The organism is Photobacterium piscicola (assembly GCF_046058925.1).
Taxonomy (GTDB): Bacteria; Pseudomonadota; Gammaproteobacteria; order Enterobacterales; family Vibrionaceae; genus Photobacterium; species Photobacterium piscicola.
This window is the reverse complement of record NZ_CP175534.1, coordinates 1499461-1614803: the sequence shown is the minus strand read 5'-3', so window position 1 is coordinate 1614803 and position 115343 is coordinate 1499461. Positions and strand designations below refer to the sequence as shown.

At 38.3% G+C, this 115343-nt stretch carries 84 protein-coding genes, 14 tRNA genes and 2 pseudogenes (2 of these 100 only partly in view); 55 read left to right on the top strand and 45 right to left on the bottom strand.

All coding sequences use genetic code 11. The features are described from left to right. The 14 genes from ACJZU6_RS07755 to ACJZU6_RS07690 all read right to left on the bottom strand — a co-directional run. A tRNA-Gly gene (locus tag ACJZU6_RS07755) sits at positions 1-88 on the bottom strand; it reaches 2 nt to the left of the window's first position. A 16-nt stretch (positions 89-104) separates the two neighbouring features. Further along, a tRNA-Cys gene (locus ACJZU6_RS07750) sits at positions 105-178 on the bottom strand. A 54-nt stretch (positions 179-232) separates the two neighbouring features. Continuing rightward, positions 233-319, bottom strand: a tRNA-Leu gene (locus tag ACJZU6_RS07745). A gap of 67 nt (positions 320-386) precedes the next feature. Then, positions 387-462: transfer RNA gene (locus ACJZU6_RS07740), tRNA-Gly, on the bottom strand. Between the two features lie 16 nt (positions 463-478). Continuing rightward, a tRNA-Cys gene (locus ACJZU6_RS07735) sits at positions 479-552 on the bottom strand. A gap of 53 nt (positions 553-605) precedes the next feature. Continuing rightward, positions 606-692 (bottom strand) — tRNA-Leu (locus ACJZU6_RS07730). Positions 693-759: 67 nt separating this feature from the next. Then, positions 760-835 (bottom strand) — tRNA-Gly (locus ACJZU6_RS07725). Positions 836-851: 16 nt separating this feature from the next. Further along, positions 852-925, bottom strand: a tRNA-Cys gene (locus ACJZU6_RS07720). A 54-nt stretch (positions 926-979) separates the two neighbouring features. Next, positions 980-1066 (bottom strand) — tRNA-Leu (locus tag ACJZU6_RS07715). A 63-nt stretch (positions 1067-1129) separates the two neighbouring features. Continuing rightward, positions 1130-1205: transfer RNA gene (locus ACJZU6_RS07710), tRNA-Gly, on the bottom strand. A 16-nt stretch (positions 1206-1221) separates the two neighbouring features. After that, a tRNA-Cys gene (locus ACJZU6_RS07705) sits at positions 1222-1295 on the bottom strand. Between the two features lie 53 nt (positions 1296-1348). Then, positions 1349-1435, bottom strand: a tRNA-Leu gene (locus ACJZU6_RS07700). A gap of 173 nt (positions 1436-1608) precedes the next feature. Beyond that, positions 1609-1684: transfer RNA gene (locus ACJZU6_RS07695), tRNA-Gly, on the bottom strand. A 17-nt stretch (positions 1685-1701) separates the two neighbouring features. Continuing rightward, positions 1702-1775, bottom strand: a tRNA-Cys gene (locus ACJZU6_RS07690). 489 nt (positions 1776-2264) lie between these two features. Here ACJZU6_RS07690 and nirB point away from each other — a divergent pair. The 4 genes from nirB to cobA all read left to right on the top strand — a co-directional run bounded on the left by nirB (position 2265) and on the right by cobA (position 6948). Beyond that, a complete protein-coding gene (gene nirB / locus ACJZU6_RS07685; RefSeq protein ID WP_107277256.1) occupies positions 2265-4832 on the top strand; it encodes a nitrite reductase large subunit NirB in 2568 nt (855 codons plus the stop codon). Next, on the top strand, positions 4829-5155 hold the full coding sequence (nirD, locus tag ACJZU6_RS07680; RefSeq protein ID WP_107277255.1) for a nitrite reductase small subunit NirD: 327 nt from the start codon (positions 4829-4831) through the stop codon (positions 5153-5155). The genes nirB and nirD overlap by 4 nt, the downstream gene beginning before the upstream one ends. A gap of 114 nt (positions 5156-5269) precedes the next feature. Then, on the top strand, positions 5270-6085 hold the full coding sequence (nirC, locus tag ACJZU6_RS07675; RefSeq protein WP_080157734.1) for a nitrite transporter NirC: 816 nt from the start codon (positions 5270-5272) through the stop codon (positions 6083-6085). Between the two features lie 38 nt (positions 6086-6123). Further along, entirely contained in the window at positions 6124-6948 is an 825-nt protein-coding gene (gene cobA, locus ACJZU6_RS07670; protein ID WP_107277253.1) for a uroporphyrinogen-III C-methyltransferase, read from the top strand. A gap of 85 nt (positions 6949-7033) precedes the next feature. Here the strand turns inward: cobA and pgsA are convergent, their stop codons facing one another. The 3 genes from pgsA to uvrY form a co-directional block, all read right to left on the bottom strand. After that, positions 7034-7591, bottom strand: a complete 558-nt coding sequence (gene pgsA / locus ACJZU6_RS07665) for a CDP-diacylglycerol--glycerol-3-phosphate 3-phosphatidyltransferase (protein ID WP_080157780.1) — start codon at positions 7589-7591, stop codon at positions 7034-7036. A gap of 132 nt (positions 7592-7723) precedes the next feature. Further along, positions 7724-9574, bottom strand: a complete 1851-nt coding sequence (gene uvrC, locus ACJZU6_RS07660) for an excinuclease ABC subunit UvrC (protein ID WP_408900014.1) — start codon at positions 9572-9574, stop codon at positions 7724-7726. Next, positions 9574-10218 carry a UvrY/SirA/GacA family response regulator transcription factor gene (gene uvrY / locus ACJZU6_RS07655; RefSeq protein WP_080157737.1) on the bottom strand — a complete coding sequence of 215 codons (645 nt, stop codon included), beginning with the start codon at positions 10216-10218 and terminating at the stop codon, positions 9574-9576. Before uvrY ends, uvrC begins: the two co-directional genes overlap by 1 nt. A 655-nt stretch (positions 10219-10873) precedes the next feature. Here uvrY and ACJZU6_RS07650 point away from each other — a divergent pair. The 5 genes from ACJZU6_RS07650 (at position 10874) to ACJZU6_RS07630 (ending at position 18032) form a co-directional block, all read left to right on the top strand. Next, positions 10874-11425, top strand: a complete 552-nt coding sequence (locus ACJZU6_RS07650) for an ECF-type riboflavin transporter substrate-binding protein (protein WP_080157738.1) — start codon at positions 10874-10876, stop codon at positions 11423-11425. Positions 11426-11427: 2 nt separating this feature from the next. Further along, positions 11428-13122, top strand: a complete 1695-nt coding sequence (locus ACJZU6_RS07645) for an ABC transporter ATP-binding protein (RefSeq protein WP_408900013.1) — start codon at positions 11428-11430, stop codon at positions 13120-13122. A gap of 2 nt (positions 13123-13124) precedes the next feature. Then, complete coding sequence (locus ACJZU6_RS07640; RefSeq protein ID WP_408900012.1) at positions 13125-13967, top strand: energy-coupling factor transporter transmembrane component T family protein; 843 nt, start codon at positions 13125-13127, stop codon at positions 13965-13967. 374 nt (positions 13968-14341) lie between these two features. Beyond that, positions 14342-15301 (top strand): TAXI family TRAP transporter solute-binding subunit, encoded by a 960-nt coding sequence (locus ACJZU6_RS07635; protein WP_408900011.1) that lies wholly within the window; start codon positions 14342-14344, stop codon positions 15299-15301. Positions 15302-15428: 127 nt separating this feature from the next. Next, a complete protein-coding gene (locus tag ACJZU6_RS07630; RefSeq protein ID WP_408900010.1) occupies positions 15429-18032 on the top strand; it encodes a TRAP transporter permease in 2604 nt (867 codons plus the stop codon). A 56-nt stretch (positions 18033-18088) separates the two neighbouring features. Here the strand turns inward: ACJZU6_RS07630 and lgt are convergent, their stop codons facing one another. Next, positions 18089-18889, bottom strand: coding sequence for a prolipoprotein diacylglyceryl transferase (gene lgt / locus ACJZU6_RS07625; protein WP_080157742.1), 801 nt, complete (start codon positions 18887-18889; stop codon positions 18089-18091). Positions 18890-19185: 296 nt separating this feature from the next. Between lgt and ACJZU6_RS07620 the strand changes: the two genes are divergently transcribed. The 5 genes from ACJZU6_RS07620 (at position 19186) to ACJZU6_RS07600 (ending at position 26600) form a co-directional block, all read left to right on the top strand. Beyond that, positions 19186-19578 carry a hypothetical protein gene (locus ACJZU6_RS07620; RefSeq protein WP_080157743.1) on the top strand — a complete coding sequence of 131 codons (393 nt, stop codon included), beginning with the start codon at positions 19186-19188 and terminating at the stop codon, positions 19576-19578. 223 nt (positions 19579-19801) lie between these two features. Next, a complete protein-coding gene (locus tag ACJZU6_RS07615; RefSeq protein WP_408900009.1) occupies positions 19802-21175 on the top strand; it encodes a TolC family protein in 1374 nt (457 codons plus the stop codon). A gap of 8 nt (positions 21176-21183) precedes the next feature. Then, positions 21184-22902: an efflux RND transporter periplasmic adaptor subunit gene (locus tag ACJZU6_RS07610; protein ID WP_408900008.1), complete on the top strand. Its 1719-nt coding sequence runs from the start codon at positions 21184-21186 to the stop codon at positions 22900-22902. Continuing rightward, positions 22902-26066, top strand: a complete 3165-nt coding sequence (locus ACJZU6_RS07605) for an efflux RND transporter permease subunit (protein ID WP_408900007.1) — start codon at positions 22902-22904, stop codon at positions 26064-26066. Before ACJZU6_RS07610 ends, ACJZU6_RS07605 begins: the two co-directional genes overlap by 1 nt. Positions 26067-26069: 3 nt before the next feature. Next, the gene (locus tag ACJZU6_RS07600; RefSeq protein WP_080157747.1) at positions 26070-26600 is read left to right on the top strand and encodes a copper-binding protein; all 531 of its coding nucleotides are present in this window, start codon (positions 26070-26072) and stop codon (positions 26598-26600) included. Between the two features lie 64 nt (positions 26601-26664). Here ACJZU6_RS07600 and ACJZU6_RS07595 read toward each other — a convergent pair whose 3' ends face one another. From ACJZU6_RS07595 to ACJZU6_RS07585, 3 genes are all read right to left on the bottom strand, one after another. Beyond that, positions 26665-27747: an aspartate/glutamate racemase family protein gene (locus ACJZU6_RS07595; protein ID WP_107275694.1), complete on the bottom strand. Its 1083-nt coding sequence runs from the start codon at positions 27745-27747 to the stop codon at positions 26665-26667. Positions 27748-27971: 224 nt separating this feature from the next. Continuing rightward, positions 27972-28463, bottom strand: a complete 492-nt coding sequence (locus ACJZU6_RS07590; protein ID WP_080157749.1) for a DUF1456 family protein — start codon at positions 28461-28463, stop codon at positions 27972-27974. Positions 28464-28540: 77 nt separating this feature from the next. Beyond that, positions 28541-29446: a hypothetical protein gene (locus tag ACJZU6_RS07585; RefSeq protein WP_080157750.1), complete on the bottom strand. Its 906-nt coding sequence runs from the start codon at positions 29444-29446 to the stop codon at positions 28541-28543. A 182-nt stretch (positions 29447-29628) separates the two neighbouring features. Here ACJZU6_RS07585 and ACJZU6_RS07580 point away from each other — a divergent pair, with 182 nt between their 5' ends. The 12 genes from ACJZU6_RS07580 (at position 29629) to ACJZU6_RS07525 (ending at position 45202) form a co-directional block, all read left to right on the top strand. Then, the gene (locus tag ACJZU6_RS07580) at positions 29629-31098 is read left to right on the top strand and encodes a lytic transglycosylase F (protein WP_080157751.1); all 1470 of its coding nucleotides are present in this window, start codon (positions 29629-29631) and stop codon (positions 31096-31098) included. 623 nt (positions 31099-31721) lie between these two features. Beyond that, positions 31722-32912, top strand: coding sequence for a NupC/NupG family nucleoside CNT transporter (locus ACJZU6_RS07575; RefSeq protein WP_080157752.1), 1191 nt, complete (start codon positions 31722-31724; stop codon positions 32910-32912). A 273-nt stretch (positions 32913-33185) separates the two neighbouring features. After that, positions 33186-34850 carry an acetolactate synthase AlsS gene (gene alsS / locus ACJZU6_RS07570; protein WP_408900006.1) on the top strand — a complete coding sequence of 555 codons (1665 nt, stop codon included), beginning with the start codon at positions 33186-33188 and terminating at the stop codon, positions 34848-34850. Positions 34851-34862: 12 nt separating this feature from the next. Beyond that, positions 34863-35582: an acetolactate decarboxylase gene (gene budA, locus ACJZU6_RS07565; RefSeq protein ID WP_408900005.1), complete on the top strand. Its 720-nt coding sequence runs from the start codon at positions 34863-34865 to the stop codon at positions 35580-35582. Positions 35583-35819: 237 nt separating this feature from the next. Beyond that, entirely contained in the window at positions 35820-37046 is a 1227-nt protein-coding gene (locus tag ACJZU6_RS07560) for an NRAMP family divalent metal transporter (RefSeq protein WP_080157754.1), read from the top strand. Between the two features lie 251 nt (positions 37047-37297). Beyond that, on the top strand, positions 37298-38191 hold the full coding sequence (locus ACJZU6_RS07555; RefSeq protein ID WP_080157755.1) for a LysR family transcriptional regulator: 894 nt from the start codon (positions 37298-37300) through the stop codon (positions 38189-38191). Between the two features lie 543 nt (positions 38192-38734). Beyond that, positions 38735-39964 carry an NAD(P)/FAD-dependent oxidoreductase gene (locus ACJZU6_RS07550; RefSeq protein ID WP_080157756.1) on the top strand — a complete coding sequence of 410 codons (1230 nt, stop codon included), beginning with the start codon at positions 38735-38737 and terminating at the stop codon, positions 39962-39964. A gap of 211 nt (positions 39965-40175) precedes the next feature. Next, the gene (gene gfa, locus ACJZU6_RS07545; RefSeq protein WP_080157757.1) at positions 40176-40790 is read left to right on the top strand and encodes an S-(hydroxymethyl)glutathione synthase; all 615 of its coding nucleotides are present in this window, start codon (positions 40176-40178) and stop codon (positions 40788-40790) included. Between the two features lie 284 nt (positions 40791-41074). Continuing rightward, the gene (gene gfa / locus ACJZU6_RS07540) at positions 41075-41644 is read left to right on the top strand and encodes an S-(hydroxymethyl)glutathione synthase (protein ID WP_080157758.1); all 570 of its coding nucleotides are present in this window, start codon (positions 41075-41077) and stop codon (positions 41642-41644) included. Positions 41645-42018: 374 nt separating this feature from the next. After that, positions 42019-43149, top strand: a complete 1131-nt coding sequence (locus ACJZU6_RS07535) for an S-(hydroxymethyl)glutathione dehydrogenase/class III alcohol dehydrogenase (protein ID WP_107275697.1) — start codon at positions 42019-42021, stop codon at positions 43147-43149. A 359-nt stretch (positions 43150-43508) separates the two neighbouring features. Beyond that, complete coding sequence (locus ACJZU6_RS07530) at positions 43509-44765, top strand: dicarboxylate/amino acid:cation symporter (protein WP_408900902.1); 1257 nt, start codon at positions 43509-43511, stop codon at positions 44763-44765. A 302-nt stretch (positions 44766-45067) separates the two neighbouring features. Further along, entirely contained in the window at positions 45068-45202 is a 135-nt protein-coding gene (locus tag ACJZU6_RS07525) for a hypothetical protein (RefSeq protein ID WP_255418348.1), read from the top strand. A gap of 36 nt (positions 45203-45238) precedes the next feature. Here the strand turns inward: ACJZU6_RS07525 and ACJZU6_RS07520 are convergent, their stop codons facing one another. Further along, positions 45239-47557: an ATP-dependent helicase gene (locus ACJZU6_RS07520; RefSeq protein ID WP_408900901.1), complete on the bottom strand. Its 2319-nt coding sequence runs from the start codon at positions 47555-47557 to the stop codon at positions 45239-45241. Between the two features lie 257 nt (positions 47558-47814). Between ACJZU6_RS07520 and ACJZU6_RS07515 the strand changes: the two genes are divergently transcribed. The 7 genes from ACJZU6_RS07515 to ACJZU6_RS07485 all read left to right on the top strand — a co-directional run bounded on the left by ACJZU6_RS07515 (position 47815) and on the right by ACJZU6_RS07485 (position 55811). Beyond that, the gene (locus tag ACJZU6_RS07515; RefSeq protein ID WP_080159194.1) at positions 47815-48528 is read left to right on the top strand and encodes a DUF445 family protein; all 714 of its coding nucleotides are present in this window, start codon (positions 47815-47817) and stop codon (positions 48526-48528) included. A 241-nt stretch (positions 48529-48769) separates the two neighbouring features. Continuing rightward, positions 48770-49534, top strand: coding sequence for a metal-dependent hydrolase (locus ACJZU6_RS07510; RefSeq protein ID WP_080159193.1), 765 nt, complete (start codon positions 48770-48772; stop codon positions 49532-49534). A gap of 216 nt (positions 49535-49750) precedes the next feature. Beyond that, positions 49751-50854: a phosphoribosylaminoimidazolesuccinocarboxamide synthase gene (locus ACJZU6_RS07505; protein WP_080159192.1), complete on the top strand. Its 1104-nt coding sequence runs from the start codon at positions 49751-49753 to the stop codon at positions 50852-50854. A 479-nt stretch (positions 50855-51333) separates the two neighbouring features. Then, positions 51334-51510, top strand: a complete 177-nt coding sequence (torE, locus tag ACJZU6_RS07500) for a trimethylamine N-oxide reductase system protein TorE (protein ID WP_080159191.1) — start codon at positions 51334-51336, stop codon at positions 51508-51510. Positions 51511-51556: 46 nt separating this feature from the next. Continuing rightward, entirely contained in the window at positions 51557-52735 is a 1179-nt protein-coding gene (gene torC / locus ACJZU6_RS07495) for a pentaheme c-type cytochrome TorC (RefSeq protein WP_080159190.1), read from the top strand. Positions 52736-52758: 23 nt separating this feature from the next. Next, positions 52759-55227: a trimethylamine-N-oxide reductase TorA gene (torA, locus tag ACJZU6_RS07490; RefSeq protein ID WP_080159189.1), complete on the top strand. Its 2469-nt coding sequence runs from the start codon at positions 52759-52761 to the stop codon at positions 55225-55227. Positions 55228-55514: 287 nt separating this feature from the next. Then, entirely contained in the window at positions 55515-55811 is a 297-nt protein-coding gene (locus ACJZU6_RS07485) for a hypothetical protein (protein ID WP_045040663.1), read from the top strand. 80 nt (positions 55812-55891) lie between these two features. Here ACJZU6_RS07485 and gnd read toward each other — a convergent pair whose 3' ends face one another. The 3 genes from gnd to zwf are packed head-to-tail and all read right to left on the bottom strand — an operon-like array spanning position 55892 to position 59569. Then, positions 55892-57340: a decarboxylating NADP(+)-dependent phosphogluconate dehydrogenase gene (gene gnd / locus ACJZU6_RS07480; protein ID WP_080159188.1), complete on the bottom strand. Its 1449-nt coding sequence runs from the start codon at positions 57338-57340 to the stop codon at positions 55892-55894. Between the two features lies 1 nt (position 57341). After that, positions 57342-58067, bottom strand: a complete 726-nt coding sequence (gene pgl, locus ACJZU6_RS07475) for a 6-phosphogluconolactonase (RefSeq protein WP_107275702.1) — start codon at positions 58065-58067, stop codon at positions 57342-57344. A gap of 2 nt (positions 58068-58069) precedes the next feature. Continuing rightward, complete coding sequence (gene zwf / locus ACJZU6_RS07470) at positions 58070-59569, bottom strand: glucose-6-phosphate dehydrogenase (protein ID WP_107275703.1); 1500 nt, start codon at positions 59567-59569, stop codon at positions 58070-58072. Positions 59570-60189: 620 nt separating this feature from the next. Between zwf and ACJZU6_RS07465 the strand changes: the two genes are divergently transcribed. Continuing rightward, positions 60190-60525 (top strand): PBPRA1643 family SWIM/SEC-C metal-binding motif protein, encoded by a 336-nt coding sequence (locus tag ACJZU6_RS07465; protein WP_408900900.1) that lies wholly within the window; start codon positions 60190-60192, stop codon positions 60523-60525. A gap of 123 nt (positions 60526-60648) precedes the next feature. After that, positions 60649-61116 carry an RNA methyltransferase gene (locus ACJZU6_RS07460; protein WP_080159184.1) on the top strand — a complete coding sequence of 156 codons (468 nt, stop codon included), beginning with the start codon at positions 60649-60651 and terminating at the stop codon, positions 61114-61116. Positions 61117-61174: 58 nt separating this feature from the next. Here ACJZU6_RS07460 and ACJZU6_RS07455 read toward each other — a convergent pair whose 3' ends face one another. Both ACJZU6_RS07455 and ACJZU6_RS07450 read right to left on the bottom strand, forming a co-directional pair. Then, the gene (locus tag ACJZU6_RS07455; protein ID WP_408900899.1) at positions 61175-63310 is read right to left on the bottom strand and encodes a diguanylate cyclase domain-containing protein; all 2136 of its coding nucleotides are present in this window, start codon (positions 63308-63310) and stop codon (positions 61175-61177) included. Then, positions 63310-64506 carry an extracellular solute-binding protein gene (locus ACJZU6_RS07450; protein WP_408900898.1) on the bottom strand — a complete coding sequence of 399 codons (1197 nt, stop codon included), beginning with the start codon at positions 64504-64506 and terminating at the stop codon, positions 63310-63312. The genes ACJZU6_RS07455 and ACJZU6_RS07450 overlap by 1 nt, the downstream gene beginning before the upstream one ends. A 268-nt stretch (positions 64507-64774) precedes the next feature. Between ACJZU6_RS07450 and ACJZU6_RS07445 the strand changes: the two genes are divergently transcribed. After that, positions 64775-65326 (top strand): C40 family peptidase, encoded by a 552-nt coding sequence (locus ACJZU6_RS07445; RefSeq protein ID WP_235865983.1) that lies wholly within the window; start codon positions 64775-64777, stop codon positions 65324-65326. A 31-nt stretch (positions 65327-65357) separates the two neighbouring features. On the opposite strand, the gene ACJZU6_RS07440 is transcribed toward ACJZU6_RS07445, so the two are convergent. From ACJZU6_RS07440 to ACJZU6_RS07415, 6 genes are all read right to left on the bottom strand, one after another. Next, positions 65358-66152: a phosphorylase gene (locus ACJZU6_RS07440; protein ID WP_080159181.1), complete on the bottom strand. Its 795-nt coding sequence runs from the start codon at positions 66150-66152 to the stop codon at positions 65358-65360. A gap of 410 nt (positions 66153-66562) precedes the next feature. Then, positions 66563-67723, bottom strand: coding sequence for an amino acid permease (locus ACJZU6_RS07435; RefSeq protein ID WP_080159180.1), 1161 nt, complete (start codon positions 67721-67723; stop codon positions 66563-66565). A gap of 445 nt (positions 67724-68168) precedes the next feature. Beyond that, positions 68169-68555 (bottom strand): DUF805 domain-containing protein, encoded by a 387-nt coding sequence (locus tag ACJZU6_RS07430; protein ID WP_080159179.1) that lies wholly within the window; start codon positions 68553-68555, stop codon positions 68169-68171. A gap of 18 nt (positions 68556-68573) precedes the next feature. Then, positions 68574-68849 carry a hypothetical protein gene (locus ACJZU6_RS07425; protein ID WP_080159178.1) on the bottom strand — a complete coding sequence of 92 codons (276 nt, stop codon included), beginning with the start codon at positions 68847-68849 and terminating at the stop codon, positions 68574-68576. A 94-nt stretch (positions 68850-68943) separates the two neighbouring features. Further along, positions 68944-70173 (bottom strand): NupC/NupG family nucleoside CNT transporter, encoded by a 1230-nt coding sequence (locus tag ACJZU6_RS07420; protein ID WP_370738025.1) that lies wholly within the window; start codon positions 70171-70173, stop codon positions 68944-68946. A 257-nt stretch (positions 70174-70430) separates the two neighbouring features. Further along, positions 70431-71345 (bottom strand): LysR substrate-binding domain-containing protein, encoded by a 915-nt coding sequence (locus tag ACJZU6_RS07415; protein ID WP_408900897.1) that lies wholly within the window; start codon positions 71343-71345, stop codon positions 70431-70433. A 306-nt stretch (positions 71346-71651) separates the two neighbouring features. Here ACJZU6_RS07415 and ACJZU6_RS07410 point away from each other — a divergent pair, with 306 nt between their 5' ends. From ACJZU6_RS07410 to ACJZU6_RS07375, 8 genes are all read left to right on the top strand, one after another. Then, entirely contained in the window at positions 71652-72473 is an 822-nt protein-coding gene (locus ACJZU6_RS07410; protein WP_080159175.1) for a phosphate ABC transporter substrate-binding protein, read from the top strand. An 87-nt stretch (positions 72474-72560) separates the two neighbouring features. After that, positions 72561-73472 carry a phosphate ABC transporter permease subunit PstC gene (pstC, locus tag ACJZU6_RS07405; protein ID WP_080159174.1) on the top strand — a complete coding sequence of 304 codons (912 nt, stop codon included), beginning with the start codon at positions 72561-72563 and terminating at the stop codon, positions 73470-73472. 6 nt (positions 73473-73478) lie between these two features. Further along, positions 73479-74378 carry a phosphate ABC transporter permease PstA gene (gene pstA, locus ACJZU6_RS07400; protein ID WP_080159173.1) on the top strand — a complete coding sequence of 300 codons (900 nt, stop codon included), beginning with the start codon at positions 73479-73481 and terminating at the stop codon, positions 74376-74378. Between the two features lie 17 nt (positions 74379-74395). After that, complete coding sequence (gene pstB, locus ACJZU6_RS07395; RefSeq protein WP_297481823.1) at positions 74396-75145, top strand: phosphate ABC transporter ATP-binding protein PstB; 750 nt, start codon at positions 74396-74398, stop codon at positions 75143-75145. A 199-nt stretch (positions 75146-75344) separates the two neighbouring features. Continuing rightward, positions 75345-75689, top strand: coding sequence for a DUF1971 domain-containing protein (locus tag ACJZU6_RS07390; protein WP_080159171.1), 345 nt, complete (start codon positions 75345-75347; stop codon positions 75687-75689). Between the two features lie 140 nt (positions 75690-75829). Beyond that, complete coding sequence (locus tag ACJZU6_RS07385; protein ID WP_080159170.1) at positions 75830-76210, top strand: hypothetical protein; 381 nt, start codon at positions 75830-75832, stop codon at positions 76208-76210. A 197-nt stretch (positions 76211-76407) separates the two neighbouring features. Further along, positions 76408-78063, top strand: a complete 1656-nt coding sequence (locus ACJZU6_RS07380; RefSeq protein ID WP_408900896.1) for a mechanosensitive ion channel domain-containing protein — start codon at positions 76408-76410, stop codon at positions 78061-78063. Positions 78064-78400: 337 nt separating this feature from the next. Then, complete coding sequence (locus ACJZU6_RS07375) at positions 78401-78853, top strand: META domain-containing protein (protein WP_080159168.1); 453 nt, start codon at positions 78401-78403, stop codon at positions 78851-78853. 84 nt (positions 78854-78937) lie between these two features. On the opposite strand, the pseudogene ACJZU6_RS07370 reads toward ACJZU6_RS07375, so the two are convergent. Next, a pseudogene (locus ACJZU6_RS07370) lies at positions 78938-79060 on the bottom strand (hypothetical protein); the annotation flags it as partial. Here ACJZU6_RS07370 and ACJZU6_RS07365 point away from each other — a divergent pair. Next, positions 79052-79213 (top strand): annotated as a pseudogene (locus ACJZU6_RS07365) (LysR family transcriptional regulator); the annotation flags it as partial. The pseudogenes ACJZU6_RS07370 and ACJZU6_RS07365 sit on opposite strands and share 9 nt — an antisense overlap. Positions 79214-79271: 58 nt before the next feature. On the opposite strand, the gene ACJZU6_RS07360 reads toward ACJZU6_RS07365, so the two are convergent. The 3 genes from ACJZU6_RS07360 to ACJZU6_RS07350 all read right to left on the bottom strand — a co-directional run bounded on the left by ACJZU6_RS07360 (position 79272) and on the right by ACJZU6_RS07350 (position 81616). After that, positions 79272-80318, bottom strand: coding sequence for a hypothetical protein (locus ACJZU6_RS07360; RefSeq protein WP_408900895.1), 1047 nt, complete (start codon positions 80316-80318; stop codon positions 79272-79274). Between the two features lie 288 nt (positions 80319-80606). Then, positions 80607-80795, bottom strand: a complete 189-nt coding sequence (locus ACJZU6_RS07355) for a DUF4250 domain-containing protein (RefSeq protein ID WP_408900894.1) — start codon at positions 80793-80795, stop codon at positions 80607-80609. 152 nt (positions 80796-80947) lie between these two features. After that, positions 80948-81616 (bottom strand): hypothetical protein, encoded by a 669-nt coding sequence (locus ACJZU6_RS07350; RefSeq protein ID WP_107275713.1) that lies wholly within the window; start codon positions 81614-81616, stop codon positions 80948-80950. Positions 81617-81916: 300 nt separating this feature from the next. On the opposite strand from ACJZU6_RS07350, the gene glpA reads away from it, so the two are divergent. The 4 genes from glpA (at position 81917) to ACJZU6_RS07330 (ending at position 86681) form a co-directional block, all read left to right on the top strand. Further along, positions 81917-83575: an anaerobic glycerol-3-phosphate dehydrogenase subunit A gene (glpA, locus tag ACJZU6_RS07345; RefSeq protein ID WP_408900893.1), complete on the top strand. Its 1659-nt coding sequence runs from the start codon at positions 81917-81919 to the stop codon at positions 83573-83575. Beyond that, on the top strand, positions 83575-84918 hold the full coding sequence (gene glpB, locus ACJZU6_RS07340; protein ID WP_408900892.1) for a glycerol-3-phosphate dehydrogenase subunit GlpB: 1344 nt from the start codon (positions 83575-83577) through the stop codon (positions 84916-84918). The genes glpA and glpB overlap by 1 nt, the downstream gene beginning before the upstream one ends. Beyond that, on the top strand, positions 84918-86126 hold the full coding sequence (glpC, locus tag ACJZU6_RS07335) for an anaerobic glycerol-3-phosphate dehydrogenase subunit GlpC (protein ID WP_080159161.1): 1209 nt from the start codon (positions 84918-84920) through the stop codon (positions 86124-86126). The genes glpB and glpC overlap by 1 nt, the downstream gene beginning before the upstream one ends. A gap of 138 nt (positions 86127-86264) precedes the next feature. Further along, positions 86265-86681, top strand: coding sequence for a hypothetical protein (locus ACJZU6_RS07330; protein ID WP_080159160.1), 417 nt, complete (start codon positions 86265-86267; stop codon positions 86679-86681). Between the two features lie 6 nt (positions 86682-86687). Here the strand turns inward: ACJZU6_RS07330 and ACJZU6_RS07325 are convergent, their stop codons facing one another. Further along, positions 86688-87890, bottom strand: coding sequence for an MFS transporter (locus ACJZU6_RS07325; RefSeq protein ID WP_408900891.1), 1203 nt, complete (start codon positions 87888-87890; stop codon positions 86688-86690). A gap of 160 nt (positions 87891-88050) precedes the next feature. Between ACJZU6_RS07325 and ACJZU6_RS07320 the strand changes: the two genes are divergently transcribed. Both ACJZU6_RS07320 and dcuC read left to right on the top strand, forming a co-directional pair. Beyond that, complete coding sequence (locus ACJZU6_RS07320; RefSeq protein ID WP_408900890.1) at positions 88051-88926, top strand: LysR family transcriptional regulator; 876 nt, start codon at positions 88051-88053, stop codon at positions 88924-88926. A gap of 252 nt (positions 88927-89178) precedes the next feature. Continuing rightward, entirely contained in the window at positions 89179-90546 is a 1368-nt protein-coding gene (gene dcuC / locus ACJZU6_RS07315) for an anaerobic C4-dicarboxylate transporter DcuC (RefSeq protein WP_408900889.1), read from the top strand. Between the two features lie 145 nt (positions 90547-90691). Here dcuC and ACJZU6_RS07310 read toward each other — a convergent pair whose 3' ends face one another. The 3 genes from ACJZU6_RS07310 to ACJZU6_RS07300 form a co-directional block, all read right to left on the bottom strand. After that, positions 90692-92872 carry an FUSC family protein gene (locus tag ACJZU6_RS07310; RefSeq protein ID WP_408900888.1) on the bottom strand — a complete coding sequence of 727 codons (2181 nt, stop codon included), beginning with the start codon at positions 92870-92872 and terminating at the stop codon, positions 90692-90694. After that, positions 92869-93774 (bottom strand): HlyD family secretion protein, encoded by a 906-nt coding sequence (locus tag ACJZU6_RS07305; RefSeq protein WP_080159155.1) that lies wholly within the window; start codon positions 93772-93774, stop codon positions 92869-92871. Before ACJZU6_RS07305 ends, ACJZU6_RS07310 begins: the two co-directional genes overlap by 4 nt. Positions 93775-93841: 67 nt before the next feature. Next, the gene (locus ACJZU6_RS07300) at positions 93842-94057 is read right to left on the bottom strand and encodes a DUF1656 domain-containing protein (RefSeq protein ID WP_080159154.1); all 216 of its coding nucleotides are present in this window, start codon (positions 94055-94057) and stop codon (positions 93842-93844) included. 172 nt (positions 94058-94229) lie between these two features. Here ACJZU6_RS07300 and ACJZU6_RS07295 point away from each other — a divergent pair, with 172 nt between their 5' ends. Continuing rightward, positions 94230-95132 (top strand): LysR family transcriptional regulator, encoded by a 903-nt coding sequence (locus ACJZU6_RS07295; RefSeq protein WP_408900887.1) that lies wholly within the window; start codon positions 94230-94232, stop codon positions 95130-95132. 92 nt (positions 95133-95224) lie between these two features. Here ACJZU6_RS07295 and ACJZU6_RS07290 read toward each other — a convergent pair whose 3' ends face one another. Next, positions 95225-95995 carry a ribonuclease H family protein gene (locus tag ACJZU6_RS07290; protein WP_408900929.1) on the bottom strand — a complete coding sequence of 257 codons (771 nt, stop codon included), beginning with the start codon at positions 95993-95995 and terminating at the stop codon, positions 95225-95227. A 216-nt stretch (positions 95996-96211) separates the two neighbouring features. On the opposite strand from ACJZU6_RS07290, the gene ACJZU6_RS07285 reads away from it, so the two are divergent. The 3 genes from ACJZU6_RS07285 to ACJZU6_RS07275 all read left to right on the top strand — a co-directional run bounded on the left by ACJZU6_RS07285 (position 96212) and on the right by ACJZU6_RS07275 (position 101268). Next, complete coding sequence (locus tag ACJZU6_RS07285) at positions 96212-97453, top strand: mechanosensitive ion channel family protein (RefSeq protein WP_080159152.1); 1242 nt, start codon at positions 96212-96214, stop codon at positions 97451-97453. Positions 97454-97678: 225 nt separating this feature from the next. Continuing rightward, on the top strand, positions 97679-100057 hold the full coding sequence (locus ACJZU6_RS07280) for a YgiQ family radical SAM protein (RefSeq protein WP_408900886.1): 2379 nt from the start codon (positions 97679-97681) through the stop codon (positions 100055-100057). A gap of 191 nt (positions 100058-100248) precedes the next feature. Beyond that, positions 100249-101268 carry a phospholipase A gene (locus ACJZU6_RS07275; RefSeq protein ID WP_408900885.1) on the top strand — a complete coding sequence of 340 codons (1020 nt, stop codon included), beginning with the start codon at positions 100249-100251 and terminating at the stop codon, positions 101266-101268. Here the strand turns inward: ACJZU6_RS07275 and ACJZU6_RS07270 are convergent. The 3 genes from ACJZU6_RS07270 to ACJZU6_RS07260 all read right to left on the bottom strand — a co-directional run. After that, positions 101265-101420, bottom strand: coding sequence for a hypothetical protein (locus tag ACJZU6_RS07270; RefSeq protein WP_162841613.1), 156 nt, complete (start codon positions 101418-101420; stop codon positions 101265-101267). The two genes, ACJZU6_RS07275 and ACJZU6_RS07270, sit on opposite strands and share 4 nt — an antisense overlap. 160 nt (positions 101421-101580) lie before the next feature. Beyond that, complete coding sequence (locus ACJZU6_RS07265) at positions 101581-102327, bottom strand: DUF2884 family protein (RefSeq protein WP_080159150.1); 747 nt, start codon at positions 102325-102327, stop codon at positions 101581-101583. A gap of 65 nt (positions 102328-102392) precedes the next feature. Beyond that, a protein-coding gene (locus tag ACJZU6_RS07260) for a retention module-containing protein (RefSeq protein ID WP_408900884.1) crosses the window boundary here: on the bottom strand, positions 102393-115343 show its 3' portion. The gene runs 4188 nt beyond the window's last position; 12951 of the gene's 17139 nt are visible here — the last part of the coding sequence; its start codon lies beyond the right edge, outside the window — the gene reads right to left on this strand; it ends in the stop codon at positions 102393-102395.

The window sequence follows — 115343 nt, the reverse complement described above, 5'->3', positions numbered from 1 at the left end:
GAGCGACACACGAGGTTCCCGATCTTGTAAACTCAGGCGTGACCTCAACCTTGGCAAGGTTGCGCTCTACCAGCTGAGCTAGTGTCGCATACTCTCAAAGAGAATGGAGGCGCGTCCCGGAGTCGAACCGAGGTACACGGATTTGCAATCCGCTGCATAGCCACTCTGCCAACGCGCCAACGTTACTAGGTTTCCCTAGCCTGTTATTAATTAACTTAACAACGTATATAGATGGTGCCCCGGGCCGGACTTGAACCGGCACAGCGCGAACGCCGAGGGATTTTAAATCCCTTGTGTCTACCAATTCCACCACCAGGGCACGCAATTTCTTGCGATGGGTAAGACACCATCTGTAAATACTGCTACTTCAGCAATATCTTTTAATTTGGAGCGACACATCGGGTTCGAACCGATGACCTCAACCTTGGCAAGGTTGCGCTCTACCAGCTGAGCTAGTGTCGCATATTCTCAAAGAGAATGGAGGCGCGTCCCGGAGTCGAACCGAGGTACACGGATTTGCAATCCGCTGCATAGCCACTCTGCCAACGCGCCAACGTTACTAGGTTTCCCTAGCCTGTTGTTAATTGACTTAACAACGTAATAGATGGTGCCCCGGGCCGGACTTGAACCGGCACAGCGCGAACGCCGAGGGATTTTAAATCCCTTGTGTCTACCAATTCCACCACCAGGGCACGCAATTTCTTGCGATGGGTAAGACACCATCTGTAAATACTGCTACTTCAGCAATATCTTTTAATTTGGAGCGACACATCGGGTTCGAACCGATGACCTCAACCTTGGCAAGGTTGCGCTCTACCAGCTGAGCTAGTGTCGCATATTCTCAAAGAGAATGGAGGCGCGTCCCGGAGTCGAACCGAGGTACACGGATTTGCAATCCGCTGCATAGCCACTCTGCCAACGCGCCAACGTTACTAGGTTTCCCTAGCCTGTTGTTAATTAACTTAACAACGTATATAGATGGTGCCCCGGGCCGGACTTGAACCGGCACAGCGCGAACGCCGAGGGATTTTAAATCCCTTGTGTCTACCAATTCCACCACCAGGGCACGCAATTTCTTGCGATGGGTAAGACACCATCTGTAAATACCGCCTAAGCCGTATTTTTAATTTGGAGCGACACATCGGGTTCGAACCGATGACCTCAACCTTGGCAAGGTTGCGCTCTACCAGCTGAGCTAGTGTCGCATATTCTCAAAGAGAATGGAGGCGCGTCCCGGAGTCGAACCGAGGTACACGGATTTGCAATCCGCTGCATAGCCACTCTGCCAACGCGCCAACGTTACTAGGTTTCCCTAGCCTGTTGTTAATTGACTTAACAACGTAATAGATGGTGCCCCGGGCCGGACTTGAACCGGCACAGCGCGAACGCCGAGGGATTTTAAATCCCTTGTGTCTACCAATTCCACCACCAGGGCACGCAATTTCTTGCGATGGGTAAGACACCATCTGTAAATACTGCCATTTCAGCAATATCTTTTAATTTTGAGCGATACACGAAGTTCCCGATCTTGTAAACTCAGGCGTGACCTCAACATTGTTGAGTCACCTCTTGCATTGCTGAACACTGATAACATCAATATTCTTAAATTGGAGCGACACACGAGGTTCGAACTCGTGACCTCAACCTTGGCAAGGTTGCGCTCTACCAGCTGAGCTAGTGTCGCATATTCTCAAAAGAGAATGGAGGCGCGTCCCGGAGTCGAACCGAGGTACACGGATTTGCAATCCGCTGCATAGCCACTCTGCCAACGCGCCTTTTTTGTAAAGAACCTAATCTTCACTTACCTTAGCAAGTCACCCCGCTGCGGTATGTGGTGTAATTTACTGATTTTACGGGCTGAGTCAACGAAAAATTATGACTTTTTATTTAAGTGGTTATTTTCCGTTACATCCACCTAAAAATCAGCCCATTGTTGATCAAAATCCACCCACTTAGAATTCAAAGAATTAAATTGAAATATTATCAACCCTTTAAACTGTCATTTGTTTATATATCGCAAGTATTCATATTCATTACTATGGCTTAATTACAGGTATGTTATTCGTCCTTAATAACACTATTACCTACCTTTATTCTCTTTCTTTTTATAGCACTTATTAATGAAGTTAATTTTTACATCTAATCATTTGATTTTTAAGCATACCTCTTTAGGGTTATTTAAAGTTTGACTTGATTTGTGTCATATTTATTCTAGTTAACACTCAATAAGCTTATCGTAATTCACGATATTGTTAAGAGGATCTATGAACAAAGTCAAAATAGCAATTATTGGTAACGGTATGGTTGGTCATCGCTATATCGAAGAGCTAGTCGATAAAGCTGACATGAGTAACTATGATGTTACTGTCTTTTGTGAAGAACCACGAGTTGCTTATGATAGAGTTCACCTCTCATCTTATTTCTCTCATCACACTGCAGAAGAATTATCTCTCGTTAAACAAGGTTTTTATCAAAAACATGGTATTAACGTTTTCTTAGGTGAACGTGCCATCACGATTAACCGAGATCAAAAACTCATTTATTCTAGTAGTGGTCGTGAAGTTCATTACGATAAATTAATTATGGCAACAGGATCGTATCCTTGGGTGCCATCAATTAAAGGTAATGATTCAAAAGATTGTTTTGTCTATCGTACAATTGAAGATCTAAAAGCGATCGAAGCAACGGCTAAACACAGTAAAAGTGGTGTTGTCGTTGGTGGCGGATTATTAGGACTAGAAGCAGCTGGTGCTTTAAAAGCATTAGGTGTTGATACTCATGTTATTGAATTTGCGCCAGTATTAATGGCTGAACAACTAGACCCTCATGGCGGCGCGCAACTTCGTAAAAAAATCGAACAACTTGGTGTTATTGTTCATACAGGTAAAAATACCCAAGAAATCATCGCAAATGGCCAACACGCTCGTAATACCCTTACCTTTGCTGATGGCACTTCACTCGAAGTTGACTTCATCGTATTCTCTACTGGTATTCGTCCACAAGATAAACTCGCTCACCATTGTGATTTAGAGCTAGGTAACCGTGGTGGTATTGCAATCAATAATTTCTGTCAAACATCTGATGATGATATTTATGCCATTGGTGAGTGTGCATCTTGGAACAATATGTTCTTTGGTCTCGTTGCCCCTGGTTATAAAATGGCACAAATTGCTGTCGGTCACTTACTGGGCGAGTCTCATACTTTTGACGGTGCTGATATGAGCGCCAAATTGAAATTACTAGGCGTAAAAGTTGGCAGTATTGGTGACGCGAATGGCCGTACTCCTAACTGTAAAAGTTATGTTTACCTTAACGAACAGCAAGATGTGTATAAACGTATTATTGTTTCTGAAGATGGTAAACAACTATTAGGTGCAGTATTAGTCGGCGACACCGCTGATTATGGTAATTTATTACAACTTAAATTAAACAATATTGAATTACCTGAAAACCCTGACAGTTTGATTCTACCTGCTCATGCTGGTGCAGAAAAACCTGCAATGGGCGCAGATTCATTACCTGACAGTGCGGTCATTTGTTCATGTTTTGACGTCACTAAAGGTAAAATAGCAGCCGCCGTTGCTGAAGGTTATACAACACTTGGTGATATAAAAGCGTTAACAAAAGCAGGCACAGGCTGTGGTGGTTGTGTTCCATTAATCACTCAAGTCCTTAATAGTGAACTTGCAAAGGCTGGCGTTGAAGTTAAGAATCACCTTTGTGAGCATTTTGAATACTCTCGTCAAGAACTCTTCCACCTTATTCGCGTTGAAGAAATCACCTCTTTTGATGCTTTACTTGCTAAATACGGTAAAGGTTACGGTTGTGAGGTGTGTAAACCTGCCATTGGCTCTATTCTGGCGTCATGCTGGAATGAATACGCTCTTAGCCCTAAAAATACACCGTTGCAGGATACCAATGATATTTTTCTTGGCAACATGCAAAAAGATGGTACCTACTCTGTTATCCCACGGATGGCGGGTGGTGAAGTAACACCTGCGGGATTATTAGCATTAGCTCAAATTGCAAGTGATTATAAACTTTATACCAAGGTAACTGGCGCTCAACGTATAGGCCTTTTTGGTGCTCATAAAGACGATTTACCACAAATTTGGCAACGTCTGATTGATGCCGGATTTGAAACAGGTCAAGCCTATGCCAAAGCATTACGCATGGCAAAAACATGTGTTGGTAGCACTTGGTGTCGTTTTGGTGTGCAAGACAGTGTCGGTTTAGGCGTCCAACTAGAAAACCGTTACAAAGGTATTCGTACTCCTCATAAAATGAAGTTTGGTGTTTCTGGTTGTACTCGAGAGTGTGCCGAAGCTCAAGGTAAAGATTTAGGTATTATTGCAACAGATGCGGGTTGGAATATGTATGTCGGAGGTAATGGTGGAATGAAGCCCCGCCATGCTGATTTATTAGCCGCAGATCTTGATACTGCAACATTAATTAAATATATCGACCGCTACTTGATGTTTTATGTACGTACTGCCGACAAATTACAGCGTACTTCAACATGGCTAACTAGCTTAGACGGCGGTGTAGACTATCTAAAAGATGTCATCATCAATGATAAATTAGGCCTTAACCAACAACTTGAAGCTGATGCAGAACGGTTGATTGCGAGTTATCACTGTGAGTGGCAAGCCACACTAAGCAATGAGCAGCAATTAAAACGTTTTTCTCATTTTATTAATAGCACAGAACGTGATAGCAATGTTGTTTTTGTACCCGAACGAGAACAACATCGCCCTGCAGCTATTAGTGAAAAAACAATCAATAATGAACAAGATACAACCTTTATTATTTCATTGGAGGAAAAAGCATGAGTCAGTGGATCTCTGTATGTAATCTTGATGATTTGATCCCCGGCACAGGCGTTTGTGCCCTAGTTGGCGATCAACAAGTAGCTATTTTCCGTCCAGACAATAGTGAACAATTGTTTGCCCTCAATAATAAAGACCCCTTTGCACAATCAAATGTCCTCTCTCGTGGGATTATTTGCCAGCATCAGAATCAACTATGGATCGCGAGTCCATTAAAGAAACAACGCTTTTCATTAGTTGATGGCCATTGTTTAGAACAACCTGATATCAAAATTGCTTGTTATCAGATTCAAGTTCATCAGGGTCAAGTACAGGTTCGCTTGTAATTAGAGCAGTAATGAGTTTGGCCGAGAGTGCCAAACTCTTCTTTGCCATAAGTTAATACGACAACTTGTCTATTAGCTTATGACAAACAGTTTTAATTTCTACAGGGAAAATGTATGTACGCTGATACCATCAAAAAATGCTCCGCTAATGCGGCACGTATTGTTGAATTTGCACAAAAAGAGAAACTCGGATTTTGGCTAAGCTCTGCTATGGCTGGCGCTTACGTTGGTTTGGGCATTATTTTAATTTTCACACTTGGCAATATGGTCGATCCAAGTATTAGACCCCTTGTAATGGGATCGACATTTGGCATCGCTTTAACCTTAGTGATTATTGCTGGATCTGAACTTTACACTGGGCACACTATGTTTTTAACTTTTGGTGTGAAAACAGGTCAAATCACCGTTGCTGACACATTACGTGTATTACCCCAAACATGGATGGGAAATCTATTAGGTTCGGTTGGCGTTGCCCTACTTTTCTTTTATGCCGGTGGTGGCAAACTTTTAAACGATGGTAACAGCCTATTAAATAATGTTGCTATGGCAAAAACTGCAGCTCCAGCGTCGGTATTACTGTTTAAAGGCATGCTATGTAACTGGCTTGTTTGTTTAGCTATTTGGATGTGTCAACGCGTTGAAGGTTCAGCAAAATTCATTGCCATTTGGTGGTGTTTATTGGCCTTTATTGCTTCAGGATTTGAGCACTCAATCGCTAATATGACTATTTTTGCTCTATCTTGGTTTGGCGATCACAAAGACGCATTTACCCTCGTTGGTATTGGACATAACTTATTGTGGGTAACAATCGGTAATACGCTTTCTGGCGTAGTATTTATGGGCTTAGGCTATTGGTTTACAACACCAAAATCACAACGTCCAATGATTAAATCAGCAACAGCTGATACTCAAGTACAGCAATCAATATAATTATGCCGACCATAATGACACAGTTTTGGAGTAAACTTATGCACCCATCAGACACTTTATATGCGTTATCTACCCCAACTGAAATCGGTAAAGTGATTCTTGTTGGTGCAGGCCCAGGTGATCCTGATTTACTTACAGTCAAAGCACTACGCTTGATTCAACAGGCTGATGTCATTATTTATGATCGCTTAGTCTCACAAGAGATCGTTGATCTCTTTCCTCCTCGCTGCCAAGCCATTTTTGTAGGGAAAGAAGCCGGTAATCATTGTGTGCCTCAACAGCAAATTAATCATCTGTTAGTTGAACATGCATTAGCTGGTAAACAAGTCGTACGTTTAAAAGGTGGCGATCCGTTTATTTTTGGCCGCGGGGGGGAAGAATTAGAAGCTTTACTGCCATTTAATATTCCTTTTGAAGTCGTACCGGGGATCACTGCGGCATCTGGATGTGCAGCATATGCAGGCATTCCATTAACCCATCGCGATCACGCCCAAAGTGTGCAATTTATTACTGGGCATTTAAAACAAGATCAAGATCAAATAGATTGGTTATCACTGGCGCGCGCTAAGCATACGTTAGTGTTTTATATGGGATTAAATCAAAGCAGTGTTATTCGTCATAAATTAAGTGCTTATGGTATGTCGCTAACAACACCTATAGCCATTATTGAGCGTGGTACAACGATCCACCAACGCGTATTAACAGGAGAACTCGCTCAAATAGAAATACTTGCTCAACAAGCTGCTAGCCCTGCTTTAATTATTATCGGTAGCGTTACTCAGTTATCCCAACAACTAAATTGGTTTAATCAACAACCAGATACACTAACCAATATAGAACAAGAGATGCAACGTTATGGTTAAGTTCGGCTGACTTACTAAGTTATAAACACAAAAAAGCGAGCCATTAGCTCGCTTTTTTATTTATTAACAGATAATTAAAATCTATTTAGTGATTGTCTGCGTTTAACAAATCACCTTTTGCCGCTTTAAGATACTGTACCATTGACCAGTAAGTTAACACCATTGCAATATATAGTGATGCATAACCTAGCCATACAACGTATTGATGCGGATGCCATAGTAATAGTAATAAGGCAAACATTTGTGATGCTGTTTTTACTTTACCAACCCATGAAACGGCAACACTTGCACGTTTACCTAGTTCAGCCATCCACTCTCGTAATGCTGAAATAATAATTTCACGGCCAATCATAGTAATAGCAGGAACAGTTACCCATAAAGTATGATAATGCTCAACCACTAGCACCATTGCAGTTACAACCATTAATTTATCAGCGACGGGATCAATAAACGCACCAAAACGTGTCGTTTGATTAAGCTTACGCGCAAGATAACCATCAAACCAATCTGTTACACCTGCTACCCAAAAGATTAACGCAGTAGCAAACGCCGACCATTCATAAGGTAAATAAAAGGCAATAACGAAAAATGGAATAAGAATGAGCCGGATAAAACTTAAAATATTTGGGATTGATAAACGCATAATTTTATTCTTATGTTCAAGATCTGGGCCTAACATACAATCTAGACTACTCTAAAAAAGTAAAAGAGTGTGCCTTTTCTGTAAATTTAACCAATAAAGTACTGTAGCAATGATGACCTTCAAAGCGACAGACTAACCATGTTGCAATGCATCGACTATTTTTTCCGCTAAAGCCAAGCTGATACCAGGTACTTTAGCAATTTCTTCTTTACTCGCTTTTTTCAGTTCTTGCATTCCACCCATATATTTTAATAAAGCCTGACGCCGTTTAGGTCCAACTCCCTCGACATCTTCGAGAGTACTACGTTTTCTTACTTTTGCTCTCTGGGCACGGTGACCACTGATTGCATGATCATGACTTTCATCACGAATGTGTTGTATTAAATGTAACGCGGGAGAATCGCTTGGCATAGAAAATTCTTCACCAGTAACGAAAATTAACGTCTCTAACCCAGGTTTTCGCGTCGTTCCCTTTGCAACACCCACTAACATTGGTCGTTTTGGCCAATCAGCGATATAAGGTTTTACAACATCATACGCTCTTGAGAGTTGACCTCTACCCCCATCAATGAAAATTATGTCTGGAATTTTATCTAATTCCATGTTTTTACTATACCTACGCTCTAATACTTGCGCCATAGCTGCGTAATCATCACCCCCCGTTATACCCGTAATATTATAACGGCGATATTCTTGCTTTAACGGGCCTTCATGATTAAAGACAACACAAGATGCCACGGTTTTTTCACCCATGGTATGACTAATATCAAAACATTCCATTCGAGAGATAGGTTTTAAGTTTAATGCTTGTTGCAATGCAAAGAAACGCTCTTGAATTGTCATTCGATGATTTAATTTACTGGTTAACGCGGTTTCTGCATTTGTTTGTGCTAATTGTAGATATTTTGCTCGTGTTCCACGCGGATGATACTTAATCGTAATTTTACGACCAGCAAGTTCAGACAAAGCAGTTAAAATAGCCTCACTACCATCCCCAAGTTCTTCACTTAATAAAATAAGGCTCGGTATGACACGACCTTCAGCTTGATTAAAATAAAACTGGGTGACAAAACTTGATAGCACTTCGGTTAACGATGCATCAACGGGCATTTTAGGAAAATAACTACGACTACCTAAAATCTTCCCCTGACGAATATACAAACCATGAATACACGCCATACCGTTTTGATGTGCAATACCAATAACGTCTAAATCATCTTCATTATCTTGACTAACAAATTGTTGCTCTTGAATTCGACGTAGAGCTTGAATCTGATCGCGATATATAGCTGCCCGTTCAAAATCAAGCGCCATACTCGCCTGCTCCATTTTTTCCACCATGGTATTGATCACTTGTCGATCTTTACCTTGAAGAAATAAACGTACCCACTGCACTTGCTGTTGATAATCATCATCAGAGATTAATCCAGCGACACAAGGACCAGAGCAACGACCGATTTGATACATTAAACAAGGACGACTACGATTAGCGTAAACAGAATCTTCACATTGACGAATTGGAAATATTTTCTGCATCAAGTGCAAACTGTCACGCACGGCAGAAACATCAGGATAAGGACCGAAATATTCACCTTTGCGACGTTTAACACCACGATGAATAGATAAACGAGGATGTTTACTGGCACTTAACAAAATATAAGGATAAGACTTATCATCACGTAACAAGACATTATATTTAGGTAAATACTGTTTGATATAATTGTGTTCAAGGATCAATGCTTCAGTTTCAGTGTGAGTCACTGTTACATCGACTTTACAAATATTTTTAACTAACGCGCGTGTTTTTTCGCCCGCAACATTGGTTCGAAAATAACTTGATAAGCGTTTTTTGAGATCTTTCGCCTTACCAACATAGATCACTTCACCGCTGGCGTCATACATACGGTAGACGCCAGGTTGGTGAGTTACCGTTTTGAGAAAACTTTGCGCATCAAAAACGGTATCATCGACATGATTAGACACTATAGCGTCTCAGTATCAAGCATGCCGTGACGAATCGCTAGATGTGTTAACTCAACATCACCACTAATATTTAACTTATTAAATAAACGATAACGGTAACTATTTACAGTTTTAGGACTTAAACTTAATTGCTCAGATATATCAGTAACTTTTTGTCCTTTAGTGATCATCATCATGATCTGTAATTCACGCTCAGACAGCTCTTTAAATGGGTTTTCTGAATCTGGCGCGAACTGACTTAAAGCCATTTGTTGGGCAATTTCAGAAGAAATATATCGCTGACCACTATTAACCATACGAATAGCATTCACCATTTCATCAGGCCCAGCTCCCTTGGTTAAATAACCCGAGGCACCGGCTTGCATAACTTTTGTTGGGAATGGATTTTCAGTATGTACGGTTAATACAATAATTTTAATCTCGGGATTGAAGCGTAATATTTTACGAGTAGCTTCAAGACCACCAATACCTGGCATATTCATATCCATAAGAATAATGTCGGCATGATTACTACGACACCATTTTACGGCATCCTCACCACTGACGGCTTCCCCTACCACTTTAATACCACGGACATCTTCAAGAAGACGTCGGATCCCTGTGCGAACCAGTTCGTGATCATCTACAAGGAATACATTAATCAAGCTGTATCTCCAATATGATTTGGCTCTGCACCCTGCCACTATGGCGGGACAGCTAACTCACTAATACTTATAATTCTACCTCAACTTAACCATGAACCTCATACTGATTCTGTGTATCAGCGCAAAGTTTCACATAAAGTTAAGGCTTGACAGTTTACGGTTACCTATTTTTTACGCGCTGTAAAATAATGACCGTTGTTCGATTATTGTCTATTTTATAATAAAAATAAAGCCCCAAAAAATACCTATGTCTAGATGTGGACAATACAATGATAAAAAATAACCAAATCAGTAAGATATAACAATCTATTAACCTTATTTTGATAAGGTTAATTAATGCTGATTAATCCTTAGCCGTCTAGATGTAAAGCGTTCCTTTCCGAGAAAGATTACGTTATCATAGCGCCGCTTTTGGTTTCACATTCTATATATACGACGTTTTCACATTAAAAAGACTTACACCGCTCTTGCTTAATAATGGATTATTAATGCGGAGTTACCACCAATGATAGTGATTACTATCACGGTACTCTGCTGATTGGCTTGGTCTATCTAATCTGTAATACGATGATTATAACCATTAGTATCTATTATCCAATTATTGCATTGCATCGATGACAGCGTGTCTCGATGACTGAGTTAACAAGGTTAAGTTATGAGTCTTTCTGCTAAAACAGTTGTTGTTATTGCAATTGGTGCAGCCCTATATGGTATTGGTGGTTTACCTATGTTTGGTATTCCTATCTTTGCTAACACCACGCTTAAACCTGCGATGGCAGTCTTAGCCTTATTCGCCGTTCTCTTTGGGCCTTTAGTTGGCTTTCTTGTCGGTATTATAGGTCACTGGGTGACAGACCTTTTTGCTGGCTGGGGTGTATGGTTTACATGGGAACTGGGCTCAGGCATTGTTGGCTTAATTATTGGTCTTTACCCGATGCTCACCCGTGGCCGTTTAGAGATGGGACGTTTTTCTAATCTAGATTTTAGTCTCTTTGTCGCTCTAGCCTTTGTTGCCAATGTTGTAGGTTATGGCTGCTCCGCCTTTCTTGATGCCATCCTCTATGCCGAACCCTTTACTAAGGTATTAGTGCAATTAGTTATTATTGCGCTTAGTAATACCGTTATTATCGCCGTTGTTGGTCATTTAATCCTAACGTCAGTGGCTAAACGTAAGCAGCAAAGCTTCAACTTAAAAGAGGCTTACTAATAATGAGTATCGTCTTTAACAACTTTTCGTTTAAATATTGGGCACTTGAAAACCCGACTCTAAAAAATATTAACCTAACAATTAATAAAGGCGAAAAGATTGCCATTATTGGTCCAAGTGGTTGTGGAAAATCAACATTAGGCCAATGCCTTAATGGGCTTATTCCTCATGCGATCAAAGGTGACTGTAGTGGTGAGCTTTACATTAATGGTAAAAATACTCGTCAGCTAGATCTGGATCACTGCACCAGTATGGTCGGTACTGTATTACAAGATACCGATGGTCAATTTGTAGGATTAAGTGTGGGGGAAGATATTGCCTTTGCACTTGAAAACCAAATGATTCCACAGCAACAAATGCGCGAAATTGTACAAGCAACGGCTGACATGGTCGACTTAAACAGCATTTTATACCACTCTCCTTTTGATTTAAGTGGCGGCCAAAAACAGCGGGTTTCACTTGCTGGCGTGATGGTTGATGACGTTGATATTTTGTTATTTGATGAACCTTTAGCAAGCCTTGATCCTAAAACAGGCAAAGCTGCGATTGAAATCATTGATAACCTCCATAAAGATTCAAACAAAACGGTAATCATCATTGAACACCGTTTGGAAGATGTATTACATCGCCCAATTGATCGTATTATTATGATGGAGCGTGGTGAAATTATTGCTGATATGACACCCGATGAGCTATTGGCTAGCCCATTACTGCAACAACATGGTATTCGTGAGCCACTCTATATCTCTGCAATAAAAGCGGCTGGCTGTACAATCACAGCTGAAGATAAACCCGCTTATTTTTCAACCATTAAACTTGATAAATTTAAGCCTCAAATTGAGTCGTGGTTTCATCAAGTTAAGCTCGCCCCAATAGAGCCAGAAAAAGATGTTCTATTGAGCATTAAAAACCTCAGTTACTCTTATGATGGTGTTCGCAATACGCTAGATGATGTTAGCTTTGATATCCACAAAGGCGAGTTTGTTGCCATTATGGGGAAAAATGGCTCTGGTAAATCGACTATCACTCGTTTAATCATGGGTGTATTAGAAGCAGATTGCGGTACTATTTCTCTCAATGGTAACGATTTAGCTAATCAATCTATTTTTGAGCGTAGCCAGCACATTGGTGTGGTGATGCAAAACCCTAATCATATGATCTCACACCATATGATTTTTGATGAAGTCGCATCAGGCCTACGTAACCGTGGCATGGATGAAGCGCAGATTAAAATCAAAGTAGAAGCAACCCTCAAATTATGTGGTCTTGGTCGCTATCATCACTGGCCTATTGATGCATTAAGCTTTGGCCAAAAAAAACGCGTTACTATTGCGACAATGTTAGTCCTTGAACCAGACTTGTTGATCTTAGATGAGCCAACTGCGGGACAAGATTATCATCACTACGCGGCTATGATGACATTTATTCAAGAACTTAATCAAACACTAGGGCTCACCATTGTGATTATTTCGCATGATATGCACTTAGTCCTTGAATATACTCAACGCGCAGTTGTTATTGCCGACAATCGCTTATTAGCTGACGATAAAGTTAATCATATTTTTAGCCAACCAACATTATTAGATCAAGCAAACTTAACGGTTACGAGCTTATACTCATTGGCTCAAGCTATTGGTATTGAAAATATTGATCAATTTATTCGCTGTTTTATCGCCCACGAACTAAAAAATAAATAACCATGAAAAGCAAACATTTAAAATTTGGCATTAGTTATGTCAACACCCACTCTTGGTTACATGCCCTAAACGGTATTACCAAGTTTGTGTTATTTATGGCATGGGTAACAATGGTGCTAATCACCTTTGATCTACGCGTTATTTGCGGATTAATTATCGTGGGTTTATTGCTACTTAAAGCCACTAAAATTCCATTTGCTGTCTATAAACCATTGTTAGTTGGTACTGCTCTGGTGTTATTAATGAATGCATTGTTTATGTTTTTGATTGCCCCTCAACAAGGCACTGACTACATGCATTCAACAACCGTCCTAGTACACCTTTTTGGACACTACAATATTACTCTTGAAACTGTGTTCTATTTACTAACGGTTACGCTTAAATATTTCAGTATGTTTCCCATTGCGTTGGTATTTGTTTTTACGACCCATCCAACAGAGTTTTCTGCCAGTTTAAATAAACTAGGTGTACCTTATCGTATTGCTTACGCCGTCAGCCTCACTTTGCGTTATTTACCTGAAGTAATGAAAGATTTCACCAATATAATGCATGCTCAGCAAGCACGTGGCGTGGATATTTCAAAAAAAGCGCCAGTCATGACTCGTATTCGTAATGTTGCCAAAATTCTTGGGCCACTGATTTTTTCAAGTTTAGATCGCGCGGATGTGATCTCCAATGCAATGACACTGCGTGGTTTTGGACGCAATAAAAAGCGTACTTGGTATAGCTTAAAACCAATGACAAAAAATGATGCTATTGCGTTAATAATTATTGCCCTTGTACTTGGATTTGGCATTCTGCATCGTTATCAATCTGCAACGTTATTTTGGTATCCTTTTCATTAAGACGGCTTCTAAAGCATAATGAAAAACCGTCATTTATTGGCGGTTTTTTCGTTTAACCCCCTGTAACTATTAACTTCATTTGATTATTCCCATCACTATTTTCATTTCATCTCTTCTTAGCAATATTACCCAATTTCTCAAATCATAAGAAAAGTAGTTTTTTACTTATTGTCAGTCCATTAATTAAACCGTACTTTAAATTAACAAAAAACAAACTTAACGCTTACTAGTCAAACAACCAGTCGCGTTTTTATAACTAAAAATCATTAAAAAACACAACAAACATACTCATAAATACAAAAACAGCATAAATGCCATGGTGATAAAGAAAACAACAATTATCACTCTGTAATAATCATTAAAAGGATTTTAAAATGAAACTACTCGCTATTATTAGTGCCTTCGGCGGAATACTTTGCTCAAGTTTTGCAACCGCAGCCGATAGCTTTATCTCGATCGGCACAGGGGGTCAAACGGGAGTTTATTACATTGCCGGCCAATCTATTTGTCGATTTGTAAACCGTACTACGGATAGTCACCACATCAAATGTAATGCGCCAACCAGTGGCGGTGGCGTTGCTAATGTAAATGGCCTTCGCAGTCACGAATACAATTTTGGCATCATGCAGTCTGATCATCAGTTTAAAGCACTTAATGGCTTATCTCCTTTTCAAGATCATGGCAAAATGACCGATATTCGTGCGGTTTTCTCTCTACAAAGTGAAGTATTTACCATTCTTGCTCGTGAAGATTCAGGGATTAAAACCTTTGATGATTTAAAAAATAAACGCGTAAACTTAGGCAATCCCGGTTCAGGGCAGCGTGATACGTTTGAGCAGATTTTAACGGTTAAAAATTGGAATAGTGATATTTTCAGTTTGGTTTCTGATCTCAAACCAGCCGAACAAGCGCCTGCAATGAGTGATAATAAAATAGATGCAATGAGCTACTTTGTTGGTCACCCAAATGGCGCGATTCAAGAAGCTTCTACCACAACAGATACTCGTTTAATTGCGGTTACAGGCCCTGAGATTGATGCACTATTAAAAGAAAAGAGCTATTTCACAAAAGCGATTATTCCTGGTGGCATGTACCGTGGTAATCCTAATGATACTGTTTCAATTGGAGGTAAAGCGGTGTTATCAACCAACGCTGACACTGATCCTGAAATGGTGTACCAATTGGTGAAGTCAGTCTTTACTAATATCGATCGCTTCAAACGCCTGCATCCTGCTTTTGCGGATCTCAAAGAAACTGACATGATAAAAGCAGGCTTAACCGCTCCACTGCACGATGGCGCTATTCGCTACTACAAAGAACGTGGCTGGATGTAACTTCACCACCAAGCGAGATAATTCTTCTATCTCGCTTACCCTTCTTTTATTAATGAAAATAGACAGCAAATTATCGTTTTAATTGTGCTCCCTGTTTTCATTAGTACCAACTTGTAAGTGAATACATATGGCTCAACATAATCTAATATCCGATAATCCACTTTCGACAGAAGATCTGATTGCGAAAGATGTCGGTGCACGTTTACCGACTGGCATTATGGCAAAAGTAATTACTTTGCTCGCAATTTCATGGTCACTATTTCAATTGTGGATCGCATCCCCGCTGCCTTTTATTATTGGTATTGGGGTTTTTAATGACACCGAAACCCGTGCCATTCATTTAGCCTTTGCGCTTATTCTCGCTTTTTTAGTTTTTCCAGCACGCCAGTCTTCCGCAACCGATCGAGTTCCCTACAGTGATATCGCTTTAGGGATGATTGCGGCAGCCACTTCATTGTATTTGTTTGTCATGTACCATGAATTAGCCCAACGCCCTGGCAGCTTAACCCAACTTGATCTTGTAGTGGCTTGTATTGGTTTACCATTATTATTAGAAGCCGCTCGACGAGTGTTAGGCCCTGCATTGCCTCTTATTGCACTAAGTTTTATTGGGTATAGTTTTGCAGGTCCTTGGATGCCAGGGCTACTTGCTCATCGCGGAGTGCAATTTGCTTCTCTTGCGAACCATCAATGGATCACTACCGAAGGTGTATTTGGAATCGCACTAGGGGTATCCACCAGCTTTGTTTTTTTGTTTGTGCTATTTGGCGCTTTACTTGAGCGTGCAGGTGCTGGACATTATTTTATTCAATTAGCCTTTAGTTTATTAGGGCACCTTCGTGGTGGGCCAGCAAAAGCCGCAGTAGTTGCATCAGGGCTAACTGGATTAATATCTGGATCATCAATAGCTAATGTTGTCACAACGGGCACATTTACTATTCCAATGATGCGCAAAGTCGGGTTTAGCAAGGAAAAAGCGGGCGCAATAGAAGTAGCTTCATCAGTAAATGGGCAGATTATGCCGCCAGTTATGGGCGCAGCAGCTTTCTTAATGGTGGAATATGTCGGCATTCCTTATATCGATATTATTAAGCATGCCTTTTTGCCTGCGGCTATTTCATACATTACTTTGCTTTATATTGTTCACTTAGAAGCCCTAAAACTGGGAATGACCGCAATTAATCCTAAACAACATAAGCCATGGCTAGTACGCTTAACCAGCTTTAGCTTTGGTTGTTTGTTAATCAGTGGATTTTCGTTAGCAATCTATTATGGCTTAGGATGGATCAAACCATTATTAGGTAATTATGCAGCTTATGCCATTGGCGGTTTACTAATTACGGTTTATCTCTGTTTATTAAAAGTGGCAGCCACTCATCCACCATTACCCACAGATGATCCTGATGCGCCATTAGATGAATTACCAGAAACACGCAGTGTCTTATTAGCAGGGTTACATTTTATCTTACCGGTTGTGGTCTTAGTGTGGTGTTTAATGGTCGAGCGTTTATCTCCAGGGTTATCCGCTTTTTGGGGCTCGGTGATGCTGGTTGGTATTATCATCACTCAACGTCCGCTACTGAGCTTATTACGTAAAGACGGCTATCATTATGGTGATTTCAATGATGGTAAAAATGATCTGATTGAAGCTTTAATTGCAGGCTCACGCAATATGATAGGAATAGGTATCGCCACTGCTACCGCGGGTATTATTGTGGGTGCGGTTTCTCAAACCGGAGTCGGATTAATTTTAGCTGATTTGGTTGAGATGCTATCAATGGGTAATTTAATGCTGATGCTAATTTTATCAGCACTATTAAGCCTTATTCTTGGAATGGGGCTACCCACTACGGCTAACTATATTGTTGTTTCAAGCTTATTAGCACCAGTGATAGTGACACTTGGTCAGCAAAATGGCTTAATTGTACCGTTAATCGCTGTACATTTATTTGTGTTCTACTTTGGCATTATGGCCGATGTAACTCCTCCAGTTGGGTTAGCCTCATTTGCCGCTGCCGCCGTATCAAAAGGCGATCCAATAAAAACCGGGATCACAGCGTTTTATTACAGCTTACGTACTGCTGCATTACCGTTTTTGTTTATCTTTAATACTGATTTATTATTGATCGATGTCACTGTGAGTCATGGCATTATTATCTTCATTATTGCGACTATTGCGATGCTTATTTTTGCGATGGCAACCCAAGGTTGGTTTATTACGCGTAATCGTTGGTATGAAAATATCGCATTATTATTGATCTCCTTTACTCTATTTCGTCCCGGTTTTTGGCAAGACTTAATAGTGGATCCTTTTCAAAATATTGCGCCAACACACTTAGTAAAAACTCTTGATACTCTACCTACAGGTGATGTTATTCGAATGCGAATTGCAGGTGAAGATGCGATTGGTAAACACCGAGAGTTTAGCGTGTTATTTACCGTTCCTAAGGGGGATACTGGCCAACAAAAACTAGCAAACATTGGCATTGAAACCTATCAAAGCCAAGGCAAGACATTGATTGACATGGTAACTTTTGGCAGCCCTGCCGCTAAAGAGCAATTACAATTTGATCAACAAATTCTCGATATTAGAGTTCCGGTTGAACGCTGGCGTAAAGAATGGTTGTGGTTGCCAGCGATATTATTATTTGGTGTTATTATTCAAAATCAGCGTCGACGTTTAATATCAGTACCAATAGCAAAAACACCACAAAAATCCGCTACCGTATAAACAAAAAAAGCCGATCATCTGATCGGCTTTCTATTGTCTATTTTAAAAGTATTAGATTAGCTATTTTTAGCGTGTTGTAAACGACGTTCTCTTTGGCCTTTAATCACCAAATAGATACCCACTAAAATAAATGGAATACTTAATAACTGACCGGTATTAATCACCATATCGGTTGAGTAATCCGCTTGGTGTACTTTAATAAATTCGAGTAAGAATCGTACTGTCATCACCAAGACTAAGAACCAACCCAACAGCAATCCTTTATACTTACCGATATCGGTTTTTCTATATAAAGCAAATAATAAGAAGAATATTGCTAAGTAAGAAAAGCCTTCATAAAGCATAACTGGATGACGTGGTATTAAATCAACACGTTCAAACACAACCGCCCATGGCAAATTACTTGGGGTGCCTAAGATTTCCGAGTTAAAGAAATTACCAAAACGGACAAAGAAACCAAATAATGCAGTTGCTATTGCTAATCGGTCAAGAAGCCACATACGGTCAATAGCATACTTTTTACTGTAATAGTAAACCGCAATAATTAAACCTAAGCCGCCACCATGACTAGCAAGTCCACCTTCCCACACAGCAAAGATTTTCGCTGGATGTGCCCAGTAGTAATCTGGATCATAGAACACTACATGAAATAATCGAGCGCCAACAATGATACCGACAACGGCATACATAAGTAATGAATCTAAGCTTTCAATTGGCTTATTTTCACGTTGATAAATTGACTTCATAACTTGGAAGCCAAACGTAATAGCGAGCGCAAATAGCACGCCATACCAATGTATCTTTAAACCAAAGAATGACACTAGTATTGGATTAACATCCCAAACAAAATGATTCAAACAAGATTACCTTCTGAGTGAACAATAGCCAAAAACAATAGATGCTATCGAGAATGATTACAGATTAGCAAGAAAAACCAGTGGGGTGAATAAACCGCAGCTTAATTTCTCAAACTATTTATGATAAATACGATTAATAATTCAGCAAATAAAAATCATTAAACAATATAACTAACATTTTGATGCATTATATTTGGCATTTTATGCCTTAATAACACACCACATTATAATTAATGCTTGACGTCAAATAGTAATAATTGCATATAATAACGTCTAACTTTACTTAAAGGCTTAAGATGTATATTAAACGTCTTCGCACAATTTGGATTACAAGCTTTACGCTTATAGCATTATTGCTATCAAGTGTTGCTTCCAGTGCGCCTTTAATGTCGATAAAAATGCTCAGCATGAATAATTCAATGATGGTAATGTCATCAACGATGGATTGCTGTGATGATGAATCAATGCTCGATCATCAACACCACCAAGCACAACAATCGGCAGCACATTGCGATAAAATGGGTGGCGTTGATAATTGTTGCTCTATCGCATGTTTAAGTAATATTGCTTTTCTCCCGAGCCAATTTGAAAACTTATTTCAGCCATCAAATCTGACGCTCATCGCTATAGAAAAAACACACCAATTAAATACTACCACGCCAACGTTATATCGCCCTCCAATAGCATAAATCCGTTTAATCTATTTTTACTCACGACATCATTATTGTCCGTGATAGATTAATTGTATCTTATGATCTGTATTTAATTATTTTGCAGCAGATCTAAGATCACCATAAGCCTTATTTAATTCAATGACTGTTCTAGGCCGTTATTACTTAGTTAACTGCGTAATAATAATTAGATCATCACTTATATTGTTTTATATTCGCTTATGGAAGACTGGATTACGTTATGAACGTTACAACTTCTATGCTCGTTCTGGTTATCAGTGCTAGCGCGATAACACCAGTAACACTGTTTGCGTCACCATCAACAACTGCAGCGACAAAAACACAGCAATCGCAACAATTGACACAACTGATCACTAAAGCGATTAAAAACGATGCCAATATGGCGCAAATTAGTGCTCAGCAACATGCAATGCAGGAAACCAGCTTAGGTACCAATAGCTTACCTGATCCCAAGTTAAAACTGGGTATCGGTGGTTTACCTACGGATAGTTTTTCTCTAAACACTGATCCAATGACCACATTATCAATTGGTTTAATGCAGCAATTTGACCGTGGTAACACCCTTGATTTACAGCAACAAAAAGGCGAGATTCAAGCGCAAGCTATTGGTACACAACAAGCGGTTCGTGAACTTGATATTACCAATAAAATGACCCAATTATGGTTAGAATTAGGCTATCAACAATCTGTTTATCGTACCTTACAACGTAACCACCGTCTTGTAACTGAATTAGCTAATTTCACCAAGACTAATTACGCTATCGGTAGTGGTGAAGCTCAAGACTTACTCCAAGTTAAACTGCAAGTCGTTAAGATAGAAGACAAATTACAAACAAATCTACAAACACAGCACCGTATCATGGCACAACTGTCTGAATGGCTGGGCACTGATTGGCTTACAACGCAAACAATAGTCCAAGCATCAAACCAGTTATCTTGGCAACGTCTTAACCAATTAATGCCGCGTTTAACCGCCACTAACCAACATTATTCATTACTGAAACAACATCCAATGGTGCTTATTGCCAATAGTGCTATTTCAGCTAATGAAACCCAAGTCGCCATTAGTCAACAAGCCTATAAACCTCAATTTGGTATTGAAGTTATGTATGCCTCTCGCCAAGCCAATGGTATGTCAGGCAAACCAGCCTCTGATCTAGTGAGTGCCTATCTCACCATGGATTTACCGCTATTTACTGATAACCGTCAAGATCACCATTATGCGGCGGCGCAATATCAAGTAGGAGCGGCAAAATCACAACGTGATCTATTGCTCAATCAAATGAACGCCAAGGTAAATGCCTTACTGGTTGAACGTGATAATTTAAGCCAGCGCTTATCGCGTTATACAACCACCCTACTTACTCAAGCAAAAGCACGTACGCAAGCTGTTGAGCGTGGTTATCAAAATAATACGGCGCAATTTAATAATGTAATCACCGCAGCCACTGATGAACTCGCTTTAGTCATTGAACAAGCACGGGTTATTACCGACTTAAACATTACTAACAGCAACTTAGCCTCATTAGTCAATGGTTTTGATGTTCAACCACACTCGTTACAGCTTCAGCACTCAACAACCATCAATAAGTAGGTAATATCATGACGTCACAAAATACCGTTAAAATTGCGGCTGTTGCCTTACTTATTGGTACAGCTATTGGAGTTAGTGCTACATATTATATGTCACATCATTCTGTATCGATGGACTCAAAAGCGACCACTTCAAACAGTGAACCCTTGTATTGGGTTGCTCCAATGGATCCCAATTACCAACGTGATAAACCGGGTAAATCACCAATGGGGATGGATCTCATTCCTGTTTATGCAGAAAAAGATGCTGCAAAAGAAAATGTTGCCGGTACGGTTATTATTGATGCTGCGGTTGAAAATAACTTAGGCGTAAAAACTGCTGCTGTTATTAAGCAAAAACTAACACCTAAGATCGACACTATTGGTTACGTTGATTTTGATGAAAGTCAGCTCTGGCAAACCAATATTCGAGTCAGTGGTTGGGTTCAAAAATTATACGTCAATGCTGTTGGTGAACAGGTACATAAAGGCGATGTGTTATTTACTCTTTATTCGCCTGAATTAGTCAAATCTCAGCAAGAATTACTTAATGCTTATCGCACAGGCCGTAGTGGTTTAATGCAAGGTGCCCGTGATCGTTTAGCCGCTCTTGGCGTCGACAAACAACAAATTAAACACATTATTAAAACGGGGAAAGCAACGAAGACCATTGAAGTCAAAGCTATCGCTGATGGTGTTATTGCAAGCTTAAATATTCGTGAAGGGGGCTATTTATCACCCGCACAAGCCGCTATTAGCGCTGGGCCTCTTAATGAAGTCTGGGTCAATGCTGAAATATTTGAGCGCCAAGCACATTGGATAACCACAGGTAGCAAAGCAAATATGACACTAGACGCTATTCCTGGCCAACAATGGCAAGGCAAAGTTGATTATGTTTACCCTATTTTAGATCCAAAAACGCGTACATTACGGATGCGGTTAAAGTTTGCTAATCATAATGAGCAATTAAAACCCAATATGTTCGCCAATATTACCCTCACCCCAAAAACAGAAACTGCTGTTCTCACTATTCCGACTCAAGCCGTGATTCGATCAGGCAATATGACCCGCGTTGTACTCGCTGAAGGTAATGGAAAATACCGATCAGTAAAGATCCGTATTGGTCGTGAAGCTGATAATCTCGTGGAAGTTATCGCAGGATTAACCACGGCTGATCGTATTGTCACCTCTGCACAATTTATGCTTGATTCCGAATCCAGTAAAAGTGCCGATCTCTCACGTATTAATGGTGTCGACAGTGTCGATAAAGCCACCACCGTCACTTGGGCTCAAGGAGAGATCACTGCGATCAATGCTGATCAAACAATATTAACCATCAACCACCAGCCAGTCAGTGCTTGGAATTGGCCTGCGATGACAATGGATTTTAATATTGATAAAAATATAAAAATTAAAGACTTAGTCGTTGGTCAACAGATTAAATTTGAGCTACAAAAAACAGCCGATAATCAATATAACATCATTAATTATAAAAAGCAGAAGCACAATATAGCTAATGAAGTATGGGTAAACGGTGATATCTCAATGTTAATGCCTGCATTTAATATGATCACGGTTAACCACCAAGCAGTACCTGAATGGAAATGGCCTGCGGGTGAAATGAATTTTACCGTCGACGATAGTATTGCATTAACCGATCTTAAACAAGGGCAATCGATTCGGTTTAAGCTGATTAAGAATGGCAGTGATTACACTCTGCAAGATATTAAACCAATGGAGAATAAATAATGATCCCTGCTATTATTCGTTGGTCAATCAATAACCGTTTATTGGTATTAATTGCGGCCTTATTTTTAACCGTTGCTGGCTTATACAGCGTTAAAAATACCCCCGTCGATGCCCTGCCGGATCTGTCTGATGTTCAAGTCATCATTAAGACCAGTTACCCAGGTCAAGCACCACAAGTGGTCGAAGATCAAGTCACTTACCCATTAACAACAGCCATGTTAGCCGTACCGGGCGCTGAAACGGTCCGTGGCTATTCTTTCTTTGGCGATTCCTATGTCTATATTATCTTTAATGATAAGACTGACATGTATTGGGCTCGCTCTCGTGTACTTGAATATTTAAGCCAAGTTGCACCTAAGTTACCCGCCAATGCAAAACCAACCTTAGGCCCAGATGCGACTGGGGTTGGCTGGATTTACAGTTATGTATTACAAGATAAAACAGGTAAGCATGATTTAGCCGAATTACGTAGTTTACAAGATTGGTTTCTAAAGTATGAACTTCAAACTGTTGCAGGTGTTTCTGAAGTTGCAACCGTTGGTGGTATGGTCAAACAATACCAAGTTCAAATCGATCCGTCCAAACTACGGGCCTATAACCTCACGTTACAGCAAGTAAATATGGCGATTCAAAACGGTAACCAAGAAACCGGTGCTTCCGTTATTGAAATGGCTGAAGCCGAACATATGGTGCGTACTACAGGTTATTTAACCAATATCGAGGACATAAAATCACTGCCATTAAAAGTAACCGAAAATGGTACGCCACTGTTACTCGGGGATATTGCAGATATTAACATTGGTCCGCAAATGCGCCGGGGTATTTCTGAATTTAATGGTGAAGGTGAGGCTGTCGGTGGTGTTATTGTGATGCGCTTTGGCGAAAATGCCAGTCAAGTCATCGCCAACATCAAAACTAAACTGGCACAGTTACAACAAGGCTTACCAGCAGGTGTTGAGATTGTAGCCACTTATGATCGCTCAACATTAATTGACCATGCGGTGAAGAATCTGTGGCAAAAACTCGCGGAAGAATTCCTTGTGGTTGCCATCGTCTGTGCACTATTTCTATTCCACATTCGTTCTTCATTAGTAATAGCGATTAGCTTACCGATTGGTATTTTATCTGCTTTTATCATCATGCATTGGCAAGGTATTAATGCCAATATCATGTCACTAGGCGGTATCGCTATTGCAATCGGTGCAATGGTTGACGGTGCAATTGTAATGATAGAAAACGTGCATAAACACATTGAACGTACCCCACTTACCGATGAAAACCGTTGGCAAGTGATAGGTAAAGCGGCAGAAGAAGTCGGTACACCCTTGTTCTTCTCATTACTGATCATTACCTTAAGTTTTGTTCCCGTGTTCGCGCTCGAAGGACAAGAAGGCAAGATGTTCTCGCCATTAGCATCAACTAAAACCTACGCTATGGCAGCAGCGGCTGGTTTAGCGATTACTCTAGTCCCCGTATTAATGGGCTATTTTGTTCGCGGTAAAATTTTACCTGAACATAAAAACCCCGTGAACCGTGCTGTGATTGCACTTTACCGACCATTATTGAATGTAAGTCTTAAGTTTCCAAAAACAATCATCGTTATTGCGCTGTGTTTAATGGCTTCTTCGTACTACCCATTAACGAAACTTGGCAGTGAATTTATTCCACCGTTAGACGAAGGTGATTTGATGTATATGCCAACCACCTATCCGGGGATCTCTATCGGTAAGGCTCGTCAGTTATTACAACAAACCAATAAACTGATTAAAACAGTCCCAGAAGTCGCTACGGTTTGGGGCAAAGTAGGTCGAGCAGATACAGCAACCGATCCTGCACCATTAACCATGATAGAAACCGTGATCCAATTCAAGCCACGAGATCAATGGCGAAAAGGTGTCACCACTGAGTCTTTACGCAAACAATTAGATCAATTGATCCAATTTCCTGGTTTAACTAACGCATGGGTAATGCCGATCAAAACCCGTATTGATATGTTAGCCACAGGTATCAAAACACCTATTGGGATCAAAATCGCAGGCCCAGATCTAAAAGTTATCGAAAAGATCGGTGCAGAACTTGAGCCTATTTTAAATAATATCAAAGGTACTACCTCGGTTTATGCCGAGCGTGTTGCAGGAGGCCGTTATATCACGGTTGATATTAATCGCCGCCAAGCAGCACGGTATGGATTAGCTATTAAAGATATTCAACAGATAGTTTCGACCGCAGTTGGTGGAATGAACGTGGGTGAAACCATTGAAGGCTTAGAACGTTATCCTATTAATGTACGTTACCCACAATCTTACCGTGATTCAGCGGTTAAATTGCAAAATCTACCGTTAATTACCCCCAATGGTGCCCGTATCGCATTGGCTGATGTTGCGGATATTCGTTACGAAGATGGACCACCAATGATCAAAACTGAAAATGCACGTCCAAATGGATGGGTTTTTGTCGATATTGATCAACGAGATTTAGGTTCTTACGTTGCCGAAGCACAACAAGTAGTTACGAAACAATTAAAACTGCCCGCAGGTTATTCATTAGCATGGTCTGGTCAGTATGAATATATGGAACGCGCAAAAGCCCGTTTGAGTATTGTTACCCCAATTACTCTTGCCATTATTATGCTGCTACTTTATTTCAGTTTCCGCCGCGTGCAAGAAGTCTTCATTATTATGGCTACCCTACCATTAGCGATGGTGGGTGGTTTATGGCTGATGTTCATGCTTGGATTTAATTTCTCAATTGCTGTTGGCGTTGGCTTTATCGCGCTCTCTGGTGTCGCGGTTGAAATTGGCGTGATTATGTTGGTGTACTTAAATCAGTCATGGGCATTTAAAAAACAGGATGCACAAGAGCAACAACGTGCATTAACCGCTGCTGATTTACAACAAGCGATCAGTGAAGGGGCTGGATTACGTGTACGCCCAGTAATGATGACAGTCTTAACCGTTATCATTGGTTTGATACCAATAATGTATGGCTCAGGTACGGGTTCTGAAGTCATGCAACGCATTGCCGCACCTATGATTGGCGGAATGGCATCTGCACTGTTACTGACGTTATTAGTATTACCAGCCACCTTCAAGCTTTGGAAAAGTCGCGAGCTTAATACCAAGACCACAACATCATTAAATTCATCATCAATTACAAAGGAATGAGTCATGAAAAAAACACTGCTTACTTTAATACTAGCCTTAACAACCACAACAGCGATGGCTGCAATGGACCACTCAACCATGGATCACGCAGCAATGGATCATAGTGGTATGGATCATTCACAAATGGATACCACTAAAATGGACCATCAAATGATGAACATGAAAAGTATGTCTGATGTCGGCATGCCAGCCCTAGGTTCAAAACCGAATAAAGTAGTTTATGTCACCCTTAGTGATGATATGACGATCACCCTTAAAAAAGCCACTGATATTCAACCTAATGATGTGGTGCAATTTGTGGTGATGAATACAGGAAAAATGACGCATGAATTTTCAATTGGCTCACCACAAGAACAAGCACAATCTCGACAAATGGGGAAAGGTCACCATACAGAGAATGGCAATGCAGTAATGGTCGCACCAGGAAAAGCCAAACAAGTATTATGGCACTTCCATGGCAGTAACAAGATAGAATTTGCTTGTAATATGGAAGGACATGCCACCGCAGGTATGACCCAAACCATCACGTTATAAGCCGTTATTAAAAATAAAAAACGAGGTAGATACTATTCTCTATCTCGTTTTATTTTACTATTTATTATTCAAAGTCAGAATAATAATTAGCTAGCTTGTTCGTTATAATCTTATCTAATATATTAATATCACTATAAACATCAATATTTAAAGCAACTAACTTTTGCTTAATATCCGTTGCCGACTCTGAAAAGAATAATGTCGGTAAATGAAAATAACTTCCAGCAAGACTCTGATTACGCTCAGTTAAATAATGCACCGTATAATCAAAAATACGCTGCTGAATCATAATCGCTTGATCTAATGAGCTAACATTAAAGGCCAGCGGTGTTGCCCAATCTAAGTGCTGCCCTTGGTAGGTTACCAACGGTTGAATTAATGCTTCACTTTGTCCTTGAGTAGACACTAATGCTTGTGCTAATGCCATTGATGCATCAATAACTTCAACATTTAACGGCAACATCCCTTGTGCTTTAAATCGTTGACAACTGGAGGCTGTTAAAGCTAATGGTAATTCAGTACAGCCCAATATCACTTTAGTACAACCTTGTTTAGCAATCTCATCACATATCACTTCACATAGTAGTGTTTCTGCTTGCTGAGTAATTTTAGCCGTTTTAATACCAAAATCAGGATTGTAAATAGCTTCCATTATCTTCACTTGGTTCTCAACAGCAGGCTGTGTCGCTTTAATTCCTTGCTCGGTTAAAGCTGTTTGATATAACCCTGACTCTATCAGACTATTAACGCCCATGACTAATACAGTATCTTGGTAACCTTGTAACGACGTTGCTGTTTGTTTAATCATATCAACAAAAGTTACTGGTATATCAGGCAATATCCGTCGAAATAATTCATGAGCGCTATTGCAAGCAAGACCAAGACGATCAACCGCTAAATATTGCATTAAGCGTAATGTATATACTGCGGTGTCAAATTTACGTAATTCAGGTATATCTGTTGGTAGCCATTGTTGCAGTATTTCTTGAGGCTTATAAGCTAAACGTGCATTACCGAAGGCAACAAATTGACATTCTTTATGCTCAGGCAATGAAGAAATTTTAGCCATTAAATCAACCATCGCTTCATTGCCCATTCCACCAATGATACCAATACGTGATTGTTTAAAATTATCCTTAATTTTCATAAGCTCAATGACTCATATTTATAATCGAAGTCGACAACTTATAGAATAACGGGCGTTTTTACTTTGATAAGTATAATGAAGAATGCAAATATATTGATTAATATGTTAGTAAATATTTCAAAAATATAAACCGTTTAATAACACCTATATTGATCAAATGACAGCCAATAAAAAAGCAGCTTTAATAAAAGCTGCTTTTTTGTCGTAAGTATCAACTAAAACAATTACTTATCGTCAATTGTTTCTTCTGATGGCTCAACGCCACGGTGGTTGATCTGTAATGCTTGTAAAAAATTACGTAGCACCTGATCTTTACAGTCACGATAATGTTTATGATCAACTTTACGGAAAAAAGCACTTAATTCATGCTTACTTAAACGAAAATCAACCAATTTAAACAAATCAAGTACGTCATCTGCTTTCAGGTTTAGTGCAATTTGTAATTTTCTAAAAATAATATTATTTGTGATTTTTTGCTCTGGCGCAGGCTGTTCACCTTCTTTCTTGCCACGCTTTTGATTAATAAAGCCATTTAAGAAAGTAGCAACTTGTTCATCAGAACAGCTCTTATAACCTTCTGCATCATCAGCTTTTAACCAACTGCAAACTTGCTCACGCGTTACTTCACAATCAGCAGCAGCAAAAATAGCGATCATTTCGCTATCATTTAAATCAAAAGTATAGCGAACACGGCGCAAAACATCGTTATTAGTCACAATTTATCCAATTTAGTATGCTGTGGTTGTAATAATCACAGCGAAATTATCAGCGCAGAATAACAGATAATTCATCGCTATTCACTCGAATCAAGCAGCTTTTGTACATCAAGCGTAGCAATTAATGCTTTATTGAGTGGCGTTTTCTCTGTTGTGATTAGTAACTTTCCAGCACCATACCAATGAATTCCTTCCCATTGTGAATAATTACCTAATCGCTTATAAATGCCCGTTGACCAATCTGGTTTATCATCCTTCACTTTTACAAGCCAAATAAATGAATAACCTAGATATATATTTCGGCGATAACCAATAAACGCCAATGTTGCTGTTTCAGGATTATAATCAACCCCTGTAATTAACCCTTTACTAGGGTATTCAGCGACCGGATTTAAATGCTGGACTTTATTTACTTCGCCTTTATCTATTTGATAAAGTCGAGTTTTCTCATCTTTCCAGTTTTTTGAAAATAACCATATCTGGTCACCAACAACCGTAATGGCTTCACTGTCATAGTTATGTTTGTTAAACCAACCTTTAGTAAAATCATTATATTGAAATTGTATTTTTGCCGCTGGTGTTACTGCTTGTTGTTGATTGAGGCCTTTTTGCTCTATTTTATAAATAACACCACCATTGCGTATAGTAAGGTTATTACCAATATCGCCAACATATAAAAATTGCTGATCTTGCGCTAAATCTTCCCAATCATAATTACGACTATTATTTACTTTTACGATTTGTGCAATACCCGTCATATCATGATTTAAACGATAAAGTTTATTATCACCATACGTATCGTTATGCGTCCAAATATCACCATTAATAATAGCCAAACCAGAGGTTTCGCTTATCTTTTTAGGCATATATGCCAAAATATCCACATAAAGAACATTACGTACAAAATAAGTGGCACCAAGACTACATAACAGCAGTAATAACACTACTGACAATCCAACAACAATTCTTTTTATTATCAGCATATTACCCGTATGAATTATATCTTTAAAAATTAATATCCTTGTATACTATCATTATATTGCGCGTATGAAAAACAGGAAAAAAACATACAAAAACCTAATATAAATAAGCAAATTTCACCATTACCAACCATAATTAATCTTAAACATATAAATTCCGTTCACTTCGGTATGGCAGCTAAATAATGATTAATATTCCACACCTCATTAAATATAAATACGGGCTCGCCGCATTGTGTTTACTATTAGTAAGTTTCCAGACTCACGCTGTTCAATTAGCACCACTTAGTGGCTCTGAATATGTGGGTGATTTAGCTGAATTAGAAAAAAAGCGGGTATTGCGAGTATTGGTTGCAGCAGATCTCGGTTTTTACTATATAGAAGATGGTATAACTAAAGGTATTATTGCCGATTTATTGCAGCATTTTGAGAAAGACATTCATAAAACACACCCAAAAATGCACTTACAAATTATTCCTGTCCATCGAGATAAATTGTTACCTTATATAGTTAAAGGCTTAGGCGACTTAGCCATTGCCAATATTACAATAACAACTGAACGTAAAAAACAAGTTGATTTTAGTCAACCTGTACTTACCAATATATCAGAAGTACTTATTAACAATATTAAACAGCCCCCCTTTAACAAAGTAACCGATTTAAGTGGTAAAACAATCTGGGTGAGAAAAAGTTCGAGTTACTATCAAAGTTTACTCAAAATTAATAATAAATTGCGCATGCAAAACTTACCACCCGCATCAATATTGTTTATTGATGAAACACTACAAGATTATGAATTATTAGAACTTATAAATTTAGAACTACTCAATGCAACAGTGATAGATAACCACAAAATAAAAATCTGGCAACCCATATTAAAAAATATCCGTGTTAATGATCATTTTGTTTTACGTAATGACGGTCAAATAGCTTGGGCGATACGTAAAGATAGCCCCAACCTAATGGCACTGGTTAATCGCTATATTGATACAGTAAAAGAAGGGACATTAATAGGTAATATTATTTACAGTAAATATATTGAAAACCATCGTTGGCTTAATACACTACTTGATCCTAATAATATCGATAAAATGGAAAGTTTATCGCATATTTTCTTTCGCTATTCAAAACAATACGACTTTGATTATTTAATGTTAATGGCGCAAGGTTTTCAAGAATCAGGGCTAAATCAACATAAAGTATCAAACAAAGGTGCCGTCGGTATCATGCAGGTACTACCCAGCACTGCTCGTGACCCTAGTGTAGATATTCCTAATATATATACATCAAAAAACAATATTCATGCTGGTGTAAAATATATGCGTTATTTACAAGACCAATATTTTAGCAGTGATGAAATTGATTATGATAATAAAATGTATCTCTCACTCGCTGCTTACAATGCAGGCCCTGGCAATATCAATAAAATGCGGCGTTATGCCAAAGAACAAGGTTATAACCCTAACGTTTGGTTTAATAATGTTGAACTTATTACCCGTAAACATATTGGATCACAACCGATTGTCTATGTGAATAACATCAATCGTTATTTCATTGTTTACAAACAAATAATGAAACTACAACGTTTCCGTGACTCTGGTATTCGCCCTTTTATTCCACCCTATAGATTTGATGCTCCAGTGTTATTTAAATAGCACATCAAAAATCAGTCATAATCACCATTAGCAATATGCACAATAGTGATTATGATTTTAAATTAGGTAGTGATAAATGTTTAGTTCGGCGATCATGTTTATGGAAATACCATAATTTACGGTTTTTGGATGATTTTTTCATTACAGCACCTGTAACAAGACTAATAGAGTAAATATCATTCTATTATCTATTGATAATGTAAATTAATACCAGTCGCAATCATAACTCATATTTCCAATATTACATTTTAATATTAGTACGATAAATTCACTCACAATATTAGCATTACTCTTTACCCTTCCAGATAGAAAATACTTAATTTAAAAAACTTTGCCTCATAATAAGCCATAACAACCTAATTAACTTAAATATTTCAATCACATAACATGAAACAAATCACAAAACATAATGGAGTTACATTCAGTGTCTTCATTATTATTCTTATTTTTATCACCATATTCAAACAAATAGCAAGCGATTGCGCAAACGTGAAAAATTAGTTTTTGTCAATTGCAAAAAAAACTACTGGATTAAAAATGCGATATATATCACTTTATCGAAGAATGAAATCATTCAGCATACACACATAAACAGATAATAATCACACTGAGCACAATCCAATATGGTCTATTTACACTTTATACTCGGGTTAGTCGTTATTGCAGTATTAGCTTTACTTGCCAGCAACAACCGAAAGAACATCAAATATCGCTATATTATTCAGCTACTTATAATAGAGCTGGCACTTGCTTACTTCCTACTCAACTCATCAGCAGGTACAGGTATTGTAAAAGAGTTTGCAGATGCATTTAATGGTTTACTCTCATTTGCAGGTGATGGTACTAATTTTGTGTTCGGTAATTTATCGAATAACAATGATTTTAACTTCTTCCTAAGTGTATTAATGCCGATTGTTTTCATTTCCGCATTAATTGGTATTCTGCAACATATCAAAGTATTACCTTACATCATTAAAGCGTTAGGTTTCTTGTTATCTAAAGTCAATGGCATGGGCAAACTAGAATCATTCAATGCAATCAGTGCATTAATGGTTGGTCAGTCTGAAAACTTTATCACGTATAAAAACATTTTAGGCGGAATGTCAGAGCGTCGTATGTACACCCTTGCAGCGACGGCAATGTCAACGGTTTCTATGTCTATCGTTGGCTCATACATGAAGCTTATCGACCCAAAATATGTTGTTGCTGCATTGTTTTTAAACATGTTCAGTACCTTCATCATTCTGTCTATTATCAATCCTTACGATCACGAAGCTGAGATGGATATTGATGAAATGATGGCAGCAGAAAGTGGTGAAACACTGACTTTCTTTGAGATGCTGGGTGAATATATTTTAATGGGCTTTAAGGTTGCTGTTATTGTTGCGGCGATGCTTATCGGTTTCATTGCACTCATTTCAATGATCAATGCAGGCTTTGATGCAGCATTTGGCATCAGCTTCCAAAACTTAATTGGCTACTTATTCTACCCTGTTGCATGGTTAATGGGCGTTCCTGCTCATGAGGCATTACAAGCTGGTAGTATTATGGCAACCAAACTTGTAACTAATGAATTTGTTGCAATGATGGACCTTCAAAAACAAGTAGGTACTTTGTCTGCGCACACTGTTGGTACGGTTTCTATCTTCCTTGTGTCATTCGCAAACTTCAGCTCTATCGGTATTATTGCTGGTGCGGTTAAAGGTGTGAACGAAGAGAAAGGTAATATGGTTGCTCGCTTTGGCTTACGCCTACTTTATGGCTCAACCTTAGTTAGTATTTTATCTGCATTAATTGCCAACATTATGTTATAGCAGTATCAATCAGTGGCAGGGTTTATTAAGCCCTGCCATTTAATTATATAAGAATCAACATCTTCAATTTTTCATTCCAGCCTACAACCTCTATTTTTCACTAATATGCGATTTATTCCACTGCACTTAATTAAATAAGTAATATTAACTTCCAATTTTAGCCCCTTTCATTTGTATGATAAATAATTTAGATTTTATGCTACTCATCACATTAAATTCGATTTAGCGAAAACATGTCCTGAGCCGATCAACAATTATAACCATGAGGCTTATATGTCAAATAAAACCATTTCAGGTGCAGAACTTGTCGTTGAAACCCTAAAGGCACATGACGTTCCCCACATTTTTGGTATTCCTGGTGCTAAAATCGATGCTGTGTTTGATGCCGTATGTGATAACGGTCCTGAAATCATTATTTGTCACCACGAACAAAACGCAGCTTTCATGGCAGCCGCAACAGGTCGTTTAACAGGCAAAGCTGGTGTTTGTCTTGCAACCTCAGGTCCTGGCGCATCAAATCTCGTGACAGGTGTTGCTACGGCAAATAGTGAAGGTGATCCTGTTGTTGCACTTGCTGGTGCGGTTCCCCTTTCGATGTATTCCCATAATACGCACCAATCAATGGATACTCGTTCTCTGTTTAACCCTATTACTAAGTTTTCCGCTGAAGTAATGGACAGTGCTTCTGTACCTGATGTCGTGCATAAAGCATTTCGTATTTCAGAACAACCAACTCAAGGTGCAAGTTTTGTTAGCCTTCCTCAGGATGTACTAACCAACCAAATCCCTTTTATTCCAGTACAACAACCAAAACCAATTTTATTTGGTGGTGCGCACCCACAAGCTATCCGTCAAGCGGCTGATCTTATTAACGCAGCTAAAAATCCAGTATTATTATTAGGTATGGATGCGAGTCAGCCTTTTGTTACAGGTGCTATTCGTCAATTACTTGAACAAACTAAAATTGCCGTGGTAAATACTTTTGCTGCTGCAGGTGTCATTTCACATAATTTATATGATTGTTTTCTTGGTCGCGTGGGTTTATTTAAAAACCAACCAGGTGATATTGCATTAAACAATGCTGATTTAATTATTACTATTGGTTATAGCCCAATTGAATACGATCCAATCTTATGGAATAAAGACGGTAAAACACCTATTATCCATGTGGGTTATCAACAAGCTGATTTAGAAGCTAGCTATAACCCAATTTCGGAAGTCGTTGGTGATCTTGCGGTCTCTGTTGCTTCTATTGCTGCTGAATTAGATCAACGTGAATCACTTGAAAATAATCAGAAATTTCAAGATTTACGTCAAGACCTACAACAGATTATGCGCATGGGTGTTAATAAAACATCATCAATGGGTGTCCATCCATTACGTTTTGTTCATGACTTACGCCAGTTTGTAAGTGACGATACCACAGTATGCTGTGATGTGGGCTCTATCTATATTTGGATGGCACGTTACTTCCACTCTTTTGAACCACGCCGCTTGTTGTTCAGCAACGGTCAACAAACATTAGGTGTTGCTTTACCTTGGGCTATCGCCGCATCACTACTAACACCAAATGAAAAAGTTATTTCAATGTCTGGTGATGGTGGTTTCTTATTCTCATCGATGGAATTAGCAACCGCAGTTCGTCATAAATGTAATATTGTTCACTTTGTTTGGACAGATCACAGCTATGACATGGTTAAAATTCAACAACTTAAAAAATATGGTCGTGAAAGTGCTGTTAGCTTCATGGGTCCAGATATTGTCAAATATGCAGAAAGTTTTGGTGCGCATGGTTTAGCAATAAATACCGCTGATGATATTGAACCCGTACTACGTAAAGCAATGGCATTAAGTGGTCCAGTGTTAGTTAACGTTAATGTTGATTACCGCGATAATAGCCGTCTACTTGATCAACTTCACCCTTGCCAACAAGATTAATAGGACAACATCATGAGTCAGCAACCTAACGAAAAGACATTTTACCAAACCTCAATGATGAGTGCTTTAATTGCAGGTTTATACCAAGGCGATTTTACAATTGGTCAACTACTTGACCATGGTAACTTTGGCATTGGTACCTTTAATGACCTTGACGGTGAAATGATTGTTTTAGGTGATGAAGTATATCAACTAACCAGTACTGGTGAAGTACATCTAGTTAATCATGATATTACTACGCCCTTTGCTTCAGTGGTTAATTTTGAACCAACTGAAAAAGTAAGTCTTATTGAACAAACTAAAGCTGAGTTTGAAACGTGCTTAGAAAATGATTTTGTTGCCAATAATGCCATTAATGCGATTCGCTTAACAGGTAAGTTTTCATACGTTAAAACACGCACTGTACCTGCACAACATCGCCCTTATCCGCCAATGGTAGAAGTCGTAAAACATCAACCTATTGCAGAAATGACCTATGTCTCAGGTGTAATGATCGGCTTTAAGATTCCTGAATACATGATCGGTATTAATGTTCCAGGATTCCACTTCCATTTCATTAGCGATGACCGTACTCAAGGTGGTCATGTGAGTGACTTCATTTTGACAGAAGGTACAGCTGAAGTTGAAATCTTCAAAGATTTCCATTTACGTATGCCTGCATCTCAAGAATTTGATCGTGCAGATTTAAATCCTGATGATCTAAAAGCGGCTATTCATACCACAGAAAAATAATTTCTAAGTTAATATTCCCTTAAGCCTTATTATTTAAAATAATGGGGCTTTTTTTTATCCATTTTAAAAACATGATTGACAATACCTAAGACACTCTCTATTATCCGCGCCAACTAAAGCAAACGATTACATTAGATTGCTTTTTTGCCAAAAAATACGCCGCAATCGTACAGCTGATCCCCATCAGTTGTCTTTCTATTTTTATAAATATGAGAGACTTTGATTTTGGGATTGATTATGCACACGAACACACAAACAACCAACACCTCCCCTCGCCACACTGATTGGCAAAATAAAGCCATTTTAAGCGTTGCTTTTTTAATGGCAACAACCTCTGTAGGGCCTGGCTTCTTAACGCAAACCGCGGTATTTACCAATATTTATAATATAGATATGGCTTTCCCTGTTTTTGCTTCTATGTTTATTACCTTTGGTATAGTAATGAACCTATGGCGTATCGTTGGTGTTTCAGGTTTACGTATTCAAGATATTGCCAATAAAGTTGCACCAGGCATGGGATACGTCATTGGTATTTTATTGGCGCTTGGAGCCGTTGCATTCAACTTTGGTAATGTAAGTGGCTCAGCACTAGGCATGAATGTTCTAATGGGACTAGACACCACGTGGGGCGCTATTTTCACTGGTGTTATCGGTAGCCTGCTATTTATTGTCCATAATGCATCAAAACGAATGGATCAAATGGCGCGTTACTTAGGGCTATTAATGATTGTACTCATTGCCTATGTCGCCCTGACTAATTTACCCCCTCTCGCGCCAACAGTCTTAGCGGCAGTCGCTCCATCTGATTTTTCTAATTTACTGTTACCAACATTAACCATCGTTGGCGGTGCTGTTGGCGGTTATTACACCGGTGCTCAACGTTTAATTGATGTTAAGTTACAAGGTATAGAAAATACGAAAATCGTTACTAAAGCTGCATGGGCAGGGATATCAATTGCCGTAATTATTCGTATTTTATTATTTTGTGCGGTGTTAGGTATCATCACAACGGGTGTCACATTAGATCCAGCCAACCCTGCAGCAGATGCATTCCGCCACGGAGCAGGTGATATTGGTTACTTTATCTTTGGACTCGTGTTATTTGTTGCATCAATTACCTCGGTCGTTGGTAATTCATACATGGCAATATCCCTTATAAAAACTCTTTTTCCTATTGTTGCTCGTAATGAAAAAACATGGTGTGTTGGATTTATTATCCTGACAACGGTAGGAACTGTATTGATGAATATGCCAATTTTGTTACTGATGTTAGCTGGTCTTGTTAACAGCGTTATTCTACCAATCGTACTCGCCACCATGCTGGCAGCAACACGACAGAAAAAAATTGTTGGCGATTACAAACACCCACTTTATCTGACCGCAATTGGTATCACTATTGTAATTGTCATGGGCTTAGCTAGCTTATCCAATATCAGTGGTTTTATTAATAAATTCATAGGGTAACATGTGCCACATACGCTCTTATGGGTATCTAAGTTTATCAATTAATTAATGGTTGGTATTCACAATATTACGCACTAATCTAGTGATAGATCTATTATAAATATAATAAATATCAATATAAAACGCACTAATGGTTGTCATTAGGTATAGGTTTTAGTTATATTAGAGGTACACCATTGCAGTCATTCTTATGGAGATAGATAAGATATGGCTTATATCCATAATAATAAATTAAGATGAATCGTTAAATAATGAATATAAAGATTGAAACTCTTAGCTCATTTATTGCTGCTGCCGAATATGGTTCGTTTAGTGCTGCTGCACGACAGCTAAATAAAACTCAAGCTGCAGTTAGCCTCACTATCCAAAATTTTGAAATTGACTTAGGATTTCAAGTATTTGACCGTTCAAGTAAATGCCCTCGCCTTACTGAAAAAGGAGAGCATGTACTCAAGAATGCAAAAATAATGATGGCGCAATATCAAACATTTCTTGAGCGTTCTTTATCTATATATCATATGAATGATGTAAAAATAAAGGTCGGTATCGACCCACTGGTTTGCAATGACAAAATTCTATCAATAATCAAAAGATTATCATCTGATCTACCTAATATTGAATTGTTTATTATGCAACAAAATAGTAAGCGTTTAGCAGAAGAGATCAAAGCTAAAAATCTCGATATTGCACTAGGTATCTTTGACCATGAAAATAAAATTAACCTAGAGTATACGCAAGCATTTAATATCAATGTAAGCTGGGTCGCAACTCAATCTTACCTTGATAAATTTAATGACGGAGCAACAACATTAAGTTACCAAGACTTCTGTCAGCAGCGTCTGTTAATTCCAGCATCTTTAGATTCATTACCATTTGAAGAAGCTAAAGCAGCATTACAATTGTGGCATGTTGAAGATATCCATACAATTTTATCACTATGCCGTGAAGATATTGGTATTTGTTGTTTACCGGATTTTGTATTACAACATGATCTTAAGAATGAACTAGTGAAGAAACTTAACCTTTCATTTAGTAAAATCACCAGCAATGTATGGTCAGCATCTCTAATTTATCCTATTGGCTCTCAATTAAGCCCAGCTATCCACTGGCTTCAGGGGCAATTTACTGAGATTGAATCATTTTAAATTATTACCATTTAGCATGAGCTTCTTCGCTCATGCTATTTTTTTATAAATTGCTCTTCTTGCGTTCTCACACCATAAGAATCATCACCATTAATTAAATCTCTTCCCCCCCCTCTTCTCTACTCCACAAATTGTATAGTTATGCATATAAATTGCAGACATAAATAGCTTTATTATATGAGTAATTTAACGCCACCATTCTTTACCATGATCTATTATCACAGTTAATTATTACCATACAGTAAAGGTTATTTGTTTTTATTGGCATTGTTATTAAATAAACTAGTAATATAATAGTCACTATTGGCTCAACAGAGATATTTTAAAAAAAATACCCGTGTTTAGTTCACAGAACTTGAATTTTGACTGATTTAATTGTCTTATATCAAAGAAATTCATCACATATAAGATATCAGGTAGCCGCCCTGCGTGTTGTGGCTAATAAAAAGTCATTTTGTAGCAACGGATCAGCTCATAGCTTTAATGATGGAAAGACCATCCCCTGAGAATGATATCTAGGGTTCACTTTTTGAGGTATTCGTTATGTCACGAATCGTTATTGTAGGTGGCGGTGCTGCCGGTATAGAACTATCTACATTGTTAGCCAAAGCTAATCGTAAAGAACATGAAATCATTTTGGTTGAACCAGAAACAGATCACTATTGGAAGCCACGTCTGCATGAAATTGCAGCGGGTACTTTTGATCGTGAACTAGATGCTGTGTGTTATTTCACTCATGGTGCAATCAATGGCTACCAACATTATCAAGCAGCGATGACTGATATAGATCGTGAAAATAAAATGCTAGCTGTTCGCCGTAATGATGGTACAGAAGCAATGGTTAAATACGATTACCTAGTTGTTGCTGTTGGCGCAGTAAGTAATGATTTTAATACAACAGGCGCTCGCGATAACTGTATTTTCCTTGATTCAGCTAGCCAAGCACGTCATGCATGGCACAAAATCAGTCAATTATTACGCGAAGGTAATGATCGTACTGTCAATATTGTAGGCGCTGGTGCAACAGGTGTTGAACTTGCAGCAGAGCTTGCGCGAGTAAGTCATAAGCTACAACGTTATAATGCTGCCAAACTGACAATTAACTTAATTGAAGCAGCAGATCGTGTGCTACCAAATAGCCCACTAAAGATGTCAGAAAAAGTATTAAAAGAACTTAAACGTACTAATATTAATGTACTACTTAATACTCGTATCAGTGAAGTTTCTGATCACGGTATGGTTACGGCTGACAATCAAGCATTAGACGCTGATATTCAATTTTGGGCTGCTGGTGTGAAAGCACCAGATTGGTTAAACGGTCTTGGTGGTTTAGAATATAATCGCATGAACCAGATTTTGGTTAACCCGAACCTAACCACCACGATTGATAGCAGTATCTTCTCTTTAGGCGATTGTGCATCAATTCCACAAGCTGATGGTAGTTTTGTACCACCTAAAGCTCAAGCAGCAAACCGCGCAGCAGTTCACTTAACGAAAAGCTTAACCAATTTATTACGTGGTAAAGAACTAACTGATTTTGAATTCAAAGATGGCGGTATGGTTGTCGCGGTTGGTCACCACTTTGCTGTTGGCTCATTTGCCCCACAATCAAAAATGGCAAATAAATTAGTCTTTAAAGGTCGTATTATTCGTCGTCTTTACGATACGATTTTCCGTCTTCACCAACGTACTGTTGAAGGCTTATTTACTGTATCACGTTTAATCATTACCAAACGCTTAAAGGCATTGTTCCAGCCTAGTGGTATGCTATAAACCAGCATAATCAATATTCGGCTAATCATTATTAGCCGAATATAATACCTAATACCTAATACCTAATACCTAATACCTAATACCTAATACCTAATACCTAATACCTAATACCTAATACCTAATACCTAATACCTAATATTTTATCGGTAAAATTCTTTTTATCATAATACCTTTAATACTTTACCCTACTCTACATATTAAGATTAATATAATGAAAAAATTCTTTGCTAAGTTATTCGGTAATAATACCGAAGGTTCAACGACACCTTTTATTAAATTACACCCAGCAATAGATAATGGAATTAAACCAACTAAAAATACATTTAAAGGTGGCTTAATTAGCTGTCAATGCCGAAGAAATAAAGTCACTGTTAAATTAAATGGTCAAACGGCTCATAACCATGCTTGTGGCTGTTCTAAATGCTGGAAACCTAAAGGCGCATTATTTTCACAAGTTGCCGTTATTCCAAAAAATAATGTTGAAGTAATAGCAAATGCTAAAAAATTAATCATCGTTGATAAAACAGCAACCATTCAACGTCATGCTTGTAAAGATTGTGGTGTTCATATGTATGGTCGGATTGAAGACACCAACCACCCATTTTACGGCTTAGACTTCGTTCACACTGAACTATCAAGCGAGCAAGGCTGGTCTGCTCCTGCGTTTGCTGCATTTGTTTCATCCATTATTGAAACAGGTACTGATCCTAAATCAATGCCAGCAATTCGTGAACGCTTTGAATCATTAGGTTTAGAAACTTATGATTGCTTATCACCTGACTTAATGGATGCTATTGCAATCCACATCAGTAAACATAGCCATTAATATTGCTATATACTAGTAGCAATAAGCCCTATTAAGCATTTCGCTTTAATAGGGCTTTTTTTTGTCCATTTTTATTGTTTCCATTCAGTAATAATCAATTACTATATTCAATATTGTGTAATAATTAATTAAGCATAGAATATGTTTTATCAACTCACCCACTGTTGATTATCTAAATTAAATATAAAATTATTATTCCTTATTAAATAAACAATAATAGTTTTATTTAATTCAGCACCTCGAATTTATAATTATTATTCTATAACAATTAAAAGAGAAACATTATGTCTATATCTCTACACCCTGCAATTGATAACGGTTTTGCTGCAACTAAAGAAAACTTCCAAGGTGGCGTATTAAACTGTAACTGTGAATCAAATACAGTTCGCGTAAAACTATCAGGCCAAACTGCACACAACCATGCTTGTGGTTGTTCTAAGTGTTGGAAACCTGAAGGTGCCGTTTTTTCACAAATCGCGGTTATTTCTCGTGACAATGTTGAAGTCATTGCTAACGCAGAAAAGCTAGTTATTATCGATGAATCTGCAGCAATTCAACGTCATGCTTGTAAAGAATGTGGCGTTCACATGTACGGTCGTATCGAGAATGCTAATCACCCATTCTTCGGTTTAGATTTTGTTCACACAGAACTATCAACTGACAAAGGTTGGTCTGCTCCTGAGTTTGCTGCATTTGTTTCATCTATCATTGAAACAGGCACTGATCCTAAAGATATGACAGCTATCCGTGCTCGTCTTAACGAACTTGGTCTTAATACCTACGATTGCCTTTCTCCTGCACTAATGGATGCAATTGCAGCACACGTTTACGCTCAAAATCACCCACAAGCGTAATATACATCGCAACACCTGACAAAATAAGAAGCAATATCTTTCTGAGATATTGCTTTTTTTTGTCTGATTTGTATCTCTAAGTAAATAAATATGAGTGACATCACACTTAGATAACAACCTCCCCCCATGCGTATCAAGAATAGACTATTCTAGATAACGCTTTTAATTAACGTTCTAAATGATAATTATACTTAAAAACAGTCACATTATTACACCTTGGTAATAATGATTTTCCATATTTAGGGATTATCAATATTTAAGAAATAAATATAATAGTTGCATCAAGTCACCATGATGACATTAGATCAGTGACTATAATTAACAACGAACACCATGCTTGAACATGGGTCACCTATATTTTAAGAGAGTGAACGATGACTGACAAATTTATCAAATCAAAAGCGGCTATCGCATGGGGTCCTAAACAGCCTCTTTCTGTTGAAGAAATTGATGTAATGTTACCCCGTGCTGGTGAAGTATTAGTTCGCATCGTTGCAACTGGCGTATGTCACACAGATGCATTCACATTATCTGGCGACGATCCAGAAGGTATCTTCCCTGCGATCCTTGGTCACGAAGGTGGCGGTATCGTTGAAATGATCGGTGAAGGCGTAACAAGTGTTGAAGTTGGCGATCACGTTATCCCTCTTTACACTGCAGAGTGTGGCAAATGTAAATACTGCCTATCTGGTAAAACTAACCTTTGTCAGGCTGTACGTGAAACCCAAGGTAAAGGCTTAATGCCAGACGGCACCACGCGTTTCTACAAAGACGGTCAGCCTATCTTCCATTACATGGGTTGCTCTACTTTCTCTGAGTACACTGTACTTCCAGAAATCTCTTTAGCTAAAATCAGTAAAGAAGCACCACTGGAAGAAGTCTGTCTTCTTGGTTGTGGCGTAACTACCGGTATGGGCGCAGTACTTAACACGGCTAAAGTTAAAGAAGGCGACACTATCGCTGTGTTTGGTCTTGGTGGTATCGGTCTTGCAGCTATCATCGGTGGTACTATGGCTAAAGCTAGCCGTATTATTGCAATTGATATCAATGAAAGTAAGTTCGATCTAGCAATGAAACTAGGTGCAACTGAATGTATTAACCCAATGAAATTCGACAAGCCAATTCAAGAAGTGATTGTTGAATTGACTGACGGCGGTGTTGATTACTCTTTTGAGTGTATTGGTAACGTCAACGTGATGCGTTCAGCACTTGAGTGTTGTCACAAAGGTTGGGGCGAGTCAGTGATCATCGGTGTTGCTGGTGCAGGTCAAGAAATCTCTACCCGTCCATTCCAACTTGTGACTGGTCGTGTATGGCGTGGCTCTGCATTTGGTGGCGTTAAAGGCCGTTCAGAGCTTCCAGGTATCGTTGACCGTTACATGGCGGGTGAATTCAAACTTGATGATTTCATCTCATTTAACATGGGCCTAGACGACATCAATAAGTCATTTGACCTACTACATGAAGGTAAGAGTATCCGTACGGTTATTCACTTCGATAAGTAATCACTAGCACGATTACAATCTACATTCCCTTTACTGAATCATCTGTAAAGGGAATCGCTTATTTTTATTTTCACTTGTTCAATACCATATGCTAATGGATTAGCAATTAACTCTTTAACGATACTATATTTTAGTTTTACTTCTACCTTATTTGGATAGCGTCCAAATAATCGTTAATTGAGAATGGCAATTGCCACGCTCTGACATTTGGTGTCAGAGCGTTTTTATTTTTACACTACAATTTATATTTAACGCATCCCTTGGATTAGGCACTCTATATAATTAATTAAGCCTTTTAATACCAAGTTCTTCTTTTTATATTCTCGTTACGATACGAACCCAGAACAGAGACCTTTTCCATGAACCGTCGTCTATTCAAATCGTTACCTTTTCAATTGATGATAGCAGCGCTTTTAGCATGGGGGATTGCTTCTCTCTTACCCTTACAAGCAGGTTTTGAAAATACCACTGCTTTTAAATTATTAATGTTAACTAAAACAACCTATATCGGCTTACTCAAAATGCTTGTCGGTATTGTGGTGCTATTCTCATTGCTACAAGGCATTACAAGTATTGGTTCAACATCACGATTAAAAACATTAGGTTATAAGACGATTGCTTTCTATAGCTTAACATCAACACTTGCTATCTGTTTAGGTCTTGGTGTTTCACTTGCAATCCCTAAATGGCCACACTTAATTGATACAGCCCAAGTTACGGTTGGTAACCACGTACAATTAATTGATAATAGTGCTTCTTCTGGCGGCGCTATTACCGAGAAATTATTTAACATGGCGCTAGTTAATCCGTTTCAAGCGCTAGCAACGACAAACTTATTAGCCATTGTTGTATTTGCACTATTATTAGGTATTGCCTTATTAGCCAGTTTACCAGCTAAGCACCCTATTTTTGAGCTTATTTCAGGGTTCAATATTGCAATTAATCGAGTAGTATCTGCCGTTATTAAGCTGGCACCTTTAGCTGTATTTGCAATTGTCTTTCAATTTACGATACAAAGCGGAAACAGTATTTTTGGCGAATTAGCTTTATTTGCTTTATTGGTATTTTTACTGACCTTAGTGCACGGCGGCATCGTATTACCTTTACTCGCGAAGGTGTTTACAGGGATTAAATATTCAACGTTATTCCGTGCCCTTTCAGCCCCTATGACTATGGCATTTGCAACCTCATCAAGTTCAGCGACGTTGCCACTTTCATTGCAAACAGCACAAGAAGATTTAGGGGTATCTCAACCCACCAGCAGTATGGTATTACCATTAGGCTCAATCATGAATATGGATGGCACTGCACTTTTTGAAGGGGTTGCTGCTATCTTTCTTGCTCAGCTTTACGGTATAGAACTCGGAACATCAGGATTGATTATGATTTTCATTATGGCGATGGTGTCGTCTATTGGAGCACCAGGGATGCCATCAGGATCAATGTCGGGTATGCAATTAGTTCTGCTTGCGGTTGGTATTCCACTGGAAGCCATCGCGATTCTACTCATTATTGAACGCCCATTAGATACGTTCCGTACCGCGGTCAATGTTGAAGGTGATTTAATTGCAGCTTTAGTGGTCGATAAATGGCAAAACCAGTCAACAAAAGTGTGATATGGGTCTTATTTAGCATTTTATCCCCTTCTTACCTTGAAGCTTAATATTACTTTGACAGTAAAAAAAATGTGCCATAAAATCAATCAATAAGTATAACGTTTAAACGTTATTTCATTCGTTATGCTTATTGAATTTTTAACATCCTTTATATCAGCAGGGGCCTGTGTAATTAACACAGACGATATAATGGAGCCATAGGAAGCTCAAGGACGGTGTTAATTCTCTAATAATTTAAGACAATATTACTCAAATAATTATGTATGCGTTATTGTCTTAACGTAAATTAATAGGTTTTAATCATGGTTAGAAAATTATTACAATCGTTAGGGTTTAGAAATACTGAAACTAAATCTCGTCAATTGCGCGAACGACTTGAATTCGCTATTCAACAAAATCTTGGTCAACGTGAAGCACGATCTAACCGCGAACATTAAAACCCTAACAGTAAGATATTCTTTGATCATAAATAGTTAGCTATATTTACGCGCCTTGGCACGGGCAACAACAATAAGACGATTAATCAATACCTTTTGTTTCTCCGTGCCTGCTTGTTTTAATTCTCGAATAATACGTATTACTTCAGTTTCTAAGTATTTAGTCGTTTTTGTTTGAACCATACTACGAATCAATTTATCAGCTTTATCCGGTATCGGTTGTTGTAATGCCCACTCATAGCTATAAACACTTTCTCCTGCTGTATTTATCTCAGGCAAAGAAATAGCAACAACCTTTGGTGGTAATTGCATGTCATCAATACGACCTAAACGACGATAATATCCCTGCACAACAGGTGATTTATGGTATGGCAGCTCACCATCATGATAAAGTTGAGGGCCAATTTCCTGCGCAACATCAGCTTTAGATTCTAGAATAAATTGACTGGCATTTTTGTCTTTACGCACATATTGATCTTTCTTGGTATTCTCAACCGTATAATATATTTTGGCACTATGCTTGGCACGTGTTATTGCTACATAAGCAAGTCGACGTTCTTCTTCTGTATCTGCTGAAATACCCAATGATGATCGATTAACATAAGGAAAAGCATCTTTATCCCAATAAGGTAAATGTACCTGACTATACTCACATCCTTTAGCTCTGAAAATAGTGGTTAGTTGCACACTGTTATTTTGGTGTGATTGGTTTTCAGCTGCAGACTGTTGAGTATAATATTCAAAATACTGTAAAGCTTTATCACAGTTTTGATCCATTGATTCTAATACGGTTTCAACACTGTCTAAACGTTCAACGGCTTCTTCTATTTCCGTTGCCGTTGCTTCTGTTTTCCAAATCCAATTATCAAGTTCACTGTCTCGACGATATTGCTTATAAACCGCCAGCGCTTTAAACTTTCCTTTTCGTTGCAGCATTAATAATAATTCAATCCGATCTTTAAACGTTTCTAGATTTAATGTAGGTTGAATTTTTTCAGTTTGCTTTATTAAACTAAGCCATTCGTTACTTGGCCGCTGTGATAAAGACTCACACAATGGGCGTAAACTTTTATTAGGTACATAGCAGTGTGGAAAAGATAATAAATTAAACAATAAATTGGCTTTATCGTTATCCGCTAATGTTAAAAAACGCCCCGTTGCTAATATCATAACGTCCATTAACAACTTTACTTCACGACTGTGTGTTAACACCGAACCGATCGGCATATGGTAAGGTATTTTCTTTGTTAAAAAAGCTAATTCAAATAACATCGCCTGTGACCAACGTCTAACTAAAATAGCCACTTCAGCAGGTTGACCACCTTGTTGAATAAAATCAGCCACTGATTGCGCAATTTCTCCCACTTGGCGAGCGGTACCAATAACATCCACAGCAGTATCCGCAACAGATTTATGCGCAATGGTCTGAAAGTCATGAAATCTTTGTTTATTATTAGCAATTAAATGGCTAGCCGCTAATGCTAAACTATGCCCAAATCGAAACGTATGCGACAAACTATATGTCGTTGCTGGCGCAAAATCTTGTTCAAAATTAAGCATGAATTGTGGAGCACTACCCCGCCATTTATAAATACACTGATCAACATCACCTACCGCAACTAACTGAGCTTGTGGTGATAATAGTAATTTCAACAATTGATATTGCGCGGTGTTTATATCTTGAAATTCATCAACCATCATAAATTTAATTTGCTGATGATAGTAATGGCATAGAGCTTGATCATTTTTTAATAACTGTATAGTTTCTACCAGCCAATCATCAAAAAATAGCTGTTTACGCTCTTTACGTACAGTTTCAAAGTTCCAAAATGCTTCAATGATAAAGGCATATTCTCTATTAATTTCAGAGAGATCAAATACCTCTTTGGGCGGCAACATATGTGCTTTGACTAACCCAATAAAGCTCATTAACAATTCAATAGTGCGAGGATCTTTAAACGTTTGTTGTTTTTGATACGATTTTTCTTGTGCCGCCATTTGCCGTAAGACAAGTTTAGCAATGGTTTTATCACTATCACCATTATTAAAATCAATTTGGTAACCCGTCGTAGATAGATACCCCGACTGTCTTAATAGCTGAAAACAAAAGCTATGAAAAGTATGGACAGGCACGCGCGCGGCTAACGGGATCTGTGCTAACTTTTCCTTAAAATCGGTGCGAATATCACGGTTAAACATCAATACCAACATTTGTTCTGCTGCGATTGATTGTAATTTATGTTCTACAACACCGACTAACGTTGTTGTTTTCCCCGTTCCCGCACCAGCAACACAAAGTGCGTTACCTGACTGATGATGAATAAAAGCAGTTTGTTCAGCAGTAAAACGGGTCATTAAAAATACTCAGTAAGGCAATAAACGCATAGCAAACGAGTATAGCAATTGCCATATAAAGTTTAAATCGTAAAACATGACATTACATCCACACTCCTTTATCTACCAAACATCGTGTAATCAAAGATGGTGTAGCCCAGCAAAATCTGGCATTGGTCACTATCTATTGTTAAAATTCGGCTCCATTATTGGTGGCTATGCGCCATTGACTGTCTTTATTTGCCGTTTCAATCGGTGTTACTACTAAGAACTACATCATGATAAAAAATAAAAGCTTAATGACCAATGTGCTCTCTCTCCTTCTCTTATTCATTGGTTATATTAGTAATCAACATATCATTCTTTACTGTGGCTTATTTGCTTTTTCCGGTGCATTAACAAACTGGCTTGCCATTTATATGTTATTTGAAAAAGTACCCGGCCTTTATGGTTCAGGTGTTATCCCTGCTCGCTTTGAAGCGTTTAAACTAGCCATTAAAAACCTAATGATGGAGCAGTTTTTTACTCAACAAAACATTAGTCGCTTTTTAAGCCAAGATACCGACCAATCAACCGTGCTGGATATGCAACCAATTATCAGCAAAATTGATTTTGCACCAACCTTTGATTCATTACTGGATGTGATCATGAATTCATCCTTTGGCGGCATGATCACCATGATGGGTGGCCCAGAAGCCATGGAACCATTACGTGAACCTTTTATTGAGAAAATGCAGCTATCAGTAACAGAAATCAGTGAACAAGATAATTTTAAAACAGCACTGAAACAACAATTAGCCAAACCTGAAACATTGCATGATATTGAAAGTAAAATTGAAGATATTATTGACCAACGTTTAAATGAACTTACCCCTAAAATGGTCAAAGAAATGGTAGAAAAAATGATTAGCGAACACCTGGGTTGGCTGGTTATTTGGGGCGGAGTCTTTGGTGGTATTATCGGCATCATTTCAGCATTGATTACAGGTTAAGATCACCTGCTTTAATTTCAAGTAGCTGTGACCTTTTAAAGCGTATACAGCTACTCTCTTTACTCCTTTCAGCTTCAAATTGAGAAAGCAATTTATTCACCTTAATTGCAACTAAAAACTAAAATGATTCTTTTTCACTCAATCACTTTCATAAATTACATTAAAAGTGTGATAAATATTGAACTAAGATAACTAACAGTGATAAATACCTGTATATGTATCCAGTTGGAATTCATTTTTCTTGGCAAATTTCTCGACCCATTTCACAATTGCAGCAATTGTTAGTGGTTTAACAGCAACTACATTGTTGTCGGCTGATCATATTAGCCCCAGCATTGCACTATGGATGACTTTTTTTGGCACCATCGGTGGGCTTCTACCTGACATTGATTCAGACCACTCAACGTCGATGAAAGCATTGTTTACACTTCTGGCTGGGTTTTGTTGTTTTTTACTCATCAGCCATATTTACACCCATGTCGCAATGCTTGAGTTGATTTTGTATGTCATCTCATTGTTTATTACTATTCGTTATTTTGGCAAAGCGGTATTTGACCGTTGTACGGTTCACCGTGGCGCATGTCACTCGATTTCATTTGTGACTCTTATTGCACTCTGTTGTGTCCATATTTGCGTCTTATTGGGGCATACAGCGACTGATAGTTGGTTTGCTGGCGGGTTTGTTCTACTTGGCGGCATCGTACATTTAGTCCTTGATGAAATATACAGCGTCGATCTATCAAACAAACGCTTTAAATCATCATTTGGCACCGCACTTAAACCTTTTGCCTTTACCAAACCGTTCATTAGCCTAGCTCAGGTTATCGCTATTGTTATCTTATTTGATCTAGCACCAAGTTATGATGGTGCACTACAAGTTGTCACAAATTGGAGTCATTTCCAATTTACACCTGTCTGGTTCAACCTGGACGATACTAAACAATGGTTATTGCACATGTTTTATATTACGCCCCGTGATTTACATGCCTTTTATCAACGTTTTTAATCCCCAGTAAAACACTATCTCATAATGTAAAGTATGATATTTCATTACCATACTTTACATTTGTCACCATTTCAAACCAAAAAGCAATCGTTTGCTTTTTTACTGGTAGTCGTACAATGAACCGAGTATTATGCTTAATAAGATGAGTGCTTGAGGTAATGTTTATCTTAAACACTCTGTATTTCGATGCCATCATTTTGAAATAGGAATTTCACCATGAGTCTTGCTGATCAAGTTCTTGCCGTCAATGACGACCTGCCCATCCGTACCGATAAACCCGTTCACAGTGGAAAAGTACGCTCTGTTTATTGGCTAACAGACGCAGACAGTCGTCGTCTAATTCAACAAAAAGGCTACAACGTTCAACCTGATGCGCCTCTTGCAATTATGATTATCAGTGATCGCATTTCCGCCTTTGACTGTATTTGGCATGGTGAAGGTGGTTTGAAAGGTGTTCCCGGTAAAGGCGCGGCACTTAATGCAATCTCAAATCATTGGTTTAAACTCTTTAAAGATAATGGCTTAGCCGATAGCCATATTCTTGATATTCCCCATCCTTTTGTCTGGATTGTACAAAAAGCAAAACCTGTAATGGTAGAAGCTATTTGTCGTCAATACATCACAGGTTCAATGTGGCGATCATACACGCAAGGTGAACGCAATTTCTGTGGTATCGAACTACCAGAAGGTCTAGAAAAAGATCAAAAACTTTCAGAGCTTCTAATGACCCCCTCAACCAAAGGTATCCTAAAAGACATCCCTAATGTGCCTGAAGCGGATGATGTTAACGTGACTCGTCAAGATCTCATCAATAACTACCAAGCCTTTAATTTCCGAAATACTGATGATATTAACTATTACGAAAAACTATTAACCGATGGATTTACAGTTATTAGTCACGAATTAGCAAAATTAGACCAAATTTTTGTCGATACTAAATTTGAATTTGGCTACGTTACAGATGCTAACGGTAATGAAAAACTTATCTATATGGATGAAGTGGGTACACCAGATTCATCACGAATTTGGGATGGTGCCGCTTATCGTGACGGACAGATCGTTGAAAATTCCAAAGAAGATTTCCGTCAAGTGTTGCTTAATTACTTTCCAGATCCAGATATTTTATTAAATAAAGAACGTATGCCTGAACGTTTTGCACTAGCGACAGAGAATGCGCTCCCTCAAGATATATTAATGCAGATATCTAAAATCTACACCAATATCGCAGAAAAAATCACTGGACAACCAATTACTCTAAGCCAAGATCCAAAGAGTGAAATTATTGATATATTACGCCAAGAATATCAATTAATTGATTAATATTTATTCGAGAGCTATCTGATAGCTCTCTTTTCTATCCCGCATTATTAACAACTCCATTCATATTAAGCCTTTAATTACGACTCTATTCATATTAGATTACGTAAAAGCATTAACAAAACACTTCTTCCATTACCAATCCTTCAATTTTCAATCAACACAAACCATTAATAGCATCGCAATAACCAACAATCACACCCAATAAGCACCAATAAAACAAACAAAAATACAACATTACCACAAGTTGGCTCTTGGCTTTTATTGTAATAATTACACTTAAATAATAATTAATTTATACATATGTATTTTTAGTATTAATAACTAAGTTTAAATTCAAAAAAATACTATTTTAATAACAGAATTACGCATTTAATAATTGAATAAGTACAGCGGTCTACTTTATGATCATATTGAAATTAAAATTGATATAACTATTTATAAGAAATAACTTTCCCTTTAACCATATTTTAGGAGGTTTTATGAGCAGTATTACTGATGCTACTGCCAAGAAAACACGTAGCCGCGAATGGAAAATGTTCCTTTTTATTACCATTTTCCTGTTCCCTATTTTAAGTGTCATTTTCGTTGGTGGTTATGGTTTCACAGTTTGGATGTTGCAATTGTTTGTCTTTGGTCCTCCCGGTCACGGTGGTTGATCCCCTACTTCACACTACAAGCATCATTTAAAGAGAAACAATAATAATGAAAGCATTTTTAAAAAAAGCTTGGCTGACTCTATCACGCCCAAGCGTTCATATTAGCCTTGGTGTTTTAGCCCTTGGCGGTTTTGTTGCGGGTATTATTTTCTGGGGCGGATTTAATACGGCCCTTGAAAAAACGAATACTGAAGAATTCTGTGTAAGCTGTCATGCCGATAATGTCGTGCCTGAATACGTTAATACTATTCATGATAAGAACCGTTCAGGTGTTCGAGCAACCTGCCCTGATTGCCATGTCCCTCATGATTGGACTGATAAAATTTCACGTAAAATTCAAGCAAGCAAAGAAGTCTTTGCCCATTTTGCTGGATTCATTGATACCCCTGAAAAATTTGAAGATCGCCGAATTGTGCTAGCACAGCATGAATGGGAACGCTTTAAAGCCAATGGCTCACAAGAATGTCGTGATTGCCATGATTACAAAGGTATGGACTTCGAAAAAATGTCCCCTGTTGCACGCGTTCAAATGAAAAATGCAGCAGAGCGAGATCAAAGCTGTGTTGATTGTCATAAAGGTATTGCTCACCACTTACCAAAAGATATGGATACCAGTGGTGGCATGGTGTCAGAGCTAGTCCAACTTTCTCATGGTACTGATTACAGCAAAGGTGAAGAGATTTATAGCGTTCGCTTCTTACCTGTTTATGAAGATAAAGCAATGACTGTTGAAGCGGGTATTCTAAATCCAGCATCTGGCGTTAAAGTCATTGATGAAACAGATAATGCAGTAGAAGTTGAGATTGCAGGTTGGCGTAAAGATAAAGGCTATGGTCGTGTGATTCAGGAAGATTTCGGAATGAATATTCCGGTTGCATCTCTACTTAAAGAATCAGCTCAAAATGATAAAGTTGTTGATAAATATGAAGAGAAAGTCGATGACCTAACAGGCCTTCCTTGGCAGCGTGTTACCGCTAAAGTATGGATGCCTAAAGACTCATTAGTGAATGACATCACACCAGTATGGGCACAAGCAAAAACAGCTTACACCACCAACTGTTCTGTATGTCACACCCAACCTGCTGAAGCGCATTTTGATGCAAACACATGGCCGGGCATGTTTAACGGTATGCTAGCATTTGTAAACTTTGACCGTGATAGCGAAGCTATTGTGTTGAAGTACCTACAGAAGCATTCATCTGATTTTTCTGATGCACAGCACTAAGTTTTGATGGAGTTAAAATAAATATGTCAGTATCAAGAAGAAGTTTTCTTAAAGGCCTTGCTACAACAAGTGCAGCGACAGTTATAGGCCCAAGCCTACTCGCATCATCAAAAGTGTTTGCAGACGATCAAATAGGTCAAGGAACATGGCGTTATTCTGGATCTCACTGGGGTGCTTTTCGTGCACAAATTTATGCAGGTAAAGTGCAACAAATTGAAGCGATTGAAATAGATAAAAACCCAACTGAAATGCTAAAAGGCATCAAGGGGATTATTTATAATCCATCACGCGTTCGTTACCCAATGGTACGTCTAGACTGGCTTAAAAAGCACAAGTTTAGTGGCGAAACACGCGGTAATAATCGTTTTGTACGTGTGACATGGGATGAAGCCTTAGATTTGTTCTACCGTGAATTAGAGCGTATTCAAAAAGATTACGGTCCATGGGCGCTCCACGCAGGTCAAACAGGCTGGCGTCAAACGGGTCAATTCCATAGCTGTACCAGTCACATGCAACGTGCTGTCGGTATGCACGGTAATTACATCACCAAAGTTGGCGACTACTCAACAGGTGCAGGCCAAACCATAATGCCTTATGTGCTAGGTTCGACTGAAGTATATGCTCAAGGTACGTCATGGTCTGAAATTTTAGACAACAGTAAGAACATTATTTTATGGGCTAACGATCCGGTTAAAAACCTCCAAGTAGGTTGGAACTGTGAAACGCATGAGTCTTACCCTTACCTTGCGCAACTAAAAGAAAAAGTAGCTAAAGGTGAGATCAATGTTATTTCGGTTGATCCGGTTAAAAACAAGACCCAGCGTTACTTAGAAAACACGCATCTTTACCTTCACCCGCAGACAGATGTACCGTTTATGTTGGGTGTAGCACACACGCTTTACACTGAGAATCTTTATGATAAAGAATTCATCAAAATGTATTGTTTGGGCTTTGATGAGTTTATTGGTTATGTCAAAGGTGACACTAAAGATAACATTGAGAAAACACCAGAATGGGCAGCTGAAATTTGTGGCGTACCCGCTGATCAAATCCGTGAATTTGCTCGTATGCTGGTTAAAGAGCGTACTCAAATTCTATTTGGTTGGTGTATTCAACGTCAAGAACACGGCGAGCAACCTTACTGGATGGGTGCCGTTATTGCTGCGATGGTAGGACAAATTGGCTTACCTGGCGGCGGTATTTCTTATGGCCATCATTACTCCGGTATTGGTGTCCCATCAACAGGCTTTGCAGCACCAGGCGGTTTTCCTCGTAACGTGGATGAGGGGCAAAAACCCAAATGGGATAACAACGACTTCAATGGTTATAGTCGTACTATCCCTGTCGCACGCTTCGTTGATTGTATTTTAGAACCGGGTAAAGAAATTAAATACAATGGTTCTAAAGTGATTCTGCCTGATTACAAAATGATGGTGATCAGCGGTAACAACCCTTGGCATCACCACCAAGATCGTAACCGCATGAAACAAGCGTTCCAAAAATTACAAACCGTGGTAACGATTGATTTTGCATGGACGGCGACCTGTCGTTTCTCTGATATTGTACTCCCTGCATGTACTCAGTTTGAACGTAACGATATTGACGTTATGGGCTCATACAGTGGCCGTGGCTTAATCGCAATGCAAAAGTTAGTTGACCCACTGTACCAATCAAAAACTGACTTTGATATTTTCACTGAATTATCACGTCGTTTTGGTAAAAATAAAGAATACACCCGTGGTATGGATGAAATGCAATGGGTTCAAATGCTGTATAACGATTGCCGAAAAGCTAATGCAGGCAAATTCGACATGCCAGAATTTGATGTTTTCTGGGAGCAAGGATTCCTAGATTTTGGCACTGGTAAGCCCTGGGTTCGACATGCCGATTTCCGTCAAGATCCAGAAATAAATGCGCTAGGCACACCGTCAGGTTTCATTGAAATATCCAGCCGTAAGATTGCTCGTTATGGCTATGAACACTGTCAAGGTCACCCAATGTGGTTTGAAAAGACAGAACGTTCACATGGTGGTCCGGGCTCAGATAAACATCCGTTCTGGATGCAATCTTGTCACCCTGACAAACGCTTGCACTCACAAATGTGTGAATCCGATGAATTCCGCGCGACGTATACCGTCCAAGGCCGTGAACCTGTCTACATCAACCCAAAAGATGCTACAGCTAAAGGCATCAAAGACGGTGACGTTGTACGTGTGTTTAACGATCGTGGTCAACTACTTGCAGGTGCTGTTATCACAGACAGCTACCCACAAGGCGTCGTTCGTATAGAAGAAGGTGCATGGTACGGGCCATTAAATGAGAAGATTGGTGCGATTGATACCTATGGCGATCCAAATACTCTAACCATGGATATACCAACATCCGAATTGGCGCAAGCGACTAGTGCCCAAACGTGTTTAGTCAATATTGAGAAATTCAAAGGTGAATTACCACCAGTAACCGCCTTTGGTGGCCCAATTGAAGTAAGTTAATTATTTGATTTTAGTGTGATATTTAAGCCCTCGTACTCTTAATCGATACGAGGGTTTATTTTTACCAACAAATCACCGTAATTAGCACTCATCAACATAGATTAATGCTTCACCCAACAGCATGATTACTGACTAATTTGTATCAAAAAAGAGACGTTTGTTTGTTTTTTGTCAAACTTATTGTGCATATATTGATCAATTTAAAAATGTAAGCGAAAATCATCTCATAGGCACGGAGGTTTATAACAATTATCTTTTATGGATATTTGACTTTAAAGGTACAAAATATGTCAGGTTTCTCCTACCCTCACACTTGCCCATTAATTGACAAAGAAATTGGTCGCGCCAAAGGTGACTTAACCACTTATGCTCGTGATTTATTACGTTCTTATAATATTGAAATTAGCGGCAAAGAAATGCTGCTTGCTGGAGAAGAATTGTTTAGTGCCCTGAGCGATATTTTTGAAAAAACACGAAAAACAAATGAAGATATGCGCACAGAAGCTCATAAACAAATAGTGGCGCTTGAAGCTGAAAATATGGAATTACGCGCATTACTCTATTGCCAACGTATAGCAAGTTAAATCTAGATTCATCACAATACATCATGCATAAAAAAAGCCACCGTAAAAACGATGGCTTAATTATATCGATTACTTAGACATTATACGTCGTAAGTAGTAGATGCTGTATTACCGCCAGTACCCGTCCAGTTCGTATGGAAGAACTGACCACGAGGCTGATCAATACGCTCATAGGTGTGAGCACCGAAGTAGTCACGCTGCGCTTGAATCATGTTCGCAGGTAAGCTTGCTGTTGTGTAGCCATCAAGGAAGGTTAATGCTGATGTCATTGTTGGCATTGGTAGGCCAATTTCCATCGCTTTTGATGCTACTTTACGCCATGCTGGCATGCTGTTTAATAGAATATCTTTAAAGTAAGTATCTGAACCTAGGAATTTGATTTCTGGGTTTGTATCGTATGCATCACGAATATTACCTAGGAATGCACTACGGATAATACAACCACCACGCCACATAAGTGCCACGTTGCCGTAGTTTAGATCCCAGTTAAACTCTTCTGATGCTTCACGGATTAACATAAAGCCTTGTGCATAAGAAATGATCTTTGATGCAAGTAGTGCTTGACGTAATGCATCAACCCACTCTTTCTTATCGCCATCAATTTTAGCAATTGTTTTACCAAATAAGCTTTCTGCTTCAACACGTTGCTCTTTCATTGAAGAAACACAACGCGCAAACACTGCTTCAGTAATAAGTGTTAGTGGAATGCCTAAATCTAGTGCATTAATACCTGTCCACTTACCTGTACCTTTTTGGCCCGCAGTATCAAGAATTTTTTCAACAAGAGGCTGACCATCTTCATCTTTATAACCAAGAATTTCAGCTGTAATTTCAACTAAGTAGCTATCTAGCTCAGTCTTATTCCATTCTTGAAGAATAGCTTGCATTTCATCATGAGACAGCTCTAAACCAGACTTCATGAAGTGGTATGCTTCGCTAATTAACTGCATGTCGCCGTATTCGATGCCATTGTGAACCATCTTAACGAAGTGACCAGCACCGTCTTTACCCACCCAATCACAACAAGGCTCACCTGCTGCTGTTTTTGCAGAGATTGCTTGAAAGATAGGTTTGATTGCAGGCCATGCTGCTTCAGAACCACCAGGCATGATTGAAGGACCAAAACGAGCACCTTCTTCACCACCAGAAACACCAGAACCTACGTATAATAAGCCTTTTGCTTCAAGGGCTGCAACACGACGGTTAGTGTCTGGATAGTTTGAGTTACCACCATCAATAATGATGTCGCCTTTATCTAGTAGCGGTACAAGTTGGTCAATAAATGCATCAACAACATCACCAGCACGAACCATTAACATGATTTTACGTGGTGATTCTAGTTTAGAGACCAAGTCTTCTAATGATGTCGCACCGATAATGTTAGTGTCCTTTGCAGGACCTTCAAGGAATTCTTCTACTTTAGAAACGGTACGGTTAAACGCAACAACTTTAAAACCATGGTCGTTCATATTAAGGATCAAGTTTTGACCCATAACAGCTAAACCAATAACACCAATATCGCCTTTCATATTATTCTCCTTGTGCTAGCAACTTTGCAGCTGCTGCATCTAAATACCATTCTGTTTCGCCATGAGAGGCTTTAATTTTTGCGGCAGGATAAGCTAACATCTCTGCCGGCGTACTATTTATTTCAAATAAGACTTCAGCCTTACTTTCACCCAATACCAAATAAGTAATACGGTCAGCATTTTCAAGTAAACGCGCTGTTTTTGAAATACGTTGCTGGCCACTTTGTGGTTGAGTGGCAATCACTGCTAATGCAGGATCATCAAAATTGGTCTGATGTGGAAATAAAGAAGCAGTATGGCCATCACCACCCATGCCTAATAAAATCCAATCAAATGCTGGTAATCCCTGTTTATGTGGAATCACTGCATCCATCTCTGCTGCAAAACGTGCACATTCAGCAATAGGCTCTGCTTCACCACGAATACGGTGAATATTTGCTGCTGGAATTGTAACGTGCTTAAATAACAAGTCATTTGCTTCGCCAAAATTACTTTCAGCATCGGTTGGAGCAACACAACGCTCATCACCCCACCAGAAATGAAGATTATTCCATTGAATACTGTCAGCAAAAGGCGCTTGCGCTAATACTTTGAATAACAATTTAGGCGTACTGCCACCGGATAAGGAAATATGTACCGCTTGAGATTGTAAACTCATCGCTTGCATGGTTTCAGCAAGAGAAATCACTACATCTTGTGGCGTCGCAAATACTTTATAATTCATCATGCTTATAACTCACAATAATCAGTATTAGCTAAATTCTTACATGGGAAGCGCCATTGACGACCATCATTAATTAACAGTTCATCGGCTTCTTTTGGTCCCCATGTTCCTGCTGCGTAACCAAATAAGTGCTCAGGTTGTTCTTTATGATCAAGAATAGGTTGAACAAATTTCCAACAAGCTTTTACTGCATCAGTACGGGCAAATAAGGTTGCATCTTGTTTCATGCAATCTAACAATAAACGCTCATAAGCTGTTAGCATATTCATTGATTCAAGTTTATCGTAATGGAAATCCATCGATACTTCTTGCGTCTCAAAACCTGCACCTGGTTTTTTCAAACCAAAACTCATTAAGATGCCTTCATCGGGTTGAATACGAATAATCAACTTATTTTCAGCTGATTTAGCTGCAAATACTGGATGCGGTGTTTTCTTAAAATGAATAACAACCTCTGTTACACGTGTCGGTAAACGCTTACCTGTACGAACGTAGAATGGTACGCCATTCCAACGCCAGTTCTCAATAAACATCTTCATACCAACATACGTTTCTGTGCGTGAATCAGTATTAACGCCATGCTCTTGACGGTAACCTGGTAGATGCTTACCACGAACATCAGATTCAGTGTATTGACCTAAGACTAAATTGTTAGTCAAATCATCTTCTGATAAAGGCTTAAAGCTTTGCATCACTTTAACTACTTCATCACGAATCGAATCAGCATTAATAGCTGCTGGAGATTCCATACCTACCATTGCTAGAACTTGCAATAGGTGGTTTTGGAACATATCACGTACCGCGCCCGCACCATCATAATAACCACCACGATCTTCAACGCCTAAGGCTTCAGATGCAGTAATTTCAACGTAATCAATAAAATTACGGTTCCATAATGGTTCAAACATGCCATTAGCAAAACGGAAGACAAGTAAGTTTTGTACTGTCTCTTTACCTAAGTAGTGGTCAATGCGGTAAATTTGATGTTCTTGGAAACATGCGTGAATTTGTTTATCAAGAGAAATAGCCGATTCAAGATCATAACCAAATGGCTTTTCTACAATAAGATTTTTCCAGCCATCCGCTTCATCATTAAGACCATGAGCAGCAAGACACTCAGGAATTACACCATAAAGACTCGGTGGCGTTGCGAGATAAAAGACAGCATTGCCATGTGTATGGTGAGTATCTTTAAAGACATCTAAGCGCTGCTTTAATACGCCATATTGTTCAGCATCAGAAGTATTCAATGCCTGATAATATAAATGTTCACAAAACTTCGTTAATATCGCCGCATCTGTTTTTTCATTTTCTTCTAATGCAGAACGAAGCTTATCACGAAATTCCTGATCACTATATGCCGTACGACTAACACCTAAAATAGCGAAATCTTCTGGCAATAAACCATTAGCGTATAAATGATAGAACGCAGGGATTAGTTTTCGATGAGTCAAATCGCCTGACGCACCAAAAATTACAATTGCGTTATTTTCTGGTTTAACCATGTAATGTTCCCATTTATTTACAGATCATTCGATCTGGTACAGCAATCAATTGCTTGGTATAACGGGCGTTATTATGCCGTAATTTTCAATTTTTTATGCATTTTTCGTGATAAAAATTGAAAATTTTTGTTATACATTAATAATCTTATCAGTCAATATGTTACATCTAATCATTGTATTTATCGCTAATACACTAACATATCAGACAATTTATCATTATTTACTCTTTTATATATTGAGTATATTAACAATTATTATCAGCAGTGATAGACGAAAAAACCTATTAATTTGATAGGTTTTTTCGTCTATATAATAAGTGTAAGCAACACACCGTTTCACAGCGGTGTTTGATTAAAACCGCTTAAGTGTAGAAGAGATGATAATAACAATGCAATCGTTTACTTCAACAAAGACCAATGAAAAAACACCATATATCCTATTTTTGATCAGAACACCCACCGACTTTTATTACTGAAGCGCTTGCTCAACGCTTGATAACACACACAATGGCGGTTATTATGCCCGCAATTTCAGCCACCTTAACTTTGGTGGCTTTTTAGTTATTAAGCGTACCCATTCACGAATGATGCGCGAATATTTCATAGCAAGCAGGTTATCCCATGTCTAAATTTTTCTATAAAGGTCGCATCGAAAAGAAGCCAAAACACAGCAGCTGTGGCTACAACACGAAGCGCGAAACTAAACTTGGCACGGAAACCAATCCGCTCACATTGATAGTGAATACTGAAGAACGCCAACAAGAATTAGAAGTAGAGCTTGCAGAGCAACAGCTTTTTGCAATATTTACAATTAATGCTGACGTTGAAGAAGATATTGCGGATCTTACTGCAACATTAAACAAACCTACGACAACAGTGTTTGATAAAACACCTAACCGTAACGATCCTTGCTCATGTGGCAGTGGTCAGAAATATAAAAAATGTTGCGGTAAATAAAACGTCACTTAAAAACAGGGACCCTAAGTTCCTGTTTTGTTCTCTTCTAAATAATGGTACCTACTGCAAAAATATCGTCTTTAGGTATACAATCCCGCCACAATTTCTAAAGTAGATGTACATATGAGCAAAAAAAGTCAGGGTTACTCTTGCGTAGGCCTTTTTAACCCCAAAACACCTGAAAACGTCGGTTCGGTTATGCGAGCAGCGGGTTGTTATGGTGTCAACTCTGTCTTTTATACTGGCACTCGTTATGATCACGCTGCACAGTTTTGTACTGATACCAAAAATGTTGCGCTTGATATTCCATTAATTGGTGTTGAAGATCTAAAAGCAATTATTCCTGTCGGCTGTGTACCTGTTGCCGTTGATTTAATTGATGATGCAAAACCATTACCTGAATATAAACATCCAAAACGTGCATTTTATATTTTTGGTCCTGAAGACGGCACATTAAAAAAAGAAATTACTGACTTTTGTCGTGAAACTATTTACGTCCCAACAAAAGGCTGTATGAATCTGGCAGCAGCAGTTAATGTGATTTTATATGATCGCATGGCGAAGGGTGATAACTTCTCAAATCATAAATAAGTATTTTACTTATAAAAAACCACTGCAATAATACATATTATCGCAGTGGTTATGTTTATTATCGTCCAATTCCTGTTTGTTCATAAAAATGACGTTTATCTTTATACATTGCTTTATCTGCAACTAAACAAACTTGCTCTGCTGAGTATTGATCAGTACTGGCATACCCAACAGCAAAATGAATTTCAACCTGTTTTCCATTTGGTAAACTAGCATAGTTAATTTGATCGCGTACTGTTTCTAATCGACGCCATAAAATGTCACAGCTGTCACAATCACCGGCCTCTAAAATAATGGCAAATTCATCACCACCAAGACGATAAACCTTATCTGTCAATCGACAGGTTTCAACTAATAACTTACTGGTTTCAATTAATAACGCATCACCCATACTATGACCATGTTGATCATTTGCTCGTTTCAGTCCATTAACATCAAGCATGAACAAACCAAAATGACGATCAGGATACCGATTAATTAATTGTATATGCTCTTCTAAATCTTTATCAAAAGCTTTTCTATTTGCAAGTCCGGTCAATGAATCAGTAATCGCAATACGCGCTAATTCTTCATTTAATAGTCGACCTTCTAATTCAGTAGCTAATTGACGAATAAATAGAGAAATAACTTCAAAATCATCATGTTCTAATTGTATATATTGCATCACTATCATGCCAACAATGTCGTTCTGACTGTTTTTAACTTTAAAACAATGCAAATACTTACCGTTATTTGGTACACAATAATAATCACTATAATGACTTTCAGGCTGTATATCTTGATTTTCTAAGCGAGATTGGTCTATGTTTTCACAAGCCCATATTCCCTTATTCCCAGTATAGCTTTTCATTGCCCAACCAGCCATCGGGTATAGAGCAACAACTTGTGTCATTACTGTTTCTATAATATCGCCAGATTGAAGTTCATGGCTAAATGATAATAATGATTGCAACATCGATCGGCGATTTTCTTCTCGCAATAATGATCGACTCAACGCTAAGGTCTTTTCTTCAACTTTTCGTTCTAACTCATCATTGAAATTAACCAATTGCAAGTTAGCTTGTTCTTTTTCTAAATAAGCAGCATTTAACTCTTTATTCGTCGCGGCTAAATCGGCCATTTGAGCTCGAATCGTTTTTGCCATATTTCGAATAAGTCGCTCAACCATAAAAAATTCAGCAAAGCGTAATTGTTTATTTGAGCTTTTGTATTCACCTCGAGAATAAGCCCTCACAACATTCATTAGCCCACCCAATGGACGCGCAATCCAACGATAGGTCAAACCCGCACTAAAAAGTGACAAAAGAATAATAATCACACCAAATAATGATATATATTTTAAAGAATTTATATAAGGATTCTCACCTAGATATTTATCCATATATACTTTCATTGTGTATTGGATCGACTCTGAAATATATTTATTTTCTAATTTTATATTGATTGTTTTATGTATTGTTGGTGTGTTTTGATCTATTTTTCCTTGAGCAATAACAATCTCACTCATATCACCATCATGATCCATCAAATCAGAGCGATGATTTTGAAAGACAACACGTTCCCCATCTTTTAAATAAGGTCGTAATACCTTAACGATATTTTCAATTGGGACAACTATTATTAAATACCCCAAAGGAATACGCTTTAAGCCATTCGTCATCGATTGAAAAATAGGAACGCCAATGATAATTCCTCGCCGTGTTGGATTAAACTTTTTCGGCATCAAATCTTCATCGTTATAATAAAATACCCACTGGCGACCTTTACCATTGTTAGTTGATAAACGATACGTAAGAAGATCTTTTAATTTTAAAAAAGAAGATAAACCATGAATCCCATTGTAGCTTTCAACTTCCGACCATTGATCATCAACTAAGTAAGCAGCTTGAATTAATGGTGTATTCTTAACCAATGTCCCCAGCGAAGAACTTACATGGCCCGCAAGAAAGAAATTATCAATCGCCTGCACAAATAGTCTATCTCGTGATAGCACATCTAAACTTGTCGACAATAAAGAAAAACGATAATCAAATTCTTGTTCAATAGTATTAGATAGTCGATCTAACATGCCAATACGGTAATTCGCTTCCACATCTGATTGCTGCTTTAGAAGTAATCCTCCAACAATTGCAGCAGGTACAACAGCAATTATTAACATTAACAATGCTAATGATGATTTTAAGCGTAACTTCATCAATTATAATCCAAGTGCTGAATCTGTTTTATTGCCATTTTCTGCATATGTGCCGCAGCATATTCAGCTGTTGCACCTGCTTGATAACGCTGAAAACCTATAGCGATAGCCTGCCATGAAATAGCCATATTCAACGTTGATGGCATAAGCTTTGTTAGTGCCATTTGATGAAACATAACTAAATTATCTCCGGTCGCTTTCTGTCTAAGTTGCCTATAATACGGCATTGAGATTGGTAATAACTTGGTTTTTTCATATACCGCATGCTGATTTTTGGGTTGTTGAACAAATTCAGCAAAATCTTTAATTAATTCCTGTTTTTCTTTTGAGTGTTGTGAATTGCTAGGTACGGCCAATACAAATGTGCTAGACATAGGATGCATCGTTTTACCATTTACTTTAGGTAATACGGCTACACCAAGATTATCACCAAGCATCACTTTTAAATCATGATATGCCCAATCGCCATTAATAGAATATGCACTTTTTCCTTTAATAAAATCTAGCTGCGAACAACGGTAATCACAGTTACGATCAACAATCCCTTGCACAGCCAAAGAACGATAATATTTTAGCGCTTCAACCATAGCTGGCGTATTCAACTCAATTTTCCCATCAATGATAGGCCAACCATTAAATGCAGATAAGAAAGGAATAAAATAATACATATCATTATAATTCCATCCTATTGGCATAATATTTTTATCTAGAAATTGTTTTTTTTCTGAAATAATATTTCTAAAATCTGTGGCTGGCTTTGTCACATATTTTTTATTGTAATACAAGAGTAAAAAATTACCCTGAATAAGAGGAATACCCCAATATTTACCATCTAATTCTACAGTAGCCTTCACTCTTGGAATCAACGATTCTGTATACCAATCACGAGGGATTGTCGATAAATCCATCAGATTATGCAACCCTAAGAAATCTGAAGGGATAACAATAAGATCGGGTAAACCGCCATCTTGGGCACTTAATAAAATTTCCGCTTTTATTTCTGATGGATCAAGCTGTATAATTGTTATATTAACATCATGATTTTTTTTATATTTATCCGTCATTACTGTTAAAAAATCACGATTCTGATGTGAAGACCAAATAGTTAAACTCGGTGTCGCTAATACTGTTTTTGTAAATAATAATATTACCAACAAAAAAGAAAAATGAACAGTGTTTAATAAATTATTTGACATTATATTAATAGTACCCAAACACATCTTGTGACATTTATATATGTCATATAAAATTTCATAGTAAATAACTTTCACTTAGATAAAAGTTATACTAAACAATTATCAATCAATGTACGTTAATAATGATTATAGATTATACCTAACACTAAAATCTAATTTGATATTAATCAATAATAATAATGTTTAATATCTATTGTCAGCAACAAATAAATCTTTATTATCAAACTAATCACACATCAATCTTATAAATATAGAAACTATAATCACCATGAATAAATATTTCAAAATCATGTTACCTTTATCGTTATTACTCACTCTATCTTGCGAGTCAAATGTAAGAGCAAGTCCTCATATTATAAAAGAAATCAGTGTATTACCTAACAAAAACACAAACCAAGTGAAACCTATTACAACAATAGAACAACAAAAAATGATTAATTTCGCCAAGAAATATATTGGTACTCGTTATGTTTGGGGGGGAACGACACCCAAAGGATTCGATTGTTCAGGCTTCATTCAATATGTATACAAACACTCTCACATTTCAATTCCAAGAACCACCGCAGCATACACACAGTTATTCAATAAATCGATACCCTTAAAAAATGCACAAATAGGCGATCTTATTGTTTTTACTGGCACTAATTTAAAAATAAGAAAACCAGGTCATGCGGGAATTATTACAGAAGTAAAACCCGGATTAATTAAATTTATTCATAGTTCATCGTCTAAAAAGCACTTTGGTGTCACTGAAACGAGTTATTATCATAGCGGTTACCCAAAACGTTTCTTAGCTGTGATACAAATGCCTAAACCATAAAAAGGGAGTAATAATACTCCCTAAATAGCCTTTATGGCGCTACACATTCAGTTAATAGCCGTAAACAACCATAATCAGTTAACCAGTCATATTGCTGCTGATCTTTAACTAAAAAACATCCAGAGTAGTTAAGTGCATTAGCAAAAATATCACCAATATGATTCGTTAATCGAGGGATCACTAACATCCAATGCTCAGTTAATAGAATATTATAAGGCAAGCATTCTATCGGCTCATTAATATTCACAGTCACATTATTGGGCGTTAGTCCTAAATCATGCATTGCCGCCAGGTAACAAAAATACGCTTTCTCACTATTAATACGATCAAAAGTAAATAATTTATGCCTAAATGGTAGCTTACCAGACAGAATCATCTCTTCTAACGGTACTGCAGTCTTCATTAACTGCATATGTCGATGGCGCTGACTAGCACCAGCTTCTGATGCTGAGTTAAAAAAACCCAGTACATTGGGATATGTTACCCCTTGTATCCAAGCAGAAAAGTCATAAAGATCGAGTAGAGAAGATTGACTAACAAACGCCTTACTACAAATGAGTAAGTGTGGTTCTCCTATTGGGTATTTATTCAAGAGGCACACATGCTCATGCCCAACATTATCGACAAACATTTGCTCTTCATACGGCAGAAATGGATTATGTCCTGTCTGTCCTTGTTGTATTTTTTTAGTAAGATTACCATTCATGATCTTAATAAAAAAATCTATTCCCTGCTCAGAAACCACTGAGCTCATGGTCGCAATAGGCAGCAATACTTGTGCTTCTCTCGCATCTTTAGCAACTGTTAAAGCTTTATCCCATAACATCTACAACTACCTGCAACCATTCTAATTTATTAGAAAATAAAACAACCCTAATCACTCACCTAATAAAAAAACAGTAAGATTAGATCCCAAACATAGATTGTGTAATTTAATCTTTACACTTTTAGCAAAAAATCCACGTTGCTAAAAACGTCTTGATGATAGCCCTCATTACTGAAACTTTGTATGATTGCAGCAGCTAATTCTATCATCGTTTACGATATTACATCGTACTCCAAGCGGTTCATATAAATTAGTGATTTAACTTTATACTGGTCATATAAAGTGCTTTAAAGGGTATTTCAGATCGGTCAATCTATTACCCTACTCTCCTCATATCTCCAATTTTTATTTTAAAGATAAAAAACGCCCATTTATAACATCATGAGCGTTTCATGTCTGTTGCTCACTCACTAAATCAGTTGAGCGCCAATTAAAAAACAACCAAAGAGTAAACTCATCAACATTGCCAGTGAACCACCAGCAACTTGGTAGTCAGAGCTTTGCTCTACTGGTGTCGCTTGGCGAATATTGTGAATCATCAACATCGGTATGAAGACAGCGATAAAAACAAGAATCAGCCCTGCATAATTTAAGACAGCTAAAAATTGATTCGCGGCAAAGATCGCGCCAAGTAACGGCAAAATAAACGTCAAAACATAGGTTACAGCACGATTCTGTCTGAATAGATCCACATTCTGATCAAACAATGACATTGCCACACCTAAAAATGAAGTTAGTAAGGCTAAGCCAGTAAATACCGATAAAATGATATGTATACCAGAGAATCGCGTGCTTAATGCATCAATTAATACCGAAACATTATCAAATTTAACCAGTTGTTCTGCTGATAAACTACCAACAACCGCATATAACCACAGTAAATAGCAACTTAGAGGAATCAATGAGCCTAGTAACACCATATTTCTTAATTGCTTATGGCTTGCTTTATCATTGTATGACACTAATGACGGTATAACGGGAAAGAAACCAAAACTAGTGAACAATACTGCACTGGTCTTAATTAAATCAATATTACTATTATTACTCGCTTCAAAAAAATGATTAAAACTCATACCGGGAATCAAAGCGCATAAGGTAATGATTAATACTGCAACCATGATTAAAAATAAAACACGATTCAGCTTATCAACGACGCCAGTTCCTGCGGCAACAATAAAACCAGCAAGTACAGTAAAAGTGATCTGGCTTTGTAGCATTGACAGATCAAAACCAAAACCAGTCGCTAACTTTTGAACTAAATCACCAGCGCCAATAATGTAAGCCATTAATAAACAAACTAATAATGCATACAACAATCCATTAGTGACTAATTGACCACCTTTACCCAATGTTTTTCGGGCAATAGTGTTCATCCCTAAGCCACCACCCACTTTAATACTGGCTTCTAATAATAATAAAGCAGCGTAAGTCGTGCCACTCCATATAAGTAACATTAATAAGGAACCAGATAACAAACCAAACTGTGCTAATACCATCGGTATAGCAAGCATACCAGCACCTAGCGCTGTGCCCGCAATAATCAGCGAACTTCCTAATAATTTAGTATTCATATTTTTCTCTTTTCTTATTGTTAGATATAGCAATCCATATATCTATAATCAGATACATGAGTCATAACCTGTGATTTTTAATCAATAACAAGTGCGGTTACAGAGAACCGTTACTAAATCGGAAACTAAAATAAGAGGCAGAAAAAAAGGCCATTACAGTACATACCGCATTAAAAGAAGACATATGCGATATCGATGATAAGGGGGGTTCATATTGGTGGTATTGCGTCATTATCGTACTCCTAAACGATGAAACTCAGTTTATTAGCCATATTCGGTCAGAATATAATCGCTGTTTCGGTCAAAACAGTGTGGTCAGCTAATAGCATCATACTAAAGCACATTGTTCAGGAATGGAATGAATGATTCTATTTCTGTTTCTATTCAACAAAAAAACCCAATCCGAAGACTGGGTCATGTTCATTTAATTAAGATATCAACGAATTTAGACGCTTAGTGTTGAATTATCATTCTGTTTTGGATTACTACCAAAACGGTTACTGCCTTCGGCACTGTTTTGCACCATAAAATAAAGCAGAACCAAAATACCAACAATTGGGATTAACATAATTAACGCCCACCAGCCGGTACGATCTTGATCATGCAAACGACGAACAGTAACAGCTACTGTCGGAATAAAGGCAAAAACTGCATATAACGCGGCTAACACCCCATAGCCTTCCATCAAGGTTGGTAGCTGTAATGTTGTATCAACGAGACTGCATGCCATACTTATCAATGCGTTAATTAAGGTAAAAAACCAAAATTCTTTTCTGCGGGAACGCCCTTGAAATTGAGCATATTTACTAAGAACTAAAAAATACCAATTCATTCTTTTTCCTTGTTAATATTAATAACGCTTAATGCGAACAACTTTCATTATTTCAAATTCTAAGCCAGCAACAACAATGATGTCAGCGTAATAAGTCATATTGACTTTTGCACCAGTCAGCGTTTTATATTTTGACTTACGCTTAAATTTAAAAGGCACATTATAACCGTCTATCATCAACGAATGCTGTATCCATTCACCATCATCCCGTTGAGTATGAGAAGACACGGTTAAACCATCACTATGAATTAATTGTTCATGCTTAGCAATGAGCTTATCGCTTTCCGATTTCATTGATCTTCTCCCATTATTGGTGCTTTTATTAGATGCAAAAACAGAGAGCTAGGCTCTCTGTTTATTTTAATTGCTTAGCGTGAATATATTACTCTTAAAGAGGAAGAAATAAACCTGCTAACGTTGCACTCATTAAATTTGCTAAGGTTGCGGCAAAAATAGCCTTCATACCTAAACGAGCGATTTCAGGGCGACGTTTCGGTACGATGCCGCCTAACCCACCCATTAACATCGCAATAGAGGTTAAGTTAGCAAACCCACATAATGCAAAAGTAACTATCGCTTGAGAATGCTCACTCAATTTAGCAATCGTTTCTGGTTTCATTAGCTCAGCAAAGGCAATAAACTCATTAACAGCAATTTTAGTACCAATAAGGCTAGCTGCCGTTGTCGCTTCTGACCAAGGTACCCCAATTAACCAAGCAACAGGTGCAAACAGGTAACCAAAAATCAGATTTAAACTTAGATCATCAATACCAACCCAGTGACCAATATGACCAAGACCACCATTCACCATGGCAATTAAGCTGATAACAGCCAATAAACTTGCACCCACAGCCATTGCAATCTGTAAACCACTCAAAGCACCACGAGAAGCTGCATCGACTAAGTTAACGGGTTCATCTTCTTCACCGTCATCTTCTTCTTCCATGCTGTGTACACCTTCAGTTTGTGGCACGATCAGTTTCGCCATCATTAATCCAGCAGGAGCAGACATAAAACTTGCCGCAATAAGGTACTTTAGCTGTACGCCAAGCCCAGCATAACCAACCATAGTACCACCAGCAACAGAGGCTAATCCGCCCACCATTACGGCAAATAATTCAGATCGTGTCATTCGAGCAAGGAATGGACGAACAACCAATGGTGCTTCTACAGAGCCAACAAAGATATTTGCTGTTGCAGACATTGATTCAGTACGCGTCGTGCCCAATAAACGTTGTAATAAGCCACCAATACCGCGAATCACCCATTTCATGATGCCCACGTAATATAATACGGAAATTAATGCTGAAAAGAAGACAATAGAAGGTAAGACATTAACCGCAAAAATAAAGCCTAATTTAAATTGGGCTAGTTGACCAAATAAGAAAGATGTCCCTTCATGGCCATAATCAATTACGCCAGAAACTGCGCCAGACACACTGTTTAGTACCACTCGACCAATGGGTACATAAAGAATAAAAGCTGCAAAGACAACTTGGATGCAAAAAGCACCGAGTACACTGCGCCAGTTCACTGCTGAGCGGTTTTCAGAAAATAAAAAACCAACTGTAAAAATAGTAATTATACCGAGTAGGCCGACGAGATAATGCAAAGTCATTCCCCAATGTTTGGTGTAGTAAACGATTGCGGAAAGAGTGTATTCATAAAAAAAAGTGTGACAAGGATCAAATTGTTATTACAAGCAACAGTAAATTAACAAAACACAGCTGAATTGCATTGTTTTTAAGCTAAGCAAACGAAATTCATTAGATTAGTTCCTGTGAGGGATACTATTACCCTCAATGTTTACAATTTGAAACATTCAAAGGTGAGTTTTAGCCAACCGTTTGCGCGTAATCGCTGTTTTTTACATCATTACCATTTACACAAAATATTACCCACATCGATATGGCGTCGAATAAATTCAATGAATAGATTTACTTTATTCGGTAAAAATTTATGCCTTGGATAAACAGCATATAAAGGCATATGCTGGGTTAATTGCCAATCTGGCATCAACCGAATCAACTTACCTTGGCGAATTTCATCAGTTAACAAATAGGTTGCTAAGTACCCAACCCCATTACCTGCAATTGTCACATCTCGAATAGCATCAGCAGAGTCAACACGGTAATTCCCCGTCACTTTAATATCCTGATTATCGCTTTGTTGACTAAAGCTCCAGACATTATCTTTACGCTCACGACTAAAATAAATAATGCAATTATGCTCAATTAAGTCACTTGGGTGATAAGGCACACCGTGAGTCGCTAAATATTCAGGACTTGCCACCAATACAAAGTCACAATTACTCAAATGCCGCGCCACAAACCCTTCTGGTGGAGAATCCATAAACCCAATCCAAAGATCGAGCTGCTCTGCAATTAAATCAACACGATGATCAAATAAACTCAACTCTAAGTTTAATAATGGATATTGTTCATGGAACTCATTAATATAGGGTGCTACGTGGTTAGATGCGAAAGACTGCGCAATACCTACGCGTAATAAACCTTGGGAATTGTCTTCATTTCCTAATAATTCACTTTCAGCTTCATTTATTTCTTCTACTACTTTTTCACAATGCTTAGCAAACAAACGTCCCGCCTCTGTTAATGCAAAAGAGCGCGTTGTTCGTTGTACTAATTGTACTCCAAGTCGTTGTTCTAGTTGCTGGATAAGTTTACTCACTTGAGTGCGAGATATATCAAGTAACTGTGCTGCTTTAGTAAAGCTTTGTTGTTTAGTAAGTGCATTAAAAACAATCATTTGCTGTGCTTTTTTTAACATCTACAACCTTTATCTTTAAATAAAAAATCTAATAACACCTATACGGGAAGATTCATTTAATCCGTAATTCTGTTGTCATTGATAGTATATGTCAGCCCTTTATTAACTGAATATTAATTCCTACTTGTTATACATAGAAAATAACACGTAATAGCAGCGTACATCGCTACATACCTCATCGTATTTTATTACAACATTCATCGAGTGTTCAAACTTCTGAAACATTACTGTCACATAACTTTCCTACTCTTTGTCATGTTCATTCAAACCTATTGGCATTTTGCCCAACAAGAAAGGATTAGGAAAATGAAAACAAAGATTATCGGCGCAGTTGTTGTTGCAAGTTCACTTATAACGAGTTCTGCAGTGTTTGCTGGCGAGACTATCTCTGTTGTAGGTTCTAGCTCTGTTTCTCCCCTCATGGAAGTTTTGGGTGAGACTTATGCAAAATCTAACGATGTTACGGTAGAAGTTCAAGGACCAGGATCATCAGCGGGTATTCGTGTTGCTCACGATGGCTCGGCAGATCTTGGCATGTCATCACGTAGCTTGAAAAAATCAGAAGAATCACCACAACTTAAAGAAGTTGTTATTGCACGAGACGGTATTGCCGTGGTGGTGAATAACAGTAACTCGGTCACCGATCTAACCAAAGAACAAATCACTGAGATCTACAAAGGCAATGTCACTAACTGGAAACAAGTGGGTGGTGAAGATAAACCTATCGTTGTCGCAACTCGCGATACAGCATCAGGTACCCGTGGTGCATTTGAAGACATTATGTCACTAAAGAAAAAAATTAACGGAATCAAAGTCTCTGCCATTTCACAAAAAGCACAAGTGGCAAGTGGCAATGGTCAGCTAAAAACAACGGTTGCGAATAATCCTTTTGCTATCGGTTACATTTCACTAGGTTCAGTTGATAACACAGTCAAAGCACTCACTATTGATGGCCATAAACCCTCTGTAGCTTCAATTAAAGCCGGTGATTATAGCGTTCAACGCCCATTCATTGTGGTTTATAAAGAAGGTCGTCCATCAGCTGAAGCATTACAATTCCTTACATGGACACAATCGCCAGCAGCACAAAAGATTGTTGCAGATAAAGGCTTTATCTCAGTTAACTAATTTTTTTTTAACGCTCAACATTTGAGTTGAGCGTTTTTGACTTCTCAGAAATAGACAATTATTGGTCTTGTTTCTGGAGTGTAGATTATGACCATCGCAAATATTGAAAAATCGATCAAGGATACACCGTTGCTAAAGTCGAAGAAACGTATTGACTGGCGAGAATTGTTCTTTAAATACCTATTTATGCTCAGCGCAGCTATCGGTATTTTATCCCTCGTAACCATTGGCTATTTTATTTTCCGTGAAGGCTATGCGGCTTTTGCCTATTCAGGCGTTACTGGCATTATCTTTGGTACGGATTGGTTACCTCCAGCTCTCTATGGTATCGCACCGATGATTGTTGCTTCATTAGTCTCAACGGCTGGAGCAGTGATGATTGGCGTGCCTATTGGCGTATTAACCGCAATTTTTATTGCTGAAGTCGCCCCAAGATCACTCGCTAACTTTATTCGCCCAATGATTGAGCTTTTAGCGGGTATCCCCTCTGTTGTGTATGGCTTTTTTGGACTGGTTATTATTGTACCGCTGATTCAAGAAATATTTAACGTGCCAGCGGGTAACACCATCTTAGCGGGAATTATTGTACTTGCAGTGATGATCCTTCCAACTGTGATTACGATTTCTGAAACCTCAATTCGTGCAGTACCTCGTGCTTATAAAGAAGGCTCTTTAGCACTAGGGGCTTCATCAATGTTTACTATTTTTAAACTGATCGTCCCAGCAGCACGTTCTGGCATTATGACAGGTGTTATTTTAGGCGTAGCGCGTGCACTTGGTGAAACCATGGCCATTATTATGGTAATGGGTAATTCCCCTGCTATGCCTGAGGGGTTACTTGAATCTGCACGAACGTTAACAGCAAATATTGCCATTGAGATGTCTTACGCAACAGGAATTCACGCTAGCGCATTATACGCAACAGGTATTGTATTACTGGTATTTATTATGACGCTAAACGGTGCCCTCCTTTATCTTAACCGTGAGCGAGCAAGGTAATTTCTAATGACTAATAATCACTCATTATCATCTCAACACTGCCGATTAGAAAATGCTAATCCTGCAGCCCAAAAACTAAAAGATCGTCTGTCGCTCGCCATCATCTGGTTATCGGCAAGCATTACTGTTGGCTTTTTATTATGGGTAATGTGGTACATTCTTAGCAATGGCCTCGCTCATGTTGATTGGTCTTTCATTAGCTCTAACTACACCACTATAGGTAAAGAATCCGGTATTTGGCCGATGATCATTTCAACACTATATATGGTCATTGCCTCTATTTCGGTAGCGGCTCCATTAGGAATCATGACAGCCATTTATCTTACTGAATATGCCAAAGTGGGGAGCCGTTTAGTTAAAGTCATTCGTTTTTGTACTGAATCTTTAGCCGGTATTCCCTCTATTATTTATGGCCTTTTTGGTATGACCTTTTTTGTGGTTATTCTTGGATTTGGTTATTCCATTTTATCAGGAGCATTAACATTAAGTATCTTAATTCTCCCAGTGATTATTCGTACCACTGAAGAAGCATTAATGGCTGTACCACAAACTTACCGTGAAGGCTCATACGGTTTGGGTGCCTCTAAAATTTATACTATTTGGCGACTTATTCTTCCTAGTGCAATGCCAGGAATTGTAACCGCTATTATCCTCAGCGTCGGTCGTGTTATTGGTGAATCAGCACCGGTATTTATGACAGCAGGCATGGTAGCGCGTATCCCTGAAAGTGTGTTTGACTCAGGACGTACGCTTACTGTTCACCTGTACAAGCTAACGCAAGAGCTCTACACCGTACATGAATGGAACCAAGCTTATGGTACCGCTACCGTACTCATTATTGTTGTTCTTGTTATCAACCTGATTACCAAGCTTATCGCTAGCCGTTTTAACACTGCGACTTACTAAATTCTGAGGATATGAACATGAACAAATTTAATATTGAAAATCTTGATCTTTTCTATGGTCAAAACCAAGCACTGAAAAAAATCAATTTACCTATTCCTAATCGCCAAGTTACCGCACTTATTGGGCCTTCTGGCTGTGGAAAATCAACCTTATTACGTTGTCTCAACCGTATGAACGACTTAATTGAAGGTGTGTCGATTAAAGGCTTACTGACTATTGATAATGAAAATGTCTATGGCAATATCGACGTTGCTCAGTTACGTATTAAAGTCGGCATGGTATTTCAAAAACCCAATCCATTTCCGATGAGTATTTATGAAAATGTTGCTTATGGTTTACGCGCACAAGGCATCAAAGATAAAAAAACTTTAGACACCATCGTTGAACAATCATTGCGTGGTGCTGCCTTATGGGATGAAGTAAAAGATCGCTTAAAGTCACATGCATTTGGCCTCTCTGGCGGTCAACAACAGCGATTATGTATTGCGCGTACTATTGCGATGAAGCCTGAAGTAATATTAATGGACGAACCGACATCAGCGCTTGATCCTATCGCAACCAAAAAAATTGAAGATTTAATGGAAACCCTAAAGAAAGAATTCACAATTGTGATTGTTACCCACTCAATGCAGCAAGCACGTCGTATATCAGATCGTACCGCATTTTTCTTAATGGGTGAATTAGTTGAACATGATGAAACACAAAATCTCTTTAATAACCCAGCAGACGACCGTACTCGTGGTTATGTAAATGGTGATTTTGGTTAAAGCACTATGTAACGGATAATAATAGCGATGGTACAACTTGCCTCTTCTTTTTATGAAGGGGCTTTTTTTATTTAAAACCAAACGCATTGTATAAAAGTGATCATCACAACAATAATAAAGCCATTGCAACCTTAATGTTAAAGATGTATTTTATAGTTATGTTTTATAACATCACTACTGTTAATCAAAGGAGATTCCCATGACTACTATTCCAAGTGATTATGTTAATTATAAATCTACACCTATTTTTACCCCTGAAAATATCCCCAAAATGTTTCTGCACCTTCATAATACCCGTGCTGGTGTCTATGGCAAAATCTGTGTTTTACAAGGCCAATTGAAATTTTATGGTTTTAAAGATCAGCGTGGCGATATTGAGCAAGAAATTGTTGTCAATGCCGGAGATATGGCGATTAGTCCACCACAATATTGGCATAAAGTGGAATTTTTAACTGAAGATACCCAGTTCCAAGTGCGCTTTTACGCACAACAAAACAGCCAGATTGTACGTGATAATCTTAATGAACGTGCAACTCAAGCATAATGATGTAATAGCACAGGCTTACAATTGTTATCACTTCAATGTGAAATTAACCCTATAATGACAGTGCCTTAAAAATTATAAGCTATTCTTATCTATACCGACCAATCACTCAAGAGTGATGTATATTATAAGGTGTAAGAATGTGCTATAAGCTACCCATAAAACAAGTAACATCGTGGATAAACGTACTAACATCAACCAATATCCCAATAAAATCAGTCGCGTTATTGATCAATAATTCGCCAGTACAAAATTTATTTATTGAACAGTTTAGTCATTTAAACATTAAAACATATCAATTAATAAAAGAAGCAGATCCTAACCAATTGCTCAAACAGATCCTTAATAGTGACTGTAATATTCTTATGGTCGATAGATCTAGCTACCCGCTATTGCGACAAGTCATGTCCGCTGATACACAACACAATATTATTATTGCCCTCACACAAGAATCTTGGATGCCAGATTGGACGTGGACTTTCACTCAATGCCATTTTTTAAGTCAGCAAGATCTTCCATAAACAAGCTCGAAATCTATATCGTCATTTAGAGGTCACCTATTTTAGTCTCATTTTTTTGATATAACATTGAATATCTATAGCCGTAAGCGCCGATTTAGCTATAATCTGCTCATATTTGTTTAACGACAATAAATAGCCTGTTATCAGTTATTGATAACGCCATATTTTTAATATCACCAGCAGGAGTTTATCGCAACATGCGCTTACTGGTACTAATGCTTCTCTTTGTTTCAACGCTAAGTTTTGCGAATACAAAACCACAGCCTGAAACTCCACAACAAGAAAATGTGGAATATCAACAGCTTCAAAAACTTAATGCTGAATTAAGCATATTAGCAAAAGAAGCAACATCAACCACAGGCTCATCACTTGATGTGGTTCGCTTACAATTACTTAATAAAAACAAAGAATTAAGACAAACATTAACTGATTTAATTGACGATAAACAAGCGGATAAAAAACGACTACTAAAACAAGTAGAACAACAAATAAAGTTTGCAGCCGAAGCTGAAAAATTTTTACAAACTAAAGTTGAACGCGATCAAAAAGATCTCGATAAAGCAAAAGATACGGATAAATTAGTTGCATTAAAAGCCCTCACTGAAAGCCGTGATTTTATCATTCTGGTGCTTAATGAAGAGTGGGAAAACTATCAGTGGATGGATCGTTTAGGTAAACCACAACCTAACTCGATTAAAGCACTTAAGAAAAATATTGAACATCGCCTAGACTTTATGTCGGCCTCACTAACTTTTGGTAGTCAAGCGTTAGAATTAAACGATAACCAAATAAAGACAGCAACGGGTGATGAACTAAAGACATTACAAGTTACTCAAATTTTGTCACAACGCCAAGTTGATAGTGATACTAAAAACTTAACAGATTTAGTTAAACTTGCTGACAATATGGGTATTGATACCGCTGAATATAAGCGATTATTGTTTGAACAAACAGGTAATGTGACCGATGACTTACTAAATAGTAAAGTTATGTGGTCAATCGTTACTGCATGGACGTCTGATTTTAGCTCATGGTTATTTGAAAACTTGCCACAGATGATCTTTAAAGTATTTATCTTTATTTTTATCATCTTCGCATTTAAAACATTAAAAAATATTGTCCGTAAAATGGTGACACGAGCGGTATCGACAAAGAACTTAAAAATGTCGATGCTTATGCAAGAGTTCTTTATTTCAATGTCGGGCAAAATTGTATTTGCTATCGGTATTTTGATTGCACTTTCACAAGTAGGTTTAAACCTTGCACCAATTCTAACTGGTTTTGGTGTGGCAGGTATTATTATTGGTTTTGCCCTACAAGATACATTGTCTAACTTTGCCTCAGGTATGATGCTATTAATTTACCGCCCATTTGATGTCGGTGATTTAGTAGAAGCAGGTAGTATCACAGGTAAAGTAAGCCACATGAGCTTAGTCAATACCACCATTAAAACATTCAGTAACGAAATTATTATCGTACCAAACAGTAAAATTTGGGGTGATATTATCAAGAACGTTACTCATGAAAAAGTACGTCGTATTGATATGGTTTTTGGGATTGGATACAGCGATGACATCGAAAAAACAGAGCGTGTATTACAAGATATCGTTGAATCTCATCCTTCTGTTTTACGTAGCCCAGAACCAAACATTAAGTTACATACATTAAATTCATCATCGGTTGATTTTATTGTGCGCCCTTGGGTTAAAACAGATGATTACTGGGATGTATATTGGGATATCACACGAGAAGTGAAAATGCGCTTTGATCGTGAAGGCATTTCAATTCCATTCCCACAGCAAGATGTACATTTGCACATGGTTGAAAAAGCCATTGAATCAAAAACTGCATAATCATTAGCAGTACATCATTAAATAGAAGGGCTCGTACTTACTGGCCCTTTTCTTTTTCTAATAACTCGTAAAAATATTTTATTTACTTATCTGTTTTTTAAACAAGTCACAAATATACCTTTAGTAACAAATAAATCGGCGTTATTAAGTCAAAAAATAGGTATAATCACGACGAGCAAGTATTGAACTAATCTAAATTTTTATTCAATATTCCCACAATTAGCATGAACTTTAACGAACATGCGTTAAAAATAAGTGTCCATTATTTGGTTAAGCAGATTTTTTTATATCTGTACTTTTGCTCACTCATACACATTACTGTTCAGGAATAACTATAATGAAAAAGCGTCTATTATCTGCACTGGTACTCCCAATGATGTTAGCTGCATGTTCTACAACGGGTATTACCAAAACACCACAACCAGTAACTAGCAATGATCTTGCTAATGGCAACTGGTCTTTAGTGCAGATTGATAATCAGGATCTTGCTCAACCAGAAGCCGCTCAAGCACCAACTCTAACACTAGCAGCAGATCTTGCAGCTAATGGTCATGCTGGTTGTAACCGTTACTTTGGTCAAGCTGAAGTAAAAGATGGTCAGTTCCGCATTGAAAAAATGGGAATGACAATGATGTTATGCCCAGATAGTGAAATGAAGGTTGAACAAACATTCACACAATCACTTTCTGATTGGAATAAAGTTAGCATTTCAGGCGACACAATGACGATGACTAACGCAAAGCATACATTAACATTTGCTCGTGACATGGCTGCAGCAACAGCAAAATAATCGCCTCTCAATAAAAATAAAAGCCGTTTACACACTTTCGATAACAAAGAAAGCTGTGTAAACGGCTTTTTTATTATTCACAGATTATGCAGCATTAACCTTGTGATATTTTTCACGCAGAATATGTGCCGCAGTCACCATATTGGTTAAGGCGGCCTCTGTTTCCGTCCAATTCCGCGTTTTTAAACCACAATCAAGATTATTCCATTAGCATGGAAACAAGCAGATAATAGTTTAATGTTAATTCAGATGGTATCAGCAGGAATAGGAGTCGCAGCGTTACCGAATTGGGCGGTTGATAATTTTGTAACGGCGAGAAAACAATGTCAACAGCATTTACAAGACATTAAAACGGTTTAACTTATTGTAAGAATAACCCATCAATATGTTTAATGGGTTATTTATTAATATTAACAACCTACCATTGAAGACCTAACGTAAAATCACTATTCGATGGATATTGTTTCCAATCAGTACCAACACGGATCACTGATTTATTAGTTAATTTATAACAACCAACCGTCGTCCGCCCAGTATCTTTACGTGATGCCTTATTAGTACTACATGTCAATATTAATTTATCCGCAGCTCTATTCTGAGCAAGGTAGTTATCAGGGAAAGTAATATCATAAACCCCAGTCTCAATACGTGATACCGTAATATCCCCCTCATAAAGAGGTTGTATACTATTAGCTATTACATAACGTAACTTACCTGATGCAGATACCCTGATATTCACTTGATTAGCGACAGCTTGAAATGGAACACGCTTCTCTGGTTCTGGTTCTATTTGTTTTTCAACAAGCTTTAAAGGGAGTAATGCATTAGCATATATTGCAAAAGATCCATTTTCATACGAAAAACGTAATTTCGAATATTTATTATTACCGATAATATTTTTAGGTGGATTTAATATTTCATTTTTAACCTCTACCTCATCATATGTATAATGTTCATGGTGAAATTCATATTTTTTACATTTATAATTCCCGTCCGCTTGTATCGAGCCTGTAGAATGAAAATCACTATTATACATAACGGCACCTTTACTATACTTAAACATTAAAACTGTTTTATTGATAATATCAGGTGTTGATTCAAAAATAACACCAGCAGGCGGAGCTTTAAATGCTCCTTCTATAAATGATCCATCATTATTTGATAAGTAACCATTACCACTACAATCATTACTTTTATACCAAATAAAATCTGCATTAGTTATATATGGTTCATGATAAATCCTATCATCCAATTTAATCAGCCCTGTATCTTTATTGTCGATGTAATATTTCTCATTATTTATCAAAACATTAGGTTTGTTATTTTCACCTGAAGCCTCTCCGAAAAAATTTCCATTGGCATCTTCCCAATGACCGATAATATTGTCTTCAGCAGCAAGGCTATTAATGCTCCATAAAGAAGAAAATATCGTTGTAGTAATGAATATATATTTTTTTATCGTCATCGTTGTTTACTGTCTTAAATTTTGAATATATAAAATAAAATAATTTTATAAAAGAGCATAATAATACTCTATGAGTATTTTATTAACAGTAAAGTTAACGTGAAAAAAGTAATACAAACAATAATCTATGTTTTTTGATTACCATTCGAAATTATAGATATTAATTAAATAACAACATGTATATTTTATAAACAAATAATATAATCCAGCCTTCCTTTAAATGCATATTTATGCATGCATAAAATAACCAACCTAATTAGTAAGTTATTTTATATGTCTTTATATTTATCACTTAAATTGATTATTTAGCGGATCGTAATAATAGCCTTGCTGCGCCATTTTTTCGGTGAGTTCAGTTTCACTTAATTCATAACGAGATGCTAATTCTGCCATTGAATGACACTCTAATCGTAAACGCTCATTAACGATACCAATCACAATATGGGTATCCATACCAAGTAAATTATTGATTTCCATTATTCCCCCTTACTGCTTAATGATCACAGCCAACCTTTGTTTTATTAAGCATAGACGACTTATTACTGTTTCTCCTTTCCATCAATAACAGATAAAAAAAAGCCCTTATCTCAACCAAGATAAAGGCTCATAACACTGATAAATATTTAGTATTAAAATAACGTTAATTGCATTACCGCAGAAAATGTAAGTAGCGCAGCCGCCACTAATAACTGCCATTTATTGATCGTTTTATGTAATAAAATATGTCCTGACCACACCAGCATTGCTACAACTAAACACAATAATGCAACAACAATTTCAACAGTATAAGGGGCTGTTGCTGCCTCACCCATGAAGATAATTTTCCAAACTAAGAGTAATACCGACACTATCGCACTGATAAAACCAACAAATGGCAATATACGGTGAAAAGCCTGTAAACGTGTACGTGAGAACGTCAATAAAACATGAGCAAGTAAACTACCATATAAAGCCATCGCCACTAAACTTAGCAATACTTCCGGCATATCCATTATAGGAAATAGAAAAATCCAACTAATAAAACCTAGTAAATTAGATCCATAAAGTACCTTTAACGGTCCTGAATCTCGCGTTTTACTGGTTTTCACTTTGACAGTAAAGAATAACAAACTCAATAAAGGCAGTACTGCCCATACTTGGCTAATGGCAGCCAATAACCAACCGATAAGCAGTACTGGCAGCATTTTATGCACTCGACCTCGTTGGCCAGGGCAAATCTCCCCTTTAGTGAGTACTAACGTAAGAATACATTGCGCACCAAGCAGTGCTGGAATTAAAAATGCGAGATAGCCGATCATAATAAGCATCAATTAAAAATAAAAGGAGCACAATTATACTCAAGTCACAGCAAGATGCGAATGAGAGCTTTCTATTAACAATTAACCTCCACGAATTGATTCGTAACTTATGCCAACCAAGACTTTATATTATCTAAACGACACTTCAACGAACAAAAAGGAACGTATAAAATGTTCGTTCGCTCATTTGTGTGCGATGGCTCACCAAACGTTATGTAATTTAGTGGCATATTAACCCTATTAAAATAGTGGGCGTTATCAACGCTAATAATATATTCAATAACGATAAGCGAAACGAACATGACGACTTGGTTAGAAACAGAGGTTGTGATCATCGGTGGTGGCGCAACAGGAACAGGAATTATGCGTGACTGCGCCCTGCGCGGTATCAAATGTATCTTGATTGAAAAAGACGATTTAGCCTCTGGTACAACCGGCCGTAATCATGGCTTACTTCATTCTGGTGCTCGCTATGCGGTTACTGATCCAGAATCAGCCAAAGAGTGCATCATTGAAAACCGTATTCTTAAAAATATTGCCCGCCATTGTGTGGAAGATACGCAGGGATTATTTATTTCCCTTCCCGATGACGATCTGCAATTTCAACAACAATTTATCAGTTCCTGTCAAAGTGCTGATATTGACGTTGAACAATTAACACCACAGCAGGCATTACGATTAGAGCCTAATTGTAATCCACTGCTTATAGGTGCAGTAAAGGTCCCCGACGGTACAATTGACCCTTTTCGCCTTGCTTCTTCCAACGCGCTTGATGCGATCGAACACGGTGCACAACTTTTTAATCACACTTTTGTCACCGCGCTTATTCAACACAATGGCGTCGTTAAAGGGGTTAAATGTTTAAATTTAAAAACCAATACCCACTTTGAAATTAGAGCTCAACAAGTTATCAATGCCGCCGGGATCTGGGGACAACAAATCTGTGAGTATGGCGATCTTAATATCACTATGTTCCCAGCCAAAGGATCATTATTGATCTTAGATTATCGAATTAACAACTTAGTGATCAACCGTTGCCGTAAACCTTCTGATGCCGATATTTTAGTTCCTGGTGATACCATCTCATTAATTGGTACAACATCTGAACGTATTGATTATAAAGATATTGATGATTTGCATGTCACTAGCAGAGAAATTGATATTCTCTTAAAAGAAGGTGCCAAACTAGCACCTATAATGGCTAATACTCGAGTATTACGAGCTTATGCTGGCGTACGTCCATTAGTTGCTGTAGATGGCGATACTAGTGGGCGTAATATCAGCCGCGGGATCGTGCTATTAGATCATGCTGAACGCGATAGCATGGACGGTTTTATTACTATCACGGGCGGTAAGTTAATGACTTACCGCATGATGGCTGAATGGACAACCGATCTTATCGCTAAAAAGCTGGGTAACACCACCCCTTGCACCACTCATCAACAACCATTACCCGGTTCTGAACAACCCAAAGCCATTAAGCATACCGCTAGTTTAGCTAAACCTGTTTATCAGTCAGCTTACTATCGTCATGGTGAACGTGCTGAGCAATTTTTAACTGACAGCAAAAAAAGCCAAGCCATTATTTGTGAATGTGAAATGGTGACCTGTGGTGAAGTTGAGTATGCCATCAAGCAACTGGATGTGCATAATTTAGTCGATTTACGCCGCCGTACCCGTGTTGGAATGGGGCCTTGTCAAGGTGAATTATGTTCTTACCGTGCCGCAGGTTTATTTGCTGAATATGGTAATACTGATGGCAACCACGCTAGTCATATTCTCAGTGATTTTCTTGAAGAACGCTGGAAAGGTATTAAACCTGTTTTTTGGGGTGATGCGCTGCGCGAAGGTGAATTCTCTTATTGGATCTATGAGGGTTTATTTGGTGTGAGTGATATTCCACCAGCATCTACATCTACATCTACCAACACTATCAATCCAAGCTATGAGGAAAAATAATGAAATTTGATAATATAATTATTGGTGGTGGTGTTGCTGGCTTAACCTGCGCTATTCGTTGTGCTCAAGCTGGACTCAAAACAGCCGTTATTGCAGCTGGTCAAAGTGCACTGCATTTTTCTTCAGGCTCAATTGATGTCTTAAGCCGTTTACCTAACGGCACAACAACACATTACCCTTTTGATGAATTTGATACTTTATCTCATCAATCACCACTGCATCCTTACAGTAAGTTAGGACTTGATGTTACTCGTCAAGCAATTGATTGGTATCAACAAACAATGACAAGTATTGGTATTAAACTGCACCATCAAGCAGATGATTGTAACCATTTACGCATTACACCAATGGGGACATTTAAAGCAACGTGGTTATCACAAGCAACGGTGCACCCTTTTCCGATGTTTGAACCCGCTAAATCATTACGTAAATTAGCATTAGTTACAATTGATGGTTTCCGTGATTTTCAACCCCAATTAGCAGCCGATAATTTACGTCTACTGCCCCACTTTGCTAACGTGGACATTACCACTGCCGCTATTGCATTGCCTGAAGCGGAATTAATGCAACGTAATCCGTGTGAATATCGTTCAATTGATATTTCTCGTGTTTTAGCTGATGACAATAAACTACAACGTTTTGCCTTAGCCATGAAGAATACTATTGGTGAAGCTGATTTAGTCGTTCTTCCTGCCGTGTTTGGTAATGGGACTGGTCTTAAAGTTATTAGCAAACTGGAACAATTAACAGGTTACACATTATGTGAAATTCCAACGATGCCGCCATCATTACTGGGTATACGTTTGGAAGATGCAATGAAAGGTTATTATAAATCATTAGGTGGACTTATTCTGGCGGGTGATGAAGTCACTCATGGCGAATTTGAAAATAACCAACTCCAACGTATTTTTACGCGTCATCATGGTGATATGCCGTTAATTGCTAATCATTATTTATTAGCCAGTGGTAGCTTCTTTAGTCGAGGTTTACATGCTGAACGTCATCATATTGAAGAAGCTATTTTTGGATTAGACACTGCGACATTAGCATCAACGAACCACCAGCACTGGTATCAACCACAATTTTTCAGTGATCAACCACATCAATTTCTAGGAATGGGTGTTGAAACGAATCAACAATTACAACCAAGCCTTAATGGCAATGTGATTACTAACCTTTATTGTGCTGGTGCTATTTTAGCCCATTACAACCCTGTTTTTGAAGGTAGTGGCAGTGGTGTTGCTATCAGCACAGGGTTTCATGCTGCACAATCAATGATCGCGTTACACGACAAACATACATCCACAGCAATTTTTCCATCATTAGCAGAGGGCAATATCTAATGCTCAAGCAAGATACCAGTTTTGACCAATGCATTAAATGCACCGTATGTACCGTTTATTGCCCTGTTGCTAAAGCAAACCCTAATTACCCCGGCCCTAAACAATGTGGTCCAGATGGTGAACGATTACGGATTAAAAGTGCTGAGTTTTATGATGATATGCTTAAGCTTTGCACTAACTGTAAACGCTGTGAAACCGCTTGCCCTTCAGGAGTAAAGATCGGTGACATGATTGCCGTTGCACGTAGTAAACACGCTAAACATGACCTCAATATTAAAACAATTCGAGATTTCGTGTTAAGTCATACTGATTTAATGGGTTCTGTGGCAACCCCTTTTGCGCCTATTGTTAATGCGATTACAGGCATGAAACCCGTTAAAAAGATCATGCATAAAACCATCGGCGTTCATGATCATAAAACATTACCTAAATATTCTCATGGCACATTCCGCCAATGGTATAAAAAGCACTGTTCGAATCAAACCCACTATCCACAACAAGTACATTACTTTCACGGTTGTTATGTCAATTATAATAATCCACTGTTAGGCCAAGATTTTGTAAAAGTCATGAATGCAATGAATATTGGGGTACAGTTATTGGATAAAGAAAAATGCTGCGGCGTACCATTAATTGCCAATGGCTTCTTTGATAAAGCAAAGAAAAATGCATTACTTAACACGCAAAGTTTTGAAGCGGTTATTGAAAAATATAATTCAACCATTGTTTCAACCTCTTCAACCTGTGCCTTTACTTTACGTGAAGAATATCCGCATGTATTAAAAATTGATAATGCAAAAGTTGCCGATCGAATTGAATATGTCACCCGTTTTTTACTCAAAGCATTTATGAACGGCAAGACTCCTAAACTAAAACCCGTTAATAAAAAAGTGGTTTATCACACACCTTGTCACCTCGAACGTACTGGCGGTAGTTTATATACCATTGAACTACTTAAAATGATTCCAGGGCTAGAGCTTGAAGTTTTAGACAGTCAATGCTGTGGCCTAGCGGGTACTTATGGTTTTAAAACTGAAAACTACGATACTTCAATGAGAATTGGTGAAGATTTATTCCAAAAAATACGCAGTGCTAACGCTGATTATGCGATAACTGATTGTGAAACCTGCAAATGGCAAATTGAAGAAAATGCAAATTTAACCACGATCCACCCAATCAGTTTACTCGCAATGGCACTCGCTGATTAAACATCACTTTACCAATCTTCTATTTTTGATAATACTCATCATATACGCAGTATTTCCCCCCGATTAAATACTGCGTTCTTTTAACTCGTGCAATAGCTAACACGAGATCGGTTCATCAAAGATATAAGAAGTCATATTATGTTATACATCAAACAATTAGGTTTGCTCTTTGTCACCCTCATTTTAAGTAGTTGCTCATTTATGGCCATTGCTGCAGATAGCCATGAAACGATCCACTTTAAAACAGGGGCCACCAGCGGTGAATATGTCGCAACAACAGCGGGCTATGATGTCAATAACTATGTTTTTTATGCCCAAAAAGGCCAGCATTTAAACGTTACTCTTGATACTAAAAGCACAAAATTATGGGTCGTGCTCTTAGACGAAAAACTTGAGAGACTTGCCGATTTAACTCCATTTTCAGCAGATCTAAATGATAAAGGTGATTATGTATTACCTTATAGCGGTAAATACAGTGTTCGTATTGGTCAATACCGTGCCTTTGCTCGTCGAGGCGAAAGCAGCCATTATAAATTGATTATCAGTATTGATTGATCGTTATTAATTCGGCTGCAATTCTAAAACAGACTGCTGTTTCGCTTTAATTAATAGTCCACAACAAACAAACATCAGCATATATAACAAAGAGCCACCAATCACAACGGACTCCCAACCACCATGTAGCCAACAATATATCAAGAAGAAACCGCCTAAACTGCCACCAATGTAATAGTGGACTAAATACAACGCAGTGGCGGTTGCCTTTGCAACTTTAGCATGCTGACTTACCCAAGCATAAGCTAATGAATGAGTAAAAAATGCGCCAGAGCTTAACAATAATAAGCTAATAAATATTGTAATACGTGATTCAACTAACCCTAGCCACATTCCAACTAAACTTAAAACACCCCCTAAAATCATGCCTGATAATGGGCTATATTTACTCGCCCAACGCCCACTCAAACGCGATGTTATGGTACCAGTGAGGTAACAAAGGAAGATTAATGACGCCCAACTTAAAGGTAAATTAAACGGTGCAGCAACCAATCTAAATCCTGTCACTGAATAAAGGTTAACAAATAAAGCAAAATTAACCCCACCAATCAACATTGCTAACCATAATATCGGTTGTTTAATATGCGCAACCACTTGATAAGCATGAATACTAATACGGTGGTGATGGTGAATAAAATGTTGTTGCGGCGGCAATAATTTAATCACAATAAGCGCCCCAATTAAGCTCATTGCAGCCATACCCAATACAGCCCAATGCCAACCTAACTGTTCCCCAATAATACCGCCATATAGTCGCCCCGCTATTCCACCTAATGAATTAGCACTAATGTAGGCACCTACTGCTAACATTAAAGCTTTGGGGCTAAATTCTTCCGCCATATAAGCAACAGCAACGGCAACATAGCCTGCAACAGATATGCCCATAACAGCCCTAGCGATGGTGAGTGCAAACAAATCATGAGTGAACATCATTGCAATTCCGACAATGGGCATCAGCAATAAACTGATCACCATAATAATGCGTCGTCCAACAATTTCTGATGCAATTGCCCACGGAATAAGACATACCGCTAACATTAATGTTGTTGCCGCCAATACCCAATTAATCTGAGTAGCAGACACTGCAAATTCCGTCGCCATTAATGGCAACAACGGCTGGAACAAATACAAATTACAAAAAACGATAAAAGAGCCTAATGCCAATGCAAAACTGGTTTTCTTATAAGCTAATGTATTTGTTTCTATCATGATTTCACCACTAAAAAAGATCCATGTTTAGTGTGCACATTATTAAGCGCACAATGTTGCATTTGATAAGACTAAACATAACGTGACAAAACGATAACAACAGCAGCATAATAAAGAAAATATATAATTAATATCACGGCAATAACTAAAGACTATAGCTATGGATATTCGTTTACTGACTTATTTTACGCAATTAGCGGCGACTAAAAACTTTACTCGTGCCGCTGAACAATTACATATTGCGCAGCCTGCTCTAAGCGTTGCTATAAAAAAATTAGAGCAACAATTAGATCTAACATTATTTTATCGAAATGAGCGTAAAGTCACACTGACTCAAGAAGGTGAAGTATTACTGGTACATGCGAAACAAATTCTACAAAAAATAGATGATGCGACACTCGCAATGAAAGAGTTGCGCGGCTTAGAAAAAGGAGAAGTAAGACTAGGTGTACCTAGCATGTTGGGATCGTATTTTTTCCCTCAAATATTAATGGGGTTTAAAAGCCACTATCCTAATTTAAAATTGACCATTGTCGAAGCGGGAACGCAATCTATTCGGCAAATGCTTATTGATGGTGAACTAGATTTAGGCGTTATTATTAATCATAACGTTCCCTCGACGTTACATATCGAACATCTTTTACGTTCACAGATGGTCGCTGTAGTCAGTGAACAACACGACTTTTCTACAAAAAAAAGCCTAAGTTTTGATGATTTTTTTGGACAAGAGTTAGTTGCATTTAAGTCAGGTTATTTCCATCGTGAAATGTTAGATCATGTCTGTGAACAACATAACTTAACGCCTAAAATTTCATTTGAAACCAACTTATTACCAATGATTTTGCAAATTGTTCGTCATGATTTTGCCATTACAGCACTGCTTGAATTAGTCACCGATCATGAACCACATCTGACCCCCATCCCTTTTTCAGATCCGATCCAATTAGACCTTGCTATGGCATGGCGTAAACAAGGTTATTTATCACTAGCCGATAAAGCTTTCATTGAATATGTAAAACAACAATGCCAACAATAAAGGAATGAATGTAAAAAACACATTTCACAAGGCTAAATTTAACAGATAAAAAACAGTTAACTGCTAGTTTTTATTTAAAAACAAAACCAAACCATTAACATTAGCAATAAAAATATGGATGAGATCATATATTGATCGGTTAACAGTCGTTCATAAGCTTTTTTTTCGCTACATTACTCACGTAATTTATGAAAAACAAACTGAAAAACGTCATAAATACACATATTTTTATTTTTAAGGAGAGGAGTTTCCATGACGGAATTGTTAATTGGGCTGGTGATCACCATTGCCGTTGGCTATTACATAGTAAAAGGATATAAAGCCGCAGGTGTACTGCTTGTTGCTGGTATTCTTTTATTAATTTTAGCAGGATTTTTAGGACACACGGTATTACCAAAAGGCATCACATCGACAGGAAATCTACTAACAGATTCGCTTGAGTATGTTAAATATATGCTCCAATACCGTAATGGTGGCCTTGGTTTACAAATTATGTTGCTATGTGGTTTCGCTACATATATGACCCATATTGGCGCTAACAATGTTGTAGTAAAACAATTTTCAAAACCTCTTTCTTTTATTAAATCACCTTATGTTTTATTAGTTGCGGCTTATATTGTTGCCTGTCTAATGTCATTAGCAGTAAGCTCGGCAACAGGTCTTGGGGTGCTATTAATGGCAACCTTATTCCCAATGATGACCGCAATGGGTATTTCTCGCCCAGCAGCCGCTGCTGTATGTGCCTCACCTGCCGCAATCATTCTTTCACCAACCTCTGGTGATGTAATTGTGGCCGCTGAAAAATCAGGCTTACCATTACATGTTTTTGCAGTAGAAACCGTATTACCAGTTTCTATCTGTGCCATTATCGTGATGTCAGTCGCGGCTTTTTTCTGGAACAAATACCTTGATAAGAAAAATAATACGCCAATGGAAAAGTTGGATATTTCTGAAATAGAAGTCAAAGCACCTGCTTATTACGCTATTTTGCCCTTCTTACCTATTGTTGGTGTTTTTCTGTTCAACGGTGAAACCATTCCAGGTCTAACTCTTGATATTTATACTATTGTAGTACTTTCTATTGTCATTGGTGCCGTGGTTGATTTCCTAACAAGTCGTTTCAATGGTAAAGAAACCCTTGAAAACCTTGAAGCTTGTTACACCGGTATGGGCGATGCTTTTAAAGGCGTTGTGATGTTATTGGTCGCGGCAGGTGTATTTGCGCAAGGCTTAATGTCAATTGGAGCAATTGATAACCTACTCGCTCTTGCTGATAAAGCAGGCGCTGGCGGCGTGGCACTGATGCTATTACTAACAGCGTTAACGGTTGCTGCTGCAATTGCAACAGGTTCAGGTAATGCACCTTTCTATGCTTTTGTTGAGTTAGCGCCACAGTTGGCGGTTAAGCTTGGTTTAAGTCCTGCATTCTTGATTATTCCAATGCTACAAGCATCAAACTTAGGTCGTACTATTTCACCGGTATCAGGTGTTATTGTTGCAACATCGGGTATGGCACAAATCAGTCCATTTGAAGTCGTTAAGCGTACTGTGGTTCCGGTGCTCTGTGGCCTCGTTACCGTTATTATCGGCACGATGATATTAGTACCTATGTACGCTTAATAATTATTACAGCGTAATTTAACGAACGAAGCCCACTGATAATATATTCTCAGTGGGCTTTTTATATGGCATCACTCACAACCGACAGCCGTTATAACAATATTTTTCTTTTCTTTTATTGCACGCATTAGTTGAACAATATCATTTACAATGCAAATTGCGTAAATTTTAATTGATATAAAGACTGTTCCATTACTTGCTTAGAGACATTATCAAGAGACGCAATAAAGAGCAAAAGAGATGTAATTAATTGATACGTTTTATCCATTTCATCTTGAGTAAACTGACCATACAACGATGGTAATTTCCCTCGATAGTCTGTTAATTTAACCTGCAATACGGTTAATTTAGAGGCGTGTATTGTTGAAATGTTTTCACAGATCATTGTAATCCCTGTGATCGCAATAAGTTCTTGAACACACTCAACAATAAATATATCAATATTTTCATTATATTGCGTTGCTTGCCATTGTTCATAGCTATCTGTAAATGAACGATAATAAAAACACGACCGATAACCCAAATTAAGTAATGTAGTTACCTGCGCTTTATCAATTTGTTCATAATTTACCCAATTAATCTTCGTGCTTGCCATTTCTGCAAGCGATACCGCTTGTACTGGTGCAGAAATACTTAATGAAAAGAATTTATTGGTATTTTTATTAACCAGTTTTTTTAATCCGAAATGTAATCGAATTCGAAATTGACTAAGCTGACGTAAAAACACATATTCAGGCTGACTTGAATAGATACCATTATAAACCCAAAAAATAACCAACAAACCGATAAATAGTAGCAGTATTGTTAACAGTGATGTTTCAACACTGTATGTTGGCACTAATTGAATCGCGCTGGTTGTCATCAACATCAAATTTTGACAACCTAATAACCGATGGAAGACTTGTTGAGGTTGGTTAAAATAAAACCAAAGTACAAAGACATTGATAAAATAAAATAACCCTAATTGCCAAATCTGACTTAAATGAGGCAGAATAAAAATATATTGCAATAATGCTAATACTGACCAAACGATCATATGCATTAATATATAGCGAGGGCTCACAAAGGGTAACGATAAAGCAACACTACCAAAAATAAGGCTTAACATAACTATCATTACTCCCCCTTGCATGGGAATAAAAAGCCACAAACCAACGCTGATCCAAAAAATCACTAATATCTTAAAAACGTTAATAAGCCGTTCTGAATCTAAAGATATATTAAACAAAGCAGATGATGCTTTCTTGGTTGTTTTTATCTTTGATGGACTTTCACTCAAAATTGCTTGAGTTAAATGTTGGTATATCGACGCTTGTAGCGTATCCATCTTCACTAAATTTTGTGCCAACATCATAAAAGCACCATGATGTAATTCTTTATGATGAAGTAATGATGGCAATGAAAACTGATCCACTGATAAAGTATTCTCTACCATATGCTGACGAATACAATTATTGGTCGCTTGTGGATTTTCAACGACATAACTTAATAATGTGATTGTATTTACATATCTATTTTTGAGCGCTGTTAATGCCACTATTAACTGCTGCTTTTGTTCTGTAGTAAAGCGTTCTTCAATAAGATTAATCGCTTCAGATAAATGCCCACCAAGTAGAACCCATTGATTTTGTTCATCTCTGATGGTTTCCCATATAGGAAATTCACTGTTTATTTGATAACTATCCGTTTTTGCAGCTTGTAGTAAATCATCAATACGGGCTAAATATTTTAAGCTATCACTCCAAGAAACATTACGGCTTAACATTTCATTAGATTGAATATCTATAATCGCTTGTTCTATCTTTTCTTGCTTAGATTTAGCATTACTTAATAATGTGTTAAGCAATACTACGCGACTAGATACAGGGCTAAAAAGACTAAAAACAAAACTAAAACAAATAACACCAAGAATAGTTTCTTGTAGTCTAAGTGCTGCAATATCAAAGGTTTGTTCTGCTGATAATTTCCCCATCACAATAATGACGCATGACACCATCAACCCGATAGTCCACGCATAGCCATTTTTAGGATTCGTCTGTTGATAGATGCACACAGCAATAATCAAAGAATAAGCCAGCAATAAAGCCAATGGATGCTGCGCAAATAAATCAACTAAAACAAAAGCAATAATAACGCCAGCAAACGTACCAATAATTCGGTGGCGACCTTTTTTTAAAGAATGACCATTGGTTTCTGTTGCAGCCATTACAATCACCGCAAAAGCAGCCCAATAAGGCTTATTCCACCCCAAAGCTAAAGCAATGACGATGGATAGCGTTAAAGCTGTAGCAACTTTTAATGGCATTACCCAGCGTCTTGTAGTCATATCATTCCCTTAACCATTTTAATTAAGCTCTGATTTTTTTGTTTTTTATGAATAACAATAGAAGCAGAAGAACCAATACGGAATTGAATACCATCAGGGATATGATCTAAATGAATTTGAACGGGAATACGTTGAGCTAAACGGATCCATTGAAATGTTGGGCTCACATTAGGCAACAAAGAAAGCCCTGTACTCCCATTTTTATGAGAAATACCGTAACCAATACTCTCAACTAAGCCTTTTAACGGTTGATCGCCATATGCCATTAACGTTACTGTTGCTTTATCACCTGAGGCAACATCTTTAATATCCGTTTCTTTAAAAAAGCCCTCAACCCAAAAACTATGCTTATCAATAAGAGCGACTACTGGCTGGTTAGCGACAACTTGAGAGCCGATATTTAAATTTAGATTAGTAATATAGCCATCAACAGGAGCGATCACTTGGGTAAAACTTAAATCTAATTTACTTTGATCATATGCTGCTTGAGCTGCTTCAACGCCCGCTTGAGCTAATGTCACTGAAATTTTCTGTTGTACTAATGTCATTTCAGAAATAGCACCAGGTTGGCGTTGTATTAATTCACGCTCTCTCGTTGCTTCATCTTGTGCTCGTTGTAATTGTGCTTTTGTTTGATCTAGATTTCCCTTCGCTTTTTCTACAGCGATTTTATAAGGTCGAGGATCAACAACAAAGAGGACTTGGCCTGCTTTTACTTCACTATTATCTTTTATATTTAAGCTAATAATTGGACCGGTAACACGCGGAGTAATTTGTACTATTTGCGCACGAACTAAGCCATCTCGTGTCCACGGATTTATAATATATTGTTGATATTTCCAGCCAATTGCAGCAAGCGCAATAATGACGAAACTACTAGTAATAAATAAACGTTTAAACATGGTTATCTCTATTATATTCAAATTACCACAGAGTATTAGAACGATCTCTTAACATAGTTTGAAATCATTATGACGGAAAAATAAACGTACTAATGAGCACGGTATAAATAACTGCAATCGATAACTCAACTAACGGCGGGTTTGATACATATCGATACCATTTAACCGTATTAAAAAGACGGACAGTTAAAGAGGTACAAATAATTGCGATAAAACCTGAAATCAGAAGAGGTGGGAAGTAAATTTCTCCGATAGCAATCTCTTTAGGTACGAGATTTAGCATGGTTGTTGTCCACTACTGTGAGTTTATATATAAGTAATAAAAATTTTATTTACAATAAAACGTGATGATAGTCATATTATTGGCTTAGATAAATATCCAAATAGGGAATACAATCACAACTGTGAGTTTCTAATAATAGAAATTATCATTGATTTTGGTTAGGAATCATTCAATGGATCGTATAACAAGTATTGAGATTTTTGTAAGAGCGGTTGAGTTAGGTTCATTTGCGGCAGTAGCAGAAGAGCGTGATATTAGTGCACAAATGGTAGGCAAGCATATTCATGGCTTAGAAACATCATTAGGTGTTAAATTACTCGCTAAATCAACACGTTTTCAAGCATTAACCACTGCTGGCGAACAATTTCACCTACGGTGTATTAATATTCTATCGGAGCTAAAAGCAGCTCAAGAAGACATCTATCTAGATCTCAATGAACCGATGGGTAAACTAAAAATATATTGCGGTGTCAATTTAGGTATTAGCCTACTCTCCCCTTTATTAGGTAAATTTATTCAACAATATCCGCAATTAGAGATTGATTTAACATTAGATAATAATCCACCAGATATTTATCGTGATGGTTATGATCTTATTTTCCATGATCGAATTGAGGGATATGAATTTTTAGTCGGCCACCAAATTTGTAGCTACGATATGGTCGCATGTGCGACACCTGAATATTTACAGCAACATGGCATACCACTAGAACCCAAAGCATTAGAGCATCACCAATGTTTAAGACACACAACGGCTTATCATGCCCATCGTTGGTGCTTTAAAAACGCAGCTGGTGATTATTTTTCACCACGTATTTCATCTCGATTTACGATCAATAGTGGACAAGCGATGCTAGCGGCGGCAATGGAAGGTACAGGAATTACAATACAGCCCTACTTTCAAGTTCAAGCTGCGTTAGATTCAGGGGAATTAGTACAAGTGTTAACAGATTATCAATTGCCAAAAATTGAGTTGTTTATGCTTTATAAGCCGTCATTACGACAAACGTCTCGACTAACGTTATTAAATGATTTTCTACAAAGAGAACTAAACAACCAATTAAATATTAAATAGTTATCTACGTTAATAAAAATAACTCAATTACAAATTATTCCGTTAACACTAAGATTAATTTATAACTGAGCAATAAATATTCCAACGCTTAATTAACCTGCACGAAGTGCAAGTAAAGCAGGTAAATCATAAGGTGGTTGATATAAACAAAAATCAATAACTTTAGTATCGACGGCTAAAATTGACATTCGATCTGCAAGCTCATTGCCTTCAATACCAACATGACCATTAACATGGTGGATCACAAGCTGTGATTTTAGTGCTTGGTAACGGACAAACATTTGTTGAATTAATGCTAAGTTTTTGATTTCCCCTCCCGCTTTTTTCCAGCCATTTTTTTGCCATGTTATCGCCCATTGAGTAATACATTGAATCGAATATTTTGAATCACAAAAAATCGCTACTGTAGACCCTTGTGTCAAAACTTGTTCGGCTAAGATCAGAGCTTGATTAAGTGCATTTAACTCAGCGGTATTATTGGTTCCCATTGGCTCATATAGGCCATACCATAACTCACTTAGTTGATTATTACGGTATAACGCCAATCCTGATCCGGCTTTACCAGGATTAGGATCACAACCACCATCAGTGAAAATTTTAATTTCAGCTGTTAATGCATGAACTTGTTCACTGGTTAATGACCCTTTACTTACGGTGGTGCGTTTTGCTGATGTTTTTTTTACTTGTGGTGATGAACCAGAAATCTGTGCAGGTTTTCCAAAAGCCGCGACTGCTTCAGCTTGGGTTGGAAATGATTTATATCGTGCCCCTGCAAATTTATCCACTTGCTGCTTACAACTTACCCAGTCACTGTAAATTCCTGGTTCACGACCGTTCCAAACAACATAATATTTTTTGGCCACCATTTTCTCCACACTCTCTTTAATATCGTACTGCTTGCTCAAGCGAACATACATACTTGGTATTCTAAGATTCTACCACTAATGTACCTTTCTGATTATGCTAAGATAAACATCACTATAAAAAAGTACTCGTATTCACCGTCGATTGTGTTCCCAAACCAATGACGATATCGAGCCATGTATATTTTTATTCACAGGTGAGTTTGGAGTTCCATTTTGAGTCATAAAATACGCTTGGACATTGCCAATGGCATGTCACAGCTTGGGATTAATGTTCAACCACAAGACAGCATTTCAACAGCCATCTTCATGGTGCTTTGTTGTGTGGTTGCCTTTTTAGCTTATGTCTTTGTTCGCTGGGGATTACTCGCGATATTACGTTCCGCTATTAAACGTTCCCAAGCGACATGGGGGCACGTTATGGTGCGGCACAAAGTCTTTGAAAAGCTATCATTAACCATCCCTGCAATGGTGCTCAATCTGGTTATACCGCTGGTCTTAGATAAACATGCGATCCTGAGTAGTTTTATTGACAGAACATTAAGTCTATGGCTTATTATTGTATTAGTAAGAAGTACTTATGCCTTCCTTGATGCCACTAATGATATGGCAGATATTAATCAAATAAGTCGAAATTTACCGGTAAAAAGCTTTGTGCAACTATCAAAACTCATTATCTTTTTTATCGGGTTTATTATTGCGATTTCAGTGCTGACTAATCGCTCACCAATTTACTTTTTAAGTGGCCTTGGTGTTGCGACAGGTTTAGTGTTATTAGTCTTCCGCGATACTATTTTAGGTTTTGTTGCAGGTATTCAGCTATCAGCCAACCAAATGGTCAAGGTCGGTGATTGGATTCAAATGGATAAATATGGTGCAAATGGCAGTATTGATGAGGTTTCTTTAACAACCGTTAAAGTAAAAAACTGGGATAATACCGTAACCAATATTCCTGCTTATGCCCTCGTACAAGATTCATTTATTAACTGGCGTCAGATGCAAGAATCTGGTGGACGTCGCATTAAGCGTTCAATTTTAATTGATATCGAAACCATTAAATTCATTGATGAGCAGCAACAGCAACAATTATCAACTATCCCTTATGTGGCGGATTTTATCGCAAAAAGAAACGCAGAAATTGTGACAGGTGATGCTCATGCACTTCAATTAACCAACATCACTGTCTTTCGAGCTTATTTAGAAGCTTACTTAAAACAAAATAATAAAATTCGCCAAGATATGACTTTTCTCGTACGCGAATTAGAGCCAAGTGCTCAAGGATTACCCGTTCAAATTTATGTTTTTGTTAATGATACACGTTGGGCTTTTTATGAAGCGGTTCAATCCGATATTTTTGATCACGTATTAGCTATTTTACCTCAATTTAATCTCGCGGTTTATCAAAGCCCTGACGGCTCAGATGTACGTAGTTTACTATCGCCGATAACATCAGCGTAATGCATCATTTATGACGTATTGAACGACTATATCCCTTAACGTCAATACGTCATTTATAACAAATAAAATCATTTTTTAACGACACCTATCACACAATAAACCGCTATAGTTAAGCGTCAGAATAGAGATTTATTAAAAACTTTGTTTAACATCAAGATTTATAATCACTAGCCAGCCTTTTTATGAGCCGCTATAATTCCCGCCTCAAAATATAGAGGTCAAAACATGCACACGAAAGTAACACCTATTGATAGCTATCCTAAGTATTGGGCTGAATGCTATGGCACAGCTCCATTCTTGCCAACATCTAGAAAAGAGATGGATGCTCTTGGCTGGGACAGCTGTGACATTATCATTGTTACTGGTGATGCCTATGTTGACCATCCTAGCTTTGGTATGGCCGTGATTGGTCGCCTACTTGAATCTCAAGGTTTTCGTGTTGGTATTATTGCCCAACCTAAATGGGACAATAAAGATGACTTTATGGCGCTGGGTAAACCCAATCTTTATTTTGGTATAACCTCTGGCAACATGGATTCAATGATCAACCGTTATACCGCTGATCGCAAACTACGTAAAGATGATGCTTACACCCCAAATAATGAAGGTGGCAAACGTCCAGATCGCGCAGTATTAGTTTATTCTCAGCGCTGTCGTGAAGCTTATAAAGAAGCGCCTATTGTTTTAGGCGGTATTGAAGCGAGCTTACGCCGTCTTGCACACTACGATTACTGGTCAGATAAAGTCCGCCGTTCAGTGCTAATGGATGCTAAAGCGGATATTTTATTATTTGGCAACGCTGAACGAGCACTGGTTGAAGTCTCACACCGTATTGCTAATGGCGAAGATATTAAGTCATTAACTGATATTGCGGGCACGGCAGTAATGATCAAAGATATTCCTGAACGTTATCAGGAAATTGATTCATCACGCATTGAAAAGCCTGGCCGTCCAATGGTAATGCAGAATCCCTATGCCACTGAAGAAACGTGTGCTTCTAATAAAGAAGAAAAAGAAAAACAATCACAAGTTATTCACGTTCGTCCATCACGCCATGATGCTGAAAATACTGTTGTCCGTTTGCCATCATATGAAAAATTAGCAAATGATCGTATTTTATACGCACACGCTAGCCGAGTAATGCATCTAGAAACTAACCCTTATTCTGGACGTGCATTAATCCAAAAACACGCTGATCGTGAATTATGGATCAACCGTGCCCCTATTCCATTGTCGACGGAAGAAATGGATTTTGTGTTTGGATTACCTTTTGCTCGCGTGCCTCATCCAAGTTACGGCAAAGCAAAAATTCCTGCTTATGACATGATCAAAACCTCGGTTAATATCATGCGCGGCTGCTTTGGTGGCTGTTCATTCTGTTCAATTACCGAACACGAAGGCCGTATTATTCAAAACCGTTCTCAAGAATCAATTCTTAATGAACTAGAAGAAATTCGCGATAAAGTCCCTGGCTTTACTGGTACTATTTCTGATCTAGGTGGCCCAACGGCGAACATGTATCGTCTTGGTTGTTCAGATCCTAAAGCTGAAGCTAACTGTCGCCGACCATCATGTATTTTCCCTAAAATCTGTGAAAAACTAAACACTGATCATAAACATTTAATTGATTTATATCGTAATGCTCGCAATGTTAAAGGCATTAAAAAGATCATGATAGCTTCAGGTGTCCGTTATGATTTAGCGGTAGAATCACCAGAATATGTACGTGAACTTGTGACTCACCATGTGGGTGGCTACCTTAAAATTGCACCAGAACATACAGAGAAAGGTACACTTGATCTGATGATGAAGCCAGGCATGGGCACCTATGATCGCTTCAAATCAATGTTTGAGCAATACAGCCAAGAAGCAGGTAAAAAACAATACCTTATTCCTTACTTTATTTCTGCGCACCCAGGCTCAACTGATGAAGATATGTTGAACCTTGCATTGTGGCTTAAACAAAATGATTACCAGTGTGATCAGGTACAAAACTTCTACCCATCACCGATGTGTAATGCCACGGCAATGTATCACTCAGAAACAAACCCGTTGAAGAAAGTGAAGTACAAAGGTCGCGAAGATTTATTTGTCGCTAAAGGTGAACGTCAACGTCGCCTTCATAAAGCACTCTTACGTTATCACGATCCACTCAACTGGCCTCTTATCCGTGATGCGTTAATTACCATGGGTAAAAAATATCTGATCGGTAATCGTCCTAACTGTTTAGTCCCAGACGCTGGCAGTGAAGCAGAAATGACACCAGCTGAACGTCGAGGTTCAGGTCGTCACGGTTCTAAACGTTTTGCAACCAAGAACCCGAATCAACCTGATATTCGCACTGATGGTAAACGCCCTCAGAGTAATCGTAATGGTAAGCCCGTTAATAATGGAAAACCACAGGCGAACAGCTCTCGTAATGGTAGTACGGCTAAAGCAGGCACTAACAGTAACCGTGGTGGCAGCAATAATAACACGACCAATACGAGTAATAATCGCAATGGTAAACCAGCTCAAGCAAGTGGCCGCCCAGCAAATCGTAATGGCAAACCTAGTGGTCAACGACCAAATGGAAAGCCAACACGTAGTCGTACAGGTGCCTAATTTACACTGAATATAAAACACTAATGATTTAATAATAAACGCCGTCTTTTTTAAGACGGCGTTTTTGTTTTACAAATTTCTAACTTAATGTTATTCCTTTGGAAGATTTATTAGGTACACTAATGGAAACAAAAAAAACACACAGAATTAGTAACGTCTTATTTTCCATTTTTTAGGGATAACCCATCATTGTGAGATGCATTTATACCGTTTGCTTTACTTCTTCATTATTCATAGCAAGTACAGCTATTGCTAGTACATCTCCAGATTATGATGCTTGCCTGCTAAATGCCGTGAAAACACAAAATGGCACACTAACATTGAGTGACATTCGCTCTCATTGCTCTGACAATATAGCTAAAGCCGCGCCTGTCACGATTACAGCCCCTTCACAATCATCACCATCTCTTATGGCTCAACGATTACAAGATGAGCGAGATACTGCTTTAAATCGTTTTGTTATTACGCCACACCGTATGAATTATTTTCTTCCTATTGTAATGACAGACAACATTAATAACGCTGCATATAAAAACAGTGAATGGGCGGGGAAAATGAAAAATGCAGAAGCCGAATTTCAAATAAGTTTTAAAACACCGTTAAGTTATGATGACTTACTTATTCATAATGATGGTTTATTTGCCGCTTTTACATTGAAATCATATTGGCAAGTGTATGCCGAAGATATTTCACGTCCATTTAGAGAAACCAACTATCGCCCTGAATTATTTTACCTCGCACCAACACCTTGGACACCTTTTGAAGCAAGCACATGGGTAACATTAGGCATCGAACACCAATCCAATGGTCGAACTCAAGGGTTATCTCGTAGTTGGAACCGTATTTACACCGATTTAATTGTTGAAAAAGGAAATTTTGTCTTCTCACTGCGTCCTTGGTGGCGTATACCTGAAAATAAAAAAGAAGATCCTTTATCGCCTAAAGGTGACGATAACCCAGATATCAGTGATTATATGGGGCACTATGAACTCAATGCTGTCTACAAATGGCAGGATTACGAATTTAGTTTTACTGGACGTCAAAACTTTGCAACTCATAAAGGTTATGGTGAATTTGGTCTAACTTTCCCTCTATGGGGTAAGTTACGAGGGTATACTAAATATTCGACGGGGTATGGTGAGAATCTAATTGATTATAATCATAAACAACAACGGTTAGGTATCGGTGTTGCATTAACGGATGTGCTCTAACGAAATAATTCAAATCCAATAAAAATGATCGCAGCAGAGCCTAATACGGCCACTAATCCCGTTACTATCTGGTTTTGCTGCGATTTAGATAGATACCGAATAACCCAATACGCGAAAGCTAGTAATCCAAAAATAACCAATAACTTGAACATTTTGCACTCCTTTAGCTTGAACTGACACTTTTATATACATTGATACAATAATGATTTACAGCTATTACTTTTTGATCTTATCTATAAAGTGTAGGTGCTTATCCCAATAAAAATAGCACCCTTAAGTGCTATTTTTATTATGGTTAAGCTTTGGTCGCAATTACATTTTAAACATAGGTATATTTTGCAACTGTGGAATTATTTGCTGAAGTTGTTGTTCTTGCTTTGCTAACCCTTCAATTGAACCACACAAATCATTGGCTTTAACTTTCATTTCACCACTATGCTGAGCCACAGTATCGGTGATCTGAGTCTTTAACTGTGAAAATTTTGTCTGCATCTGGCTAAAATCTACATCGCCATTTTTCATTTCATCAGCCAGTGCTGCTAATACACTTGATATCGATTCAACGGTTACTTGTTGCATTGCATTTTCAAATTCAGTTTTCCACGTCGTATCCATACTAGTAAATACATCAGCAGGCATCACAAATTCACCTTGCTGATTATAAAATTTATGCTGTGCTTGTTCACTTAATTGATTAACGAGTGCTTGCACTTTTGCAAATGCTGTTTGTGAATCAAAGCTATTTGATACATCTTTCAATACAGCTAAAGCTAACCCGGTTCCTTGTTGGGCCAATGCTGCCATTTGTGGTAAATAGGTCTGCATATCATCACTGTATACTGTTAATGCTTTTTGTTGCATCGCATTAAGATCAACCTGTTGACCATTAATAAATAAATTATTGTTATCATCAATCAATAATTTAGGTTTTCCTGCTTCATAAACAGAGACACTGCCTTTATCAATATGAATAGGGTTAGGCACATCAACAGGACAGCTCTGTGCATATACAGTTCCTGAACTTAATAATAGTAAACCGCCAATTAGCCCTTTTTTCATCACTATTTTCTCTTTATTTATAAAAAAGCAGCTAATTAAAGCTGCTTTTTCAAGTTAATTAGTCGTTAATTATTATTATCGACATGAAACGCATTATGGTTAAATAAGGATGACACAATATCAGCAGAAGATGCACCATCAACTAAACCTAAGTCATTCTGTGGGTTAATATTTTCTAACACTATGTGTTGTGATTTACCGTCAAGGCTACTTACTTCAAGATTAACATTGCCTTTATTGTCTACATCAGCACTCACATGACTTAATAGATCATCCATCTTTAAACTAGCATTTTCATCATCAGTCAGTAAATCATGAATATTGATTTGATCTTTATCTAATTCAAAATCAGCAATGGTATCAGTATTTGCTACAGTAGAAAGCGATGTTTCATGCCATGTGAACATATCGTTACCATTACCACCAGTTAAAATATCGTTACCTTGCCCTGCAACTAGAATATCATTACCATCAAAACCAAATAATGATTCACCTTGATTATCAGCAGTTAAGGTATTGGCCTGTTGATTACCAAAATTATCGCTCAATTCAAGATTGCCGCTATTAAGTAACGCATCCAATTTATCTTCATTAGACATACTAGTTGCATTGTTACCAAAGAGATCATTATGGCTAATACCATTCAATATGATGTTTTGCACTACTTGATGTTGGTCATCAAAAATCTGAATTTCAGTATTGCCCTGTTGCTCAATAATATTCAACCGATTATTGAGATCATCCAAAGATTGAATATTTTGACTATCGAGCGCATCACCAAGGTTAATCGTATCAATACCAACTTCAAAATCCATTACAGTGTCAGTTACTGGCGCATTAACTGTACCAAAATCAGCTTCAGACCATAAGAAAGTATCTTTAACACCATCCCCATGGCCATCAAGATCGCCTCCCCACAGAATATCATCACCTCGGCCGCCAACTAAAATATCAGACGCTAAACCACCCACAAGAATATCATTGCCGTCACCACCAAACAGCGTGGCTTGTGCTGTGCTATCAATCACTAAGTTAGCTTGATCAGATGCATTATTTTGACCAATAAGATTATTGGTTGGACTCAGGTCATCTACCGCAATATTAATATTTACAGGTGGGGACATCGCCTGAGAACCATCTAACTCAGTCGATACCGCAACAGCACTAATGGTGTGAGCACCTTGTTCCAGGTCTTTGATGTAAACATCATTCAGATCTTGAGCTGTAATTTGCCAATCACCATTGCCTAAATCGGTACCAATAACATTGCCAGCTTTATCAACAACCTGAGCTGAGCCTAAATCACTAAGTTTGACAGTCAGTGCTTCAGAAGCATCAGCTGACGCTGCAGCAATTAAACCAATCAAAGGCACCATTGTCCCTAATGAGCTTTGAATCGCTGCGGTTTGAATATGATCCGGACTTAAACTTAAAGACGGCATATCCGCTTTTGGTGTGACGGTAATATTGACTTTATTGGTCGTCGATAGACTGCCACCAGAACCAGTATTACCACCATCATTGGTTGTAATGGTCAATTCATCATTGCCACTGAAATTTTCAGCTGCAGTATAACTCACGCCACTATCAAGTACCGCGTTGATATCTGCCATTGAACCTTTCAGAACCACATTACCGCTGCCATCATCAGTAACTTCAACACCACTATTTGTCGGTAATGTAATCGATAGTGAGCCATGATTAACCGCTAATGTCACCGACATCGCTTCATTATTGGCAAGCTCATTAAAGTCAGCATCGGTAACTTTTATACCTTCCACAACTGTTGCAGTATCTTCACTCGCAGTAATGGTGGTAGGTACCTCATTGACCGGTGCATCATTGACCGCATCGACAGTGATATCAACCGTACTCACATCGGTTAACGCACCACCGCTACCGACATTACCGTTATCAGAAGTGGTCATGGTTAGCTGATCGCTACCGTTATAGTTTTGATCGCCACTGTATTCAATCCCCGCATCAAGCAAGGTATTAATTTTATCGATATCACCACTTATCACTAACTTACCATCACCATTATCAGTGATCGTTAGTCCTTGAGTATCGGTAGCAATAATCGCCAGTTGTCCATGCTCTACGCTTAGCTCAACTGTCATTTGCCCCGATGTACTACTTTCTTTGGCATCAACATCGGCAATACTCAATCCAGTAATAATATGGCTACTATCTTCATTAACATCAAATGGTGCTGGTACAGTGTTAATTGGGGCGTCGTTAACTGGTGTTACTGTGATATCAACAGTACTCACATCCGTTAATGTACCGCCGTTACCCACATTACCATTATCCGACGTTGTCATGGTTAACTGATCGCTACCATTAAAATTTTCATCGCCAGTGTATTTAATACCGCCATCCAACAAGGTATTAATCTTATCAATATCACCACTTATCACGAGTTTACCATCACCATTATCAGTAATTGTTAACCCTTGAGTATCTGCAGCAATGATTGACAACTGCCCATGCTCGACATTGAGTTCAACCGTCATTTGGCCTGAAGTGCCACTCTCTTTAGCATCAACATCAGCAATGCTTAATCCAGTAATAATATGGCTGCCATCTTCATTAACATCAAATGGTGCTGGTACAGTATTAATTGGGGCGTCGTTAACTGGTGTTACTGTGATATCAACACTATCGGTATCTGTTAATGCACCGCCGGCGCCTGAATTACCATTATCGTTAGTCGTCATGGTAAGACTATCAGTACCATTAAAATCTTTATCGCCAGTATAGTTAATGCCTTGAGCTAATAGTTGGTTGATTAACGCTAAATCACCATTAATAACCAACTTACCATCGGCATTATCCGTAATTGTTAGTCCGGATGTATCTACTCCTGCAGCAATAGCAAGTTGCCCGTGATCAACACTTAATGTAACGGTCATGTCCATAATGGCACCATGATCATTACTATCAACATCAGTAATTTGAAGGTCTTTAATGACTAAAGTTGCATCTTCATCAACTGTTAATGGTTCTGATGGCAGATGGTTTACTGGTGCATCATTATCTGGCGTAACTTCTACATGAATAATTTTATCAACAGCAACACTATCCGTTCCGACAATGCCATTATCCACCGCTCGAATATCTAGATTTAAGTCGCCATTCCAAATATTGCCATCAATAACAGTTTGATTATTGGCGTCACCTGGATTGAAAATTAAGGTATCAAGATCAGATCCCGTTACTTTAATAATCCATGAGCCATCTAGTTGCTTTTCTGCACTACCAGCAACACCATCAGGAAGAATAAATGAACTTGAATCTGGCACATTAGTAATGGTGATTTGTAATGATTCGGCACCATTTTCATGCACATTTGTCCCTGGGTTGTTAATGGTTTTTTGATCATCAAAAGCTTTAATTCCCAAATCAAGCGTAATTGGACTATTTTCGTCACCACTTACATTTGGATCAACATCAGTATCCACTTTATCAGCGACTGGATTAACATCAATGGTGATCGTTTCACGATTTTCCGCTGGTTTATCTAATGAAGCCTCTTGTGAATAAACCACAATATCAATATCAACTTTACCGCTGAAATCATGTGGTGGACGCACTTTAATATCACTTAAATCAAAGCTTTCGCCAGATGCAGTAATCGTCCATACACCACCACCATTATTTACGGCACCTTCAATAATGAAGCCATCAGGCACATTTTCTAATTTCATCGAAACAATATGCTCTGATCCATCGACATCTTCTAAAGAACCACTAATTCCTGCAAGTGGAATAGCGGTATCTTCATCACCAACAATCGGTGTATCAATACCCTGCCATTTAATTTCATCATTCACAGCAATAACATCAAAACTGACCGTACTATCAAACGATTTCGTATCAGTTACTGTTGCACCGGTTGTTTGATCATAAATAGCCGTATCAATTACAGTCGTACTAACATTAATATCAACTTTACCGCTAAAATCTAATGCTGGCTTAAAATGAATATTATCAAGCTGACTTTGATCTACCGTAATTGATGTGCCCAACACGTTACCATCAGCATCAATAAACACGCCATCACTAGTATTTGCCAATGTCAGTGTTACTGACTGTATCGTTTCTTTACCGTCAGTTTCAGATGTATCGGTATCTTTTAAACTCATCGAAAGATCGAGTTTAATATCGCCATCTTCGTAAGCAATATTATCGTATACCTGCTCTTGCTTATCATCTGATGTCGAGATCGGCTGCTTATCGGCGTTTAAGCCATCAGTTTCTACAACCGTAATTGCTACATTTTTAGGACCATCAACTTGTGGTGCAACTTGCACAGCAATAGTGTCATTCTTGGTTATGTAATCGCCACTATCGGTATCTGTGGTGACATAGGTAACATTAAACTTAAAATCTCCGGCGTAATCAGCAGGAAGATTTAACGTAACGCCTGAAAGATCAACTGTACCATCAGCAGCAACAGGTACTTTTAATACGTACTCTCCCGTTACATGGTCAAAATCAGCCCCTGAAATAGTTGCACCTTGAGGTAAATCATTACCATTGATAACCAAGGTAAAGTCATCATGGGTTTGATCTCCGTTAGCTGTACTAATGGTAACAACGTTATCCATTATTTGCTGACCAAGATTAACGCTACTATCTTCAGTGCCTGTTACGATATAGCTACCATCAACAATGATATCGGCAGCTTTTTCAGTATGACTTTCAGTGTTAGCGCTAAAATCTAGAATAATTGTTCCTTTCTCATCAACTTTGTCACTCACATCACCGTCATCACTCATATCTTGAACAAGAGCATTAATATTAAGAGTTAACTGACCATTAAACCCTTCTGGTGCAATGATTTTTAAGTCATCTAGTGATGATTGCGGCACCGTCCAGCTACCATTACCGTTATTAATACCACCAATAATCACAAATCCTTCAGGAATAGGATCTAACACAATTTGCGTGATCACTTCTGAACTTGAAGTATCATCATTCTGCCAAGTAATTTTGCCGTCAGATCCAGCATCATTAGATAAATCAATAATACCGTCGGTACCTGAGGCAATCGTAGTCTCTTGTGTACCATTATGATCAATAACTATTGAACCATCAGGCTCAACAACCGCTTTAATATCTACATCCAATGTGCCAGTAATATCTTTGGTTACTGTTTCTTTATTACCGTCGACATCAGTTTGAGATACGGTAACCGTTGAGGTTAACTGAATATCTTGATCTGAATTATGAGGTGCAGTTACTGTTAATTCACCGCCATCAAGTAATGTCTGTAATTGCTGTGTAGTTAATTCTATATGACCACTACTGTCAGTATTAAGCAGAGTACCATCTATAAACAACTGATAACCTGCAGGTAATCCACTTAAAGCTAAACCTGTAATATGCTCTTGCGGATCAGTCAGCGATGGTTGCCAATGAACAATAGTTGCTTCGTCTTCTAGTCCTGTCGATATGGTGGTGTAATTATCCGCATCAATTTCAGGTGTGATATGAATAATCAACTCACTATTAAACTCAGCACTTGCACCATCATTTTCAGTCACAACAGTACGGACATCTAAGCTGATATCTTCAGTACTGTTCTGTGGTGGCTTAATCACAATATTGGTTAATGAGTCAAGGTTTACTTGATAAATAGGCTGACCATTACTGTCTTCACCTGCGTAAACCAAGGTTTGTAGATTACCTTCTGCATCATAAATCTCAGTCCCTTTTGGAATGCCTGAAATAATTACACTAAGCGTTTCAGATCCATCGGTATTACCATCAGCATTGGTGTGCTCACCAGAGACGACTTTAAAATCAAATTTAGCTTCGCCATCTTCTTTAATCGTGGTTTGTAAACCATCTCGACCATCATCCAATGGTGTCCAATCAGGGTTTTCAGATACAATTTCAGGGTGATAAACCACACCGGTTAACGCAACATCAATGGTTTGAGGACCGATGATTTTTTCACTGGTCTCAGTTATCACTTGACCGTTAGCATCTGTCACTTGTGCGATATCACGGACAACACCATTAACCGTAATACTAAAATCGACATTACTGTCTAACGGCGGTTGCATTGATAAACCGCTTAGTTCTTGGTATGAGATCTCATACACGCCATCGGCATTTGGCGTCAGTAGCTGATCATTAACATACAGTACTGCGCCTTCTGGTAAAGCTGATATCTGTAAGAATAAATGCTCAGAATTATCAGTATTATCATCGAGTGAGACCAAACTAATATGGCTTGATAAGTCAATCCGTTGATCTTCATTTGCTTCTACTCGCGTTACTTTAAGCACACCATCATCAGCATCAGGATTAACATTAATAATAACTGTTTTCTCAGCCGAATCAGCAAATTGATGCCCATCAACAAAGTTACTCTTTTCTTTACTTTGCGCTTGAATAGTTAACTTAATATCACCACTAAAGTTATCGACTGGATTTACTTCAACCGCAGCCATCTGATTTACAGTTACTTTATAGATACCAGAGCCTGGTGAAGTCTCTGTTAATAACTGTCCTCCTATTTCTAAGGTACACTTATCTTGATATTCAACAGGGACGGTAATGAAATAAAATAGCTTTTCTGAACCATCCGTGTCTTGTAAATCAGCCACAACATCAAGCAGAACGTTATTCTGATCTTCTGTCGTGACATAATGATCAACCGAACTTGCATTCCAAACAGGTGTATCTGCAATCCCTTGAACATTAACGGAAAACTCACCATTCATCACCGGATGATTACCACCATCAGTGGTATTGATTTGTGCTGTTACATCAAATTTTATTCCAGCGGCGGAAGTTGAATAGTCGGCATCAGGAACAAAAGTTACACCTTGTAAGGTAAACTTCACATCTGGTGGGTTGGTATTATCAACCGTAAAGGCATTCGGTGGTAAGGTAACACTACCATCACTATTAACAGTGAGTGGTTGCCCGTTATACATAAACACACCATGTGTTTGTGCTTGCGGTTGAATAGTTACCGTACCAACATGTTCACCACGGTCGTTATCTCCACCATCAATGGTCATATTGATTGCAATACCACTTCGGCTAGGATCAACATTATCGGTTGGATCTGTAGAGTGGCGCCCATCGTCTTCTTCACCGATGCTGTTCTCAGTATGAAGAATAGTATCTTGATCTGATAATTCGATAGTGATGGTACCTTGAGCTGTATCACCATCCCCATCTGTCACTTCAAAACCAATTTGTTTAATAATTTCTTCTTGGCTATGAGTAAGATCAGCATTTGATCTAAAGATTGTTTGACCATCAGGCTTTATGAATAACTGGCCTAGTAATTGATTACCATCATAAACATCAAATTCATGGTATCCGTCATGACTCAAGTTCTCATCGCTCAACGCAATTTTGTCACCATTAATAGTGACAGAAGTAACTTGGGCTCCATCTGCACCAGTTTGATCAATAACATAACCATAATTGGTATCACTGATATGATCTGCTGTACTTTCTACTGCAATTAAAACTACATTTTCAACAGTAGGAATATCATCTTTAATTGTGACATCAATATTAACACTCGCGCTCAGGTCACCATCTTTATCAATAGCATAAACAGGTATTTCAATGGTTAATTGATCTTCACCTTGGGTTGGGTGATCGATGGTGCCATGCAACTGGAAGATATAACGGCCTGTTGGTAGTAAGTAATAAGTAAACACAATATTACCGTTAGCAATACCTTGATAAGTACCTTCACTTGATTGTGATAACGTTATCTTATTTCCATTTGAGGTTATGTCATTTTGTTGATTAAAAGAGTCAACATCAACTTTATAAGTTGAAATATAGTCACTTCCTGAATCAACAATAATATCGCCAAGAGCAGATTCACCATCCCCCGAGGGGGTCGAACCAGAAGCTAAATCACTTTCCTCAACCGTTAATGCAGGTGCGGCTGTGATCACTGGGCCAGTACCATCATTAATGGTGATTTGAGCATTAATATAGTTATCGCTATCACCATCAAGATAATCACCATCGGTATCTTGTATCTGTACTGGTACATCAATAACGATTCTATCGCCATCAACAGTAACCAATCCACCGTCAGTATTACCACTATGATCAAGCGGAGAATGTTGAGTAATAGATACTTTAATATCAGCATCATGACCGTTTGCAGCTTGTATCGCAGTCACTGTAACGGTAAGCACAATTTGACCATTTGCAGTACCCGTCAAAACACCGCTAACATGATCATAAACAAAGCTTACTGGCGCACCATCTGCCGTTAGTTCTGACTGTAGTTCATTAATCAATGATGTAAGTTTGCTGTTATCTATAGTTGCTGTTGTTGGATCAAGTCGGTCAACCCCTGCAGTTACTGCAATATCAACATCACCTGATACCGGGTACCCTTGTTGATCAGCAGTTGGCGTTAAATCACCTTCAGTAATAGTAATTGAGCCAGTCTCACCACCTGTAGCATTTTCACCATCATGAATATTGATCGTGATTTGGCCTGGCTTACTAACATCACCATCATGATCTTGCGCATAAACGTCTAGCTTGATGATTTCATTATCAGCAACCACGTCATCAACTTGATCTATCGGTTGTTGTTGGGTAACCGTATAGTGACCGTCAATATCAATACTCACTTCCATCACAATCTGAGACGGATCACTTTGCAGTACAACAATCACACTTGTACCGTCAGCACTTACATGATAGCTCGTGGCATGACCATTACTGGTTAAACCATTTAATGATACTTGTTCACTTCCAAAATAAACTTTTTCTATTTGGTCGCTTCCAGTATCAACATTAATTGAGCCTGAGCCTGTTGCCTGACCTGATGTACCTTCGTCTAAGGTTGCTGAAGTATCTTGTCCAAATGACGGTTTTTGACCATCTTTAATTGTAATGTTTACATCAACAGGTTGTTCTAACGCATCACCATCAGTATCCTGCATTTGAACAGGCACATTAATAGTAATCTTACCGCCTCTAACATCAACAAATGTACCGTTCGCGTGTAAGTGATCTAACGGTAATGATTGTTGAATGGTCATATCAACACTGACATCACCATTTGCTAATGATGATGGTGTCATCGTAATCAATACCGCCTCATGCCCACCTGTTGCGGTTACACCCGTTATGGTAATGACACCATTAGCTCCAATCTCAACATTAAAACTTAACGTTTCACCATCCGATGTAAGGCCATTTAATTCGGTTAGCAATGTCGACTTAACACTATCTGTGATTGTCAATGAAGTAGCGACTAAGGCATCATCAGTTGCATCAACAGTGAATTGTCCGGAGCCAACAACAGGGTAACCTTTACCTGGGCGAGGATTTTCTAAATCTCCTTCGGTAATAGTAATATTGGCTTGAACGCCTTCACCTGTAGGATTTAGACCATCCTTAATATGAATCTCTAATTGACCCGTATTGCTAATATCACCATCATCATCAGTTGCAACAACACTAAGCTCAATATTGACACTGTCACCTGCTGCATTATTTTGTTCAATAGGTTGATGTTGTTCAACGATATAATGACCATCATTACCAATAGTAATAGTCAGTACCGCTTCACCATCATTAGTACCACCGTCAATGACGACATGAATTTCGTTACCATCAACAACATAACGAGTGGCCTGATTATTCGATAGAATGCCATCTAGTGATGGTTGAGATATCTGAAAATCAATATGGGCGATATTATCAGAGCCAACATCAAGCGCTATTTTACCATTGGCTGTTGTCCCTGTTTCGGTTTCGACAATGGTGGTGCCGCTATCGGTACCAAATTCAGGGTAGGCGCCATCCTTGATAGTAATATCAACATTGGCAGGCTTTTGTAACCAGTCGCCATCCGTGTCTTGCGCCTGAATCGGCACATCAATGGTGATCTTATCGTTAATGCTATCGACTAAGCCATCCACACCACTGTCGGTATGATTTAATGGTTTTTCTTGAGTGATAGTCACTTTTACATCGATATCGTGACCATTCGCCGCTTGTACCGCATCCAATGATACCGTCACAACTGGCTCACCTGCCGCCGTGCTACCAATTAATACGCCAGTTGCAGCATCATAATGGAAGCTGATCGCTTCATGATTGCCCGTGGTTAATTCAGATGACAGTTCATCTATTAACGTGGTTAATTGTTTTGGATCGATAGTGACCTTGGTGGGATCTAAACGGTCAGCCCCGGCTTCAATTACTACTGTCGTAGAGCCTGAAACAGGATAGCCTTGCTCGCTGCCTTGTGGGGTTAAATCACCTTCAGTGATCGTGATTTCACCGTGCTCATTACCACCCGCGTCTGCGCCATCGGTAATATCAATCACCACTTGACCGTTAGTGGTATCGCCATCGTTATCAGTGGCCGTCACACCCAAGTTCAGATTAACAACATCATTCGCTGATTGATCAATCGGGCCTGTGACTTCAACGGTGTACGAACCATCCGTTGCGATAGTCACCACAATTACCGGTTTATTATCACTATCAATAACAGTCAGAACATTACCTGAAACTGTAAATGTTGTTACCTCACCATTACTGGTGATTGTATTTAAACTCGGCTGATCGGCATTAAAATCAATGTGGTGAATAGCATCAGAGCCAACATCGAGTGGCACATCGCCATGAATAACTTGCCCTTGTTGAGTCGTTTCATCAATAGTGGTACCGCTATCGATACCAAATTCTGGGTTAGCGCCATCCTTGATCGTGATATCAACATTGGCAGGCTTTTGTAGCCAGTCACCATCGGTGTCTTGCGCCTGAATCGGTACATCAATGGTGATCTGATCGTTAATGCTATCGACTAAACCATCCACACCACTGTCAGTGTGATTTAATGGTTTTTCTTGAGTGATAGTCACTTTTACATCGATATCGTGACCATTAGCCGCTTGTACCGCATCCAATGATACCGTCACAACTGGCTCACCGGCCTCAGTGCTACCAATTAATACGCCTGTTGCAGCGTCATAATGGAAGCTGATCGCTTCATTATTACCCGTGGTTAACTCTGATTCTAATTCGCTAATTAACGTGGTTAATTGTTTTGGATCGATAGTGACCTTGGTGGGATCTAAACGGTCAGCCCCGGCTTCAATGACTACTGTTGTAGAGCCTGAAACAGGATAGCCTTGCTCACCCGTTTGAGGGGTTAAATCGCCTTCAGTAATGGTGATTTCACCGTGCTCATTACCACCGGCGTCAGCGCCATCAGTGATATCAATCACCACTTGACCGTTAGTGGTATCGCCATCGTTATCAGTGGCCGTCACACCCAAGTTCAGATTAACAACATCATTCGCTGATTGATCAATCGGGCCTGTAACCTCAACGGTGTACGAACCATCCGTTGCGATAGTCACCACCATCACTGGTTTATTATCACTATCAACAACAGTCAGAACATTATCTGAAACCGTAAATGTTGTTGCTTCACCGTTACTGGTAATTGTATTTAAACTCGGCTGATCGGCATTAAAATCAATGTGGTGAATAGCATCAGAGCCAACATCAAGAGGCACGTCACCATGAATAACTTGCCCTTGTTGAGTCGTTTCATCAATGGTGGTGCCGCTATCAGTACCAAATTCTGGGTTGGCGCCGTCTTTAATCGTGATATCAACATTAGCAGGCTTTTGTAGCCAGTCGCCATCAGTGTCTTGCGCCTGAATCGGTACATCAATGGTGATCTGATCGTTAATGCTATCGACTAAACCATCCACACCACTGTCGGTATGATTTAATGGTTTTTCTTGAGTGATAGTCACTTTTACATCGATATCGTGACCATTGGCCGCTTGTACCGCATCCAATGATACCGTCACAACCGACTCACCTGCCGCCGTGCTACCAATTAATACGCCAGTTGCAGCATCATAATGGAAGCTGATCGCTTCATGATTGCCCGTGGTTAATTCAGATTCTAATTCACTAATTAACGTGGTTAATTGTTTTGGGTCGATGGTCACTTTACTTGGGTCAAGACGGTCTGCACCCGCCTCAATCACAACCGTCGTATTACCCGAAACCGGATAGCCTTGCTCGCTGCCTTGTGGGGTTAAATCGCCTTCAGTAATGGTGATTTCACCGTGCTCATTCCCCCCCGCGTCTGCGCCATCGGTGATATCAATCACCACTTGACCGTTAGTGGTATCGCCATCGTTATCCGTCGCCGTCACGCCTAGGTTAATGTTGGCAATGTCAGCATCGTTTTGATCAATTGGGCCTGTAACTTCAACGGTGTATGAACCATCCGTTGCGATAGTCACCACCATTACTGGCTTATTATCACTATCAACAACAGTAAGAACATTACCTGACACCGTAAATGTTGTTGCTTCACCGTTACTGGTGATTGTATTTAAACTCGGTTGGTCGGCATTGAAATCAATATGATGGATAGCATCAGAGCCCACATCAAGCGGCACGTCACCATGAATAACTTGCCCTTGTTGAGTCGTTTCATCAATGGTGGTGCCGCTATCGGTACCAAATTCTGGGTTAGCGCCGTCTTTAATCGTGATATCAACATTAGCAGGCTTTTGTAACCAGTCGCCATCAGTGTCTTGCGCCTGAATCGGTACATCAATGGTGATCTGATCGTTAATGCTATCGACTAAACCATCCACACCACTGTCGGTATGATTTAATGGTTTTTCTTGAGTGATGGTCACTTTTACATCGATATCATGACCATTAGCCGCTTGTACCGCATCCAATGATACCGTCACAACCGGCTCACCCGTTGCCATGCTACCAATTAATACGCCAGTTGCAGCATCATAATGGAAGCTGATCGCTTCATGATTGCCCGTGGTTAATTCAGATTCTAATTCGCTAATTAACGTGGTTAATTGTTTTGGATCGATAGTGACCTTGGTGGGATCTAAACGGTCAGCCCCGGCTTCAATTACTACTGTCGTAGAGCCTGAAACAGGATAGCCTTGCTCACCCGTTTGAGGGGTTAAATCGCCTTCAATAATGGT

Bases quoted from the DNA above. Each gene is read 5' to 3' on its own strand.
- nirB (WP_107277256.1), top strand. From the start codon at position 2,265: ATGAACAAAGTCAAAATAGCAATTATTGGTAACGGTATGGTTGGTCAT.
- nirD (WP_107277255.1), top strand. From the start codon at position 4,829: ATGAGTCAGTGGATCTCTGTATGTAATCTTGATGATTTGATCCCCGGC.
- nirC (WP_080157734.1), top strand. From the start codon at position 5,270: ATGTACGCTGATACCATCAAAAAATGCTCCGCTAATGCGGCACGTATT.
- cobA (WP_107277253.1), top strand. From the start codon at position 6,124: ATGCACCCATCAGACACTTTATATGCGTTATCTACCCCAACTGAAATC.
- pgsA (WP_080157780.1), bottom strand. From the start codon at position 7,591: ATGCGTTTATCAATCCCAAATATTTTAAGTTTTATCCGGCTCATTCTT.
- ACJZU6_RS07650 (WP_080157738.1), top strand. From the start codon at position 10,874: ATGAGTCTTTCTGCTAAAACAGTTGTTGTTATTGCAATTGGTGCAGCC.
- ACJZU6_RS07645 (WP_408900013.1), top strand. From the start codon at position 11,428: ATGAGTATCGTCTTTAACAACTTTTCGTTTAAATATTGGGCACTTGAA.
- ACJZU6_RS07640 (WP_408900012.1), top strand. From the start codon at position 13,125: ATGAAAAGCAAACATTTAAAATTTGGCATTAGTTATGTCAACACCCAC.
- ACJZU6_RS07635 (WP_408900011.1), top strand. From the start codon at position 14,342: ATGAAACTACTCGCTATTATTAGTGCCTTCGGCGGAATACTTTGCTCA.
- ACJZU6_RS07630 (WP_408900010.1), top strand. From the start codon at position 15,429: ATGGCTCAACATAATCTAATATCCGATAATCCACTTTCGACAGAAGAT.
- ACJZU6_RS07620 (WP_080157743.1), top strand. From the start codon at position 19,186: ATGTATATTAAACGTCTTCGCACAATTTGGATTACAAGCTTTACGCTT.
- ACJZU6_RS07615 (WP_408900009.1), top strand. From the start codon at position 19,802: ATGAACGTTACAACTTCTATGCTCGTTCTGGTTATCAGTGCTAGCGCG.
- ACJZU6_RS07610 (WP_408900008.1), top strand. From the start codon at position 21,184: ATGACGTCACAAAATACCGTTAAAATTGCGGCTGTTGCCTTACTTATT.
- ACJZU6_RS07605 (WP_408900007.1), top strand. From the start codon at position 22,902: ATGATCCCTGCTATTATTCGTTGGTCAATCAATAACCGTTTATTGGTA.
- ACJZU6_RS07600 (WP_080157747.1), top strand. From the start codon at position 26,070: ATGAAAAAAACACTGCTTACTTTAATACTAGCCTTAACAACCACAACA.
- ACJZU6_RS07595 (WP_107275694.1), bottom strand. From the start codon at position 27,747: ATGAAAATTAAGGATAATTTTAAACAATCACGTATTGGTATCATTGGT.
- ACJZU6_RS07585 (WP_080157750.1), bottom strand. From the start codon at position 29,446: ATGCTGATAATAAAAAGAATTGTTGTTGGATTGTCAGTAGTGTTATTA.
- ACJZU6_RS07580 (WP_080157751.1), top strand. From the start codon at position 29,629: ATGATTAATATTCCACACCTCATTAAATATAAATACGGGCTCGCCGCA.
- ACJZU6_RS07575 (WP_080157752.1), top strand. From the start codon at position 31,722: ATGGTCTATTTACACTTTATACTCGGGTTAGTCGTTATTGCAGTATTA.
- alsS (WP_408900006.1), top strand. From the start codon at position 33,186: ATGTCAAATAAAACCATTTCAGGTGCAGAACTTGTCGTTGAAACCCTA.
- budA (WP_408900005.1), top strand. From the start codon at position 34,863: ATGAGTCAGCAACCTAACGAAAAGACATTTTACCAAACCTCAATGATG.
- ACJZU6_RS07560 (WP_080157754.1), top strand. From the start codon at position 35,820: ATGCACACGAACACACAAACAACCAACACCTCCCCTCGCCACACTGAT.
- ACJZU6_RS07555 (WP_080157755.1), top strand. From the start codon at position 37,298: ATGAATATAAAGATTGAAACTCTTAGCTCATTTATTGCTGCTGCCGAA.
- ACJZU6_RS07550 (WP_080157756.1), top strand. From the start codon at position 38,735: ATGTCACGAATCGTTATTGTAGGTGGCGGTGCTGCCGGTATAGAACTA.
- gfa (WP_080157757.1), top strand. From the start codon at position 40,176: ATGAAAAAATTCTTTGCTAAGTTATTCGGTAATAATACCGAAGGTTCA.
- gfa (WP_080157758.1), top strand. From the start codon at position 41,075: ATGTCTATATCTCTACACCCTGCAATTGATAACGGTTTTGCTGCAACT.
- ACJZU6_RS07535 (WP_107275697.1), top strand. From the start codon at position 42,019: ATGACTGACAAATTTATCAAATCAAAAGCGGCTATCGCATGGGGTCCT.
- ACJZU6_RS07530 (WP_408900902.1), top strand. From the start codon at position 43,509: ATGAACCGTCGTCTATTCAAATCGTTACCTTTTCAATTGATGATAGCA.
- ACJZU6_RS07525 (WP_255418348.1), top strand. From the start codon at position 45,068: ATGGTTAGAAAATTATTACAATCGTTAGGGTTTAGAAATACTGAAACT.
- ACJZU6_RS07520 (WP_408900901.1), bottom strand. From the start codon at position 47,557: ATGACCCGTTTTACTGCTGAACAAACTGCTTTTATTCATCATCAGTCA.
- ACJZU6_RS07515 (WP_080159194.1), top strand. From the start codon at position 47,815: ATGATAAAAAATAAAAGCTTAATGACCAATGTGCTCTCTCTCCTTCTC.
- ACJZU6_RS07505 (WP_080159192.1), top strand. From the start codon at position 49,751: ATGAGTCTTGCTGATCAAGTTCTTGCCGTCAATGACGACCTGCCCATC.
- torE (WP_080159191.1), top strand. From the start codon at position 51,334: ATGAGCAGTATTACTGATGCTACTGCCAAGAAAACACGTAGCCGCGAA.
- torC (WP_080159190.1), top strand. From the start codon at position 51,557: ATGAAAGCATTTTTAAAAAAAGCTTGGCTGACTCTATCACGCCCAAGC.
- torA (WP_080159189.1), top strand. From the start codon at position 52,759: ATGTCAGTATCAAGAAGAAGTTTTCTTAAAGGCCTTGCTACAACAAGT.
- ACJZU6_RS07485 (WP_045040663.1), top strand. From the start codon at position 55,515: ATGTCAGGTTTCTCCTACCCTCACACTTGCCCATTAATTGACAAAGAA.
- gnd (WP_080159188.1), bottom strand. From the start codon at position 57,340: ATGAAAGGCGATATTGGTGTTATTGGTTTAGCTGTTATGGGTCAAAAC.
- pgl (WP_107275702.1), bottom strand. From the start codon at position 58,067: ATGATGAATTATAAAGTATTTGCGACGCCACAAGATGTAGTGATTTCT.
- zwf (WP_107275703.1), bottom strand. From the start codon at position 59,569: ATGGTTAAACCAGAAAATAACGCAATTGTAATTTTTGGTGCGTCAGGC.
- ACJZU6_RS07465 (WP_408900900.1), top strand. From the start codon at position 60,190: ATGTCTAAATTTTTCTATAAAGGTCGCATCGAAAAGAAGCCAAAACAC.
- ACJZU6_RS07460 (WP_080159184.1), top strand. From the start codon at position 60,649: ATGAGCAAAAAAAGTCAGGGTTACTCTTGCGTAGGCCTTTTTAACCCC.
- ACJZU6_RS07455 (WP_408900899.1), bottom strand. From the start codon at position 63,310: ATGAAGTTACGCTTAAAATCATCATTAGCATTGTTAATGTTAATAATT.
- ACJZU6_RS07450 (WP_408900898.1), bottom strand. From the start codon at position 64,506: ATGTCAAATAATTTATTAAACACTGTTCATTTTTCTTTTTTGTTGGTA.
- ACJZU6_RS07445 (WP_235865983.1), top strand. From the start codon at position 64,775: ATGAATAAATATTTCAAAATCATGTTACCTTTATCGTTATTACTCACT.
- ACJZU6_RS07440 (WP_080159181.1), bottom strand. From the start codon at position 66,152: ATGTTATGGGATAAAGCTTTAACAGTTGCTAAAGATGCGAGAGAAGCA.
- ACJZU6_RS07435 (WP_080159180.1), bottom strand. From the start codon at position 67,723: ATGAATACTAAATTATTAGGAAGTTCGCTGATTATTGCGGGCACAGCG.
- ACJZU6_RS07430 (WP_080159179.1), bottom strand. From the start codon at position 68,555: ATGAATTGGTATTTTTTAGTTCTTAGTAAATATGCTCAATTTCAAGGG.
- ACJZU6_RS07425 (WP_080159178.1), bottom strand. From the start codon at position 68,849: ATGAAATCGGAAAGCGATAAGCTCATTGCTAAGCATGAACAATTAATT.
- ACJZU6_RS07420 (WP_370738025.1), bottom strand. From the start codon at position 70,173: ATGACTTTGCATTATCTCGTCGGCCTACTCGGTATAATTACTATTTTT.
- ACJZU6_RS07415 (WP_408900897.1), bottom strand. From the start codon at position 71,345: ATGTTAAAAAAAGCACAGCAAATGATTGTTTTTAATGCACTTACTAAA.
- ACJZU6_RS07410 (WP_080159175.1), top strand. From the start codon at position 71,652: ATGAAAACAAAGATTATCGGCGCAGTTGTTGTTGCAAGTTCACTTATA.
- pstC (WP_080159174.1), top strand. From the start codon at position 72,561: ATGACCATCGCAAATATTGAAAAATCGATCAAGGATACACCGTTGCTA.
- pstA (WP_080159173.1), top strand. From the start codon at position 73,479: ATGACTAATAATCACTCATTATCATCTCAACACTGCCGATTAGAAAAT.
- pstB (WP_297481823.1), top strand. From the start codon at position 74,396: ATGAACAAATTTAATATTGAAAATCTTGATCTTTTCTATGGTCAAAAC.
- ACJZU6_RS07390 (WP_080159171.1), top strand. From the start codon at position 75,345: ATGACTACTATTCCAAGTGATTATGTTAATTATAAATCTACACCTATT.
- ACJZU6_RS07385 (WP_080159170.1), top strand. From the start codon at position 75,830: ATGTGCTATAAGCTACCCATAAAACAAGTAACATCGTGGATAAACGTA.
- ACJZU6_RS07380 (WP_408900896.1), top strand. From the start codon at position 76,408: ATGCGCTTACTGGTACTAATGCTTCTCTTTGTTTCAACGCTAAGTTTT.
- ACJZU6_RS07375 (WP_080159168.1), top strand. From the start codon at position 78,401: ATGAAAAAGCGTCTATTATCTGCACTGGTACTCCCAATGATGTTAGCT.
- ACJZU6_RS07360 (WP_408900895.1), bottom strand. From the start codon at position 80,318: ATGACGATAAAAAAATATATATTCATTACTACAACGATATTTTCTTCT.
- ACJZU6_RS07355 (WP_408900894.1), bottom strand. From the start codon at position 80,795: ATGGAAATCAATAATTTACTTGGTATGGATACCCATATTGTGATTGGT.
- ACJZU6_RS07350 (WP_107275713.1), bottom strand. From the start codon at position 81,616: ATGATCGGCTATCTCGCATTTTTAATTCCAGCACTGCTTGGTGCGCAA.
- glpA (WP_408900893.1), top strand. From the start codon at position 81,917: ATGACGACTTGGTTAGAAACAGAGGTTGTGATCATCGGTGGTGGCGCA.
- glpB (WP_408900892.1), top strand. From the start codon at position 83,575: ATGAAATTTGATAATATAATTATTGGTGGTGGTGTTGCTGGCTTAACC.
- glpC (WP_080159161.1), top strand. From the start codon at position 84,918: ATGCTCAAGCAAGATACCAGTTTTGACCAATGCATTAAATGCACCGTA.
- ACJZU6_RS07330 (WP_080159160.1), top strand. From the start codon at position 86,265: ATGTTATACATCAAACAATTAGGTTTGCTCTTTGTCACCCTCATTTTA.
- ACJZU6_RS07325 (WP_408900891.1), bottom strand. From the start codon at position 87,890: ATGATAGAAACAAATACATTAGCTTATAAGAAAACCAGTTTTGCATTG.
- ACJZU6_RS07320 (WP_408900890.1), top strand. From the start codon at position 88,051: ATGGATATTCGTTTACTGACTTATTTTACGCAATTAGCGGCGACTAAA.
- dcuC (WP_408900889.1), top strand. From the start codon at position 89,179: ATGACGGAATTGTTAATTGGGCTGGTGATCACCATTGCCGTTGGCTAT.
- ACJZU6_RS07310 (WP_408900888.1), bottom strand. From the start codon at position 92,872: ATGACTACAAGACGCTGGGTAATGCCATTAAAAGTTGCTACAGCTTTA.
- ACJZU6_RS07305 (WP_080159155.1), bottom strand. From the start codon at position 93,774: ATGTTTAAACGTTTATTTATTACTAGTAGTTTCGTCATTATTGCGCTT.
- ACJZU6_RS07300 (WP_080159154.1), bottom strand. From the start codon at position 94,057: ATGCTAAATCTCGTACCTAAAGAGATTGCTATCGGAGAAATTTACTTC.
- ACJZU6_RS07295 (WP_408900887.1), top strand. From the start codon at position 94,230: ATGGATCGTATAACAAGTATTGAGATTTTTGTAAGAGCGGTTGAGTTA.
- ACJZU6_RS07280 (WP_408900886.1), top strand. From the start codon at position 97,679: ATGCACACGAAAGTAACACCTATTGATAGCTATCCTAAGTATTGGGCT.
- ACJZU6_RS07270 (WP_162841613.1), bottom strand. From the start codon at position 101,420: ATGTTCAAGTTATTGGTTATTTTTGGATTACTAGCTTTCGCGTATTGG.
- ACJZU6_RS07265 (WP_080159150.1), bottom strand. From the start codon at position 102,327: ATGAAAAAAGGGCTAATTGGCGGTTTACTATTATTAAGTTCAGGAACT.